Consider the following 111,647-nt stretch of genomic DNA (forward strand, 5'->3'; position numbering starts at 1 on the left):
TTGCCGAACGAGGCGGTCTCCGAGGTGAAGCGGTCACCCGTGAGCTGCATCCCGTCACCCGAATCACCCGCGAAGCGGATGATCACCCGATCGAGGCGTTTGACCTCTTTCTCGCCGACGGGTTTGCGCTGCTCACCGACGACGGCCTCGTCGGCCCCGTCTGCCTGCTCCGCTGGCGTACTGACCTGGCTGGTCACTGAACTGGACCTCCCTGGGACGGGCTGCTCGGGCGCGTCCGGAGAACCGGTCGCTCCAAAGCCCACCCTACGTCGGTAAGGGTCGCCTTCCTTGGATGGATCGCATCCTGGACGCCCTTTTGAGATGGTCCAATGCCCCGGTTTGTCATATTTCAGTCGCCCCCCGGCTCCTTCTGGTAAGACGCCCCTCGCTCGGTCTTTGGTTGTAGGTCTCCAACCCCGCCGACTTACCTGACAGAGTGTCAGGTGGTCAGGAATTGAGATAGGTCAGCACCGCGAGTACCCGCCGGTGGTCGCCGTCACTTGGGGAGAGGCCCAGCTTCAGAAAGATGTTGCTCACGTGCTTCTCGACGGCGCCGTCGCTCACGACCAGCTGTTTCGCGATCGCGTTGTTGGTACGCCCCTCCGCCATCAGGCCGAGGACCTCGCGCTCGCGCGGTGTGAGACCGGCCAGTACGTCCTGCTTGCGGCTGCGGCCGAGGAGCTGAGCCACCACCTCGGGGTCCAGGGCGGTACCGCCCTGGGCGACCCTGACGACGGCGTCCACGAACTCCCTGACCTCGGCGACGCGGTCCTTGAGCAGATAGCCCACGCCGCGGCTGGAACCGGCCAGCAGTTCGGTGGCGTACCGCTCCTCCACGTACTGCGACAGCACGAGCACCCCCACGCCGGGGTAGAGCTTGCGCAGCAGCACCGCGGCACGCACACCCTCGTCGGTGTGGGTCGGCGGCATCCGTACGTCCGCGACCACCACGTCCGGCAGTGCGTCCTGGTCGGCGAGCTCGCCGACGGTCTTGACCAGCGCGTTTCCGTCGCCGACCCCGGCGACGACATCGTGCCCCCGGTCGGTCAGCAGGCGGGTCAGTCCCTCCCGAAGCAGCACTGAATCCTCGGCGATGACTACCCGCACCCTGTCCTCCACGATCTGCAGCCCCCCGGCTCGGCGTTGCTCGGCTCCCGCACGCCCGATGGCTGTGCCCACCCAGCATCCCAGCATCCGGACCGAGCTGCGCGAAATCCAGAAGGCGGGTTCGTTGTCTGCGGCCCGATGGGGGCTGCCGCGCAGCGGCATCTGAGGGGCGCGGGGAACTGCGCGACCAGCCACGCACGGTCCGCAGACAAACGAGCGGGGTGCAGGGGCCGCAGGCCCCGCAACAGGGGTCCGGAGGCGCAGCCCCCGGGAAACGAGCCTCCACCCCCCCACCCACCCCCGGAGGGTCTAGGGAAGGGGCGGGGAGGGGCAGCTCACGCCCGCCACGGCAGCTCCGCCGTCACCGTCGTAGGCCCACCCCGAGGCGAATCCACCACCAGAATCCCGTCCACCGCATCCAGCCGCTCCGCGAGCCCCGCGAGCCCCGACCCGCCGGACACCGACGCCCCACCCCGCCCGTTGTCCGTGACCTGCAGCATCAGCCGGTCCTGAGCCCGCCACACATCCACCCCGGCCCGGCTCGCCCCACTGTGCTTGCTCACGTTCTGCAGCAGCTCGGAGACGGTGAAGTACGCGATCCCCTCGATCGCCGGCACGGGACGGCACGGCAGATCCACCTCCACCTGCACCGGCACCGTGCACCGCGAGGCGACCGACGACAGGGCGGCGTCCAGGCCGCGGTCGGTGAGGACCGCCGGGTGGATGCCCCGCGCCAGATCCCGCAGCTCCTGGAGCGCCACCTTCACCTCGCCGTGCGCCGAGTCCACCATCCGCGCCGCCGCCTGCGGGTCCTCGGTCAGCTTCTCCTTCGCCAGTCCCAGATCCATCGCGAGCGCGACCAGCCGCGCCTGCGCGCCGTCGTGCAGATCCCGCTCGATGCGCCGCAGGTCCGCGGCGGACGTGTCCACGACCACCCCGCGGTCCGACTCCAGCTCCACGACCCGCTCCTCGAGCCGCGACGGCCCGAGCAGCCCGAAGAGGAGGCCCCTGTCCACGTACGCGAAGCCCCGGATGATCCACGGCACCGCGAGCGTGACGACCAGTCCGACCAGCACGGTCAGGGTGATCTCGAACGGCGAGTCCAGATAGAAGTCGTGCGTCCCGTCCCTGTACAGCTGGATCCCGTCCTGCCCGACGTACGTCGGGAACACCCACTGCCACAGCGGGTAGGTGACCAGCCCCCACCCGTACACCCACAGCGACAGCGACACCACGAAGGAGAAGAGCGCCCACGGGAAGTGCACCACCGAGTACAGCAGGTGGCGCCAGGACACCCCGCTCTTCAGCACGGCCCCGATCCAGGCCATCCCCCGCTTGCCCCGCACGGGCTGCGGCGCGGGCACGTCCACGCCGAGGAGCGCGCGCGCCCGCTTGCGCTCCAGCGCGCCGAAGGCCCGGCAGCCGACGAGCCCGGCCGCGAGCACCGGGATGCCGAGGAACGTGATCAGCAGGCCCGCGCTCAGCGACACCATGACGATGGCCCAGGTGAACATGACGATGCTGATCGGCAGGCTGAGCAGCAGATAGCCGAACTCACGGAACGTCCGGGCCTCCAGCGGCGCGCGCAGCGCCGGCGGAAGGAAGTGCTGCCGTGCAGGCCGCCGCCCGTACTCCGTCTCCATGATCATCGGTCCGTCCGTTTCCGTTTCCGCTGATGTACGCGTGGCCGCGTTCTCGTACGTACAAGACTGCTGGCCACGGCCGCCCCGGACCATGGAGCCGGTCACCGTCTCCAACGGGGGGTTTTCCCTACCCCGGCGCACGAGCCCGGCGCCCCGGCCCCGGTCCTACTCCTTCGGCCCCCGCGCCCGCCACGGCAGCTCCGCCGTGACGATCGTCGGGCCGCCCGGCGGGGAGTCGAGCACGAACAGCCCGTCCACCGCGCCGAGGCGCTCGGCGAGACCCGCCATGCCCGTACCGCCGTCGAGCCGCGCGCCTCCGCGCCCGTCGTCCTCGACCTGGATGAGCAGCCGGTCGCCCGCCCGCCACACCTCCACCGAGGCCGTCCGCGCGCCGCTGTGCTTGCTGACGTTCTGGAGCAGCTCGGAGACGGTGAAGTACGCGATGCCCTCGATCGCCGCCGCCGGCCGCTCCCGTACGTCCACCGTCACGCTCACCGGCACCGTGCAGCGCGAGGCGACCGACGACAGGGCGGCGTCCAGGCCGCGGTCGGTGAGGACCGCCGGGTGGATGCCCCGGGCCAGGTCGCGCAGCTCCTGGAGGGCGAGCTTGACCTCTCCGTGCGCCTCGTCGACCATCGCCGCCGCCGCGTCCGGGTCCTCCAGGAGCTTCTCCTTGGCGAGGCCGAGCCCCATGGCGAGCGCCACGAGCCGGGCCTGCGCGCCGTCGTGCAGATCGCGTTCGATCCGGCGCAGATCGGCCGCCGCGGTGTCCACGACCACCCCGCGGTCCGACTCCAGTTCGGCGATGCGCCGCTCCAGGTCGTCCGAGGGCGACAGTAGCCCCCGCACCATCGCCCGGTCGGCGTTGGTGAGCAGCCGGGCGACGAAGCCGAGCACCGGCCACGCCACGAACAGGCTGACCATCGTGACGGCGAAGGTCAGCACGCCCCAGGGCAGCCGGATGAACTCGTAGAGCACGTTCCGCCAGCCCACCGGGTCCTTCAGGCTCGTCCACAGCCAGCGCAGGGCCCCGCCGCGCGCGCCCTTGCGCAGCGCCCGGGCCGGGATCGGCGTGGGCTCGTCGATCCGTACGCCGAGCAGCGCGCGCGCCCGCGCGCGCTCCAGCTTGCCCAGCTGGCGCGCGCCGACCAGACCGACCGCGAGCAGCGGCAGGCCGATCACGGTGACCGAGAGGCCGGCGCCGGTGAAGACCAGCACGGCCACGTAGACGAAGCCGATGAGCGCCATCGGCAGATTGGCCAGGAGATGGAGGATCTCCTTCCAGGTCTGCCGGTCGTAGGCGAACCGCGCGGGCGGCAGCCTCTCGTCGCCGTCCTCGTCGTACGAGGGGTCGTGCGGCCGGTCGTACGGCTGGTCCTGCGGCCGGTCGGACCGTCGGCCGGGCCGGCGGCCCGATCGGCGGCCCGGCCGCTTCTCGTCGCGGAAGGTGCTGGTCATGGGGCCAAGCCTGCCGGGCCGCGGAGCCCGGCGCCATGGGGTAGCTATGCCGGTTTCGCCTGGGGAAAACCCCACCCCCGCCGCCGCGCCCGGCGTCCCGGGGGCACTCACGCCAACGCGATCAGGTCACGCCCCGGGTCCGCTTCCGGACAGATGAACGGCGTACGCCGGGACGCCGCCGCCCGGGCGTCAGGTGTGCAACCTGCGTGAGACACCTGCTTACGCCGTCCTTAGCAGGGCCTAGACTCCCGTGCGTACAGATCGTCGAACAGACTGCAACGAACGCAACGAGGTCAGGGAGCGAGGGGCGGACGTGCCGGAACCGACCGTACGCCAGCTGTCGGCGGACTACTTCCACAGCTATTCGGTCGTCGGACTGCTCGCCGTCGTCGGCGTGCTCTTCGTCGCGGTGGCCTTCGGGGCCGGGCGGCTGCTCCGGCCGGTGGTCCCGACGCCGGAGAAGCTGCTCACGTACGAATGCGGAGTGGACCCCGTCGGCGAGGGCTGGGCGCACACCCAAGTGCGCTACTACGTCTATGCCTTCCTGTACGTGATCTTCGCCGTCGACTCGATCTTCCTCTTCCCGTGGGCGACGGTCTTCGCCGCCCCCGGATTCGGCGCGGCCACGCTGGTCGAGATGTTCATCTTCCTCGGCTTCCTGGCCGTGGGACTGCTCTACGCATGGAAGAAGGGCGTCCTCGAATGGACGTGACGACTCCGGATCCCCAGTTCCTGCCCACGCCGAAAGTGGCCGAAAACGGTGCCCCGGCGCCCGTGGGAGCCACCGCCGTGCAGGGCCAGCGCCTGGGCGTGCTCTCCCGCCTGGCGCCCGAGCCGATGAAGGTGGTCCTCAACTGGGGCCGCCGCTACAGCCTCTGGGTGTTCAACTTCGGACTCGCCTGCTGCGCCATCGAGTTCATCGCGGCCTCGATGGCCCGCCACGACTTCATCCGGCTCGGCGTGATCCCCTTCGCGCCCGGCCCGCGCCAGGCCGACCTCATGATCGTCTCCGGCACGGTGACGGACAAGATGGCCCCGGCGGTGAAGCGGCTGTACGAGCAGATGCCCGAGCCGAAGTACGTTATCTCCTTCGGTGCCTGTTCCAACTGCGGCGGCCCGTACTGGGACTCGTACTCGGTGACCAAGGGCGTCGACCAGATCATCCCGGTCGACGTGTACGTCCCCGGCTGCCCGCCCCGGCCCGAGGCGCTCCTCCAGGGCATCCTCAAGCTCCAGGAGAAGATCGCCCGTGAGTCCCTGGGCGAGCGGTACGCGACGCAGGCGTCGCCCGCGCAGCTGACCAGTGGACTGGTGACGGCTCCGGCGGTGCCGGGGGCTGCTGCCGTGGCGCCGGGGGCTTCCACCGGTGGGGCCGGTGGGGCCTCCGAGGCCTCCGAGGGCGACGACACGCCGACGCCGGGGGCCGCGCAGTGACCGCGTACGACCGTCTGCCCGACGCCGTCACGGAGATCTTCGGCGAGGAGGCCACCGCCGAGGAGGCGTACGGCCTCCTCACTGTCGACGTCCCCGTCGGCTCCTGGATCCCCGCGTTGGAGATCGCCCGCGACAAGCTGGGCTGCACGTACTTCGACTGGCTCAGCGCGGTCGACGAGCCCGGCACCGGCTTCCGCGTCTGCGCGCACGTCGTCTCCCTCGAAGGCCACCGGGTCCGCCGCCTCCTCATCCGTACGACCGTGCCGCACACCGCCCCCGTACTGGCCTCGGCCGTCGACGTGTACGCGGGCGCGGCCTGGCACGAGCGCGAGACGCACGAGATGTTCGGCGTCACGTTCGAGGGCCACCCGAACCTGGTCCCGCTCCTCCTCCCCGAGGGCTTCGAGGGCCACCCCCTGCGCAAGGACTTCGTCCTCGCGGCGCGGGTCGCCAAGGCCTGGCCGGGCGCGAAGGAGCCGGGGGAGTCGGAGCACGGCGGGCCCAAGCGCCGCCAGATGCTCCCGCCCGGCGTCCCCGACCCGAACGAGTGGGGCCCCCTCAAGGGCCAGCTCCCGCCCGCCCCGGCCCGCACCCCGCGCGCCGCCGGAGACCGTCCGGTCCGCCGGACCCGCACGGTCACGGAGGGCTCCGCGTCCCAGACGGCGACGGCCGAGGGCACCGCCCCGGCCCCGGAGGCCCCGACTCCGCGCCCGCGCCGGACCCGCAGCGTGTCCGAGGGCTCGGCCTCCCAGGCACCAGCGGCCCCGGTGGCACCTGAGACCCCGGAGGCCACACCGGCCCCGGAGGCCGCGCCCGGAACCGCCCCCGACGCCGGTACGCCGCCGCGCCACCCGCGCCGCAACCGCAGCGTGGCCGAGGGCTCGGCCTCGCAGGCCCAGCCGCCCACCCAGCCCGAGGCCACGGCCCCACCGCGCACCCGCAGCACGGACGCCCCCTGGAACAACCCGCGCCCGGCGTTCGACGAGGCGCCGCAGACGCCGACGTCCGACGAGCCCGCAGGAGCGGCGGAGGCCACGGAAGCGGCGGAGGCCACGGAGGCCGCGGAGGCTACGGAAGCCACCGAGGCGACGAAGGCCACCGAAGCCCGGCCCGCCAAGTCCGGCGACCGCGCCCGCGACACCAGCGCCACCACCGACCCCGACCCTGACCCCGAACCCGACACCCCCGCCGGAGGCGAACCCGCGTGAACGACGCACTCGACGTCGCCCTCCGGCTCCTCGTCGTCTTCGCCGTGTTCCTCGTCCTGCCCCTCGTCATCGGGCAGACTGAGCACAAGGTCATGGCCCATATGCAGGGCCGCCTCGGCCCGATGTACGCGGGCGGCTTCCACGGCTGGGCCCAGCTCGTCGCCGACGGTGTGAAGTTCGCGCAGAAGGAGGACGTGGTCCCGGCCGACGCCGACCGCCGCGTCTTCCAGCTCGCCCCCGCCGTCGCCCTCCTCCCGTACCTCCTCGTCCTGGTCGCGATCCCCGTCGGCCCGAGCGAGGGCGCCGTCGGCCAGGTGGTCGACGCGGGCATCTTCTTCGTGCTCGCCGTCATGGGCGTCGGCGTGCTCGGCTCGCTCATGGCGGGCTGGGCCTCGGCCAACAAGTTCTCCCTCCTCGGCGGACTGCGCACCGCCGCCCAGCTCCTCGCGTACGAGCTGCCGATGCTGCTCGCCGCCGCCTCCGTGGCGATGGCGGCGGGCACGGTCTCCCTCCCCGGCATCCTCAACGCCTTCGAGTGGTGGTGGCTGCCCTGGCAGATCGTCGGCGCCCTGGTCTTCTTCATCGCCGGGCTCGCCGAACTCCAGCGCCCGCCCTTCGACATGCCGGTCGCCGACTCCGAGATCATCTTCGGCGCGTACACCGAGTACACGGGCCTGCGCTTCGCCCTCTTCCTCCTCGCCGAGTACGCCGGGATCGTCGTCCTGTGCGGCCTCACCACCGTCCTGTTCCTGGGCGGCTGGCACGGCCCCTTCGGCACCGACGGGCTCGGCTGGGTGTGGACGCTCCTCAAGACCGCGCTCCTCGCCTTCGTCGTCATCTGGCTCCGCGTCAGCTACCCCCGGCTCCGCGAGGACCAGCTCCAGAAGCTCGCCTGGACCACGCTCATCCCGCTCGCTCTCGCGCAGATCGCGCTCACCGGCATCGTGAAGGTGGCGATCAGCTGATGCCCCCGATCCCAGGTTCCGGCTTGGCCAAGGGCCTCGCAGTGACGCTGCGCACCATGACCAAGAAGACGGTCACCGCGCAGTACCCGGACGCCCAGCCCGAACTCCCGCCCCGCAGCCGCGGCGTGATCGGCCTGTTCGAGGAGAACTGCACGGTCTGCATGCTCTGCGCCCGCGAGTGCCCCGACTGGTGCATCTACATCGACTCCCACAAGGAGACGATCCCGGCCGCCGCCCCCGGCGGCCGCGAGCGCAGCCGCAACGTCCTCGACCGCTTCGCCATCGACTTCTCCCTCTGCATGTACTGCGGTATCTGCATCGAGGTGTGTCCTTTCGACGCGCTGTTCTGGTCGCCCGAGTTCGAGTACGCGGAGACCGACATCCACGAACTCACCCACGAGCGCGACAAGCTCCGCGACTGGATGTGGACCGTCCCGGCCCCGCCCGCCCTCGACCCGGCGGCCGAGGAGCCCAAGGAGATCGCCGCGGCCCGCAAGGCGGCCGAGAAGCTCGCCGCCGCCGAGGCCGCCCCGGCGGCCCCCGAGGCCGAGGAGGGCCCGGCATGATGCTCCTCGCCAGCGGTCACCACCCGGTGCACCACGGCTTCCTCTCCCCGACCGGGGTCGAGATCGCCTTCCTCCTGGTCGCGGCGGTCACCTTCGGCGCAGCCGTCCTCACGGTCACGACCAAGCAGCTGGTGCACGCCGCCCTCTGGCTGGTCGTGGCGCTCGGCGGCATCGCCGTCGAGTACCTCCTGCTCACCGCCGAGTTCATCGCCTGGGTGCAGGTACTGATCTACGTCGGTTCCGTCGTCGTCCTCCTCCTGTTCGGACTGATGCTGACCAAGGCGCCCATCGGCCGCTCTCCGGACGCCGACTCGGGCAACAAATGGGCAGCCCTACTCGTCGCCCTGGCCGCTGCCGGCTCCCTCCTGTGGGTCGTCGTGGACGCCTTCCGTACGACCTGGATCAACCTCGACGGACCCGGCCAGGGCTCGACCAAGGTCTCCGGCTCGATCCTGTTCCGCCACTGGGTGCTGCCGTTCGAAGCGCTCTCCGTCCTCCTTCTCGCCGCACTCGTCGGCGCGATCGTGATGTCCCGCAAGAGCGGCGACACGAGCGGTGCCCCCGGCGACGCCCCCAGAGACAAGGAGCAGCGCTGATGCACCTGATCTATCCGGCCGGGCTCGCCGTCCTCCTCTTCTCCACCGGTGTGTACGGAGTCCTCGCGCGCCGCAACGCGATCCTGGTCCTGATGTCCGTCGAGCTGATGCTCAACGCCGTCAACCTCAACCTGGTCGCCTTCGACGTCTGGCTGCGCGACACCCTCCACGCCGGACAGGCGCTCACCCTGTTCACCATCGCCATCGCCGCCGCCGAGATCGGCATCGGCCTGGCGATCGTCCTGGCCGTGTACCGCAACCGGGGCACCTCGGACATCGACAAGCTCCGCGACACCGCCGAGGGCTCCGGCCCCGACGACCCCGCCGCCCCGGCACAGAAGGCTGAGGCCGCCGCGTGACCACCACGACCCTCGCCGTCCTCGTCCCCCTCCTTCCGTTCCTGGGCGCGGCCGCCGGACTCCTGCTCGGCCGCACCGCCCCCGGTTACGTACGCCCGCTGGCCGTACTGCCGACCCTGGCCGCGTTCGTCCTCGCGGTCGTCGTCGCCGTGGACCAGGGCGGCGGCAAGTCGATCGACGCGTCCAGGCGGCTCACCCCTACCGGGTCCGTCCCGATCGACCTCGCCCTGCACCTCGACGGCTTCGCCGTCCTCGTCGCGGTCCTGGTCGGCCTGGTGGCGACCTGTGTGCAGCTGTACTCGACCGGGTACCTGCGCGACGACCCGCGCTACCCCTCGTACGCCGCTCTCGTCTCCCTCTTCACCTCCGCGATGCTGCTCGTCGTCTACTCCGGCGACCTGATGGTGCTGCTGGTCGGCTGGGAGATCATGGGCATCTGCTCGTACTTCCTGGTCGGCCACTACTGGGAGACCCCCGAGGCGCGCGCCGCCTCCCTCAAGGCCTTCCTGGTCACCAAGCTCGGTGACGTCCCCTTCCTGATCGGTCTGTTCGCACTGGCCACCGACGCCGGTACGTTCCGGATCACCGGGGTCGTCCAGGCCGCCCTCACCGGCGGCATCGACCACCCCACGCTGATCGCCCTGCTGCTCCTCGCCGGTGTGGCGGGCAAGTCGGCGCAGTTCCCGCTGCACACCTGGCTGCCCGACGCGATGGCGGGCCCGACCCCCGTCTCCGCGCTGATCCACGCCGCGACGATGGTCGCCGCCGGCATCTACTTCGTGGCCCGTCTCCTCCCCGTCTTCGCGGCCTCGGCGGCCGCGATGACCGTGCTCGCCGTGATGGCCGCCGTCACGATGGTCGGCTCGGCGCTGGCCGCCCTCGCGCAGGACGACATCAAGCGCGTCCTCGCCTACTCGACGATCGGTCAGCTCGGCTACATGTCCGGCGCCCTGGCCGTCGGCGACCGCGGCGCCGCCGTCTTCCACCTCCTGTCGCACGGCGCCTTCAAGGCGCTGCTGTTCCTCGCGGCCGGCGTGATCATCCACGCGGCCGGCACCAACTCGCTGTCCGCCATGTCCCGCATGGACGGCCTGGCCAAGCGCATCCCCGACGCGTACTGGACGATGACCGTCGCCCTGCTCGCGCTCGCCGCGATTCCTCCCTTCGCCGGCTTCTTCTCCAAGGAAGCCGTCCTGTCGGCCGCCGAGCACACCGCGCTGGGCGACAGCACGGTCGCTCCGCAGGGCACCGGCTGGATCGTGCTGATCGCCGGTCTGCTCACCGCCCTGCTGACCGCCGCGTACGCGATGCGCCTGTGGCTGCTGGCCTTCCGCGGCAAGGGCGCCCCGGCCCCCGACCACGGCCGCCAGCCCGTGGCGATGAACGCCGTGCTGTGGGTGCTCGCGATCCCCTCCATCGGCTTCGGGCTGACCACCGGCTACCTCGACGACTGGTTCGACGGCCACGCGCTCACCCCGGCCCTGACCACCTCGGTGCTCTCGACCGGCGTCGCCCTGGTCGGCGGACTCGTCACGTACGCCACCTGGCGGCACACCAGCGCCCTGGCCGCGCGCACCCCCATCGGCGCGGTCGCCGCCCACCCGGAGGCGGACGGAGGCCTGGTCGAGGAAGAGGCCATCGCCAGCCACACCCCGGCGTACGGCGACATCGCCTCGGCCTATGACCCCGCCGACCCGGGCCGTCTGCTGCTCGGCCCGCTGCACCGCCACGCGGCCACCGGCTTCCACCTCGACGCGGTCTACCGGACCCTGTTCGTCCGCCCCGTGCTCGCCGCCGCCTCACTGGTCCGCTTCCTGGACCGCGAGGTCGTCGAGACGTACGTACAGGGCGCGGGCGCCCTGCCCCGCTGGCTGGGTGCGGCCGTCCGCAAGGCCCAGACCGGCAATGTGCAGACCTATCTCAGCGCGCTGCTCGCGGGCTCCGCCGTCCTGGCGCTCGTCGCCGTCGTCCTTGCCAACGCCAACGCCGGATCGTGAGCCGTGATTGATATCAGCGCGTCCGTGATGCAGTTCCTTCTCGCGTTCATCGTGGTCGGCCCGCTCGTCGGCGCGGTGGCGGCGCTGCTGCCCGCCCCGCCCGGACTGAAGGGGAAGTCGCCCGACCAGGCCGTGCTCCGCCACGGCGTGACGGTCACCGGCGCGATCCTGCTCGCGGCGATCGTCCTGGCGCTCGGCTTCGACCGCGACCACCCGTCGAAGATGCAGGCCACGACGGACATCAAGTGGATCCCCACGCTGAACGTGCGCATCCACCTCGGCATCGACGGCATCTCGCTCCCCCTTCTCGTCCTGACCGCGCTGCTGACCTTCCTCTGCGCGCTGTACAGCTACTTCAAGATGCCTTCGGGCCCGTCCCCGAAGGCCTTCGTCGCTCTGCTGCTCGTCCTGGAGTCCGGCACCCTCGCCACCTTCGCCGTCCTTGATCTGCTGCTGTTCTTCCTCGCGTTCGAGATGGTCCTCATCCCGATGTACTTCCTGATCGCCCGCTGGGGCGGCGACCAACGGCAGGCCGCCGCCTGGAAGTTCATCCTCTACACCCTGCTCGGTTCCGTCGTGATGCTGCTCGGCCTGCTGCTGATCGGGCTGAAGACCGGCACCTTCGACATGGTGGCACTCGCCACTGACAACGGCCGGGGGATGACCACATCGGTGCAGGTCATCGCCGTTTTGGCGATCGGGATCGGGCTTGCGGTGAAGACCCCGATGTGGCCGCTGCACAGCTGGCTGCCGGACGCCCACACCGCCGCGCCCACCGTCGGTTCGGTGCTGCTCGCCGGTGTGCTGCTGAAGATGGGTACGTACGGATTCGTCCGGATCGTTCTGCCGATCGCCCCGGAGGGAATGCACCGGTTCGCCCCGTATCTCGCCGCTTTCGCTGTCGCCGGGATCATCTACGGATCGCTGGCCTGCCTGGCCCTGGCCAAGCGCGGCAGCAAGGGCGATCTGAAGCGCCTCATCGCGTACTCCTCGGTCGGCCACATGGGCTTCGTGCTCCTCGGCATCGCGAGCATGACCCCCACCGGCGTCAACGGCGCGCTCTTCGCGAACATCGCCCACGGCCTCATCACCGGCCTGCTGTTCTTCCTGGTCGGCGCGTTGAAGGACCGGTACGGCACGGCCGACCTGGACACCCTCTCCGGCGCGACCGGCGCCGCGCTCTACGGCCGGGCCCCGCGCCTGGGCGGCCTCCTGGCCTTCGCGGCGGTCGCCTCGCTCGGGCTGCCCGGACTCGCCGGGTTCTGGGGCGAGATGCTGTCCATGTTCGGCGCGTTCGACCCCGCCGACGGCCTGAGCCGCCCCGCGTTCCTCACCTTCGTGGCCATCGCGGCCGTCGGCACGCTGCTCACCGCCGCGTATCTGCTCGTCGTCGTCCGCCGCGTCTGCATGGGCACGCCGGGCGAACAGCCGCAGGAGCCCCGGCTCGTGGACGTCCAGGGGTACGAAGTCGCCTCCTGGAGCCCGCTCGTCGCCCTCACCGTCCTCGCCGGCCTCTGGCCCGCGATCCTCCTCGGCCTCACCGATCCGGCCGTCCACAAGCTCCTCGCAGGAGGCAAGTCGTGACCGTGGCCGCCGCAAGCGCCGCATCCGTCACCGGCGCCGCAAGCGTCGTCCAGTCCGTCGACTGGCTCGCGATCGCCCCGCCGGTGATCACCGCGTCCGTCGCGCTGATCGTGCTGGTCGCCGACCTGTTCCTGCCGCAGAAGCGCAAGCCGCTGCTGGGCGGGCTCGCGATCGCCGGGCTCGGCGCCGCGCTGCTCCTGCTGATCCCGCTCCACAAGTCGACGCGCTCGACGTTCTGCCTCACCACCAACCCCGAGGCGTGCAGCTACACCGTCGACCGCTTCACGCTGGTGATCCAGTTCCTGGTGCTCGGCGGCGCGCTGATCACCGCGCTGCTGTCGATGACCGAGACTGAGGAGAAGCTGCCCGCGGGCGAGTTCTGGTTCCTGCTCCTCTCCTCGGCCGCCGGCGCCGCCCTGCTGCCCGCATCCCGCGACCTGGCCACCCTGGTCGTCGCCCTGGAGGTCGCCTCGCTGCCGGCCTTCGCGCTCGTCGGCCTCAAGAGGGGCGACCGGCTGTCCTCGGAGGCGGCCCTCAAGTTCTTCCTCTCCTCGGTGACCGCGACCGCGGTGATGCTGCTCGGCGTCAGCTTCGTGTACGCGGCGACCGGCACCCTGCACCTCACCGAGATCGCCAACCGCCTCGCCGACGTGCCCTACCAGCTGGACACCGTCGCCCAGACCGGCGTCGCGCTCACCCTGGTGGGCTTCGCCTTCAAGACGGCCGCCGTCCCCTTCCACTTCTGGGTCCCCGACACCTACGTGGGCGCGCCGCTGCCGGTCGCCGCCTACTTGTCGGTGGTCGGCAAGGCCGTCGGCTTCTCCGGCCTCATCCTGGTGACCGTCATCGCCTTCCCGGCGTACGCGGACGTGTGGGGCCCGGCCCTCGCGGTCGTCGCCGCGCTGACGATGACCATCGGCAACGTGGGCGCACTGCGCCAGTCGGCCACGCGCGCGTACAGCGCGATCCGGCTGCTCGCCTGGTCCTCGGTCGGCCAGGCCGGCTACCTCCTGGTGCCGATCGCGGCCGCGGGCTACTCCAGCGACGCCCAGGTCGGCGCGACCGTCGCGTACGCCCTGATGTACGCAGTGGTGAACCTCGGCGCCTTCGCGGTGGCCGCGCTGGTGGCCGGTACGAAGCCGCTGAACCGTATCGCCGACTACCGCGGCCTGTACGCCGAGCGGCCGTTCGCGGCGCTCACGCTCGGCTTCTTCCTGCTCTGCCTCGCCGGACTGCCGCCGGGCATCATCGGCCTGTTCGCCAAGGTGACGGTCTTCTCGGCGGCGGTCGACGCGGGCCTTGGCTGGCTGGCGGTCGTCATGGCGTTCAACGTCGTGATCGCCCTGTACTACTACCTGCGGTGGACGGCCGTACTGTTCCGCGCTCCGGAGGAGGCGGAAGCCGCGCCGGAGGCCGCTGCTTCAGAAGGCGCGGCCGGGGGACCGGGCACAGGCGCGGTAGGGGTCCTCACCGCGCGCCCGGTGCGCCTCGCCGTCCCGGCTCCGCTGACGCTCGCCATCGCGCTTACCGCCCTGGCGGCCGTCGCCCTGTCGGTCATGCCCCAGATCGCCCTGCACTTCGCCTCCATCAGCCTCTTCTGACCCGGTCCGACCCGGTCGGCCGAAGCCCGGTTGGTCCGTCGGGGCCACCGGTCGGCGCAGCGGGTTTGAACTCGGGTGCCCGGACAAGGCAGTGTCGTACGCGCGTACGTGTGCGCACGCGTGCCCGTACGGCGAACGGCCGGCCGGGCAGCCGGAGACGACTAGGAGCAAGCAGTGCTGAGCGGGTTCAAGGACTTCATCCTTCGCGGGAACATAGTGACGATGGCCGTCGGTCTGGCCGTCGGATCGGCGTTCACCGCCGTGGTCACCGGCTTCAGCACCGCCTTCATCACCCCGCTCATCGGCCTCGCCACCCGGTCGACGGGCGACTTCACCGCGGCGACCTTCAAGGTCGAGGGCGTCGAATTTCCCTACGGGAAATTCATCAGCGCGGCCATCGCCTTCGTGATCACCGCGGCGGTGCTCTACTTCCTCGTCGTCGTCCCGATGATGAAGGTGCAGGCGCGGCTCGACCGCGACAAGCCGGTCGACATCAAGGCCGCCCTGCGCGACTGCCCCCGCTGCTACACCCAGATCCCGGGCATCGCCACCCGCTGCGCGCACTGCACCAGCGAGCTGGAGCCCGACCCGAAGGCCCTGGAGCTCGCGGGACTGCCCGCGCCGCGCTGACCCACCCGTACGGAGTAGGGCGCCCTCCAGCGCGCACAAGGGAACCAGCGGTCCTCGTCTGGCGTTGACCAGTACGGGAGCGTCCACTGGAAAGTGGAAGGACCATCAGGCAAAGGGTTCCCCTGCCGCACCATTTGGAGGGCGTACCGTGCACCGCCGGCACAACGGGTTGAGGACCGCCGTCCTTCTCGGAGGACTGTCCGCGCTCATCATCGTCATCGGCAGCTTCTTCGGGCGTACGGGGCTGATCGTCGCGCTGCTCGTGGCGCTGGGCACCAATGCCTACGCGTACTGGAACAGCGACAAACTGGCCCTGCGGGCCATGCGCGCCCGCCCGGTCAGCGAATTCGAGGCCCCGGCGCTGTACCGGATGGTCCGCGAGCTGTCGACGGCCGCGCGCCAGCCTATGCCGCGCCTGTACATCTCGCCGACCCAGGCGCCCAACGCCTTCGCGACCGGCCGCAACCCGCGCAACGCGGCGGTGTGCTGCACCGAGGGGATCCTGCAGATCCTGGACGAGCGCGAGCTGCGCGGGGTGATCGGCCACGAGCTCAGCCATGTCTACAACCGGGACATCCTGATCTCGTCGGTCGCCGGAGCACTCGCCTCCGTGATCATGTTCCTGGTCAATTTCGCCTGGTTGATCCCGGTGGGCCGGTCCAACGACGACGAGGGCCCGGGCATCGTCGGCATGCTGCTGATCATGATCCTGGGGCCGCTCGCGGCGTCCGTGATCCAGCTGGCGATCAGCCGTTCGCGCGAGTACGAGGCGGACGCGTCCGGCGCCCAGCTGACCGGCGACCCGCTGGCCCTGGCCAGCGCCCTGCGCAAGCTCGACGCGGGCACCAAGCAGCTGCCACTGCCGCCCGAGCCGCGGATCGAGACGGCGAGCCACATGATGATCGCCAACCCCTTCCGCCCGGGCCAGGGGGTCTCCAAGATGTTCTCGACACATCCGCCGATGGCGGAGCGCATCGCCCGACTCGAAAAGATGGCAGGTCGCCGCCCGTGAAGACAATCCTCAACGTCATTTGGCTGGTCCTGTGCGGCTTCTGGATGTTCCTGGGCTATCTGCTCGCGGGCGTCCTGCTCTGCATCACGATCATCGGCATCCCCTTCGGCCTGGCCGCGTTCCGTATCGGCCTGTACGCGCTCTGGCCGTTCGGGTACACGGTCGTGGAGCGGCCGGACGCGGGCGCCGCGTCCTGCATCGGCAATGTGCTCTGGCTGATCCTGGCGGGCTGGTGGCTGGCGCTCGGCCACATCGTCACGGGCTTCCTGCTGTGCATCACGATCATCGGCATCCCGCTCGGCATCGCGAACTTCAAGCTGATCCCGGTCTCGCTGCTCCCGCTGGGCAAGCAGATCGTGCCGACGGACCAGCCGTTCTACCGGTAGCCGAACCGCGGCCGGACCAGGTTATCCACAGGCAGTTGACGGAGAACGCGCAGGTCAGGGCGGTCCAGGGTGAGGTCCGGGCCGACTGTCAGCGGCATGGTCCACCATGGAGCCATGACCGAGAACGAGATGGCGTCCCGGACTTCCCCCGCGGGGTTCAGCGGCCGAATATGAGGCCGCGTCAGCCGTAGCGAGGCTTGTCACCGTGCCCGAGGCGGCCTCAGCGTCGCCGCCGCACGGCGTACGCGACCGCCCCCGCGGCCAGCACCGCGCTGCCCGCCACCACCGACGACGGCGGCAGCGCGAAGGCGAGCAGCAGGCACCCGGCCAGCCCGCAGGCCGCGAGCAGCCGCCCGCCGCGGCCCGGACCGAGCGTCCAGGCCGACGCGTTGGCGATCGCGTAATAGACGAGCACGCCGAACGACGAGAAGCCGATCGCCCCGCGCAGATCGGCCGTCGCCGCAAGCACCGCCACCACGGCGCCCACCGCGACCTCCGCCCGGTGCGGCACCCGGAACCGGGGGTGCACGGCGGCCAGCGCACCCGGCAGATGGCCGTCCCTGGCCATCGCGAGGACCGTGCGCGAGACCCCCAGCACCAGCGCGAGCAGGGAGCCGAGCGCGGCGACCGCCGCCCCGGCCCGCACCACCGGCACCAGCGCCGGCGCGCCCGCCGCCCGCACCGCGTCGGCGAGCGGCGCCGACGCCCGACCGAGACCGTCCGCGCCCAGTACGGAGAGGACAGCCACCGCGACACAGACATAGACGGCCAGCGCGATGCCCAGCGCCAGGGGAACGGCGCGCGGGATCGTCCGGGCCGGATCGCGCACCTCCTCCCCGAGGGTGGCGATCCGGGCGTAGCCGGCGAACGCGAAGAAGAGCAGCCCCGCCGCCTGGAGCAGCCCCGCCCCGCCCCCGGACAGCCCGACGTCCGGGCGCCCGGCGGCGGACGACCCCAGGCAGGTCGCCACCACCGCCGCGAGGACCGCGAGCACCAGCGCCACGATCGCCCGCGTCAGCCACGCCGACTTCTGCACACCCCCGTAGTTCACGGCGGTCAGCGCCACCACCGCCGCGACCGCCACCAAGTGGGCCTGCCCCGGACAGACATAGGCGCCCACGGTCAGCGCCATCGCCGCACACGAGGAGGTCTTGCCGACGACGAACCCCCAGCCCGCCAGGTAGCCCCAGAACGGCCCGAGCCGCTCCCGCCCGTACACATAGGTGCCACCGGACGCGGGATAGCGGGCGGCGAGCCGTGCCGAGGCCATGGCGTTGCAGTACGCGACGGCCGCGGCCAGCGCCAGCGCGGCCAGCAGCCCGGTCCCGGCCGCCTCCGCGGCGGGGGCGAGCGCGGCGAAGACCCCGGCGCCGACCATCGAGCCGAGCCCGATGACCACGGCGTCGAAGACGCCGAGGGTGCGGCGCAGTTCCTGTGTCATGCGCCGCACCCTAGCCACCGGCGCAACCGCGGCCCGAAGGGAGGACGTCTTCCCGGGCAACACGACATGACATAAGACGACACCGAACGAAAGGCAGGTTCAGGACATGGGCATCGTCAGCTGGATCATCCTCGGCCTGCTCGCCGGAGCAATAGCCAAGATCCTGCTCCCCGGGCGGGACCCGGGCGGTCTGATCGGCACGACCGTCATAGGGATCGCGGGTGCGTTCGTCGGCGGCTGGATCTCGGCCCGCTGGCTGGACCGTCCCATCGCCAACCATTTCTATGACGGCGCCACTTGGGCGGCTGCGGTCGGCGGCTCTCTCGTGTTGCTGATCGCCTACCGCATAGTCTTCGGCAACTCGCGCGACCGCCGCTGAGGCCGTCAGCGGGCCGGCGGGTCAGTCCTTCAGCCCGGTCTCGCGCAGTGTCAGGTTGAGGCGGCCGCCGGGCAGGCCGGTGACCGCCGGGTCGCCTGTGCCGGGGAGCACCTTCGGTACGCCGTGGAAGGCGAAGCGCGAGGGGCCGCCGAAGACGAACAAGTCGCCCGAGGCCAGCTCGACATCGGTGTAGGGGCGGCCCCGGTCCTCGGTGTTGCCGAAGCGGAAGAGGCAACTGTCGCCGATGCTGAGCGAGACCACGGGCGCGCCGGAGCGCTCGTCCTTGTCCTGGTGCATCCCCATGCGCGCGTCGCCGTCGTAGAAGTTGATCAGTGCGGTGTCGGGGGAGTAGCCGTCCCCGGCGGCGGGGTCGTCGTACGCGTCGGCCAGGGCGGCGCGGCCCAGCGCGGCGAGCCAGTCGGGGAAGGCGGCGACGGGGCGGCCGTTCACGTCGTCGGCGGTGCGGGTGTACCGGTAGGGCTGCCAGTGCCAGCCGACGCAGACGGTCTGCACGGACATGACACCGCCGCCCGGCAGCACGGTGTGCCGGATGGGGACGGGCCCCCGCGCCCACTCCCGGCAGGCGGCCACCAGCTCCCGCTGCCGTTCGGGCGGAAGCCACCCCGGCACGTGCACGGCGCCGGGTGCGACGACGGCGCGCGGCCGGGGGAACAGGGCGTCGCTCATCTGCCGGGGCTAGCGGGGTGCGTGGGGAACGGCGGGGCTGCCGGAGTCGCCGGGGGCCGCCACCAGGGCTCCTTCGAGCCCCAGCAGCCGCTCCTTGCGCTCCAGGCCGCCCGCGTACCCCTTCAGGGTGCCGTCGGAGCCGATGACGCGGTGGCAGGGGCGTACGACGAGCGCGGGGTTGCGGCCGATGGCGGTGCCGACCGCGCGCACCTTCACCGAGGAGGCGCCGATCCGGCGGGCGATCTCCCCGTACGAGGTGGTGGCCCCGTACGGGATGGAGTCCAGCTCCGCCCAGACCCGGCGCTGGAAGTCGGTGCCGGCGCCGGGGGCGTACTCGATGTCGAAGCGGGTCAGCTCGCCGTCGAAGTACGCCCGCAGCTGGCGGGCGATCTCCTCGAAGGCCTCCGGCGCGCGCCGCCAGCCGTCCTGGACGACTGCGGCGCCCTTCTGGCCGGGCATGGAGAGCGAGACCAGCGCGGTCCCGCCCGTCGCGGTGGCGGACTCCTCACCGACCAGGAGCAGTTCACCGAGCGGGCTGTCGAGGGTCGCATAGACCGTCATCGCACGTTCCTTTCCTTGCGACGAGTCCTCACGGACAAGTCCCGAGTCCCGAGTCCTCGTCCACGAGTCCTCACGTACGAGACCGAGTCTGCGACCCCCGCCCGGCCGGGGCTGGCGGAAATCGGACAGCGCGTCCGAGGGGTCAGCGGTAGTTCACGAACTGCAGCGCGAAGTCGAAGTCCTTGCCCTTGAGCAGGGCCTGAACGGCCTGGAGGTCGTCGCGGCTCTTGGAGGAGACCCGCAGCTCTTCGCCCTGCACCTGCGCCTTGACGCCCTTGGGGCCCTCGTCGCGGATGACCTTGGCGACCTTCTTGGCGTTCTCCTGCGAGATGCCCTCCTCGATGGAGGCGAAGATCTTGTACTCCTTGCCGGAGAGCTGCGGCTCGCCGGCGTCCAGCGCCTTGAGCGAGATCCCGCGCTTGACCAGCTTGGTCTGGAAGACGTCGAGGATCGCGTTGACGCGGTCCTCGGAGTTGGCCTCCATCAGGATCTTCTCGCCGGACCAAGAGATCGACGCGCCCACGTTCTTGAAGTCGTAGCGCTGCGAGATCTCCTTCGCCGCCTGGTTGAGGGCGTTGTCGACCTCCTGCCGCTCGACCTTCGAGACGATGTCGAAACTGGAGTCGGCCATGTCCTGTGGCTCCTTGTATCGGGTGCGTGGGGGTACGGCCTGGCTGCCGAACCGCTTCCCCAAAGCCTAGCCACCCGCGCCCCCGCGAAGCGCTGATCAACCGGGTGGCGAAGCACCCCCGGGCATCAGGTATCGTTTACGTCGTTGCCACGGAGTACCGCGAAAGCGGGACCTCCACCGGCGACATCCCATGGCGGTGTGCCCGAGTGGCCAATGGGAGCGGACTGTAAATCCGTCGGCTTAGCCTACCCAGGTTCGAATCCTGGCGCCGCCACGCGATGTGAGACCCCCGTTGAACTGCGGAAACGCAGCTTGGCGGGGGTCTTCTCGTTGATTGTGGGAGCTGCGGGGAACCTCAGTTCCCGGCCACCCCCTTCACCGCCACCGTCACCGGCATCGACCCGCTGATCGCCTCCAGGGTCAGGCCCGTCGTGGCCGGGGTGTCGATCAGTTCGGCCAGGAGGGCGGCGACGTCGTCGCGGGGGATGGGGCCGCGGCCCGTCGACGCGGCCAGGGTGATCAGGCCCGTGCCGGCGTCGTTCGTGAGCATTCCGGGGCGCAGAATCGTCCAGTCCAGGCCGGGGCGGGCCCGTACCGCCTCGTCGGCCGAGCCCTTGGCGCGCAGATACGCGTCGAAGATCTCGTCGCCCTCGTGGCGCGGGTCCGCGCCCATCGAGGAGACGACCAGATAGCGGCGTACGCCCGCCCGCTCCGCCGCGTCCGCGAACAGGACCGCCGCCGCGCGGTCCACCGTCTCCTTGCGGGCCGCGTCGCTGCCCGGGCCCGCGCCCGCCGCGAAGACCGCCGCGTCGGCGCCCTCCAGGGCGGCCGCGACCTCGTCCACGGACGCCGACTCCAGGTCGAGTACGACCGGCTCGGCGCCCGCCGTGCGCAGGTCGTCCGCCTGCTCCGGCTTGCGGATGATGCCCGCGACCTCGTCCCCGCGCGCCGACAGCAGCCGTTCGAGCCGCAGCGCGATCTGACCATGGCCTCCTGCGATGACAATGCGCATGCTCACGACCGTACGCCGGTGCGCCGCCGGGCGCGTCCCCGCGAACCCCTTCGGGTGCTCAGGAGGCCCCAGGGCCCTTACCCCCTGAATCCGCCCGCCCCTGCCGCGGCAGATCCAGCGCCACCGCCGCCGCCGAGTCGCAGTACTCCCGTACCGCGCTCGTCCGGGCCACCACCCGGCCGCGGTGGATCACGATGCGGCTGTACGCGAGGGACAGGACGCCCGCGATGCGTTCGCCGCGGACCGCCAGGAGCTCCGCCGGGAAGCCCGCCTCCACGCGGACCTCGGGCAGGCCCATCGCCTCCCGGGCCGCCGCGCTCACCGCGCCGTACGCGTCCTCGGGGCGCAGGCCCGCCTGGGAGGCGAGGAGGTACGCGGCCTCCAACGGGTCGCCCCGGCCCACCGGGTTGGCGAGGTCGCGCAGGGCGCCGCTGCCCGCCGCGACTCGTACGCCCGCGGCCTTCAGCAGCCGTACAGGCGGCATGCCCTGACGGGCCGTTCCCTGGCGCTCCGTCATGCCGCAGCCGCCCTGCGGCAGGCAGACCACCGCCACGCCCGCCGCCGCGAGCTGGTCGGCCGCCCGCGCCGCGGCCTCGTGCGGCAGCCGGGACAGGCCCGCGCAGGGGCCGATCGCGACGCCCGGGCGCAGCCCGGCGGTCATCGCCGCGAGCCGGGCCAGACGGGCCGGGTCGTCACCGTCCGTGTGCAGATCGACCGCGCAGCCGTGCTCGGCGGCAACCTCCAGGACCGCCTCCGTGTACCCCGCCGGGTCCGGGTCCAGGTCCGGGCAGCCGCCGACCACCGACGCGCCCATCTTCACCGCGTCCCGCAGCATCGCGAGCCCGTCCGCGCCCGCCACGCCGGTCAGCAGCCGGGGCACCGCCACCACGTTCAGCTCGGCGAGCCCGCGCAGCGAGCGACGGGTCTGCAGAGCCGCCTCCAGCGGCTCCAGGCCCCGTACGTCGTCGATCCGGACGTGCGAGCGCAGCGCGGTCGCGCCGTGGCCGAGCTGGAGCAGGGCGGCCTCCGTGGCGCGGCGCTGGACGTCCTCCGCCCCGTACGAGACCGGGCCCTCGGGGCCGAACGCGGTCAGCGCCGTGTCGCTGTGCGCGTGCGGCTCGGCGGGCGCCGGGAGCAGCAGGAAGCCGTTCAGGTCGACCTTGGAGAAGTGCGCGGCGAGGCTCCCCGCGGTCCCGACGGCCTCGATGCGGCCGCCGCCGAGCCGGACGTCCACGGTCCGGCCGTCGGCGAGCCGGGCGCCGGACAGCAGCAGCGTGGTGGCGGCCTCGGCGGGGCCGTCCCCGGCGCCGGGGGAGTGGGCCGGCTGCGGGTGGCTGTCGGACATCGCGCTCCAGGTGGTCCTCGGGGTCAAGATCACGCAGCGTGACCCGAGCCTAGGGGCGCACCCCCCGCGCATCGAGGAGGAGCGCAATAGTCGTACCGGTGTGGCCACGAGTGGCGTACGGGGCGGCTGGGGCGGGGAGGGCGGGAGCGGTTCGGTGGTGGGTCCCATCCGTCTCCGGAGCACCGGCAGCCCCCTGCGGGAGCCGGGTCGCGACGGCTCTCCGACGGCTCCGCGGCGGCCCGGCGAAACGGATTTGGGCGATCGGCGGCCGACCGTGTAATGTCTTCATCGCTCGCCCCAATAGCTCAGTCGGTAGAGCGTCTCCATGGTAAGGAGAAGGTCTACGGTTCGATTCCGTATTGGGGCTCTGGTGAGAGGGTCCCCGCCCACAAGCGGGGACCGGATCATCAAAGCGGTGTAGCTCAGTCGGTAGAGCAAGCGGCTCATAATCGCTGTGTCACCGGTTCAAGTCCGGTCACCGCTACTCCAAGTAGCAACAGTAGCCGATTGTGGGGTCGGTCTCCCGATCGGCTACTCTTTTATGCGTTCATCCGTCTATCCGTCCGTCAAGGAGCACTCACGTGGCTGCCACCGACGTCCGCCCGAAGATCACGCTGGCCTGCGTGGAGTGCAAGGAGCGGAACTACATCACCAAGAAGAACCGGCGTAACAACCCGGACCGTCTTGAGATGAAGAAGCACTGCCCGCGCTGCAACTCGCACACCGCGCACCGCGAGACCCGCTAATCACGGGTTTAGCACTCAGGCTCGTACGAGAGGCCGTTCCCTGTTACGGGGGGCGGCCTCTCGTCGTATCCCGTTCCGCAGGTCACCAAGCCCGCAGATCGCCCAGTCCGTAGATCACCAAACAGGAGGTTGCGAGCCCATGGCGCTCGACCAGTCCTTCGTGGGGCGGACCTATCCGCCCACCGCGCCGTACGAGGTCGGCCGGGAGAAGATCCGCGAATTCGCCGAGGCCGTAGGGGACGCCAACCCCGCGTACACCGACCCGGAGGCCGCCAAGGCGCTCGGGCACCCCGATGTGATCGCGCCGCCGACCTTTGTGTTCGCCATCACGTTCAAGGCCGCGGGCGTGGTGATCGAGGACCCGCAGCTGGGCCTGGACTACAGCCGGGTCGTGCACGGCGACCAGAAGTTCGCGTACAACCGCCCGGTGCGCGCGGGGGACCGGCTCACCGTGACCTCCACCATCGAGGCGATCAAGTCCCTCGCGGGCAACGACATCCTGGACATCCGCGGCGAGGTACACGACGAGGCGGGCGAGCACGTCGTGACCGCCTTCACCAAGCTCGTGGCCCGCGCGGCCGAGGGGGAGTGACGATGAGCGCCAAGATCCGTTACGAGGACGTGGAGCCCGGCACCGAGCTGCCGGCGCAGTCCTTCCCCGTGAGTCGCGCCACACTCGTGCAGTACGCGGGCGCCTCGGGCGACTTCAACCCGATCCACTGGAACGAGAAGTTCGCCAAGGAGGTCGGGCTCCCCGACGTCATCGCGCACGGCATGTTCACCATGGCCGCGGCGATCCGGGTGGTCACCGACTGGGTGGGCGACCCGGCGGCGGTCGTCGAGTACGGGGTGCGCTTCACCAAGCCGGTCGTCGTGCCGAACGACGAGACCGGCGCGCTCGTCGAGGTCAGCGCCAAGGTCGCGGCCAAGCTGGACGACGAGGCGAGGACGGTCCGGGTCGACCTGACGGCGATGAGCGCGGGCCAGAAGGTGCTGGGCATGTCGCGCGCGGTGGTCGCGCTCGCGTGAGCCCACGGAACGGCCGCCGGGGCGGAAACCGGCGGCCGTTCCGCAGGGGGTGCGCCCGCGAGGAGCGTGCCCGCAGGGGTTGCGAAGTTAGTTATTGGCCACTAACTTTGTGTCCATGGTCAGGATGAGTGCGGAGGAGCGGCGCGAGAGCGTCGTACGGGCGGCGATGAGTGAGTTCGCTCACCGCGGCTACTACGGGACGTCCACCGAGGCGATCGCCAAGCGGGTGGGTGTCTCGCAGCCGTATCTGTTCCGGCTCTTCCCGAACAAGCCGGCGATCTTCCTCGCGGCGACGCACCGCTGCATGAAGGACACCGTCCAGATGTTCGCCGAGGCGTCCGAGGGGCTGCGCGGCGAGGAGGCGGTGTACGCGATGGCGAACGCGTACACCAAGGTCATCGCGGAGGAGCCGGAGCGGCTGCTCATGCAGATGCAGGTGTACGTGGCGGTCGCCGCGGCCGAGGCGGCCGGCGACCACACCTTCGGCGAGGCCGTCCGGCGGGAGTGGATGGAGCTGTGGGACGCGGTGAGCGTCCCGCTGGAGGGCTACAAGGACACGACCACGTTCCTGGCGTACGGGATGCTCATCAACACGCTGGTGGCGATCGGGTTCCCTCCCGGGCATCGCGTGTGGGAGGAGATCTATCCGTCCGCGCGGGCGAAGGGGCGACTGGAGAAGTAGGCCCCTTCGCGGGGCCGGGTGCGGCGCACTCGTCTGCGCTCGAAAGTTAGTAACTGATAACTAACAACAGGGGAAAGCGATGTCCGAGCAGGAACAGGAACACGAGCCGCAGAAGGAGACGGCCCCGCGCGGGGGCGCGGTCTGGGCGCTCGTCATCACCAGCGTCGCCGGGTTCATGGCGGCGCTCGACAACCTCGTCGTCACCACCGCCCTGCCGTCGATCCGCGAGGACCTGGGCGGGGCGCTGGACGACCTGGAGTGGACGGTCAGCGCGTACACCCTCACCTTCGCCGTCCTGCTGATGTTCGGGGCGGCGCTGGGGGACCGGTTCGGGCGCCGCAAGCTCTTCATGGTCGGCCTGACGATCTTCACCGGCGCGTCCGCCGCGGCGGCGCTCGCGCCCGGGATCGACGGTCTGGTCGCCGCGCGGGCGGTCCAGGGCGTCGGGGCGGCGATCATGATGCCGCTCACGCTCACGCTGCTCACGGCGGCGGTGCCGGCCGCGAAGCGGGGACTGGCGTACGGGATATGGGGCGCGGTCAACGGCCTCGCCGTGGCGAGCGGGCCGCTGATCGGCGGCGCGCTGACCGAGCACTTCTCGTGGCAGTGGATCTTCTGGCTGAACGTTCCGCTCGGTGTGCTCGTCCTGCCGCTGGCGCGGCTGCGGCTCGCGGAGTCGTACGGGAGCGGGGCCCGGCTCGACATCCGCGGCACGGTGCTCGCCAGCGGGGGCCTCTTCGGGATCGTGTACAGCCTGATCCGGGGCAACGTGGACGGCTGGAGCAGCCCGACGGTGCTGACCGGGCTGGTGGCGGGGGCGGCGCTGCTCGGCGCGTTCGTGTGGCACGGGATCGTGAGCGAGGCGCCGGTGCTGCCGATGCGGCTGTTCCGGAGCCGGGCGTTCGCGGCGATCAACCTGTCCAGCCTGCTGATGTTCGTGGGGATGTTCGGCTCGATCTTCCTGCTCAGCCAGTTCCTCCAGGGCGTCCTCGGCTACTCGCCGACCGAGGCGGGGCTGCGGATGCTGCCGTGGACCGCGATGCCGCTGCTGGTCGCGCCGGTCGCGGGCATCCTGTCCGACCGGATCGGGGGACGGCCGGTGGTGACGGTGGGGCTCGCGCTCCAGGCGATCGGGCTGGCGTGGTTCGCCGTCATCCTGTCGCCGGACGTGTCGTACGCGGCGCAGCTGCCGGCGCTGGCGGTCAGCGGGGTCGGCATGGCGCTGTACTTCGCGCCGGCGGCGAATCTGGTGATGTCGAGCGTGCGGGCGTCGGAGCAGGGGATCGCGTCCGGGGCGAACAACGCGCTGCGGGAGGTGGGCGGGGCGCTGGGTGTCGCGGTCCTGGCTGCGGTGTTCTCCGCGCAGGGCGGGTACGGGTCGGCGTCCGACTTCGTGTCCGGCCTGCGGCCCGCGCTGTGGGTGGGGGCGGGGGTGGTGGCTCTGGCGGCGGTCAGTGCGGTGTGTTTGCCGCGGGTGTCTGTGGCGGGGGCGGCCGAGGCCGCGCCCGCTCGGGAGGACGTCCTGGTGGGATGACCCCCACCCCGCCCCTTCCCGAAAGTCCTCCGGCGGACGGCCGGGGGGCTTCGCCCCTGGACCCGGTTTTCGTCTGCGGGCCGTCCCCAACTGGTCGCGCAGTTCCCCGCGCCCCTGGAGATGCCGCTGCGCGGCAATCCCCTGGGCGCATCTCAGGGGCGCGGGGAACTGCGCGACCAGCCACCCACCGGGCCGCAGACGAAGCCCCCGTACGCTAGACCCGTGCACGTACTTCACGACGCCCCCCTCGCCCCCCTCACCACCTTCCGGCTCGGTGGGCCGGCCGAGCGGCTGGTGACGGCTGTCAGTGATGACGAGGTCGTCGCGACCGTGCGGGAGGCGGACGAGGCGGGGACGCCGTTGCTGATCATCGGTGGCGGCAGCAATCTCGTCATCGGGGACAAGGGGTTCGCCGGGACCGCCCTGCGGATCGCCACCACGGGGTTCGCGCTGGACGGGACGCGGCTCGAAGTGGCCGCAGGTGAGGTCTGGAGCGACACCGTCGCCCGGACCGTGGAGGCCGGGCTCGCCGGGATCGAGTGCCTGGCCGGGATCCCCGGGTCCGCCGGGGCCACCCCCATCCAGAACGTCGGCGCGTACGGCCAGGAGGTCTCCTCCACCATCCGCGAGGTCGTCGCGTACGACCGGGTCGAGGGTCGTACCGTCGTCCTGTCGGCGAGCAAGTGCGACTTCTCCTATCGGCACAGCCTCTTCAAGGCTCTGCCCGATCGGTACGTCGTCCTGCGCGTCCGGTTCGACCTCGAAGACGCCGGTGGGCTCTCCGCGCCCATCAAGTACGCCGAGACCGCCCGCGCCCTCGGCGTCGAGCCCGGGGACCGCGTCCCGGCCGCCACCGCCCGCGAGACCGTCATCAAGCTCCGGGCCGGGAAGGGCATGGTCCTCGACCCCGATGACCATGACACCTGGTCCGCCGGGTCCTTCTTCACCAATCCGATTCTGGGGGAGAACGATTACCGGGCGTTCGTCGAGAAGGTCGCCCTCCGGCTCGGGCCCGACGTCTCGCCGCCCGCCTGGGAGCTCGGTGGTGGGCTCACCAAGACCTCCGCCGCCTGGCTCATCGACAAGGCCGGGTTCACCAAGGGGTACGGGTCCGGGCCCGCCCGGATCTCCACCAAGCACACCCTCGCCCTGACCAACCGCGGCGGCGCCACCACCGAGGACCTGCTCGCGCTCGCCCGCGAGGTCGTCGCGGGGGTGGAGCAGGCCTTCGGGGTGACGCTCGTCAACGAGCCGGTGACCGTCAACGCCGAGATCTGACCCGTAGGCACGTGGGTCAGTACGACACGCAGACCCCCTGCTTCACCGTCGCCTGGTCGTCGATCATCGCCAGCATCGCGTCCGCGACATCCGCCCGGCCGATCGTGCGCGCGCTGCGCGGGGTCGCCCCGATCGTCGTGCGGTAGCTGCCCGTCCTCGGCTTGTTGACCAGGCGGACCGGGCGTACGGCCGTCCAGTCCAGGGCCGAGTCGGCCAGCGCCGCCTCCGTGCGGCGCAGGTCCTCGTAGACGTCCTTGAGGACACGCGTGACGATCGTCAGCGTGAGGCGGTCGAGGAACGGGTCGTCCGGCGCCTCCGGGCCCACCGGGCCCGCGCTGATCACCAGCAGGCGGCGGGTGCCCTCCGCGTCCATCGCCTTCACGATCGAGCCGGTCAGGCGGGCCGTGATGCCCGCCGCCGCGTCCGCCCGGTTGTTCGCGCCCAGGCACGAGAGCACCGCGTCCCGGCCCGCCACCTCCGGACGCAACGACTCGGGGTCGGCGAGATCGCCCCGGACCACCTCCAGGCCCGGCCCCGTCACCGGGAACCGTCCCGGGTCCCGGACCACCGCCGTGACCTGGTGTCCGGCGGCCAGCGCCTGCCGGACCAGCTCCGCGCCGATCCTGCCCGTCGCACCAAAAACCGTGAGCTTCATCTGCGTCACCCTCCCCTGGTGGATAGGTAGTTACTCAGCCAGCAGTAGCCAAGGGTGCCTGACGCCCTAGGCGGCCAGCCAGGAATCCACCCCCGCCAGCAGCTTCGCCTTCGTCTCCTCCGGTGCCACCGACCCCCGCACCGACTGCCGTGCCAGCTCGGCCAGTTCGGCGTCGGTGAAGGCGTGGTGGCGGCGGGCGATCTCGTACTGGGCGGCCAGCCGGGAGCCGAACAGGAGCGGGTCGTCCGCGCCCAGCGCCAGCGGCACGCCCGCCTCGTACAGCGTGCGCAGCGGGACGTCCTCGGGCTTCTCGTAGACGCCCAGGGCGACGTTGGAGGCGGGGCAGACCTCGCAGGTGATCCCGCGCTCGGCGAGGCGCCTGAGCAGCCGCGGGTCCTCGGCGGCGCGCACCCCGTGGCCGATGCGGGTGGCGTGCAGGTCGTCCAGGCAGTCCCGGACGGACGCGGGGCCGGTCAGCTCGCCGCCGTGCGGCGCGGCCAGCAGACCGCCCTCCCGGGCGATCGCGAAGGCGCGGTCGAAGTCCCGTGCCATGCCCCGGCGTTCGTCGTTGGAGAGGCCGAAGCCGACCACGCCCCGGTCCGCGTACCGCACCGCGAGGCGGGCCAGTGTGCGGGCGTCCAGGGGGTGCTTCATCCGGTTCGCCGCGACCAGGACCCGCATGCCGAGGCCCGTCTCGCGCGCGGCCGACTCGACCGCGTCCAGGATGATCTCCAGGGCCGGGATGAGCCCGCCCAGCATCGGCGCGTACGACGTCGGGTCGACCTGGATCTCCAGCCAGCCCGAGCCGTCCCGCACGTCCTCCTCGGCGGCCTCGCGCACCAGCCGCTGGATGTCCTCGGGGGCGCGCAGACACGAGCGCGCGATGTCGTAGAGGCGCTGGAAGCGGAACCAGCCGCGTTCGTCGGTGGCCCGCAGCTTCGGCGGCTCGCCGCTGGTCAGCGCGTCGGGGAGGTGCACCCCGTACTTGTCGGCCAGCTCCAGCAGCGTGGTGGGGCGCATCGACCCCGTGAAGTGCAGGTGCAGATGGGCCTTCGGCAGGTCGGTTACGTCGCGAACGTGCTCCATTGAAGGATCTTGCCGCACCCCGGGCCCGTCCGACAGCCCCTTTCCCCGATCGGGACCTTGCCCGAACGCAGGAACGGCCACCGACTCATGTGAGTCGGTGGCCGTTCCTCGCGGGGCGCGGGTCAGCGGGCGCGGATCAGTCGCGCGCTTCCGCCAGCAGCTTCTGGATCCGGGAGACGCCCTCCACCAGGTCCTCGTCGCCCAGCGCGTACGACAGGCGCAGATAGCCCGGGGTGCCGAAGGCCTCGCCCGGGACGACCGCGACCTCGGCCTCCTCGAGGATCAGCTCGGCGAGCTCGACGGAGCTCTGCGGGCGCTTGCCGCGGATCTCCTTGCCGAGCAGGCCCTTCACCGAGGGGTACGCGTAGAACGCGCCCTCGGGGGTCGGGCAGACCACGCCGTCGATCTCGCTGAGCATCTTCACGATGGTCTGGCGGCGGCGGTCGAAGGCCTTGCGCATCTCGGCGACCGCTTCGAGGTCGCCGCCGACCGCGGCGAGCGCCGCCACCTGGGAGACGTTCGCCACATTGGACGTGGCGTGCGACTGCAGGTTGGTCGCGGCCTTGATGACGTCCTTCGGGCCGACGATCCACCCGACCCGCCAGCCGGTCATCGCGTACGTCTTGGCGACGCCGTTGACCACGATGCACTTGTCGCGCAGCTCGGGCAGGAGCGCGGGCAGCGACACGGAGACCGCGTCCCCGTAGACCAGGTGCTCGTAGATCTCGTCGGTCAGCACCCACAGGCCGTGCTCGACGGCCCAGCGGCCGATCGCCTCGGTCTCGGCCTCGGTGTAGACCGAGCCGGTCGGGTTGGACGGGGAGACGAAGAGGACGACCTTCGTCTTCTCCGTGCGCGCGGCCTCCAGCTGCTCGACCGAGACCCGGTAGCCGGTGGTCTCGTCGGCGACGACCTCGACCGGGACGCCGCCCGCGAGGCGGATCGACTCCGGGTAGGTGGTCCAGTACGGCGCCGGGACGATGACCTCGTCGCCCGGGTCCAGGATCGCCGCGAACGCCTCGTAGATCGCCTGCTTGCCGCCGTTGGTCACCAGGATCTGGGACGGGTCGACCTCGTAGCCCGAGTCGCGCAGGGTCTTCTCGGCGATGGCCTTCTTGAGCTCGGGCAGGCCGCCGGCCGGGGTGTAGCGGTGGTACTTCGGGTCGTGGCAGGCCGCGGCGGCCGCCTCGACGATGTAGTCCGGGGTCGGGAAGTCGGGCTCACCGGCGCCGAAGCCGATCACCGGGCGCCCGGCGGCCTTGAGGGCCTTGGCCTTGGCGTCGACGGCGAGGGTCGCGGACTCGGAGATCGCGCCGATGCGCGCGGACACCCGGCGCTCGGTCGGAGAGGTTGCAGCGCTCATACGGCCCATCGTCGCAGACCTGCCGCGCCCCGGGCACACCGGTTTCATGGACCGGACGGGGCAGTTGCACAGGGCGTTCGGCACATCCGCGCGGAGGTGTCAGGAGCTATCTGTTCGACGCCGGGCGCCGGACCACGTACACTCACCTGTCGTTGGCCTCCACCAACCGATCCACTCCGGGCACTCGGTGCACTCGGTCGGATGCGGTAGGTTGGGGGAACCACAAAGGGTCGTAGCTCAATTGGTAGAGCACTGGTCTCCAAAACCAGCGGTTGGGGGTTCAAGTCCCTCCGGCCCTGCTACACACACCTTCGCCAGGATGTGTGCGCATGTACGTACTTCTATGCACCGCCGTGCGGCTCCACCGGGCGCGGCACGGCCACGACCCGGAATCAGGTGAGAAGCGTGACGGACGCCGTGGGCTCCATCGACATGCCTGATGCCCAGGACGAGGCCTCCGCGTCTGCGGACCAGGACGCCAAGAAGAAGGCCCGCAAGGGCGGCAAGCGCGGCAAGAAGGGCCCTCTGGGCCGTCTCGCGCTCTTCTACCGCCAGGTCGTGGCCGAGCTCCGCAAGGTGGTCTGGCCGACCCGCAATCAGCTGTCGACGTACACCACCGTGGTGATCGTGTTCGTCGTCATCATGATCGGCATCGTGACCGTGATCGACTCCGGATTCCAGCACGTCGTCAAGTACGTCTTCGGCTGATCCGCTGCGTAAGGGCGCCCACCGGCGCCTTTTTCGCATTGTTCCACCCATCTGTAGCCAGGAAGAAGCAGCCACGTGTCTGACCCGAACCTGAACGACGACGCCATCGAGTCGGCGGAGTCCGTGGAGGACCAGATCGACATCGTCGAGGCGGCGGACGCCGTGGACCCGGACGAGGTTGAGGCTGCGGACGCCGACGCGGGTGAGGCGGCCGAGCAGGCGGCCATCCACGTCGAGGACGAGGACGAGCTGGACGTCGTCGAGTCCGAGGACGAGGGCGCCATCGAGGCCGACGAGTCCGAGGACGCCGACGAGGACGAGGCCGAGGAGGCTCCCGCGGAGCCCGCCGCGCCCGTCGACCCGGTCGAGGCCCTGCGCCAGGAGCTGCGCGGCCTGCCCGGCGAGTGGTACGTCATCCACACCTACGCCGGCTACGAGAAGCGCGTGAAGGCGAACCTCGAACAGCGTGCCGTCTCGCTGAACGTCGAGGAGTTCATCTACCAGGCCGAGGTGCCCGAGGAAGAGATCGTCCAGATCAAGAACGGCGAGCGCAAGAACGTCCGGCAGAACAAGCTGCCCGGTTACGTTCTCGTCCGCATGGATCTGACGAACGAGTCCTGGGGCGTCGTCCGCAACACCCCGGGCGTCACCGGCTTCGTGGGCAACGCCTACGACCCGTACCCGCTGACCCTGGACGAGATCGTCAAGATGCTCGCCCCGGAGGCCGAGGAGAAGGCCGCCCGCGAGGCCGCCGAGGCCGAGGGCAAGCCGGCTCCGGCCCGCAAGGTCGAGGTCCAGGTGCTCGACTTCGAGGTCGGCGACTCGGTCACCGTCACCGACGGCCCGTTCGCCACGCTCCAGGCCACGATCAACGAGATCAACGCCGACTCGAAGAAGGTCAAGGGCCTCGTCGAGATCTTCGGCCGCGAGACCCCGGTCGAGCTCAGCTTCGACCAGATCCAGAAGAACTAGTTCTTCCGGACCACACGTCTTCCGAACAGGTCAGACGGGCGCTTCAAAGCCCGTCTGACCTGCTCGGTTTTTAGCCGCACAGCTATACCCGTTATCGTTGTGCGGTATGCCTGCATCCGGATGATCGGATGCCAGGCGGTTCACTCTCACTAGGACCCGGAGAGAGCAATGCCTCCCAAGAAGAAGAAGGTCACGGGGCTTATCAAGCTCCAGATCAACGCCGGTGCGGCGAACCCGGCCCCGCCGGTCGGCCCCGCGCTCGGCCAGCACGGCGTCAACATCATGGAGTTCTGCAAGGCCTACAACGCGGCGACCGAGTCGCAGCGTGGCTGGGTGATCCCGGTGGAGATCACGGTCTACGAGGACCGCTCCTTCACCTTCATCACCAAGACTCCGCCGGCCGCGAAGATGATCCTCAAGGCCGCGGGCGTGGAGAAGGGCTCCGGCGAGCCGCACAAGACCAAGGTCGCGAAGATCACCGAGGCCCAGGTCCGCGAGATCGCCACGACGAAGCTCGCCGACCTGAACGCCAATGACCTGGACGCCGCGTCCAAGATCATCGCCGGCACCGCCCGTTCCATGGGCATCACGGTCGAGGGCTGAATCCAGCTCTCCCCGCACACGCGGCGGTAGCCGCAGAGTGCGACAGCCCAGTGGTAGGGCCAAGCGCTGGCCCGCACCACGACTCCACGCCTGAACAAACACAGGAGCAGAAGTGAAGCGCAGCAAGACTCTCCGCGCTGCGGACGCCAAGATCGTCGCGGACAAGCTCTACGCCCCGCTCGAGGCCGTCCGTCTCGCCAAGGAGACCTCCACGACCAAGTTCGACGGCACCGTCGAGGTCGCCTTCCGCCTGGGTGTCGACCCGCGCAAGGCCGACCAGATGGTCCGTGGCACCGTGAACCTCCCGCACGGCACCGGTAAGACCGCCCGGGTCCTGGTCTTCGCGACCGGTGACCGTGCCGAGGCCGCGCGTGCCGCCGGCGCCGACATCGTCGGCTCGGACGAGCTCATCGACGAGGTCGCCAAGGGCCGTCTGGACTTCGACGCCGTCGTCTCCACCCCGGACCTCATGGGCAAGGTCGGCCGCCTCGGCCGCGTGCTCGGTCCGCGTGGTCTGATGCCGAACCCGAAGACCGGCACGGTCACCCCCGACGTCGCCAAGGCCGTCGAGGAGATCAAGGGCGGCAAGATCGAGTTCCGCGTCGACAAGCACTCGAACCTGCACTTCATCATCGGCAAGGTGTCCTTCGACGACGCCAAGCTGGTGGAGAACTACGGCGCCGCTCTGGAGGAGATCCTCCGTCTGAAGCCGTCCGCCGCCAAGGGCCGCTACATCAAGAAGGCGACCATCGCCACCACGATGGGCCCCGGCATCCAGCTCGACTCCAACCGCACCCGCAACCTCCTCGTCGAGGAGGACCCGGCCGCGGTCTGAGCCTGACGCTCGCATCGGCTAGTCCAAAGCCGGGCCCCGCACCTCTCCGGAGGTGCGGGGCCCGGCTTTTTTGTCGCCGCCCTTTGTCGCAACCGCGTCCCAACAACCCTGTGCGGGCGCGGTGTTGTCGTACCCCTGCGCTACCGTCGACGAGGCAAGGGAAAAGGTATTCGAGGGGGAACGCATGAACACCAGGTCCGTACGGCGTACGTGTATCTCGCTGGTGGCCGTCGGCGCGGCGCTCTCGGGGCTCGCCGCCTGCGGTGGTTCCGACGGCGGGGACAACAAGAGCGCGCCCGCCAAGGAGCAGCACAAGGCCGGGTCGGACTTCAGCCCGGTCGCGGCCCTCCAGGCGGTCCAGAAGAAGACCGACGGGGTGGGCTCGGCCAAGGTCGAGATGACGATGTCCATGGGCGCCGTGATGGGCCTGGAGGGCGGCGGCACCCTGGCGTGGGGCGACGGCACGACCGGCGCCATGCGGATGAAGTACACCCAGGGCTCGATGGCGCAGTCCATGAAGCAGCTGGGCACCGAGAGCATCGACGCCCGCTATCTGCGCGACGCCTACTACGCGAACATGGGCCCCGAGTTCGCCAAGACCCTCGGCGGCAAGCACTGGATCCGGTACGGGTACGACGACATGGCCAAGCTGATGGGCCCGGCCGGCGCCGTCATGAAGGACCAGATGCAGAACTCGACGCCCCAGCAGGGCGTGAAGGTGCTGCTCGCCTCCGGCGACGTCAAGAAGGTCGGCACCGAGGAGGTCCGCGGCGTCCAGGCCACGCACTACTCGGGCACGGTCGACATGGCGAAGATGGTGGACCGCAGCTCGGGTCTGGACGCGAAGACGCTGGAGGCCTTCAAGGCCCAGATGAACAAGAGCGGCATCACCACCGACACGGTCGACATCTGGGTGGACAAGGACGACCTCCTGGTCAAGAAGACCGAGCGGGCCGCGACGAAGAACGGCGAGATGAACACCACCGCCTTCTACTCGGACTACGGCGTCAAGGTCTCGGCCGAGGCCCCGGCGGCCTCCGACACCGTGGACTTCACCACGCTGATCAAGCCCAAGTCCGCCCAGCAGCAGTCGTAACCCGCACAACAGCAGACATATTCGGTCCCACCTGTCACAGCGTTGGGTTACCGTGCAGGTGATCGAGTACGTGACACGGGGGAACAAGGGGTGGGGCACATGACCAGGTCCGGATGGACGCGGGCGGCGCTGGCGACGGCGACGGCCGCTGTGGTGGTGGCCGGGGCCGCGGGCTGCGGTGGCGACGACAAGAAGGCCGACGGCGCGGGGGGCGCCAAGAAGGCCGCCGCCGCACCGCAGTCCCGTACCGCCGCGTCGCAGGTGCTCGCGGCGGCGTACAAGAAGACCGCCGCCGCCAAGTCGGCGAAGGTCCGGATGAGCATGTCGACGCCCGCCTCCATGGGGGCGGGCACGGAGAAGACCGAGACCAGCGGCGTGATGGCCTGGAACCCGACGGCCATGGACCTCACCGTGACGTCCTCGGCGGCCAAGGGCATGGCCGGTGCTCCCGAGAAGACCCGCATGCTCTGGGTGAACAACGTCATGTACGTGGACATGGGGTCCATGGGCGAGTCCGCCAAGGAGCTCGGCGGCAAGCGCTGGATGAAGTTCGACATGACCTCGCTGGCCAAGCAGTCCGGCCAGGAGCAGCTGGTCAAGCAGATGACGGCCGGCATGGAGAACATGAACCAGGACCCGGCTCAGCAGCTGGCCCTGCTGCTCGACTCGCCGAACCTGAAGCACCTGGGCGCCGAGCAGGTCGACGGCGTCTCCTCCGAGCACTACAAGGGCACGCTCACCGTCGAAGAGATGATGAAGAGCAACAAGATGCTCGACACCCTCAAGCCCGAGGAACGCCAGCAGCTCCTGACCAACATGAAGAAGACCGGGGTCCAGGGGTACGACACCGAGGTCTGGGTCAACGCGGACGGCTACCCGGTCCGCATGGACGTCAACATGAGCAGCCCCCAGGGCAAGATCGTCACGTCCACGCACTACTCGGACTACGGCGCCAAGGCTCAGGTCACGGCCCCGCCCGCGGGCGAGACGGCCGACCTGATGGAGCTGCTGAAGGGCCTGGGCGACCTGGCCAAGAACGGCGGGACCGGCGGCCTCGGCGGCGCCTGACGGCCCCGGCAGACCGCCCCGTACGACCAGATTTGCTCGATCCGCCACCCGTCACGTACGCTTCCACAGAAGCCAAAGACCGCTGGTCGTTGCCGTGCCTTCGCAAGAAGGGGCGGTGGCCGAAGGTTCCGCTGCATGCGGACGACCCGCGCAGGTGACTGTGGAAAGTTCCCGGACTCGCTCCGGTCGAGCTACGCCCCGTGCACTTGCGCCGGGGCGTTTTTTATGTCGCGGTCCCTTTTGAGCGGTCCTCATCACCCGGAAGGAGGCCGACGCACTATGCCGACGCCCAACAAGGCTGCCGACGTAGCCGAGCTTGAGGACAAGTTCCGCAGCTCCAACGCCGTCGTGCTGACCGAGTACCGGGGTCTCACCGTGGCGCAGCTCAAGACGCTGCGTCGTTCGCTCGGTGAGAACGCCCAGTACGCCGTGGTGAAGAACACGCTGACCAAGATTGCGGCCAACAACGCCGGGATCACCTCGCTCGACGACCAGTTCACTGGTCCGACGGGTGCCGCCTTCATCACCGGTGACCCGGTGGAGTCGGCCAAGGGTCTTCGTGACTTCGCCAAGGAGAACCCCAACCTGATCATCAAGGGCGGTGTCCTTGATGGCAAGGCGCTGTCCGCCGATGAGATCAAGAAGCTTGCGGACCTCGAGTCCCGCGAGGTTCTGCTCAGCAAGCTGGCCGGTGCGTTCAAGGGCAAGCAGTCCCAGGCTGCCTCGCTCTTCCAGGCGCTGCCGTCGAAGCTCGTCCGCACCGTGGACGCGCTCCGTGCCAAGCAGGCCGAGCAGGGCGGTGCCGAGTAATTCGGCTCGCGCATTGATCCGCGCCGCCTAGTGCGCGGGTCGTAGCGGGCCGTTACGCCCGCCATTCGATACATCTCGGCATTGCCGAATTAGTGGAAGGATCGCCCATCATGGCGAAGCTCTCTCAGGACGACCTCCTCGCCCAGTTCGAGGAGATGACCCTCATCGAGCTCTCCGAGTTCGTGAAGGCCTTCGAGGAGAAGTTCGACGTCACCGCCGCCGCGGCCGTCGCCGTTGCCGCCCCGGGTGCCCCGGGCGCCGGTGCCGCCGCCGAGGTCGAGGAGAAGGACGAGTTCGACGTCATCCTCACCGGCGCCGGCGACAAGAAGATCCAGGTCATCAAGGTCGTGCGTGAGCTGACCTCGCTGGGTCTGAAGGAGGCCAAGGACCTCGTCGACGGCACCCCGAAGCCGGTCCTCGAGAAGGTCAACAAGGAGGCCGCTGACAAGGCTGCCGAGTCCCTCAAGGCTGCCGGTGCGGCCGTCGAGGTCAAGTGACCTTGTGAGTCTTCTGACTCTTGGCGCGTGACGTCCACGGACGTGTAACGCGCACACACCAAAGGGCGATCATCCATCCGGGTGGTCGCCCTTCGGCGTACCCGGGATCGCCGTGACGGCTGCCTTGCGCGGAGGGCGACAGGGAGTATGGTGATCATCGCCGTACGCCCCGTGTGCGCCTCGTAGCCGTACGAGCCGTAACGGAGCGATCTCCGCGGAGCTGAGGGGTCTTGACGAACCGCACGCAGCGCGCAATTCTCAGGACGCGTCGTCACAACGATCCGGATCCGAGGCATGGATCGACGGCGAAGAGGGCAGTATCGATGTGCGCCGTCACGGCGCGTGGCTTGCCGAGGTACTGAGAAGAACAATGAGGGTCGCGAAAAATCCGCCCTGGACATCAGTGGGCCGAGTGGCTACACTGTCCCTTTGCGCTGCCTGTTAGCTGCCCCCTGCCCGTCACCAGGGGCATGCCCTCGCTTGAGCATCGTTGATTGAACCGCCCTGACCTGGCCTTTCAGCCTCAATCAGGAAACGTCTCTCTCTGTGCCCTCGTGGGACCGGTACGCGCGTAGTGAGTCCGAGCCCTCGGAAGGACCCCCTCTTGGCCGCCTCGCGCAACGCCTCGACCGCCAATACGAACAACGGCGCCAGCACCGCCCCGCTGCGCATCTCCTTTGCAAAGATCAAGGAGCCCCTCGAGGTTCCGAACCTCCTTGCGCTGCAAACCGAGAGCTTTGACTGGCTGCTCGGCAACGCCGCTTGGAAGGCTCGCGTCGAGGCGGCTCTGGAGAACGGACAGGACGTCCCCACCAAGTCCGGTCTGGAGGAGATCTTCGAGGAGATCTCCCCGATCGAGGACTTCAGCGGGTCGATGTCGCTGACCTTCCGCGACCACCGTTTCGAGCCCCCGAAGAACTCGATCGACGAGTGCAAGGAGCGCGACTTCACGTTCGCGGCCCCGCTCTTCGTCACGGCCGAGTTCACCAACAACGAGACCGGCGAGATCAAGTCCCAGACGGTCTTCATGGGCGACTTCCCGCTCATGACCAACAAGGGCACCTTCGTCATCAACGGCACCGAGCGTGTCGTGGTGTCGCAGCTGGTGCGCTCGCCGGGTGTCTACTTCGACTCCAACATCGACAAGACGTCCGACAAGGACATCTACACGGCCAAGATCATCCCGTCCCGGGGTGCCTGGCTCGAGATGGAGATCGACAAGCGCGACATGGTCGGTGTCCGCATCGACCGCAAGCGCAAGCAGTCCGTCACCGTCCTCCTGAAGGCTCTCGGCTGGACCACCGAGCAGATCCTCGAGGAGTTCGGCGAGTACGAGTCGATGCGCGCCACCCTGGAGAAGGACCACACCCAGGGCCAGGACGACGCGCTGCTCGACATCTACCGCAAGCTGCGCCCGGGCGAGCCGCCGACGCGCGAGGCCGCTCAGACGCTGCTCGAGAACCTCTACTTCAACCCGAAGCGCTACGACCTCGCGAAGGTCGGCCGCTACAAGGTGAACAAGAAGCTCGGCGCGGACGAGCCGCTGGACGCCGGCGTCCTCACCACGGACGACGTCATCGCGACCATCAAGTACCTGGTCAAGCTGCACGCGGGCGAGACCGAGACGGTCGGCGAGTCGGGTCGGAACATCGTCGTCGAGACCGACGACATCGACCACTTCGGCAACCGTCGTCTGCGCAACGTCGGCGAGCTCATCCAGAACCAGGTCCGTACGGGTCTGGCGCGTATGGAGCGCGTCGTGCGTGAGCGCATGACGACCCAGGACGTCGAGGCGATCACGCCGCAGACCCTGATCAACATCCGGCCGGTCGTCGCCTCCATCAAGGAGTTCTTCGGCACCAGCCAGCTGTCGCAGTTCATGGACCAGAACAACCCGCTGTCGGGTCTCACCCACAAGCGCCGTCTGTCGGCGCTTGGCCCGGGTGGTCTCTCCCGTGAGCGGGCCGGCTTCGAGGTCCGTGACGTGCACCCGTCTCACTACGGCCGTATGTGCCCGATTGAGACGCCTGAAGGCCCGAACATCGGTCTGATCGGTTCGCTCGCCTCGTACGGCCGCGTCAACGCGTTCGGCTTCATCGAGACGCCGTACCGCAAGGTCGTCGACGGCCAGGTCACCGACGAGGTCGACTACATCACGGCCGACGAGGAGGACCGCTTCGTCATCGCGCAGGCCAACGCCGCGCTCAACGACGAGCTCCAGCTCACCGAGGCCCGCGTCCTGGTCCGCCGCCGCGGCGGCGAGGTCGACTACGTGCCGCCGGCCGAGGTGGACTACATCGACGTCTCGCCGCGCCAGATGGTGTCGGTCGCGACCGCGATGATCCCCTTCCTCGAGCACGACGACGCCAACCGTGCCCTCATGGGCGCGAACATGATGCGTCAGGCGGTGCCGCTGATTAAGTCGGAGGCCCCGCTCGTCGGCACCGGCATGGAGTACCGCTGCGCCACCGACGCCGGCGACGTGCTCAAGGCCGAGAAGGACGGTGTGGTCCAGGAGGTCTCCGCGGACTACATCACCATCGCCAACGACGACGGTACGTACACCACGTACCGCCTGCACAAGTTCTCCCGCTCCAACCAGGGCACCTCGGTCAACCAGAAGGTCGTCGTGGACGAGGGCGCGCGGATCATCGCGGGCCAGGTCCTCGCCGACGGTCCGGCGACCGAGAACGGCGAGATGGCGCTGGGCAAGAACCTGCTCGTGGCGTTCATGCCGTGGGAGGGTCACAACTACGAGGACGCGATCATCCTGTCGCAGCGCCTCGTGCAGGACGACGTCCTCTCCTCGATCCACATCGAGGAGCACGAGGTCGACGCCCGTGACACCAAGCTCGGCCCCGAGGAGATCACCCGGGACATCCCGAACGTCTCCGAGGAGGTCCTCGCCGACCTCGACGAGCGCGGCATCATCCGTATCGGTGCCGAGGTCGTCGCCGGCGACATCCTCGTCGGCAAGGTCACGCCCAAGGGCGAGACCGAGCTGACGCCGGAGGAGCGCCTGCTGCGCGCGATCTTCGGTGAGAAGGCCCGCGAGGTCCGTGACACCTCGCTGAAGGTGCCGCACGGCGAGACCGGCAAGGTCATCGGCGTCCGCGTCTTCGACCGTGAAGAGGGCGACGAGCTGCCGCCGGGCGTGAACCAGCTGGTTCGGGTCTACGTGGCGCAGAAGCGCAAGATCACGGACGGTGACAAGCTCGCCGGCCGTCACGGCAACAAGGGTGTCATCTCCAAGATCCTGCCCATCGAGGACATGCCGTTCCTCGAGGACGGGACCCCGGTCGACATCATCCTCAACCCGCTCGGTGTCCCGTCCCGAATGAACCCGGGACAGGTCCTGGAGATCCACCTCGGCTGGCTCGCCAGCCGCGGCTGGGACGTCTCCGGTCTGGCCGACGAGTGGGCCCAGCGCCTGCAGGCCATCGGCGCCGACCAGGTCGCCCCCGGCACCAACGTCGCGACCCCGGTCTTCGACGGTGCCCGCGAGGACGAGATCGCCGGTCTCTTCGAGGCCACGATCCCGAACCGCGACGGCGACCGCCTGGTCCTGCCGTCCGGCAAGGCGAACCTGTTCGACGGCCGCTCCGGCGAGCCGTTCCCGGACCCGATCTCGGTCGGGTACATGTACATCCTGAAGCTGCACCACCTGGTCGACGACAAGCTGCACGCCCGTTCGACCGGTCCGTACTCGATGATCACCCAGCAGCCGCTGGGTGGTAAGGCGCAGTTCGGTGGCCAGCGCTTCGGTGAGATGGAGGTGTGGGCGCTGGAGGCATACGGCGCCGCGTACGCCCTCCAGGAGCTGCTGACCATCAAGTCCGACGACGTGACCGGCCGTGTGAAGGTCTACGAGGCCATCGTCAAGGGCGAGAACATCCCCGAGCCCGGCATTCCCGAGTCCTTCAAGGTGCTCATCAAGGAAATGCAGTCGCTCTGCCTCAACGTGGAGGTGCTGTCCTCGGACGGCATGTCCATCGAGATGCGCGACACGGACGAGGACGTCTTCCGCGCTGCGGAGGAGCTCGGTATCGACCTGTCCCGGCGCGAGCCGAGCAGCGTCGAAGAGGTCTGACGGGTCTGGTGGGGGCTCTCCCGTAGAGCCCCCACCGTCCCCGGACCCCCCTCAGACCATCTTGAAGAATCGACCCCGAAAGAGGGATTGACGACAAGTGCTCGACGTCAACTTCTTCGACGAGCTGCGGATCGGCCTCGCCACTGCTGACGACATCCGTCAGTGGTCCCACGGTGAGGTCAAGAAGCCGGAGACCATCAACTACCGCACCCTCAAGCCCGAAAAGGACGGACTCTTCTGCGAGAAGATCTTCGGTCCGACCCGGGACTGGGAGTGCTACTGCGGCAAGTACAAGCGCGTCCGCTTCAAGGGCATCATCTGTGAGCGCTGTGGCGTCGAGGTCACGCGCGCCAAGGTGCGCCGTGAGCGGATGGGCCACATCGAGCTTGCCGCTCCCGTGACCCACATCTGGTACTTCAAGGGCGTCCCCTCGCGCCTTGGCTACCTGCTCGACCTCGCGCCGAAGGACCTCGAGAAGGTCATCTACTTCGCCGCGTACATGATCACGTTCGTGGACGAGGAGCGCCGTACGCGCGACCTGCCGTCGCTGGAGGCCCACGTCTCCGTCGAGCGCCAGCAGATCGAGAACCGTCGCGACTCGGACCTCGAAGCCCGCGCCAAGAAGCTCGAGACGGACCTCGCCGAGCTCGAGGCCGAGGGTGCCAAGGCCGACGTGCGCCGCAAGGTGCGCGAGGGTGCCGAGCGCGAGATGAAGCAGCTGCGCGACCGTGCGCAGCGCGAGATCGACCGTCTGGACGAGGTCTGGTCGCGCTTCAAGAACCTCAAGGTCCAGGACCTCGAGGGCGACGAGCTGCTCTACCGCGAGCTGCGTGACCGCTTCGGCACGTACTTCGACGGCTCGATGGGTGCCGCTGCCCTGCAGAAGCGCCTGGAGACCTTCGACCTCGACGAGGAGGCCGAGCGCCTCCGCGAGATCATCCGCACCGGCAAGGGCCAGAAGAAGACCCGTGCGCTCAAGCGCCTCAAGGTCGTCTCCGCGTTCCTGCAGACCAGCAACAGCCCCAAGGGCATGGTGCTGGACTGCGTGCCGGTCATCCCGCCGGACCTGCGTCCGATGGTGCAGCTGGACGGTGGCCGCTTCGCGACCTCCGACCTGAACGACCTGTACCGCCGTGTGATCAACCGCAACAACCGTCTGAAGCGTCTGCTCGACCTCGGTGCCCCCGAGATCATCGTGAACAACGAGAAGCGGATGCTCCAGGAGGCGGTCGACGCTCTCTTCGACAACGGCCGTCGCGGTCGCCCGGTCACGGGCCCCGGCAACCGTCCGCTGAAGTCCCTCAGCGACATGCTGAAGGGCAAGCAGGGTCGATTCCGTCAGAACCTGCTCGGCAAGCGTGTGGACTACTCCGCGCGTTCCGTCATCGTCGTCGGTCCGCAGCTGAAGCTGCACCAGTGTGGTCTGCCGAAGGCCATGGCGCTGGAGCTCTTCAAGCCGTTCGTGATGAAGCGCCTGGTCGACCTGAACCACGCGCAGAACATCAAGAGCGCCAAGCGGATGGTCGAGCGCGGACGCACGGTCGTGTACGACGTCCTCGAAGAGGTCATCGCCGAGCACCCGGTCCTGCTGAACCGTGCGCCCACGCTGCACCGCCTCGGCATCCAGGCCTTCGAGCCGCAGCTGGTCGAGGGCAAGGCCATCCAGATCCACCCGCTCGTCTGCACCGCGTTCAACGCGGACTTCGACGGTGACCAGATGGCCGTGCACCTGCCGCTCTCCGCGGAGGCGCAGGCCGAGGCCCGCATCCTGATGCTGTCCTCGAACAACATCCTCGAGCCCGCCGACGGCCGTCCGGTGACGATGCCGACGCAGGACATGGTCCTGGGTCTGTTCTTCCTCACCACCGACGGCGAGCTCCGTGACACCAAGGGCGAGGGCCGCGCGTTCGGCTCCACGGCCGAGGCGATCATGGCGTTCGACGCCGGCGAGCTGGCGCTGCAGTCCCCGATCGACATCCGCTTCCCGATCGGCACCGTCCCGCCCCGCGGCTGGACCCCGCCGGTCGAGGAGGAGGGCGAGACGACCTGGCAGCAGGGCGACTCGTTCCGGCTGCGCACCTCCCTGGGCCGCGCGCTCTTCAACGAGCTGCTGCCCGAGGACTACCCGTTCGTCGACTACTCGGTGGGCAAGAAGCAGCTCTCCGAGATCGTCAACGACCTGGCCGAGCGCTACCCCAAGGTCATCGTGGCGGCGACGCTCGACAACCTGAAGGCGGCGGGCTTCTTCTGGGCGACCCGTTCCGGTGTCACCGTGGCCATCTCCGACGTCGTGGTCCCCGAGGCCAAGAAGGCGATCGTCGCGGGCTACGAGGCGCAGGACGAGAAGGTCCAGAAGCAGTACGAGCGCGGTCTGATCACCAAGGACGAGCGCACGCAGGAGCTCATCGCGATCTGGACCAAGGCGACCAACGAGGTTGCCGAGGCGATGAACGCGAACTTCCCGAAGACGAACCCCATCTTCATGATGGTTGACTCGGGTGCCCGAGGAAACATGATGCAGATGCGTCAGATCGCGGGTATGCGTGGTCTGGTGTCGAACGCGAAGAACGAGACCATCCCGCGTCCGATCAAGGCGTCCTTCCGTGAGGGCCTCACCGTTCTGGAGTACTTCATCTCCACGCACGGTGCCCGTAAGGGTCTGGCGGACACCGCCCTGCGTACCGCCGACTCGGGTTACCTGACCCGTCGTCTGGTGGACGTCTCGCAGGACGTGATCATCCGCGAGGAGGACTGCGGCACCGACCGCGGCCTGAAGCTGAAGATCGCGGTCAAGGGCGAGGACGGTGTGCTCCGCAAGACGGAGGACGTCGAGACCTCGGTCTACGCCCGCATGCTCGCCGAGGACGTCGTCGTCGACGGCAAGGTCATCGCGCCGGCCAACGTGGACCTCGGTGACGTGCTCATCGACGCGCTGGTCAACGCGGGCGTCGAGGAGGTCAAGACCCGCTCGGTCCTGACCTGTGAGTCGGCCGTCGGCACCTGTGCCTTCTGCTACGGCCGCTCGCTGGCCACCGGCAAGCTGGTCGACATCGGTGAGGCGGTCGGCATCATCGCCGCCCAGTCCATCGGTGAGCCCGGTACCCAGCTGACGATGCGTACCTTCCACACCGGTGGTGTGGCCGGTGACGACATCACCCAGGGTCTGCCCCGTGTCGTCGAGCTCTTCGAGGCTCGTACGCCCAAGGGTGTCGCCCCGATCTCGGAGGCGGCCGGCCGCATCCGGATCGAGGAGACCGAGAAGACCAAGAAGATCGTCGTCACCCCGGACGACGGCAGCGACGAGACGGCGTTCCCGATCTCGAAGCGTGCCCGTCTGCTGGTGGGCGAGGGCGACCACGTCGAGGTGGGCCAGAAGCTCACCGTGGGTGCCACCAACCCGCACGACGTGCTCCGGATCCTCGGTCAGCGCGCGGTCCAGGTCCACCTGGTCGGCGAAGTCCAGAAGGTCTACAACTCGCAGGGCGTGTCGATCCACGACAAGCACATCGAGATCATCATCCGGCAGATGCTGCGCCGCGTGACGATCATCGAGTCCGGCGACGCGGAGCTGCTGCCGGGCGAGCTCGTCGAGCGCTCGAAGTTCGAGACCGAGAACCGTCGGGTCGTGACGGAGGGTGGCCACCCGGCCTCCGGCCGTCCGCAGCTGATGGGTATCACCAAGGCCTCGCTGGCGACGGAGTCCTGGCTGTCGGCCGCCTCCTTCCAGGAGACGACCCGAGTCCTGACGGATGCGGCGATCAACGCCAAGTCCGACAGCCTCATCGGCCTCAAGGAGAACGTCATCATCGGTAAGCTCATCCCGGCCGGTACGGGTCTGTCCCGCTACCGCAACATCCGGGTGGAGCCGACCGAGGAGGCCAAGGCCGCGATGTACTCGGCCGTCGGCTACGACGACATCGACTACTCGCCGTTCGGCACGGGCTCCGGCCAGGCCGTTCCGCTGGAGGACTACGACTACGGTCCGTACAACCAGTAAGGCGTACGTCTGAACCGAAGGGCGCGCATCCCGTTTCGTACGGGGTGGGCGCCCTTCGGCGTACCCGTACGGCCGCACAGAAGGCGCCTCGCCGGGCACTGAGCAGCCCGGCGGCCCGGCTCGCCCCCAGACTGCCTCCCCGGGCGTGAGACTCGTCTCAGTGGGTCCGTGGGGTGTCCCGCGTGTGGGTATTTGTTTTGACCCAAGTCGATGAGGTAGGTACGCTCAGACCTTGTGCCTGGGGTGTGCCTGGGCTCCCCTGCGTGCCTACGTCCGCAGGACGAGCCAGATACGGCCACCGCAATCTGCGCCTCTCCGTACCCACGGCGAGACTCCGCAGTATTCGACACACCCGACCGCGTGGGTCGGCGACGTTCCAGGTTAGTTTCACCAACGGCACACAGAAACCGGAGAAGTAGTGCCTACGATCCAGCAGCTGGTCCGGAAGGGCCGGCAGGACAAGGTCGAGAAGACGAAGACGCCCGCGCTTGAGGCTTCGCCCCAGCGTCGTGGCGTCTGCACGCGTGTGTTCACGACCACCCCGAAGAAGCCGAACTCGGCGCTGCGGAAGGTCGCGCGTGTGCGTCTGACCTCCGGCATCGAGGTCACGGCCTACATTCCGGGTGAGGGACACAACCTGCAGGAGCACTCGATCGTGCTCGTGCGTGGTGGCCGTGTGAAGGACCTGCCGGGTGTTCGTTACAAGATCATCCGCGGTGCGCTTGACACCCAGGCTGTCAAGAACCGCAAGCAGGCCCGCAGCCGCTACGGCGCCAAGAAGGAGAAGTAAGAATGCCTCGTAAGGGCCCCGCCCCGAAGCGCCCGGTCATCATCGACCCGGTCTACCAGTCTCCTCTTGTCACGTCGCTGATCAACAAGATCCTGCTGGACGGCAAGCGCTCCACCGCCGAGCGCATCGTCTACGGCGCCATGGAAGGCCTCCGCGAGAAGACGGGCAACGACCCGGTCATCACGCTGAAGCGCGCGCTGGAGAACGTCAAGCCGTCCCTCGAGGTCAAGTCCCGCCGTGTCGGTGGCGCGACCTACCAGGTTCCCGTCGAGGTCAAGCCGGGTCGCCAGTCGACCCTGGCCCTCCGCTGGCTCGTGGGTTACTCCCGCGCCCGTCGTGAGAAGACCATGACCGAGCGCCTGATGAACGAGCTTCTCGACGCCTCGAACGGCCTTGGTGCGGCCGTCAAGAAGCGCGAGGACACGCACAAGATGGCCGAGTCCAACAAGGCCTTCGCGCACTACCGCTGGTAGTCGCAACCCACATCGAGACCGAGAGAAGACTGAGCCGATATGGCTACCACTTCGCTTGACCTGGCCAAGGTGCGCAACATCGGCATCATGGCCCACATCGACGCGGGCAAGACGACCACCACCGAGCGAATCCTGTTCTACACCGGTGTTTCGTACAAGATCGGTGAAGTCCACGACGGCGCTGCCACGATGGACTGGATGGAGCAGGAGCAGGAGCGCGGCATCACCATCACGTCCGCCGCGACGACCTGCCACTGGCCGCTCGAGGACGTCGACCACACCATCAACATCATCGACACCCCGGGTCACGTGGACTTCACGGTCGAGGTGGAGCGTTCGCTCCGCGTCCTCGACGGTGCCGTCACCGTGTTCGACGGTGTCGCCGGTGTGGAGCCGCAGTCCGAGACGGTTTGGCGTCAGGCCGACCGTTACGGCGTTCCGCGCATCTGCTTCGTCAACAAGCTCGACCGCACCGGCGCCGAGTTCCACCGCTGCGTCGACATGATCGTGGACCGCCTCGGCGCCACCCCGATCGTGATGCAGCTGCCGATCGGTGCCGAGGCCGACTTCAAGGGCGTTGTGGACCTGGTCCGCATGAAGGCCCTGGTCTGGTCCGCGGAAGCGACCAAGGGCGAGATGTACGACGTCGTCGACATCCCGGCCACGCACACCGAGGCCGCTGAAGAGTGGCGCGGCAAGCTGGTCGAGACCGTCGCGGAGAACGACGAAGAGATCATGGAGCTCTTCCTCGAGGGCGTCGAGCCCACCGAGGAGCAGCTGTACGCCGCGGTCCGTCGTATCACCATCGCGTCCGGCAAGGGCGGGGACACCACGGTGACCCCCGTCTTCTGCGGCACCGCGTTCAAGAACAAGGGCGTCCAGCCCCTGCTCGACGCGGTCGTGCGCTACCTGCCTTCGCCCCTGGACGTCGAGGCCATCGAGGGCCACGACGTCAAGGACGCCGAGGTCGTCGTCAAGCGCAAGCCGTCGGACGACGAGCCGCTGTCGGCCCTCGCGTTCAAGATCGCGAGCGACCCGCACCTCGGCAAGCTCACCTTCATCCGGATCTACTCCGGTCGCCTGGAGGCCGGCACCTCGGTGCTGAACTCCGTCAAGGGCAAGAAGGAGCGCATCGGCAAGATCTACCGCATGCACGCGAACAAGCGTGAGGAGATCGAAGCGGTGGGCGCCGGCGACATCGTCGCCGTCATGGGCCTGAAGCAGACCACCACCGGTGAGACGCTGTGCGACGAGAAGAACCCGGTCATCCTGGAGTCCATGGACTTCCCGGCGCCGGTCATCCAGGTCGCCATCGAGCCCAAGTCCAAGGGTGACCAGGAGAAGCTGGGTGTCGCCATCCAGCGTCTCGCGGAGGAGGACCCCTCCTTCCAGGTGCACTCGGACGAGGAGACCGGCCAGACCATCATCGGTGGTATGGGCGAGCTCCACCTCGATGTCCTCGTCGACCGTATGCGTCGCGAGTTCAAGGTCGAGGCCAACGTCGGCAAGCCGCAGGTCGCGTACCGCGAGACGATCCGCAAGGCCGTCGAGCGTCACGACTACACCCACAAGAAGCAGACCGGTGGTACCGGTCAGTTCGCCAAGGTGCAGATCGCGATCGAGCCCATCGAGGGCGGCGAGGCGTCGTACGAGTTCGTGAACAAGGTCACCGGTGGCCGCATCCCCCGGGAGTACATCCCGTCGGTGGACGCGGGTGCGCAGGAGGCCATGCAGTTCGGCATCCTGGCCGGCTACGAGATGACTGGCGTCCGCGTCATCCTTCTCGACGGTGGCTACCACGAGGTCGACTCCTCCGAGCTCGCGTTCAAGATCGCCGGTTCGCAGGCCTTCAAGGAGGCCGCGCGCAAGGCTTCGCCCGTGCTCCTCGAGCCGATGATGTCCGTCGAGGTCACCACGCCCGAGGACTACATGGGTGAAGTCATCGGTGACATCAACTCCCGCCGTGGCCAGATCCAGGCCATGGAGGAGCGCAGCGGCGCTCGCGTCGTGAAGGGCCTCGTGCCCCTCTCGGAGATGTTCGGCTACGTCGGAGACCTCCGCAGCAAGACCTCGGGTCGCGCAAGCTACTCGATGCAGTTCGACTCCTACGCCGAGGTTCCGCGGAACGTCGCCGAGGAGATCATCGCGAAGGCCAAGGGCGAGTAACTCTTCCGAGTTCGATCGCTTTAGGCTTGTCACCGGAGTCCGGGTGGGCATTCGCCGCAATGCGAGAGTATTGCGGCGAATGCCCCCGGCCCCGGCATCCCAGCAAAGATCACCTGGCGCCGATGAAGCAAGGCGTACAGAACCACTCCACAGGAGGACCCAGTGGCGAAGGCGAAGTTCGAGCGGACTAAGCCGCACGTCAACATCGGCACCATCGGTCACATTGACCACGGTAAGACGACCCTCACGGCCGCCATTACCAAGGTGCTGCACGACGCGTACCCGGACCTGAACGAGGCCTCGGCCTTCGACCAGATCGACAAGGCTCCTGAGGAGCGCCAGCGCGGTATCACCATCTCGATCGCGCACGTCGAGTACCAGACGGAGTCGCGTCACTACGCGCACGTCGACTGCCCGGGTCACGCTGACTACATCAAGAACATGATCACGGGTGCCGCGCAGATGGACGGCGCCATCCTCGTGGTCGCCGCCACCGACGGCCCGATGCCGCAGACCAAGGAGCACGTGCTCCTGGCCCGCCAGGTCGGCGTTCCGTACATCGTCGTCGCCCTGAACAAGGCCGACATGGTGGACGACGAGGAGATCCTGGAGCTCGTCGAGCTCGAGGTCCGTGAGCTCCTCTCCGAGTACGAGTTCCCGGGCGACGACCTGCCGGTCGTCAAGGTCTCGGCGCTGAAGGCCCTCGAGGGCGACGCCGAGTGGGGCCAGACCGTCCTCGACCTGATGAAGGCCGTCGACGAGTCCATCCCGCAGCCCGAGCGTGACGTCGACAAGCCGTTCCTGATGCCGATCGAGGACGTCTTCACGATCACCGGTCGTGGCACCGTCGTCACCGGTCGTATCGAGCGTGGTGTCCTCAAGGTCAACGAGACCGTCGACATCATCGGCATCAAGACCGAGAAGACCACCACCACGGTCACCGGCATCGAGATGTTCCGCAAGCTGCTCGACGAGGGCCAGGCCGGTGAGAACGTCGGTCTGCTCCTCCGTGGCATCAAGCGCGAGGACGTCGAGCGCGGCCAGGTCATCATCAAGCCGGGTTCGGTCACGCCGCACACGGAGTTCGAGGCCCAGGCGTACATCCTGTCCAAGGACGAGGGTGGCCGTCACACGCCGTTCTTCAACAACTACCGCCCGCAGTTCTACTTCCGTACCACGGACGTGACGGGCGTCGTGACCCTCCCCGAGGGCACCGAGATGGTCATGCCGGGCGACAACACCGCCATGACGGTCGCGCTGATCCAGCCGGTCGCCATGGAGGAGGGCCTCAAGTTCGCCATCCGTGAGGGTGGCCGGACCGTGGGCGCCGGCCAGGTCGTCAAGATCACGAAGTAATTCGTGTTCTGACCTGGTAGCTCGCAACTGAGCACCAAGAGAGGGCCCCGCACCGTAAGGTGCGGGGCCCTCTTGCTGTTCCTGTCCTAGCCCGCCGCCCGGATCGGGGGAGCGGCCGACCCCAGGGCCCACACCCAAGGCGCCCCGTCCACACCGAGGCCGACGGCGACCGGGCCGCGCGCGGTGAGGTGCAGGGTGGGGGAGTCGACGGGAACGACGCCCTGCGTACGGATACGGCGCTCGTCGCCCACGAGGGCCTGCACCCGCCCCTTCTGGTCCTTGCCGAGCACGACGAGCCCGTCCTTGGGTGCCATGAGCGCGCCGACGGGCCCGTAGCCGTCGAAGGGCTTTGTGGGCGCGGTGCGGCCGGTGCCGTCGGCGCGTACGGAGACGAGCCGGGGGTCGGCCGGGGCTAGCCCCTTGCCCTTGGTCTTACGGGGGTCGGTGAGGGTCCGGTAGAGCAGTTGTACGCCGCCGTCGGGCAGGCCCACGGGGGTGGGCGCGTCGACGGCGAGGGGGAGGCGGGGCCCGCGCTTCACGTACGCGAGGGGCTGGCCGGGCGCGTCCTGCGTCCAGTGGTGGACGAAGTCGTATCCGGGCGCGAAGACGTGCACGCGCCCCTGCGCGTCCACGGTGGCGCCGAGCCCGTCCTGCACGGTCTCGCCGCCGAGGGCGACCCAGGGCCCCCAGGAGCCGTCGGCGTCCCGCACGCGCGTACTGACGCCCTTGTCGGCGTTGCGTACGAAGAGGTGGACGCGGCTGTCGGGGGCGGCGACGGCGACGGGCGAGCCGATCCTCCGCCCCCGGTCATCGCCCAGCTCGGGATTCCCGAGGCCCCGCCAGGCCCGGAAGGCCCCGCCGGGGGAGGCCTGCTCCAGGAGGACGACCTCCCGGGTGTTGGCGCCGGAGCGCCCGGCTATCGCGGCGAACCGCAGCCCGAAGAGCAGCTGCCGCCCGTCCTTGAGCGCGGCCCCGCCGAGCACGGGCGCGAGCGGCCCGCCGCCGAGGTCGTCCGCGGCCCCGAACCGCCCGCTGCCGGGCGCGGTCTCCCGCCACCGCACGGCCCGCAGCCCCAGCACGCCGTAGGCGGCGAGGCGCCCGTCGGGCTCGTTGCCGACGACGGGCCGGGGCCCGGGGAAGCGGTAGTGGGTGGAGCGCACCCACCCCTTCCAGTTGGTGAGGGGCCGCTTCCCGCCGACGTTGTAGTCCCCGCAGCCGCCGGGGTTGCCGCACTGCCAGTCGGGGGCGCCGCCATAGGGCTTGAGGTGGGCGGCCTTCTCGGCGAGGACGGCGGGAGGGAGGTTCTTGGGCCAGTGCCGGTTGTAGTAGGCGCGATAGGAGGTGGCGGCGAACCCGGGCACGCCCTTCCTGTCCCGGGTGGCCTGGGCGACGTGCCGCACCATCCCCGCCCAGGCGAAGGAGGCGGCGGCGGTGTGGTCGGCGTGGTCGGCGTACCCCGGCTGCTCGCTGTCGTGCTGGCGGGCCTTCTCGGTGCTGTGCTGGATGTCGGGGTCGGGGTCGAGGGTCTGGACGAGGGTGGGGGCGTACGTGTCGAGCAGCCCCGCGATGACCTCGACGAGTTCGTCGTACGTGTACGGGGCGGCGGCGCGCAGCGGCGAGCCCTCGGCGATGACGACGGGCAGGGAGAGCGCCCGGTCCTCCCAGAGGCTGGGCAGCCCCATGCGGCCGCCGCGCAGGGTGTGCATGGCGGTGTTGAGGAACACGAGCTCGGCGTGGCGTCCGTTGTGGACGAGGGTGTTGACCTCGGCGCGGTGCCCGCCGCGCAGGTCGAGTATCGACTTCTGCCAGGGGGTGAAGAGGGGCAGCCCGAGGAGCGAGGCGTAGGCCTGCCGCAGTCCCTGGTGCCGGGCGGAGGAATAGGCGGCCTTGTTGTAGACGCGGTCGGAGGGGTCGCTGACCACCCGGTTGTCCCCGTTGGCCTCCCCACCGGTGAGATACACACTGACGATCTTCGCCCCGCCGTCGAGGGCGTGCTGGGTGTCCGGGTTCATGAAGTACAGGTCGTCGTCGGGGTGCGCCACGATCTGCATCAGCACGGCCCGCCGCCCGGCGGAGACGGGCTGGCCCGGGGCGGCGGTGGGGTTGTCACCGCGGTGCCGCTGACTGGAGGGAACGGAGCAGGCCCCGAGGGCGGCGGCCAGGCCGGTGGTGGCGGCGGTACCGAGGACGGCGCGTCTGCTGGGACGCCGCTGCCTGAATGCTCCGAACACGTACGTTCCCCGTCCCGTCCGCTGTTTCCGCTGCTCGCGCTGTTTCGAATCGCTTTTCTTGGTCGCCGGACTAGACGGGGCGGGAGGGGGGTCGGTTGCCCGGGGAATCTCAGTTGTCAGACGGTTTGGATAGCAGCAACGTTACGGTGGGGTGGACTTTCATCAACCGTCGCACCACGTTTACCTAGCGACCGATTCGACGCATGAATGCGCTTTCTTCCGAGATGAGCCATCGGAAGTGGTCGACCAGAGGGCCCACGACGCGGGAATCACGGAGCAAGACGCCCAGTTCGATGTTGTGAGACAGAGCGCGGTCGGTGAGATTGGCACTGCCCAGGAGTGCGGTGTCCCGGTCTGCGGCAACGAACTTGGCGTGGAGTACCCCTCCGAACGGGCTCTCTGTCCGATGCCAGATGCGAGCCTGGCGGGGAAGATTCGCGAAGGCGGTTGCGGCTTGCGTGGATTCCTCCAGCAGAAGATCGACTTCTACTCCCCGGCGGATCGCTGCACGTATTTCAGTGATGACTTCCGAAGCTCCATGTGCCGCATAACTCACAATGATCAGTGATGAGTGCGCTGACCGAATAACGTCGAGCGTAACTCCGCTGGTAAGCCTTGCGAGCATGGCCGAGCTCGTTGGGCCGCTCACTACAGCTTGGACGGGGCGAGGTCGCGGACGGGCCCGCGCCGCGGCCATGGCCAGGGCGAGACCGTCGCCGCCCAGTGAGGGCGATTCGGCCCTCCACGCCTTAGTGATTTCCATCAACTGCCGGGACAGGCCGACGGCCGCCTGACCTGAGACAAAGCGGTGAAAGAGCGGGTCGTCCGGGCCTGCCACGCTCTCGAAGAACGCTTCCCATTCGGAGAGGCGATCTTCAGGAAGTCGATGACAGAGGGCCGCAAGCAGAGAGGGAAGGCGGCGTGGCTGATCGCTACCTGTGTGGGCGCGGTCTCTGCCTGTCTTCTCTGCGCTCATGTTCTGAAGGCGCACATGTCGTCCGCCAGTGTCTCCACCAGCAGGGCGCGGTCCAGGTAGTGGTTGCCGCGTTCACAGGACGTCTCTGCCGCGAAAAGGCAGGCATGGCAAGCCGCCCCGTGCAGCCGGGCGTGAACACGCGGATCGTGCTCGGCGCACATGGGATCGGAGCTGCAGAGCCTTGCTTCCTCGAATGCCTGAGTGATGGTCGGTCCCAGTCGATCACTGCGGCCAAGCGAGACGAGTCCGCCCAGGGTTCCCTCGCTGTCGGGGGCAGCGGTGTAGAGGAGGACCCCGGACATGGGGTCAGAGCCGGAGCGGGCATAGATCCGTTCCGCTATGCCCGAGGCGCCATAGCCGCATTCCAGGGCGAACTGGCGGATGAGTACATGGGCCAGCGTGTGCAGGAGGACGTACCTGATACCGGGCCAGCGGGGCTCCACCCCGCGGGCGATGCACCAGTCCCAGTGTGCGTCCTTCAGGATCTGCTCGCGGGAAAGCACCGCTTGTCGACTTTCCCACTCGGCGAGGTGTTGCTCCTTGAGGGCGAGGAATACGCCCTCGCCGCGTAGTTCCGCGCAGGGAACCCACGTGGGGTCGTTGCGGCTGAGGGGCGCCTCGGAACGGGTTTGCACCTCCTCGTCCGGCAGCCATTCGGGAGCCTCGATCCGAGTGAAGCCGGTGAGCGCCGAGACCTCGCGCAGCCGGTGGACCAGGACGACACTGTCCAGCCAGTCGGCTGTGCCGTCGGGTACGCGCCGCTCACGCACGGTGGTGAAGTCCGGCAGCGTATGGTCGCGGGGATGGGTGAAGGCCCGCCACTCCGGGGTGATGAGGTCGAATTCCTCGTCCTCATCGCTCTGTTCACCAGCGACCGCCTGTGCCTCCCTGGCGACCGCCGCCCACACCGCGTCCGCTCCGTACTGTTCCAACTCGGCCCAGCACGCCTGTGTGGGTAGCAGCATTTTCGCCGCGTCGGTGGGGACGGCGGCCAGCGGGGACAGCAGGCTCCAGTGCTCCTTGACCGCTTGAGTGAGTGGCTCTTCGGCCCGCGGGATGCTGAATACCTTCAGCTGCGAAGCGAACCAGCTGTTGGTGGCACCCAGCACCATGGTGCGCGCATGCTCCGAGCACCCGCCCGGGGTGAAGGTGCCGAGGTGCGGATGATGGCCGCGGCAGGCAGGCAGGTTCCGCTCGCCTGCCTGGCCGATGGCATCCGCCATCGAGCGGACCGCCTTGCATGTGCAGCGCACGAAGACGTTGGCGGCCTCGCCCGTCGTGCCCGACTCGGTCAGGCTCAGGGTGGGGTTCTCACAGGGAGCACCACCGCCATGGACGAAGTAGACCCAGGGGAAGTCGTCCATGTGCCCGTTTTTGCAGGCGACCAGGAACCGGGCGGGCAGCGCGGTCGGCTGCCCCTTGCCGGGGCCGCCGCAGTTGGTGTGAACGTACTTGGTCTTCTCCGGCCGGTACAGGTTCGGCCGGAGCTGGAAGAGGCCGCTCGACGCGGGCGCCAGTTGATTGCACCGCTCGCGTGAGCAGCGCAGCCAGCGCGGGAACAGGCCGACCGGCACGCCCGTCCTGGTCCAGTCGCCGTACGGGTCCGCAGGGTTCTCCGGCAGGTGAGGCGGGGTGCGCAGGGCAGTGACGGTGCCGTTGAGGCGGCGGCGTACGGCCGCAAGGAGACGGTCCTCGGTCAGGACCTGGGCGCGGACCGGGTCCCATTCGTCGAGGCCCAGGACCATGGTGGACAGGTTGGGCAGGTCGGTGACGGCGCCGATGCCGTATGTGTGCAGGAGCTGGCTGGGGCGCAGCTCGCCCACGCGGAGCGCTCCGCCGATGGGGCTACTCATGTCCTCTCCCAGGGATCTTCGTCGCTGACCGGGGGGCCGCTGTCCTCCTGCTGCCGCGGGACGTAGGGCGGTTCCTCATCGGGTTCGTGTCCTGCGGCGCCGGTGAAGATCAGCCTGATCGGCGGCTCCACCTCGCGCAGTGACGTCGGGCAGGTCATGAGCCGCCAAGGACCGCTGTCCGGTTCCAGCAGCAGCGGGGCGACGTCTCCCTGGCGCCGGGCCGCGCGGTAGCCGAGGACGGCTCCGGGCGCCCTGCGCTTCTGCTCCCAGTAGTCGAGGCGTGCGTCGAGCCGGGTGCGGACCTCGTCGATGACATGCCGGTCCACCAGGACATCTTGGGCGCGCAGTTCCAGCGAACGTACGGCGTGACTGACGACCTCACCACGGCGGTCCACCCACTGGGCGCCGCGGTTGGGGTTGTAGTCGGCCTTGAGATTGCGGACCAGGGACGCCAGCACACCGGTCAGGCCCCGGTCGACGGCACGATCCGCGAAGGGCGTGACGGACAGCGCCTCGACGTGCTGGTAGATGGTGGCGTGGAAGGACTCGAAGGTCTCGTAGTGCGAAAGGTCACGCGGCCGTGCCCAGTTGAGCACGGTGAAGACCAGGCCGGGAGCACGGCGGCCGACGCGGCTCGTGGCCTGGATGTACTCCGCGGTCGACTTGGGCTGGTTGTTGACGACCATGACACCGAGCCGGGACACGTCGACACCGACGGCGATCATGTTGGTGGCGAGCAGGACATCGATGGGGCGGGGCGACCCCTTGGCGCGACGGCCGAAGGTGAGGTCGAGCTTCGCCAGGATGTCGGGGATGGCGTCGGAGGCCATTCGGCTGGTCAGCTCGGCCGGTTCACCGATGCGCCGCGCGGCGAGTCCCCGGCGGTCCGCCCGGATCAACCTCGCCGACACGTCGTCCTCGACGAGTCGGCGCATACCGCCCAGGTCGCGCAGGCTGTTGAAGTAGCCGACGAGCGTCATGTACGGGTCGGTCAGCTCGCTTGCCCCGTAGGTCTCGTAGAGGTGCTGGGCGGCGGCGAGCTGGGCGACGAACACCCTGATCGCCACGGACTTGGTGCGCACCCCCTGCGCACAGATACCCACATACCGACGGCCCGGAGTCTCCTCCGGGGGCCGGCGCCGTGCGAAGAACGTGTCGTCGGCGTCCAGGCCCGACGGCGGGAAGACCGCCGTCCTTCGCGCGAAGAGGTCGTGGATCTGCCGGTCGGCGCGGCGGACGGTGGCGGTGGAGGCGATGACCTTCGGCCGCACCGTCCGGTCGGGTTCGGGATTCCAAGTGGAGAGCCGGTCCACCGCGGTCTCGTACAGGCCGGTGAGGGAGCCGAGTGGGCCGGAGATGAGGTGCAGCTCGTCCTGGACGATCAGGTCCGGCGGGCGCACACGCACGGCGTCCACCGTGGAGGCGGCCGGGTGGCCGCCGCTCGCCGGATGGCTGGAGGACTCCCATTCCGCGTCCACGGCCGACGGCGTGACGTATCCGTGTCGGGTGCATCGGCGGGAGACCTGCCCGAACAGCGCCTGGGTCTCGCCCTTCCACGGCAGCTGGGCGAACTTGTCGACGGTGGCAATGACGAGGCTGGGCGGGTAGCGGTAGATTTCCTCGTCCACGACGAGGATCGGCAGCCCGAGCTCGTCAGCGGGCAGACCGAAGACGGATGCGCCGAACGGACACTCGTAAGCGTCAGAGCAGGTGATGAGCGTCCGGCGCAGGGTGGTCTCGACGGCGATGTCGCGGCCTGCCTCCATCTTCGCTCCGCACCACGGACAGCTGGTGAGCTGATGGGGCGAGCCCATACGGCCGAAACCGCTGTATCCCTTGTCCTTCTTGCGCTCCTTGACCCAGTCGGCGGCTTGCTCGGTGGTGTTGGGCGTGACCCTGCCGCCCACCCACAGGCCGATACGGAACGGGTTGCGACCCCAGCGGGCGGGCTCCTCCCGGCGGATCACCTCGCAGGCGCAGATCAGTGCGGCGGCACGCTGGAACTGCTGGATGGTCAGGAGCCGGAGGGTGTACCGCATGATCACGGCGACGCCGTGCTCGGCGTCGAGGCCGCCGAGGTGGGGTTTGCGCCGCCGGATGGCGAGCGTGAACGCGGTCAGACCGAGATACGCCTCGGTCTTGCCGCCACCGGTGGGGAACCACAGCAGGTCGGCCAGGGCACTGCTGTCGTCGGCACGCTCAGGGTGGGCGGGATCGGCGAGCGACGGCAGATTGAGCAGCAGGAAGGCCAGCTGGAAGGGCCGCCAGCTGCGGTTATCCGGCAGGTCGACCGCCTGGACCGCCGCCTCCAGCGGCAGGTCGGGAGTGCGGCGTCGGCTGCCCGCGGCGATGGTCTGCACGCGCTGGTGCCACATGGCGCGATTGGCGAACCGGAAGGCGTCGAGGGCTTCGGGGTCGTCGCGCAGCAGATCGATGCCGGCCTGGATGCGATCGGCGGCCTCGCCGGCGAGGCGCATGTTCTCCTGGGCTTCCGCGCGGTACGCGTCGAGCCCAGTGGCCGGATCGTCGACCGACTGCTTCTGGCGCTCGATCCAGGAGCGGTAACCGTCGACGAGGGGGACGAGCGCGGCCCGGAGCGGAGCGGCCTCCAGCTTGCTCAACTCGCTCATGTCCAGCACGAGGTCGGCGAGTTCCGGCAGGTCCTCGTCACGCCGGTCGCGGCGCGGATCCGGCACGTCCGTGTGCGGGATCTCGTACGAGGGCGTGGCCGTGGTGGAGAGGCACACGGCACGCCGGGGTTCGGCCGGATCGGTCTTGGCGTGCACTCCGGTGCCGTGGCCCACGGCGAACTCGGGGTGGAAGCGGTAGGTCATGGCGAGTGAGCGCCGCTCGTCCTGGTCGCTGCCAGGCCGCTCGGCGGATCGGCGCGGCAGGAAGGGGGCCGTGCCGGGGGCGCCCGACACGGTCATCGAGGCCTGGAACATCCAGTGGGTGGAACCGGGCTTGTCCTCCTGCCCGTTGACGAGGAACAGGGACACCAGCCATGACCCCTCGTGCAGCCGGGCCCGCCCGCGCACCACGATGTGCGGGAAGTCCCGGGCCTGCACCGCCTGGGGGGCCAGCTTGCCCTCCACCAGTTTCACGGTGACCGTGCCCGAGCAGGGCACGCGGTGCCACACCCGCTTCGGGTTGGCCTCGATCTCCGAGTCCCCGCGCTCGTACCGCGCCCAGGCGCAGTCGACCGTCAGCTCCTGGACCTGCCGCTCCACCCTCAGGGTCAGCCCGAGCGTCGACGGATGGAGGCTCGGCATGGCGGGCGCGGAGGGTTCGGGATCCCCGGCCTCCGGCTCCTGCTCGGGCGCCATGCCCGGCTCTTCGAGCGTCTCGGGCTCGACGACCTTGCCGACGGTCCGCAGCGGGGCCCCGTCCTCGCCCGGCAGGCCACCGGGGGCCAGCCGCCCGATGATGTAGTGGTCCAAGGGATTGCCCGCCAGCTCCTCCGGCTCCTCCCCGGAGGGCCCCAGCAGATCGCGTACGACCAGTTCGGCGAGTCTGTCGCGCAGCTGCTGCGGAGTTGGCGCGGACAGCACCGACCCGCCGGGGGCGGGGTCCGGCTCGGAACCTGGGCTGGCGAGAGGCTGCTGGGTCACGGGGCCAGCGTAGATCGGCGCACTGACAACGGGCAGGGACTTCCGTACGGAACCGGCCTGATCCGGATCAAGGTTCTTGGCCGAGGCTGTGACCTTCGTTACGGTGCGTTGCCCGAGGGGTACGACACGCGCATGGGGAGCCGGATGGCGCGATGTCGCGTGGGGGGACGAAGGGGGAGCGGGGGCATATGGCAGACGGCGCGACCGGCGGGATTCCGCATCAGTCGTCAGACGGCCTCTTGCAGCGCCTGTGCGGCCACCAGGGCGTTCCGCCGACCGACCCCGCACCCGAGCCGGGATGGGCACAGGGCTCGAAGGGCTTCGGGGACAACGGGCACAGGGGCGCGTTCGGCGAGGAGTTCATCCGCATGCTGGCCACGGCGGCCAACCTCGACGTGACCCGCAAGGAGCGCGATCGGGTCGGCGTGGACTGGCAGCTGGGGTACGCGGGCCGGCGGGGAACCCGCAGGTTTCCGGCCATTGAGGCGCAGGTCAAGTGCACGTCGTCCCCCGACGTCAACGGCGACCACATCCGCTACAAGCTCAAGGTGAAGAACTACAACCAACTGGCCGGCCCCGACTACGAGATGCCCCGCTTCCTGTTCCTCGTCCTGGCACCCGCCGATCCCTTCGCCTGGGCGCACGCCACCGAGGACCGCCTGAGCCTGAGCCACGCCGCGTACTGGCTGTGCTTGCACGACCAGCAGCCGCTCCCCTCGGTGGCCCAGTCGAAGACGGACACCACTCGCACCGTCCACATCCCGCGTGCCAATCTGCTGACCGCCGACTCCTTGCACGACCTGTTCGCCGAGGACTACCGGGAGCTGGTGGGAGCGTCATGACCGCGATCACGGACGCCGAGTTCGAGCAGGCCGCGACCCTCGCCCCCGGAGTCGTACGGCGTTATCTGAGCGGCAAGGGCTGGAGCGCGGAGCGCGACCTGTCCGGCGCCGAATTGTGGGAGTGGCGGCCGCAGGACGAGCCGGGACCGCCGTACGAACTCCTGGTGCCGGTGCAGCGCCGCCGTGACTACGCGGGGCGGGTCGCCGACATCCTGGAGACCCTGGCCGTGGTCGAGGCGCGGCCCCCGGGCGACATCCTTCGCGAGATGCGGTTGCCGCCGGTGGACTGGCAGTTCCTCCGCTTGGTACCGCCAGGCCCCTCGGGCACGGCCCCCCTCCTGGACCTGGTCTCGGCGCTGACCGGCCTGAAGGAGCTGCACACGGCTGCGGCCTCCTCGGCACTCGGCCCGCAGGCGGTACAGCCCGCACAGAAACCGCAGCGCGTGAAGGATCACGTGGCGGCGGTACGGCTGGACCAGACCCGCGTCGGCAGTTACGTCATCGCCGTGCACACCCCTCTGCCGGAGGGACCGTACGGCGGACACGACCAGACGGGCCAGGGGGCCCTCTTCGACGGGACGGAGGCCAGGCGCAGCATGCTGCATTCGGATTCGTCCGAACCCTTCGCCCGCAGAGTCTCCCGGATGCTCTACGCGGGCGTCGCATGTGCGCGTGCGGCGGCGGACAGCACGCTGGCCGGGGACTCGGTCCCCCACGTAGAGCACATGGCGGGCGCCGGCCTGTCCGCGAACCTCTGCGAGGCACTGGTGAAGATCGCGGGCGAGGAGCGCCGTGACTTCTCGCTGGCCTTCGCGTGGTCGTCCGAGAGGCCGATGGAGCAGCCCTCACCACCGGTCGCGATCGGAGGACTGCACGCGGGCGCGCTGGAGGCGGTGGCGAAGGATCTGCGCGAGCGTCTGGGGCGGGAGGAGGGCGCGATGCTGCACGGTGTGGTCACCAAGTTGCACTGGGACGTCAACCCTAGTGAGGCGACGGTCTACGGTTCTCTCCTCCACGCGGATTCCCTGCGGCACAGGCGCGTCCGGGTGGAACTGCGGGCAGAGGACATCGACAGGGCCACCGAGGCAGGGCGGAACGGTTGGGAGGTGACGGTGAGAGGCGATCTGGAGCCGCGTGGAACGGGTGTGCGGATGCGGGGAGTGACGGAGTTCGTGGTGCGGCCGGAGTAGCGGACCGGCCGGACCGGGGACTCCGTCCGCTGTGCGGCCCGAGGCGCCTTCGCGGTCAGGCGCTGTCCTGACGCCGACGACGCTCGGCGTCACTCGGGGACATCAGCCGCTGTATAGCGCGGCAGGCCATCGGTGGTGATGGTCCAGTCGGCGATGGTCACGTCCTCGCCGTAGACGAAGTCCTTGCGGGTGGCGTACCGAGGGCCTTCGGGGGTGGGGTGGATGTCGGTGAGGACGGCTCCGGTGCCGGTACGGGGGTCGAAGACGGCGTAAACGGGGATGCCGATCAAGGGGTAGTCGCGCAACTTGGTGACCCAGTCGTTGTCCGGGTTGGAGCGGGAGACGATCTCTACGGCGGCGATGAGCGTACGAGGGTCGAAGGACCCCTCTCCCTCCATGTCCGCCTCGGCGATCACCATGATGTCCGGGCGGCGCATGATGCCTTCCGGCTCCATCTCGACATCAGGCTCACCCGTGTGGGCCACGATCTCTTCGGGCATGACCTTCTCCAGGCGTTTCCGGAGACGGAGTGCGGTGAGTTCGTGCGGCCGCACCGGCGACATCATGTCGAGGACGATCCCTTCCTTGGTGATCTCGAACTTGCCGGGAAGGGTGCCGTCCGTGGACTCCACGAAGTCGCGCATGGCCCGGTACAGGTGGGAGGCGCCCTGTTGCGCGTTGTCCGGGGCGATGGTCATGGCGCTCGCTCCTCGTCGTCTGTGCCCAGGGGCAAGGATCGTCACGTTCATGCTATGCGGCCTCCGGGAGATCGGATCGGCAGTCGCGGCACCGGCCGGGGGCCGGAGCGCGGAAGGGGCGGTCGCAGCCGTCGCAGGTCTGGAAGGGGTGTCTGGGGGCCGGGCTCGGCGGGGCCGGGGGCGGGAGCTGGGCCGTCAGGCGGTGGGCCAAGAAGGCGGCCGGGCGGATCAGCGGTTCCAGCGGGAGGTTCTCGGTGAGGGCGTGGCGTACGGCGGTGGGCGTGAGGTCGCGCTCCAGCCAGGCGGCGACGCCGGGGGCGAGGTGTTCGGCGTCCGTGGCGGAGAGGAGGAGGCGCGGGTCGTGGCGGCGGAGGACGGCGAGGACGCCGACGGCTGTCTGGAGGAGGGTGGGGGAGGGGTACGAGGGCTGGGGCACGGGCGGGAGCAGTCGCTTGCGCGGAGGCGGCTTGTCCGGTGCCGTGCGCCGGGCGGGCCTGCTCGGGGTGTCGGTCGAGGCGGGCCTGTGGCCCGGCCTGTTGCTGGAGACCGTACGGGTGATGATCCGGCCGGTCGGGGCCCGTAAGCGGGCGCGGCGCAGGTAGCCGTGGGTTTCGAGTTCGCGCAGGGCGGCCGCGATACGGGTGGGGCCCTCCGGGAAGCGGGCTGCGAGGGTCTTGATGTCGATCGCCGTGCCCGGTCGCACCGATTGGATGTAGCAGCCGAGCCCGATCGCCAGCAGCGACAGCTCCTGGTGCTGGGCGAGGTCGTTGCCGATCACCGTGAAGTTCTCGGTGAGGCGGACGTTGTCGTGGACCACGCCGGAGTTCGGGCGCGCGTGGGGGTGGTTTTTGCCCGGGATACGGGACTGGGCGCGCGAGGGCGCGCTAGGGTTTTCGGAGCCCATCGGGAAGTCCTCTTCTTCCTCGGTGGTCAGGCCCTCGCACTGGGATGCCAGTCCCGGCGAGGGCCGTCGCATGTCTGCGGTTGTGTGGTGTTGCTCGCGCTGAGCGTAGAGCAGGCAACCGGTCCCAAATCCGGCCGAGTTGGGCATATTCACTCGTGGGAGTGAGTCTGCCCGGCGGGAGGGAGGGGTGGGGCTTGGCGGGGTTCTTTCTCCCCAGTGGGTGGTTCATAGGGAGCGCAGGTCAGACCGGGGTGTGGGCCTTCAGGCTTCGGTGATTCCGTTGCCGGGAAGGTGACTTCGGCCCATACCGTCTTGCGGGGTGGCACGCCTGGGATCACTCCCCAGCGGTCGGCGAGTGTGGCTACGAGGAGCAGGCCCCGGCCGGCTTCGTCGGTGGGGGTGGCGTCGTGGGGTCGCGGTAGCCGGTCACGGCGTGTGTCGGTGACCTCGATGCGGAGGGTTTCGCCGATCACGTACAGCAGGAGCTGGAAGTTCCGGCCGGGGATACGGCCATGGGTGGCGGCGTTGTTCGCCAGTTCGGCGACGATGTGCCTCGCCGGATCCAACGGGAGTTCCCAGGCGCGGAGTTGCTCGGTTGCGAGCAGGCGGGCGAGGCGGGCGCCGCGTGGTGTGGGAGACAGCTGGACACTGAAGTTGCGGATGTAGCCGTCGGATTGGGTGGGCTGCTCTGTCGGCCCGGCGAGTTTCTGATTCACATCACTCAGCGTGGCCGGATCTGCCTACCGTGAGGAGTGATGTCCTCGTTGCGTACGGTCACTGTACGGGCGTTGTCCGGTGCTGTCCGGGCTTGTCGGGGCGTTACGTACGAGTAAGGGCGTGGCTGGTACGAGGCGGTACGACGGAGGGGCGGCGCGGACATGTCGGCGGGCACGGAGGCGGGGCGGCTCATTTCCGAGGCGGACGAGCCGGGGTGGGAGGTGGACCCCGACGACGAGTGGGGCGTGGCTGTTGTCGCCACCGTGGGGCGGCAGTTGAAGCTGCGGCGCGAAGCCGTGGGGATGCGGGCCGCCGAGTTCGGCAAGAGGCTCGGGTACGGCGAGGACATGGTCTACAAGATCGAGGGCGGGAAGCGGATTCCTCGGCCGGAGTATCTGGACGACGCCGACAGGGTGTTGGGGGCGGGTGGGCTGATCTCCGCGATGAAGGAGGACGTGGAGAAGGTTCGGTATCCGAAGAAGGTGCGGGATCTGGCCGACATGGAGGCGAAGGCCGTAGAGATCGGGATCTACGTCTGCAACAGCATCAACGGGTTGTTGCAGACGCCGGAGCACGCTCGTGCCGCATTCGAGTCCAGGCAACCGCCATACTCGAACGCCGAGGTGGAGCGGTTGGTGGCCGCTCGTGTGGCCCGGCAGTCCATCTTCGAGCGGGACCCCGCCCCCGCACTCGGTTTCGTGCTGGAAGAGACCCTGTTGCGACGCCCGTTGGGGGGCACAATGGTGTGGCGACAGCAGCTCGAACGCCTGTTGGAGGTGGGCCGGTTGCGTAACGTCACACTCCAGGTGATGCCGACCCACGTGGAGGTCCATCCTGGTCTGGACGGACGGCTGGAGTTGCTGAAGTTCGTGGACGGTACGGCGACGGGACGCTCCGACGGGGCGTTCAACGGCCGTCCCGTCTCGGACCCGAGGCAGGTACACATCCTTGAGCTGCGGTATGGAACGATCCGGGCTCAGGCTCTCCCGCCCCGGGAGTCGCTGGTCTTCATCGAGCAACTGCTGGGAGAAACATGATCGGCAAGCCCCCTGCCGGGGACACCTCCGAACTGGCGTGGTTCAAGAGCAGCTACAGCGACGGCAACGAGGGCGACTCCTGCGTCGAGGTCGCGGTAGCGCCCCGCACCATCCACGTCCGCGACTCCAAGTGCCGCGACACAGGCCCCCGCCTCGCGCTGGCGCCGGAGGCTTGGGCGGACTTCGTGGCGTACGCGTCGGGGAGCTGACTCCTCAACTGCACGCGCCCCGCGCCTGGCTGTCACCGGGCGCGGGGCGTTGTCGTACGGCTCAGAACAGGGCGTCCGGCTCAGGGAAGAGCCCGCCGTCGTCGAAGTTCTCCGGGGCAGTCTTGGGGGTGCGCGCGGCGGCCCGAGCCTTCGCCTTGGCCTTCCGGGCGGCAGCGCGGCGCCGCTTGGCCTCCGGCGTGTGCAGGCCCTTCTCCATTTCTTCCTTGTAGCGGGCGTGGTTCAGCTCAAGGAGACGATCCAGGATCTCGGTCTGGACGTCCGGGGCGATGGTGAAGCGTGGGCCCTGGCGGGTTTCGTAGAAGCCGTGCTTCAGATTGAGGTCGGTCCAGCCGTAGGCCTCGGCCGTCGCCTGGTCCACCTCGACATGGGCGTCCCGAACGGCCTGGGTGTCGGCGTCGGTTTTGGACTCACTGTGCACGCGGTTGTATAGGGTTGTGAGGCCGATGCCATGGCTGGACATGGAAACTCGCTGAGCAGTCTCCAGCGTTTCCCCGGCCGAGTGGAGGCGCGGCGTTTGGTGAGAGCGCGGAAAGGTCTCGTAGACGTCGGAGGGGGTATACCGAAGATCCCCTTTCAGGCTTGATGCCCGCTGGATGGCCCACCAGTAGTGGATGGAGCTGGACAGCAAGGCCAGCTCCGCTGCCGAGTCAGTGGCGAACACTCCGAGCATGTGGGAAAAGACCTGCCCCGTGGGCTGCCGCACTGGCATGGCGGTCTTGCTGACAAGGGCGATGACGACTACCTGCTCCAGATCCGCGATTGCGGCCACCATGTTCGGTCGCTTGTCCGCGTATTGCCACCACCGCTGTGGTAGCGGTTTGCGTAGGACATAGGAGCCGTCGTCCTTCTGCCGCTGACGAACCGGCTTGACTTCGCGTTCTGCTATGGCGAATACGTCCGTGTATTCGGCGGCCTGCCCCTCAGACCAGTCGTGGAAGTTGATCACCCATCTACTGGCCTTGGCTCCGGGGCGCTGATTCAGATCCTCCCCGTTGAGGTAAGGAAACAAGACCTCCGCGTTTCTCGGGTCCTTCGCGATGAGTTCTTGAGCCTCGTCCGGACTGAGAACGAAGCCCATACCGAGCACGATCGACCCCTGAAACGACTGGTTCTCGTTGGCCACCAGACGGAACGGCTGGCCGCTCGCCCGCGTTGCCGGGTCAAGGTTCGGCGTGATCGCCCGCACTTCCTGCCCATCCAGCACAGGCGTCTCGCCGTTCCCGATGCCTCCGCCTAGCCAGAGCAGGGAGACCTCAAGTGCAGCAGTGCCTGGCCAGGGCTGGGACTTGATGGCCCGGTACACAGTCCACCCGTCCGCCGTAGCCCGATCCAGCCCGACCTCGCGTGTGTCGCCCTGCGCGATCGTGTTCGTGGCGATGATTCCAGTGCGCCGCTTTGGTGTGATGGACAGGTTCCGTAGCAGAAAGTACGCACACAGGTCCGCGTGTCCGCGCGTGCCACCCGCCAACCGATTGACGAGGTACTCCCGATAATCCTGACCCAAAGCACCGGTCAGTTTCTTGCCACCGAGAAACGGCGGATTCCCCACCACCACATCAAACCCGCTGGAGCCCCCCACCCCCATAACCTCAGGAAACTCCAACGGCCAATGCAACGGCCGAACCGCCTCAGCCCGAGGCCCCTTCAGCCACCCCTCCACAATCTCCCGAGCCCGAGCCCCCGCCTCCTCGGCCCCGTCGCCCTCCCCGAGGGCCGTAGCCACCAGCCCCGCCACAGCCTCCAGGCGGTACCGATAGGCCCGGCTCTTCGCGTCCTCCTTGGCGTCACGGAACCGCGCAGCCCCCCGCGCCCCGCCCATGTTCTCCTCGCCGGAGATCTCGGATGCCTCCTCGTCGGAGATGCCTTCGGCGGCCAGCGCAGCGCCCACCACCGCGTCCGCGGCCAGCCGCAGCTTTCCGCTCAGCGCCTCCGCCTTCGTCAGCAGGTCTGCCTTGTCCCGCACCACCCGGATATCCGTCACCGCGGTCGACTCGATCTGCCGCCGCAGCTCGGCCGCCCGCGACAGCAGGTCCTCCGTACCCTCCAGCGCCCGCGCGACCTCCGCGCTCAACTGCCGGTCCTGCCAGTCCAGATGGAACTGCCGGACCTGTCGTACGTCGATGACCCCCACCAGCGAGTCCCCGCACCGCAACGCATGGTCCAGGAACGAGAACGGCCGCCCCTTGGCCAGCGTCACCAGCCACAGCGACAGCTTGGCCAGCTCCACGGCCATGGGGTCGCGGTCCACGCCGTACAGGCACTGGTCGGCCACCAACCGCCGGGCGATCTGGTGCAGCTGCTCATGGTCGTCGCGGTCCACGTCCCGCGCGATCTCCGGCGGGAGCTCGTCCTCCCGGAGCCACGCCTCCACCACCCGGTCCGACAGGTACCGGCATGCCGACACCAGGAACGCCCCGGAACCCATCGCTGGGTCCAGAACCCGGAGCTTCAGCAGCTCCTCGGCCTTCTTCGGCTGCCACACACCCCGCTCCGCACCCTCCGCCGGGCCAGGCGAGAAGCACAGCGGAGCCAGCGTGTGCTCCACGACCTCCTCCGCCAGCGCCTTCGGCGTGTAGTGCGTGCCCGTGTCCCGGCGATTGCCGGAGCGGACCACGATGACCGAACCCGCCGGCCACACCTTCGGCTCGCCGCGCAGGTCGATGCCGTACAGGCCGGAGAACGCGGCCGCCCGCTCCACCAGAGCCACGTCACTGCCGCACGCTGTCTCCAGCTCGACCGTCACCGCGCCGGAGGACTTGGCCTGCGCCGCCGTCACCGTGGCCGACTTCGTGCCCGTCGCCTCCGCTACCTGTTCCGCGAGCGTCCCGGCCGCCGCCCACTCCTCCAGGCGCGCCAGCGGCAGTACCGCCTCGTACTTCCTGTCCCGCCCGAAGGAGACCCCGACGTACGGCTCCTCCGTCCAGTGGCAGCCGTACTCCAGCAGACCCTCGTACACATGGCCGATCTGCTCGACGTCCAGGCCCTTGTACGACAGGCGCTCCTTGCCCTTGAAGCCCTTGCGGGCGCGCAGGGTGAGGAGGGCGTCGAGGATCTCGTACACCACCCGGTCGGTCACCTTGGCAGGGACCAGCCAGGGGAAGCGGGACGGGTCGAAGAGCGAGCCGCCGTACGGCGGGATCCACAGCTGGTCGTGCGTGCTGCCGCCGTGGATCGCGGCGAACACGGCGAGAAGGCGCGGCCAGGTCGCCTCGACCCGGTCGCCGAGCTCGTCGCCGTGCAGGCTCTGCGCCGTCGCGAGCTCGTTGTGCAGGGGGCCCACGGCGTACGACTTGCTGTACAGCTCCTCCCCGGAGGGCAGCAGGCGCTGCTCCTCGGCGTAGAGGAGGAAGACCAGGCGCATCATGACCGTGAGCGCGCCCTCGTAGACCTGTTTGGCGGGCACGTCCCGCAGCAGCTCGCCTCGTGACTCCCTGTCCAGTCGGGACAGTTCTGCGACCAGAAGCGACACCGCCTCCCGCACCTGGCGGCCCAGCGTGTCCGTGACGTCGGCCTGGGCCTCGGCGGTGCGGGCGAACAGGCCCGCCGTCGAGTCGGTCGGCTTGCCCTCCGCGTCCAGCGGCGGGCGGACCACCCGGCTCGCGGTGAGCAGGCTGGCGAAGGCGCGGGCGAGGATCGGCTCCTCGGTCCACAGGTCCGCGTCGAAGACGGCGACCGTCGTCGCCTCCTTCGGACGGGCGTGGACCAGGGCCCACTCGCGGCCGTTCGTGAGCAGCGCCAGCGGCACGTCGCGGGCGCGGCAGAGCTCGGCCGCCTGGTCGGCGAGGCCGGGCTGTTCGCCACGCGGGCGGTTGAGGGGGCCCGCCCAGTCGTCCGTACGGAAGAACAGGGCGCGCGGGGACAGGCCGCCGGACAGGCCGGGGCCGAGCAGGACCGCGTCGGGCGTGTTCGCGCCGGCGCGCAAGTAGTCGGGAATCGCCGCGCCCTCGCGCAGACCGGGCGCCCGCCAGCCGAGCAGCTCGGCCAGGACGAACTTCTCCCACGCGGCCCGCAGTGGCGCGGGGTCCTCCTGGACCTCCGCCCACGCCTGCCGCAGCCTCCCCCACGTCTCCGGCGGGATCGTGTCCAGGCCTTGCGGGAAGGCGCCGACCAGCACCGGCAGCGACACGAACGGGCCGTCGGGGCGCAGCAGCCGCAGCCAGTCCTCGTGCTGCTCGGCGGGGGTGGGGACCGAGCCCTTCGGCGGAACCTTCCTCGGCGTACGGGCGGCGGGCGGCATCAGCGGTGCTCCTGGTGGGCGGGTGAGAGGGAACGGGGGACGAGGAAGGTCACGGCGACCGGGAACCAGCGGTCCGAGGGATCGGACCAGCGGCGGCGCAGCGCGGCGGTCTCCGCCTCGGTCACGTCCGGCAGCCGCCGGAGCCGCTCCAGCAGCGCCTCGCGGTCCGCGCGCAGCTGGCGGCGCTCGTCGTCGACGTCGAAGAGCGATTCCTGCTGCCAGTGTCCCGTGTCGTCCAGCCGGTCCCGGATCGAGCGGCCGAGGTCCTCCAGGACCGCACGCATGCCCTCGACCTCCTCCTCACAGCGCTCGGCGAGCACTGTCTGAAGGGAGCGGAAGCGCCGGTTCGCGCGGGTGTTCAGGGCGCGGGCGAGACGCTCCTCCAGCTGGGGCCAGAGGTCGGTCAACTCGGTCCGTACGGCTTCGGCGGGCAGTTCGTCCGTCGCCTCGGCCAGCCATCCGTCGACGTCCTCCATCTTGGCGGCGACGAACTTGCCGCCCTCGATCAGGCCGCCCGCCGTGATCACCTCCTCGTGCAGCCGCGTCCCGCCGCTGCCGGTGATCACCACCCGGCCGTGCGCGACCACCGCCGGCTGCCGCAGCACTCCGTCCGGCACCACCCGGGCCGTCACCCGGGACAGGTGGGCGCCCGCACCGCTCGACCACAGCTCGGCGCGCAGCAGCCGCAGGCACATCTGCACCAGGCGGTGGCCCAGGTGCAGGTGCACTACGTCCGTACGGTCGCGGGCCTCCGCCTCGTCGAAGACGACCGGGCGTTCCTTGCCGGTGAGCGGGTGGCGCAGGCCGTCGTTGCGGGCGCGTGCCCAGGCGCCGGGCAGCTCCGGCAGCCGGAAGCAGCGGGCCGCCCGGTCCGGCTTGGGGTCGGGGACCTCGGTGAGGTCCTTGCGGTGGGCCAGCAGCAGGCCCGTACGGACGACCCGCTCGACGGTCTCCGGGTGCAGGTGGAGCTGGTGGCGGCTGTCCGAGAGGGTGTCCACCAGGCGCTCCAGATCGCGAGCGAGGTCGCGCTCCACCTTCAGGACGGCCTTCCCGGACCGCTTGGTGATCTCGGCGTCGGCGGTGGTCCAGTTCGAACGCCGGCCCAGCATCTTCTGCTCGACCTGCGAGGCGATCACCTCGCCCGCGCTGCCCAGGTCCTCGCGGATGCGCTCGGTCTTGCGGGCGGCCACGGCGAGGAAGTGCAGCTCGTCCTCCAGGGCGCCGTCCTCGTAGCCCGAGTCCGTCTGGTGGTCGTGCGCCGGGTCGAAGCCCTGCCAGCCCTGCGGCACGAAGTGGAACACGTCCACCTGGTCGGCTTTCTGCCCGTGCCTGTCCACACGGCCGTTGCGCTGTTCGAGGCGGTTGGGGTTCCAGGGGATCTCCCAGTGCAGCACCCGATGGCAGTGCGCCTGGAGGTTGATGCCCTCGCTGGCCGCGTCGGTGCCGAGCAGGATGCGGACGGGGGACAGGTCGGGACTCTCCTGGAAGACCTGCTTGACGCGCTCTCGCTCCTCCTGGTCCTGGCCGCCGTAGAGCTGGGCGATGCGGTCGGCCGGATACCCCGCGGCGATCAGCTGCCCGTACAGCCAGCGCTGGGTGTCGCGGTACTCGGTGAAGACGATGACCCGCTCCGGCTTCCACTCGCCGAGCGGGCCGTCCGGGCAGACGATCTTGTCCAGCCACTCCTGGAAGCGGGCGAACTTGGCGTCCGAGCGCTTCCCGGCGTCGATCGCCCAGACGTCCAGTTCCTTGAGAAGCGTGTGCTCGCGGTCGGAGAGCGGACGCATGGCCTGGCGGGCGGCGGTGAAGGCCCGCGTCGCCGCCTCGGCCTGCTCTTGCTCGTCCTCCTCCTCGGCCTCCTCGATCCCGTCGATCAGGGGCCGCAGCACACGGACGCTCGGGGCGGTCTCCTCCTCCGGCCCGGCGTGCCGGGTCGTCATCGTCTTGAGGTGGGTGCTGATCGTCTCCGCGAACGCCTTCGGCGACGACAGGAAGCGCTTCTTCAGCAGGGTCGTCACGAAGTCGGAGGCGGTCCGGCCCGCCTTCCCGCCACCTTGCCCGTCCCGGCGCGAGCGCGCGTACTCCGCCAGCTTGGTGTACGCCTCCCGCATCGCGTCGCTGTACTCGACCTCCAGGGCGTGCGGCACCCGCCGGGGGAAGCGGGGCTTGCCGTTCCACAGCGGAGGCAGGTCCGACTTCATGCGGCGCACCATCACCCGGCGGAGCTGCTCGTCGGAGGGCTTGATGCCCCTGGCGAACCGGTGGTCGTCGAGGAGTTCCAGGAGCGCGGTGAAGGACTCCAGGTAGCCGTTGTGCGGGGTCGCGGAGAGGAAGAGACGGTGCTCGCAGTGCGGCGCGAGCAGTTTCACAGCTCGGGTGCGCTGCGAGTCGACCGCGTACTTCCCGTTGCCCGACGGAGCACAGGTGTGCACCTCGTCCACCACCAGCAGATCGAATGCCCGGGGGTACTCCGGCACCGGCGGCAGCAGCTCGCGCAGCATCCGCAGCGGCCGCTCGCGTTTCAGCCAGTCGATCGAGACGATCAGGCGCGGGTGGTGGGTCCATGGGTTGGCGTACAGCCCGGCCGAGCGGCGCAGGTCGCGCAGCATCCGGGTGTTGACGATCCGGAAGTCCAGGCCGAACTTGTCCCGCATCTCGTCCCGCCACTGGAGCGTCAGCCCGGCGGGGCAGACGATCAGCATGGAACGGGCGCGGTGGCGCAGCATCAGCTCCTGCATCACCAGACCGGCCTCGATGGTCTTGCCCAGACCGACGTCATCCGCGATCAGCAGGTTCGTACGCGGCATGGACAGGGCACGGACCACCGGGTCCAGCTGGTAGTCCTGGATCTCGACACCGGAGCGGAACGGCGCCTGGAGGGCCGTCTTGTCGGCGGAGGCGATGGCTCCCCAGCGCACGGCGTCCAGGAAAGCGTCCAGGCGTCCCGGCTCGTCGAAGCCGTCACGGGGAGAGGGCAGCTCGTACTGGTCGTGGACGTCCGTCGCCTGCTCCAGCTCCCACACCACCCGGAGCTCCTCGTCCCGGCCGTCGCTCTCCAGTGAGGACAACGTGATCAGGTGGCTGGTGGCGGCTTCTGCGGCGCGTGCAGGATCGTCGCTGGCGGCGGTGGAGCGGAGGACGTCGGTGACCACCCATGGCCGGTTACGTACTGTGACGCGCTGGCCGGGGGCGGGAGGCCCAGACGGCACATCCCGCAGCCCCTCCGACTGTGAGGTCATCACACTTCCGCCCCCCTGATCCCCGCTGGGTACGCCTGCTCCGTGCCTCATCGGAGTTTAGGCGGAGGGCGCGTGGTCCCAAGGCTGATAGCGCTGACTCCGAGAAGTCTTGACCGGAGGGCGGGATCGCCCCCGCGCATAGCCCCCTGTGACGTGGGGTACGATCCTCGGCTCGATTGGCCAGGCCAGGTCCCCGTATGGCAGACTGTCGGGGTTGCTCGGTTGAGTGCCGATGCTGCGCGCCTCCCGCCGGGAGGACTGGAAGCGAGTCCCACAGTACTCGTCGCCCTATCTGCCGCCTGCGGCAGCGCTGGGGCGGACGTACGGGAATCTTCCGGGAAGTGTCAGCGGGGCTCCAGCCAGGCGCCCGGTGGGTGTTCTGCCCCCGACTGCTCTTCACTGAGCACGCTCTTCATTGAGCACAGCGCGGTCCCACGGCCCGCATCCCCTTGGTTGGGAAATCCCTATGGGATTTCTGCGTAGAGGGAGTGCGACACGCCCGACCGCGTGGGTCGGAGACAGAGTCGGTAGAACCCCCGGGTTCCAGAGCGTTACGAGACAAAGGACTACTAGGTAGCCATGGCGGGACAGAAGATCCGCATCCGGCTCAAGGCCTACGACCACGAGGTCATCGACTCCTCGGCGAAGAAGATCGTCGAGACGGTGACCCGCACTGGTGCGTCGGTCGCGGGCCCGGTGCCGCTGCCCACTGAGAAGAACGTGTACTGCGTCATCAAGTCGCCGCACAAGTACAAGGACTCTCGCGAGCACTTCGAGATGCGCACGCACAAGCGGCTCATCGACATCCTCGACCCCACGCCGAAGACGGTTGACTCGCTCATGCGCCTCGACCTCCCGGCCGGTGTCGACATCGAGATCAAGCTCTGAAGGGACGGGCCGAGATGAGCAAGAACATCAAGGGCGTCCTGGGCGAGAAGCTCGGCATGACGCAGGTGTGGGACGAGAACAACCGCGTTGTTCCGGTCACCGTCGTCAAGGCCGGGCCGTGCGTCGTGACGCAGGTTCGCACCAACGACGTCGACGGCTACGAGTCGGTCCAGATCGCCTTCGGCGAGATCGACCCGCGCAAGGTGAACAAGCCCCTCAAGGGCCACTTCGCCAAGGCCGACGTGACCCCGCGCCGCCACCTGGTGGAGCTCCGCACCCCTGACGCCAGCGAGTACACGCTGGGCCAGGAGATCACTGCCGAGGTGTTCGAGTCCGGCGTCAAGGTCGACGTCACGGGCAAGAGCAAGGGCAAGGGCTTCGCCGGTGTCATGAAGCGTCACAACTTCAAGGGCCTGGGCGCCGGTCACGGTACCCAGCGCAAGCACCGCTCGCCCGGTTCCATCGGTGGCTGCGCCACCCCTGGCCGTGTGTTCAAGGGCCTCCGCATGGCGGGTCGCATGGGCAACGAGCGTGTGACCACCCAGAACCTGACCGTCCACGCCGTTGACGCCGAGAAGGGTCTGCTGCTCATCAAGGGCGCCGTCCCCGGCCCCAACGGTGGCCTCGTCCTGGTCCGTACTGCGGCCAAGGGGGTTTGAGGAACCGATGAGCACCATTGACATCCTTTCGCCGGCTGGCGACAAGGCCGGGACCGTCGAGCTCCCCGCGGAGATCTTCGACGCGAAGACCAGCGTTCCGCTGATCCACCAGGTCGTCGTCGCTCAGCTCGCGGCTGCCCGCCAGGGCACGCACAAGACCAAGACCCGCGGTGAAGTCCGTGGTGGTGGCAAGAAGCCTTACCGCCAGAAGGGCACCGGCCGCGCCCGTCAGGGTTCGACCCGCGCGCCGCAGTTCGCCGGTGGTGGCGTCGTGCACGGTCCCGTGCCGCGCGACTACTCGCAGCGCACCCCCAAGAAGATGAAGGCCGCCGCCCTGCGCGGTGCCCTCTCCGACCGGGCGCGCCACTCCCGTATCCACGTCGTCACCGGCGTGGTCGACGGTGCGGTGTCCACCAAGGCCGCCAAGACGCTGTTCGGCAAGATCTCGGAGCGCAAGAACCTGCTCCTGGTCGTCGACCGCGCCGACGAGGCCGCGTGGCTGTCCGCCCGCAACCTGCCCCAGGTGCACATCCTGGAGCCGGGCCAGCTGAACACGTACGACGTGATCGTCTCCGACGACGTGGTCTTCACCCAGGCCGCTTTCGAGTCCTTCGTGTCTGGCCCCCAGACCGCTGAGACCGAAGGGAGCGACGCCTGATGTCGGCGACCGTTACCAGCAAGACCTTCACGGACCCGCGCGACCTGCTGATCAAGCCGGTCGTCTCCGAGAAGAGCTACGCGCTGCTGGACGAGAACAAGTACACGTTCATCGTCGCGCCCGGCGCCAACAAGACCCAGATCAAGCAGGCCGTCGAGGCGGTCTTCTCGGTCAAGGTCACCGGGGTCAACACGATCAACCGTCAGGGTAAGCGCAAGCGCACCAAGACCGGTTTCGGCAAGCGTGCCAACACGAAGCGCGCCATCGTGACCCTCGCTGAGGGCGACCGTATCGACATCTTCGGCCAGGCCTCCTAACGGAGCGCCCTGGTCCGAATATCGGACGAGGACTGAGAAATGGGTATCCGCAAGTACAAGCCGACGACTCCGGGCCGTCGTGGCTCCAGCGTCGCCGACTTTGTCGAGATCACGCGGTCCACGCCGGAGAAGTCGCTGGTCCGCCCCCTGCACAGCAAGGGCGGCCGTAACAACACCGGTCGTGTGACCGTCCGCCACCAGGGCGGTGGCCACAAGCGCGCCTACCGAGTGATCGACTTCCGTCGTCACGACAAGGACGGCGTGCCGGCGAAGGTCGCTCACATCGAGTACGACCCCAACCGCACCGCGCGCATCGCGCTCCTGCACTACGCGGACGGCGAGAAGCGCTACATCATCGCCCCCCGTGGCCTGAGCCAGGGCGACCGTGTCGAGAACGGCCCGGCCGCCGACATCAAGCCCGGTAACAACCTGGCGCTTCGCAACATCCCGGTCGGTACCACGATCCACGCGATCGAGCTCCGTCCCGGTGGTGGCGCCAAGTTCGCCCGCTCCGCCGGTGCCTCCGTGCAGCTGCTCGCGAAGGAGGGCACGATGGCCCACCTTCGTATGCCGTCCGGCGAGATCCGGCTGGTCGACGCCCGCTGCCGCGCCACGATCGGCGAGGTCGGCAACGCCGAGCAGTCGAACATCAACTGGGGCAAGGCCGGCCGTATGCGCTGGAAGGGCGTTCGCCCGACCGTCCGCGGTGTCGCGATGAACCCGGTTGACCACCCGCACGGTGGTGGTGAAGGCAAGACTTCCGGTGGTCGCCACCCGGTCTCGCCGTGGGGTCAGAAGGAGGGTCGTACTCGCTCGCCGAAGAAGGCATCGAGCAAGTACATCGTCCGCCGCCGCAAGACGAACAAGAAGCGCTAGGAGCGGGTTTAGATGCCGCGCAGTCTCAAGAAGGGGCCCTTCGTCGACGGACACCTCATCAAGAAGGTGGACGTACAGAACGAGGCAGGCACCAAGAACGTCATCAAGACCTGGTCCCGTCGCTCGATGATCATCCCCAGCATGCTGGGTCACACCATCGCGGTGCACAACGGCAAGACCCACGTCCCGGTGTTCGTCACCGAGTCGATGGTCGGCCACAAGCTCGGCGAGTTCTCGCCGACTCGCACCTTCCGCGGCCACGTCAAGGACGACCGGAAGTCGAAGCGCCGCTAACGCGGGGTGGAACGACTATGACTTACACCGAAGGGACAACCATGGAAGCCAGGGCCCAGGCGCGGTACATCCGCGTCACGCCCATGAAGGCCCGCCGCGTGGTGGACCTCATCCGTGGCATGGATGCCACGGAGGCTCAGGCGGTCCTGCGTTTCGCCCCGCAGGCCGCGAGCGTGCCGGTTGGCAAGGTGCTGGACAGCGCCATCGCCAACGCTGCACACAACTACGACCACACGGACGCCTCTTCGCTGTTCATCAGCGAGGCGTTTGTGGACGAGGGTCCGACCCTGAAGCGGTTCCGTCCGCGTGCTCAGGGCCGTGCCTACCGGATCCGTAAGCGGACCAGCCACATCACCGTGGTCGTCAGCAGCAAGGAAGGAACCCGGTAATGGGCCAGAAGGTTAACCCGCATGGGTTCCGGCTCGGCATCACCACGGACTTCAAGTCCCGCTGGTACGCCGACAAGCTGTACAAGGACTACGTCAAGGAAGACGTCGCCATCCGTCGGATGATGACGTCCGGCATGGAGCGCGCCGGCATCTCGAAGGTTGAGATCGAGCGCACCCGTGACCGCGTGCGGGTGGACATCCACACCGCGCGTCCGGGCATCGTCATCGGCCGCCGTGGCGCCGAGGCCGACCGCATCCGCGGCGACCTCGAGAAGCTCACGGGCAAGCAGGTCCAGCTGAACATCCTCGAGGTCAAGAACCCCGAGATGGACGCTCAGCTGGTCGCGCAGGCCGTTGCCGAGCAGCTCTCCTCCCGCGTCTCCTTCCGTCGCGCCATGCGTAAGAGCATGCAGGGCACGATGAAGGCCGGCGCCAAGGGCATCAAGATCCAGTGCGGTGGCCGTCTCGGCGGCGCCGAGATGTCCCGCTCGGAGTTCTACCGCGAGGGCCGTGTGCCCCTGCACACGCTCCGCGCGAACGTGGACTACGGCTTCTTCGAGGCCAAGACGACCTTCGGCCGCATCGGCGTGAAGGTCTGGATCTACAAGGGCGACGTCAAGAACATCGCCGAGGTCCGCGCCGAGAACGCCGCGGCCCGTGCGGGTAACCGCCCGGCCCGTGGTGGCAACGAGCGTCCGGCCGGCCGTGGTGGCCGTGGCGGCGAGCGTGGCGGTCGCGGCCGCAAGCCGCAGCAGGCTGTTGCTGCCGAGGCCCCCAAGGCCGAGGCCGCTGCCGCCGCTCCGGCTGAGAGCACCGGAACGGAGGCCTGACCGAAATGCTGATCCCCCGTAGGGTCAAGCACCGCAAGCAGCACCACCCCAAGCGCCGCGGTATGGCCAAGGGTGGTACGACGGTTGCGTTCGGCGAGTACGGCATCCAGGCCCTCACGCCGGCGTACGTGACCAACCGCCAGATCGAGGCGGCTCGTATCGCGATGACCCGCCACATCAAGCGTGGCGGCAAGGTCTGGATCAACATCTACCCGGACCGCCCGCTCACGAAGAAGCCTGCCGAGACCCGCATGGGTTCCGGTAAGGGTTCTCCGGAGTGGTGGATCGCGAACGTGCACCCGGGTCGGGTCATGTTCGAGCTGTCCTACCCGAACGAGAAGATTGCTCGTGAGGCGCTCACCCGCGCTGCTCACAAGCTCCCGATGAAGTGCCGCATCGTTCGGCGCGAGGCAGGTGAGGCGTGATGTCGGCCGGAACCAAGGCGTCCGAGCTGCGCGAGCTGGGCAACGAGGAGCTTGTTGCCAAGCTCAGCGAGGCCAAGGAAGAGCTGTTCAACCTCCGCTTCCAGGCGGCGACCGGCCAGCTCGAGAACCACGGTCGGCTCAAGTCCGTCCGTAAGGACATCGCCCGGATCTACACCCTGATGCGCGAGCGCGAGCTGGGCATCGAGACGGTGGAGAGCGCCTGATGAGCGAGAAGAATGTGACTGAGACGAACGAGCGCGGCTTCCGCAAGACCCGTGAGGGCCTCGTCGTCAGCGACAAGATGGACAAGACCGTCGTCGTCGCTGTCGAGGACCGCGTCAAGCACGCGCTGTACGGCAAGGTCATCCGCCGTACGAACAAGCTCAAGGCGCACGACGAGCAGAACGCTGCCGGCGTCGGCGACCGCGTCCTCATCATGGAGACGCGTCCGCTGTCGGCGAGCAAGCGCTGGCGCATCGTCGAGATCCTCGAGAAGGCCAAGTAATTTCCTGAGCTTTTGCTCAGGATCAGTTCCGCCAGGCTCGGTCGGGGCTTGAGAGATCAAGCCCCGGCCGGGAACCGGCAGACGATCAGGAGATAGACGTGATCCAGCAGGAGTCGCGACTGCGTGTCGCCGACAACACTGGTGCCAAGGAGATCCTTTGCATCCGTGTTCTCGGTGGCTCCGGTCGCCGCTACGCGGGCATCGGTGACGTCATTGTCGCCACCGTCAAGGACGCGATCCCCGGTGGCAACGTGAAGAAGGGCGACGTCGTCAAGGCTGTCGTCGTGCGCACCGTCAAGGAGCGTCGTCGTCAGGACGGCTCGTACATCCGCTTCGACGAGAACGCGGCCGTCATCCTCAAGAACGATGGCGACCCCCGCGGCACCCGCATCTTCGGCCCGGTGGGCCGGGAGCTGCGCGAGAAGAAGTTCATGAAGATCATCTCGCTCGCGCCGGAGGTGCTGTAAGCATGAAGATCAAGAAGGGCGACCTGGTTCAGGTCATCACCGGTAAGGACAAGGGCAAGCAGGGCAAGGTCATCGCGGCCTTCCCCCGCGAGGACCGCGTCCTGGTCGAGGGTGTCAACCGGGTCAAGAAGCACACGAAGGCCGGCCAGACCGCTCGCGGTTCGCAGACCGGTGGCATCGTCACGACCGAGGCGCCCATCCACGTCTCCAACGTCCAGCTGGTCGTTGAGAAGGATGGCAACAAGGTCGTCACGCGTGTCGGTTTCCGCTTCGACGAAGAGGGCAACAAGATCCGCGTTGCCAAGCGGACGGGTGAGGACATCTGATGGCTACCACCACGACTCCGCGTCTGAAGACGAAGTACCGCGAGGAGATCGCGGGCAAGCTGCGTGAGGAGTTCTCGTACGAGAACGTCATGCAGATCCCCGGCCTCGTCAAGGTCGTCGTCAACATGGGTGTGGGCGACGCCGCCCGCGACTCCAAGCTGATCGACGGCGCCATCCGCGACCTGACCACGATCACCGGCCAGAAGCCGGCCGTGACGAAGGCCCGGAAGTCCATCGCGCAGTTCAAGCTGCGTGAGGGTCAGCCGATCGGCTGCCACGTCACCCTCCGCGGTGACCGCATGTGGGAGTTCCTGGACCGTACGCTGTCGCTCGCGCTGCCGCGTATCCGTGACTTCCGTGGTCTGTCGCCGAAGCAGTTCGACGGCCGTGGCAACTACACCTTCGGTCTCACGGAGCAGGTCATGTTCCACGAGATCGACCAGGACAAGATCGACCGTACCCGGGGTATGGACATCACCGTGGTCACCACGGCGACCAACGACGAAGAGGGCCGTGCGCTCCTCCGTCACCTCGGCTTCCCGTTCAAGGAGGCGTAAGCGAGATGGCGAAGAAGGCTCTCATCGCGAAGGCTGCCCGTAAGCCCAAGTTCGCTGTGCGCGCGTACACCCGCTGCCAGCGCTGTGGCCGGCCGCACTCCGTGTACCGCAAGTTCGGCCTGTGCCGCGTCTGCCTTCGTGAGATGGCTCACCGTGGCGAGCTGCCGGGCGTGACCAAGAGCTCCTGGTAAACCCCGTAATTTCGGGTTTTTCCGGAGTCTCTCGGTAAGCAAAGGGTGGGCGGAGGCCCTCCCCTCCATGGCTTAGGCTAGGAGGGTTGGGCGTCCGCCGCCCGTACGACTTACTACGCCGTAGGTCCCCGCACCGCACCCGTCCCGCCCATGAGTGGGGAGAGGGATGGCGCATACAGGAAACCCCGGCGAGAGAGGCCGAAGGCCAATTCATGACCATGACTGATCCGATCGCAGACATGCTCACGCGTCTGCGTAACGCGAACTCGGCGTACCACGACTCCGTCGTGATGCCGCACAGCAAGATCAAGTCGCACATCGCGGAGATCCTCCAGCAGGAGGGCTTCATCACCGGCTGGAAGGTCGAGGACGCCGAGGTCGGCAAGAACCTCGTCCTCGACCTGAAGTTCGGGCCGAACCGTGAGCGCTCCATCGCGGGCATCAAGCGGATCTCGAAGCCCGGTCTGCGTGTGTACGCGAAGTCCACCAACCTGCCGAAGGTGCTCGGCGGCCTGGGCGTGGCGATCATCTCCACGTCCCACGGTCTGCTCACCGGCCAGCAGGCGCAGAAGAAGGGCGTGGGTGGGGAAGTCCTCGCCTACGTCTGGTAGTCGGGAACGGAGGAAAAGCTAATGTCGCGAATCGGCAAGCTCCCCATCCAGGTTCCCGCTGGTGTGGACGTCACCATCGACGGCCGCACGGTCACGGTCAAGGGCTCCAAGGGCACCCTGACCCACACCGTTGCCGCGCCGATCGAGATTGTTAAGGGCGAGGACGGCGTTCTGAACGTCACCCGTCCCAACGACGAGCGTCAGAACAAGGCCCTGCACGGCCTGTCCCGCACGCTGGTGGCGAACATGATCACCGGCGTGACCCAGGGATACGTCAAGGCGCTCGAGATCAGCGGTGTCGGTTACCGCGTCCAGGCGAAGGGCTCCAACCTGGAGTTCGCGCTCGGATACAGCCACCCGATCACCATCGAGGCTCCCGAAGGCATCACCTTCAAGGTCGAGTCGCCCACGAAGTTCTCGGTCGAGGGCATCGACAAGCAGAAGGTCGGCGAGGTCGCGGCGAACATCCGCAAGCTGCGGAAGCCCGACCCGTACAAGGCCAAGGGCGTCAAGTACGCCGGCGAGGTCATCCGCCGCAAGGTCGGAAAGGCTGGTAAGTAAGCCATGGCATACGGTGTGAAGATCGCCAAGGGCGACGCTTACAAGCGTGCCGCCAAGGCGCGCCGCCACATCCGCATCCGCAAGCACGTGTCGGGTACGGCGGAGCGTCCGCGCCTCGTCGTGACGCGTTCCAACCGCGGCATCACCGCTCAGGTCATCGACGACATCAAGGGTCACACCCTGGCGTCGGCGTCGAACCTGGACGCTTCGATCCGCGGCGGCGAGGGTGACAAGTCCGCGCAGGCCAAGCAGGTCGGCGCCCTGGTCGCCGAGCGCGCCAAGGCTGCCGGTGTCGAGGCCGTCGTGTTCGACCGTGGTGGCAACAGGTACGCCGGGCGCATTGCCGCTCTGGCTGACGCCGCCCGCGAAGCCGGGCTGAAGTTCTAAGCCCCGGTTCCGGGACTAACGGACGTAACAGAGAGAGGTAATCCAATGGCTGGACCCCAGCGCCGCGGAAGCGGTGCCGGTGGCGGCGAGCGGCGGGACCGGAAGGGCCGTGACGGTGGCGCTGCCGCCGAGAAGACCGCGTACGTTGAGCGCGTTGTCGCGATCAACCGCGTCGCCAAGGTTGTCAAGGGTGGTCGTCGCTTCAGCTTCACCGCGCTCGTCGTGGTGGGTGACGGTGACGGCACCGTAGGTGTCGGTTACGGCAAGGCCAAGGAAGTTCCCGCGGCCATCGCCAAGGGTGTCGAGGAAGCCAAGAAGAACTTCTTCAAGGTTCCCCGCATCCAGGGCACCATCCCGCACCCGATCCAGGGTGAGAAGGCCGCGGGCGTCGTCCTGCTGAAGCCTGCTTCCCCCGGTACCGGTGTTATCGCCGGTGGCCCGGTGCGCGCCGTCCTGGAGTGCGCCGGCGTTCACGACATCCTGTCGAAGTCGCTCGGCTCCGACAACGCGATCAACATCGTGCACGCGACCGTGGCGGCCCTCAAGGGCCTGCAGCGTCCCGAGGAGATCGCGGCCCGCCGCGGTCTGCCCCTCGAGGACGTCGCCCCCGCGGCTCTGCTTCGTGCGCGTGCCGGGGCGGGTGCGTAATGGCCCGCCTCAAGATCACGCAGACGAAGTCGTACATCGGCAGCAAGCAGAACCACCGCGACACCCTGCGTTCGCTCGGGCTCAAGCGCCTGAACGACGTGGTTGTCAAGGAGGACCGTCCCGAGTTCCGCGGCATGGTGCACACCGTCCGCCACCTCGTGACGGTTGAGGAGGTCGACTGACATGGCGGAGAACAAGCCGCTGAAGGCCCACGACCTCCGTCCCGCCCCGGGCGCCAAGACCGCCAAGACCCGTGTGGGTCGTGGTGAGGCGTCGAAGGGTAAGACGGCCGGCCGTGGTACCAAGGGTACGAAGGCCCGTTACCAGGTTCCGGAGCGCTTCGAGGGTGGCCAGATGCCCCTCCACATGCGTCTTCCGAAGCTGAAGGGCTTCAAGAACCCGTTCCGCACCGAGTTCCAGGTCGTGAACCTGGACAAGCTCGGCGCCCTCTACCCCGAGGGTGGCGAAGTCACCGTTGCCGACCTGGTCGCCAAGGGTGCCGTGCGCAAGAACAGCCTCGTCAAGGTCCTGGGCCAGGGCGAGATCTCCGTGGCGCTGCAGGTGACGGTCGACGCCGTCTCCGGCTCCGCCAAGGAGAAGATTGCCGCCGCCGGCGGCACCGTCACCGAGCTCGTCTGAGACAGCCCGTTGGCCTGAACATCCGACCGGGGATGCCCTCTCAAATGGGGCATCCCCGGTTGGTCGTTCCTAGGGGGGCAGGGTCGCCGGTAAGGTGGCGTGCACTGTCTAAGTTTCCGTGCGGTATGCCGTCCGGTTCCTCTGACTCATTCCGTATTCGTCGATCCTCAAGACCGTCACCTCGCACCAAGCGCGGGGGTCGCAGGAGGCACCGTGCTCACCGCGTTCGCCCAGGCGTTCAAGACGCCTGACCTGCGCAAGAAGCTGCTCTTCACGCTCGGCATCATCGTGCTCTACCGGATGGGGACGCACGTCCCGATCCCCGGTGTGAGCTACAAGAACGTTCAGATCTGTGTGGACCAGGCCCAGCAGGGCAACAGCCTCTTCGGCCTGGTGAACATGTTCAGCGGCGGCGCGCTGCTGCAGATCACGATCTTCGCGCTGGGCATCATGCCGTACATCACGGCGAGCATCATCCTGCAGCTGCTGACCGTGGTGATCCCGCGCCTGGAGGCCCTCAAGAAGGAGGGCCAGGCCGGCACGGCCAAGATCACGCAGTACACGCGTTATCTGACCGTGGCGCTGGCGATCCTGCAGGGCACCGGCCTGGTGGCCACCGCCCGCAACGGCGCGCTGTTCAGCGGCTGCCAGGTCGCCACCGAGATCGTGCCGAACCGCTCGATCTTCACCACCATCACGATGGTCATCACCATGACCGCCGGCACCGCCGCCGTCATGTGGCTCGGTGAGCTCATCACCGACCGCGGCATCGGCAACGGCATGTCGATCCTGATGTTCATCTCGATCGCCTCCAGCTTCCCCACCTCGCTGTGGGCCATCAAGAAGCAGGGGCACCTGGCGCAGGGCTGGATCGAGTTCAGCACCGTCATCCTGGTCGGCCTCGTCATGGTCGCCCTGGTGGTCTTCGTCGAACAGGCGCAGCGCCGCATCCCGGTCCAGTACGCGAAGCGCATGATCGGCCGCCGTTCCTACGGCGGTACCTCGACCTACATCCCGCTGAAGGTCAACCAGGCGGGTGTGATTCCCGTCATCTTCGCGTCGTCCCTGCTCTACATCCCGGCGCTGGTCGTGCAGTTCTCCAACTCGACCTCGGGCTGGGCGACCTGGATCAAGGACAACTTCGTCAAGGGCGACCACCCGTACTACATCATCAGCTACTTCCTCCTGATCGTGTTCTTCGCCTTCTTCTATGTGGCGATCTCGTTCAACCCCGAGGAAGTCGCCGACAACATGAAGAAGTATGGTGGCTTCATCCCGGGTATCCGGGCTGGTCGACCTACTGCTGAGTACCTGAGCTACGTGCTCAACCGGATCACCTGGCCGGGGTCGCTGTATCTGGGACTGATCGCGCTCGTGCCGACGATGGCGTTGGTGATCTTCGGGGCCAACCAGAGCTTCCCGCTGGGCGGGACGAGCATCCTCATCATCGTGGGTGTGGGTCTGGAGACCGTGAAGCAGATCGAGAGCCAGCTCCAGCAGCGCAATTACGAAGGGTTCCTCCGCTGATGCGAATCGTCCTCGTCGGGCCGCCCGGTGCCGGCAAGGGAACGCAGGCCGCGTTCCTCGCCAAGAACCTCGGGATCCCGCACATCTCCACGGGCGACCTCTTCCGTGCCAACATCAGCCAGGGCACGGACCTGGGCAAGCAGGCCAAGTCGTACATGGACGCCGGCAACCTGGTGCCGGACGAGGTCACCATCGGGATGGCCAAGGACCGGATGGCGCAGCCGGACGCCGAGGGCGGCTTCCTGCTCGACGGCTTCCCGCGCAACGTGGTGCAGGCCGAGGCGCTCGACGAGGCGCTGAAGGCGGACGGTCTGAAGCTCGACGCCGTCCTGGACCTCGAAGTCCCCGAGGACGAGGTCGTGAAGCGGATCGCCGGCCGGCGCATCTGCCGCACCGACTCCGCCCACGTCTTCCACGTCACCTACAACGCGCCGAAGACCGAGGGTGTCTGCGACATCTGCGGCGGCGAGCTGTACCAGCGCGGTGACGACACCGAGGACACGGTCCGCAAGCGCCTCGAGGTCTACCACAGCGAGACCGAGCCGATCATCGACTTCTACCGGGCCCAGGGCCTGGTCGTCACGATCTCGGCGCTCGGCAAGGTCGACGAGGTCACGGAGCGCGCGATGCACGCCCTGAAGGCCGAGAAGACCGCCTGATCGCGGTACGCAGTTGAACGGCCGCGGTGCCCCTCCCGGGCGCCGCGGCCGCTGCCGTGTCCGGGCCCGGGTGGCCGTATCGTTGACGTAACCCCCGTATCCGTACTGAGAAAGGCGTCAGCCGCCATGGTGGAGATCAAGACCCCCGAGCAGATCGCGAAGATGCGCGAGGCGGGACTGGTCGTCGCCGCCATCCACGCGGCGACCCGCGAGGCGGCGGTGCCCGGCGCCACGACGAAGGACCTGGACGAGGTCGCCCGCAAGGTGATCGCCGAACACGGCGCCAAGTCGAACTTCCTGGGGTACGGCGGCTTCCCCGCCACCATCTGCACCTCGGTCAACGAGGTCGTCGTCCACGGCATCCCGGACGAGAAGACCGTCCTGAAGGACGGCGACGTCATCTCCATCGACGCGGGCGCGATCATCGACGGCTGGCACGGCGACGCGGCCTTCACGGCCTTCGTGGGCTCCGGTCACGCTCCGGAGCTGATCGAGCTCTCCCGGGTCACCGAGGAGTCGATGTGGGCCGGTATCGCGGCGGTGAAGAAGGGCAACCGCCTGGTGGACGTCTCCCGGGCGATCGAGAGCTACATCCGCCGCCAGCCCCGCCCGCCGAAGGGCAAGTACGGGATCATCGAGGAGTACGGCGGCCACGGCATCGGCTCCGAGATGCACATGGACCCGCACCTCCTGAACTACGTGGACAAGCGCCGCCTGCTCGGCCGCCACAACCCGAAGCTGGTCCCCGGCTTCTGCCTGGCCATCGAGCCGATGGTGTCCCTGGGCACGCCCCGCACCGAGGTGCTCGAGGATGACTGGACCGTGATCACCACGGACGGCACCTGGTCCTCGCACTGGGAGCACTCGGTCGCCCTGACCGAGGCGGGCCCGATCGTCCTGACCTCCCCGGACTGCGGCAAGGCGAAGCTGGCGGAGTACGGGGTCACGACGGCGCCCGACCCGCTGGGCTGATCCGGCCCGTGTTGTGCCCCGTGTTGTCCGCTTAACGATCTACTGTTGAGGGCAAACTCCCCTGATTCGTCTTTTCGGGTGCCCTGACGTAGACTGATGCGTCGGCTCTCGTGTACCCGTGTGTCCGCACACGATCGCGGGAGTCGATCAAGGTAGCCGATTCGAAAGGCGAAGCGTGGCCAAGAAGCAAGGTGCCATCGAAATCGAGGGCACCGTGATCGAGTCCCTCCCGAACGCCATGTTCAAGGTGGAGCTCCAGAACGGTCACAAGGTCCTCGCGCACATCAGCGGCAAGATGCGGATGCACTACATCCGTATCCTCCCGGATGACCGGGTCGTGGTGGAGCTCTCTCCGTACGACCTGACGCGTGGCCGGATCGTCTACCGGTACAAGTAGATCTCACGACCCGGAGAACCTGAATCCCATGAAGGTCAAGCCGAGCGTCAAGAAGATCTGCGACAAGTGCAAGGTGATCCGCCGTCACGGCCGGGTCATGGTCATCTGCGACAACCTGCGCCACAAGCAGCGCCAGGGCTGACGCACGCCGACCGACCTGCATTTACGCAGTTCTTCGCGCGACGCACGTAAATACGTACATACGCAGAGCCCGTCGGGCCGTTTTCCACGGTTGACGACACCTCCGGCGGGGGCCGGGGACCCGGACGTACCACCTCTCAGCAGAGACGGTCGGCGGTCGGGAGTGGTTCTGCGGAAGACCCCCGAACACACAGGAGCCATTGAATGGCACGCGTTTCCGGTGTTGACATCCCGCGCGAAAAGCGCGTGGAGATCGCACTCACCTACGTCTTCGGTATCGGCCGCACCCGGTCCAAGGAGATCCTCTCCTCGACCGGTGTGAACCCGAACACCCGCGTTCGTGACCTGGCCGAAGAGGACCTGGTCAAGATCCGCGAGTACGTGGACGCCAACCTCCGCACCGAGGGTGACCTCCGCCGCGAGATCCAGGCCGACATCCGCCGCAAGGTCGAGATCGGCTGCTACCAGGGTCTGCGCCACCGTCGTGGCCTCCCGGTCCACGGTCAGCGCACCAGCACGAACGCTCGTACCCGCAAGGGCCCGCGTCGCGCGATCGCCGGCAAGAAGAAGCCGGGCAAGAAGTAGTCCTCAGCGGACGCTTGACCACACGGTCTTCGCTGTAGGACCGACCACCTCCCGTAGGAGATATAGATGCCCCCCAAGGGTCGTCAGGGCGCTGCCAAGAAGGTGCGCCGCAAGGAAAAGAAGAACGTCGCTCACGGGCACGCCCACATCAAGAGCACGTTCAACAACACGATCGTCTCGATCACGGACCCCTCGGGCAACGTGATCTCCTGGGCGTCCGCCGGCCACGTCGGCTTCAAGGGCTCCCGCAAGTCGACTCCGTTCGCCGCGCAGATGGCCGCCGAGTCGGCCGCCCGCCGCGCGCAGGAGCACGGCATGCGCAAGGTCGACGTCTTCGTCAAGGGTCCGGGCTCCGGCCGCGAGACCGCGATCCGCTCCCTCCAGGCCACCGGCCTCGAGGTCGGCTCGATCCAGGACGTCACCCCGACGCCGCACAACGGCTGCCGTCCGCCCAAGCGCCGCCGCGTCTGACGCACTGCGCTTGACCTGTGGTTTTCGGGCGGTACGGCTCCTCGGGGCCGTGCCGCCCGTACCCTTGCTGTACGTAGTACCCCGAGGGCGTCAAATAGTGGGCGCCCACGACTGAAGGAACACACATGCTTATCGCTCAGCGTCCTTCGCTGACCGAAGAGGTCGTCGACGAGTACCGCTCGCGGTTCGTGATCGAGCCGCTGGAGCCGGGCTTCGGCTACACCCTCGGCAACTCCCTGCGCCGCACCCTCCTGTCCTCGATCCCGGGCGCCGCTGTCACCAGCATCCGGATCGACGGCGTTCTGCACGAGTTCACCACCGTGCCGGGCGTCAAGGAGGACGTGACCGACCTCATCCTCAACATCAAGCAGCTGGTCGTCTCCTCGGAGCACGACGAGCCGGTCGTGATGTACCTGCGCAAGCAGGGCCCCGGTCTGGTCACCGCCGCCGACATCGCGCCCCCGGCCGGTGTCGAGGTGCACAACCCCGACCTGGTCCTCGCCACGCTCAACGGCAAGGGCAAGCTGGAGATGGAGCTGACCGTCGAGCGCGGTCGCGGCTACGTCTCCGCCGTGCAGAACAAGCAGGTGGGCCAGGAGATCGGCCGTATCCCGGTCGACTCCATCTACAGCCCCGTGCTCAAGGTCACGTACAAGGTCGAGGCGACCCGTGTCGAGCAGCGCACCGACTTCGACAAGCTGATCGTCGACGTCGAGACCAAGCAGGCCATGCGCCCGCGCGACGCCATGGCGTCCGCCGGTAAGACCCTGGTCGAGCTGTTCGGTCTGGCGCGCGAGCTCAACATCGACGCCGAGGGCATCGACATGGGCCCGTCCCCCACGGACGCCGCCCTGGCCGCCGACCTGGCGCTGCCGATCGAGGAGCTGGAGCTCACCGTTCGGTCGTACAACTGCCTCAAGCGCGAGGGCATCCACTCCGTGGGTGAGCTCGTCGCCCGCTCCGAGGCCGACCTGCTCGACATCCGCAACTTCGGTGCGAAGTCGATCGACGAGGTCAAGGCGAAGCTGGCCGGTATGGGCCTCGCGCTGAAGGACTCGCCTCCCGGCTTCGACCCGACCGCTGCCGCCGACGCCTTCGGCGCCGACGACGACGCGGACGCCGGTTTCGTCGAGACCGAGCAGTACTGATCGCTCCGCGGGGAGGCTGTACTGCGTCTGCGGACCGGCTGTGGCTGGTCGCGCAGTTCCCCGCGCCCCTTCCAAGCCCCTTCGGGGGCTTGGATCTCCGACTGGCGACCGCCTGCTCGGATACTGACCCCGGTACCTGATACGGCCGGGGCAGACCCCAAGGAGAAACACCATGCCGCGTCCCGCGAAGGGTGCCCGCCTCGGCGGTTCCGCCGCGCACGAGAAGCTGCTCCTCGCCAACCTGGCGAAGTCGCTCTTCGAGCACGGCCGCATCACGACGACCGAGGCCAAGGCCCGCCGCCTGCGTCCGGTCGCCGAGCGCCTGATCACCAAGGCGAAGAAGGGCGACATCCACAACCGTCGCCTGGTGCTGCAGACGATCACCGACAAGGGCATCGTCCACACCCTCTTCACCGAGATCGCGCCGCGCTACTCGGAGCGTCCGGGTGGTTACACCCGTATCACCAAGATCGGCAACCGCCGTGGTGACAACGCGCCGATGGCCGTGATCGAGCTGGTCGAGGGCGAGATCGCCAAGAAGGCGACCGTCGCCGAGGCCGAGGCCGCCGCGAAGCGCGCCGTCAAGGAGGCCGACGAGGCCAAGGCCGTCGAGGCCGAGGTCGAGGACGCCGCTCCGGCGGAGGAGTCGAAGGACGCGTAAGCGTTCCGCAGACCGACGGACGGGTCCGTTCCCTTCGGGGGACGGGCCCGTTCCGTTTTCCCGCCGCTCTGAGAGGATCTGTTACGTGAGTGATGAGGTGGAGCCCGGCCGGGTCCGGGTGCGTCTTGACCTGTCGTACGACGGCAAGGACTTCTCCGGCTGGGCCAAGCAGCCCAGTGGCCGCCGGACGGTCCAGGGCGAGATCGAGGGCGCGCTGCGCACGGTGACGCGGTCGGCCGAGACCTACGACCTGACGGTCGCCGGGCGTACCGACGCGGGCGTGCACGCGCGCGGGCAGGTGGCCCATGTCGACCTGCCCCAGGACGTGTGGGACGAGCACCGCGAGAAGCTGCTGCGGCGGCTCGCCGGGCGGCTGCCGCACGACGTCCGCATCTGGCGGGTCGCGGAGGCCCCCAGTGGCTTCAACGCGCGCTTCGCCGCGATCTGGCGCCGGTACGCGTACCGGGTGACCGACAACCCCGGCGGTGTCGACCCGCTGCTGCGCGGCCATGTGCTGTGGCACGACTGGGAGTTGGACGTCGAGGCGATGAACGCGGCCTCGGCCGCGCTGCTCGGCGAGCACGACTTCGCGGCGTACTGCAAGAAGCGCGAGGGCGCCACCACCATCCGTACGCTCCAGGAGCTGTCCTGGGTGCGCGGCGAGGACGGCATCGTGACCGCGACCGTGCGGGCGGACGCGTTCTGCCACAACATGGTCCGCTCGCTGGTCGGCGCGCTGCTGTACGTCGGTGACGGGCACCGGGGCGTGGAGTGGCCGGGCAAGGTGCTGGCGGCGGCGGTCCGGGACTCGTCGGTGCACGTGGTCAAGCCGCACGGGCTGACCCTGGAGGAAGTCGGCTACCCGGCCGACGAGTTGCTGGCGGCGCGGAGTCGTGAGGCGCGGAACATGAGGACGTTGCCGGGTGCCGCGGGGGCGGATGCCGGGGCTGGTTGCTGCTGAGCCCCGCGCCCCTTACGGGGCGCGCGTCGCCGCCGCCTGCGCCTGGGCCTCGCCCCTGGCGACGATCTGACGGAACGTGAATTCGGCCAGGTCGTCGCCCGCGGCGAACGCGTTCTTGTCGCCCTTGGTGACGCTCTTGCCGTTGGTGTAGCCGCTGATGCTGAAGTACGCGTACCGGCCGTGCGAGTTGGCGAGGTTGCGGCAGACCGCGTGGCCGCCGTCGCAGAAGCCGGGGACGCCTTCGCCCGCGAGCGGGGAGAGGCCGATGCCCGCCTGCTGCTTGGCGCGCTGCGCCTTCGCCTCGGTCTCGAAGGTGGCCACGCCTATGGTCACGGCGACGCCGTCGCGTACATAGGTGGCCCGGATGACCTGGTCGCAGCCGTTGGACGTCAGGGTGGAGCCGAGCGAGCCGCGGGTCGCGGCGGCGCAGTCGGTGGTGCGGGCGGTGGGGCCCTTGGTGTAGGTGCGGTCGCCCATCCTCAGCGTCTTGCCGGGGAAGAGCGTGTCGGCGCTCAGCGGCGCCTTGTCCTTCTTGGCGCTGGATATGAAGTCGTGCGGGTTGGCGGGCGGCGGCGGCGCCACCGACGAGAACGACGGCTGCGGCTCGGCGGTGCCGCTGGGCAGGGTCTGCGCGGACGGCAGCTCGCTCGCGGACTTCCCGGCGGCGCCGTTCTTGGAGTCACCGGTGCTCACGATGGCGGTGGCGACGATGGCCACCACCGCGGCCGTGGCCAGCGCCCCGCCGCCGATCAGCAGCCAGCGCTTCTTGCGGCTGCGCGCCGCCGCCTCGTCGGCGAGCGCCGCCCAGTCGGGTGTGCCGCCGCTGTCCCCCGGGCCCCATGCGGGTCCCCCTTGCCCAAAGCTCATGGCGCGCATCTTAATTCGGTTGTGGTCATGTGCACGGGGTGGGCGACAATCCGCGTATGGGACATGTAGAGGCCGCACACCTGGAGTACTACCTGCCGGACGGGCGGGTCCTGCTCGGCGACGCGTCGTTCCGGGTGGGGGAGGGTGCGGTGGTGGCCCTGGTCGGGGCCAACGGCGCCGGCAAGACGACCCTCCTGCGGATGATCTCCGGCGAGCTCCAGCCGCACGGCGGGACCGTCACCGTGGGCGGCGGGCTCGGTGTGATGCCGCAGTTCGTGGGCTCGGTGCGGGACGAGCGTACGGTCCGTGACCTGCTGGTCTCCGTGTCCCAGCCGAGGATCCGCGACGCCGCGGCCGAGGTGGACCGGGCCGAGCACCTGATCATGACGGTCGACGACGAGGCCGCGCAGATGGCGTACGCGCAGGCGCTGAGCGACTGGGCGGAGGCGCGGGGGTACGAGGCCGAGACGGTCTGGGACATGTGCACGATGGCCGCGCTGGGCGTGCCGTACGAGAAGGCGCAGTTCCGCCAGGTGCGCACGCTCTCCGGCGGCGAGCAGAAGCGGCTGGTCCTGGAGGCGCTGCTGCGCGGCCCGGAGGAGACGCTGCTCCTGGACGAGCCGGACAACTATCTGGACGTGCCGGGCAAGCGCTGGCTGGAGGAGAAGCTGAAGGAGACCCGCAAGACGGTCCTCTTCGTCTCCCACGACCGCGAGCTGCTCTCCCGGGCCGCCGACAAGATCGTGAGCCTGGAGCCGAGCCCGGCGGGCACGGACGTATGGGTGCACGGCGGCGGCTTCGCCACGTACCACGACGCCCGCAAGGAGCGGTTCGCCCGCTTCGAGGAGCTCAAGCGGCGCTGGGACGAGGAGCACGCGCGGCTGAAGGCGCTGGTGCTGCGGCTGCGCAACCAGGCGGCGATCAGCCCCGACATGGCGTCGCGGTACCGGGCGATGCAGACCCGCTTCAAGAAGTTCGAGGAGGCCGGGCCGCCGCCGGAGCCGCCGCGCGAGCAGGAGATCTCGATGCGGCTGCGCGGCGGACGTACCGGCGTGCGTGCCGTGACCTGCGAGAACCTTGAGCTCACGGGGCTCATGAAGCCGTTCTCGCTGGAGATCTTCTACGGGGAGCGGGTGGCGGTCCTCGGGTCGAACGGCTCCGGGAAGTCGCACTTCCTGCGGCTGCTGGCGGGGGATCCGTCGGTGGCGTCCACGGGGACGTGGAAGCTGGGGGCGCGGGTGGTCCCCGGCCACTTCGCGCAGACGCACGCGCACCCTGAGCTGCTCGGCCGCACGCTCGTCGACATCCTGTGGACGGAGCACGCGAAGGACCGGGGCGGGGCGATGTCGGTGCTGCGGCGGTACGAGCTGGAGCGCCAGGGGGACCAGGCCTTCGAGAAGCTCTCCGGCGGGCAGCAGGCCCGCTTCCAGATCCTGCTGCTGGAGCTCGCCGGTACCACGGCGCTGCTCCTGGACGAGCCGACGGACAACCTGGACCTGGAGTCGGCGGAGGCGCTTCAGGAGGGGCTGGAGGCTTACGAGGGCACGGTGCTGGCCGTGACCCACGACCGGTGGTTCGCTCGTTCGTTCGACCGGTATCTGGTGTTCGGGTCGGATGGGGTGGTTCGGGAGACGGCGGAGCCGGTCTGGGACGAGCGGCGGGTCGCTCGGGCGCGGTAGGAGGCCCCACCCCGCCCCTGCTGGGGCACCGTTTTGACCCGCGCGGGGGCCGCAGGTATTCTTCTGGTTTGTTATGCGTACTGGCTTGGTCGTTCTCACGCGAGGGGCCATTACGTAAGTTCTCTGGAGCAGTTACCAGTGGCTCGCATACGGGCAGTGTCCCCGGCGATTGTGAGCCCCAGCTGCATGATCGCTTCAGGGTGCAATGTGTCTGGACCCCATCCACAAGAAGCGAAGGCTACGACCGTGCGTACGTACAGCCCCAAGCCCGGCGACATCACTCGCCAGTGGCACGTCATTGACGCGCAGGACGTCGTCCTGGGCCGTCTGGCGACGACCGCTGCCAACCTCCTCCGGGGCAAGCACAAGCCTGTGTATGCGCCCCACATGGACATGGGTGACTTCGTCATCATCATCAACGCCGACAAGGTCCACCTGTCCGGCAACAAGCGCGAGCAGAAGCTTGCCTACCGCCACTCCGGCTACCCGGGCGGTCTGCGCTCCGTGCGCTACGACGACCTGCTGGCGAACAACCCGGAGAAGGCCGTCGAGAAGGCCATCCGGGGCATGATCCCCAAGAACTCCCTGGGCCGTCAGATGCTCTCGAAGCTGAAGGTCTACTCGGGCGACCAGCACCCCCACGCTGCCCAGCAGCCGGTGCCGTTCGAGATCACCCAGGTCGCGCAGTAGTTCCGGCCACCCCCTAAGACGAAAAAGAATCTGAGGAGCATCGTGGCCGAGACCACTGTCGAGACCCCCGTCGAGGGCGACGAGACCTACGACGCCGTGACCACCTTCGAGTCGGAGGTGCCCGTCGAGGGCGAGTACACCACCGAGTCGCTGGCGTCCCGCTTCGGCGACCCGCAGCCGGCCGCCGGCCTGGGCCGTCGCAAGAACGCCATCGCCCGCGTCCGGATCGTTCCGGGCACCGGCAAGTGGAAGATCAACGGGCGTACGCTCGAGGACTACTTCCCGAACAAGGTCCACCAGCAGGAAGTCAACGAGCCCTTCAAGGTGCTCGAGCTCGACAACCGCTACGACGTCATCGCCCGCATCTCGGGTGGCGGCGTGTCCGGCCAGGCCGGCGCCCTGCGCCTCGGCGTGGCCCGTGCGCTGAACGAGGCGGACGTCGAGAACAACCGCCCGGCGCTGAAGAAGGCCGGCTTCCTCTCCCGCGACGACCGTGCGGTCGAGCGCAAGAAGGCCGGTCTCAAGAAGGCCCGCAAGGCCCCGCAGTACAGCAAGCGCTAAATCGCGCCTGCCGCCTGTACGGCTCTCGTCCGCCCCGGCAGCACTCTTCGTGCTGCCGGGGCGGCGTTGTTTTTGACACCAGTGGCGGGCGCCCGGGTGCGGCGCCTGGTGGATCTCAATGGAGGACAGCAGTGGGACGACTCTTCGGCACGGACGGTGTACGCGGTGTGGCCAACGCGGATCTGACGGCTGAGCTCGCGCTCGGCCTGTCGGTCGCGGCGGCCCATGTACTGGCCGAGGCGGGTACCTTCGCGGGCCATCGGCCCACCGCGGTGGTCGGGCGCGACCCCCGCGCGTCCGGGGAGTTCCTGGAGGCCGCGGTCGTCGCGGGCCTCGCCAGCGCCGGCGTCGACGTGCTGCGCGTCGGTGTGCTGCCGACCCCGGCCGTGGCGTACCTCACGGGCGCGCTCGGCGCGGACCTCGGCGTGATGCTCTCCGCCAGCCACAACGCCATGCCCGACAACGGCATCAAGTTCTTCGCGCGCGGCGGCCACAAGCTCGCCGACGAGCTGGAGGACCGGATCGAGCGGGTGTACGAGCAGCACCGCACGGGCGAGCCGTGGGAGCGGCCGACCGGCGCCGGCGTGGGCCGCGTCCGCACGTACGAGGAGGGCTTCGACAAGTACGTCGCCCACCTCATCGGTGTGCTGCCGAACCGCCTCGACGGTCTGAAGGTCGTCCTCGACGAGGCGCACGGCGCGGCCGCCCGGGTCTCGCCGGAGGCGTTCACGCGCGCCGGGGCCGAGATCGTCACGATCGGCGCCGAGCCGGACGGGCTCAACATCAACGACGGCTGCGGCTCGACCCACCTCGACCTGCTGAAGGCCGCCGTCGTCGAGCACGGCGCCGACCTGGGCATCGCGCACGACGGCGACGCGGACCGCTGCCTGGCCGTGGACGCGCAGGGCAACGAGGTCGACGGCGACCAGATCCTCGCCGTGCTCGCGCTGGCCATGCGCGAGGCGGGCACCCTGCGGGGCAACGCCGTCGTCGGCACCGTCATGTCGAACCTCGGCTTCAAGATCGCCATGGAGCGCGAGGGCCTCCAGCTGGTCCAGACGGGCGTCGGCGACCGGTACGTCCTGGAGTCGATGAAGGAGCACGGCTACGCGCTGGGCGGCGAGCAGTCCGGCCACGTGATCATCCTCGACCACGCGACCACCGGCGACGGCACGCTCACCGGTCTGATGCTGGCGGCCCGCGTCGCCGCGACCGGCCGCACCCTGGCCGACCTCGCGGGCGTCATGGAGCGCCTGCCGCAGGTCCTGGTCAACGTGCCGGACGTCGACAAGTCCCGGGTGTCCACCTCCGCCGAGCTGACCTCCGCGGTCACCGAGGCCGAGCGCGAGCTGGGGACGACCGGCCGGGTGCTGCTGCGCCCGTCGGGCACCGAGCCGCTGGTGCGCGTGATGGTCGAGGCCGCCGACATCGACCAGGCGCGGTCGGTGGCGGGCCGCCTGGCGGACGTCGTGAAGTCCGCGCTGGGCTAGGCCCTAGGCCGGTCGCGTACTGCGTACGCCCAACGAGCGGGCCCGCCGGGGAAGTTCCCCCGGCGGGCCCGCTCGTTCTGCTTACTGCTCGTCAGAGCTTGCGGAGCGAGAGCTTCTGCACCTTGTGGTCGGGGCCCTTGCGGACGACGAGGGTGGCGCGGCCGCGCGTGGGGGCCACGTTCTCCACCAGGTTGGGCCGGTTGATGGTCCGCCAGGCGGTGCGCGCGTAGTCGAGCGCCTCCTCCTCCGAGACCTGGGTGTACTTGCGGAAGTACGAGGACGGGTCCTGGAAGGCCGTCTCGCGCAGCTTGCGGAAACGATTCAGGTACCAGGTCTCGATGTCCTCGGCGCGGGCGTCCACGTACACGCTGAAGTCGAAGTAGTCGGCGAGGCCGACCCTGGTGCGGCCGTCCTGGCCCGGCAGGGCGGGCTGGAGCACGTTGAGGCCCTCGACGATGAGGATGTCCGGGCGGCGCACGGTCAGCACCTCGCCGGGCACCCGGTCGTAGATCAGGTGCGAGTAGACGGGCGCGGTCACCTCGTCCTTGCCCGCCTTGATGTCCGCGACGAACCGGGTCAGCGCGCGCCGGTCGTACGACTCGGGGAACCCCTTGCGCGACATCAGGCCGCGCCGCTGGAGCTCGGCCATCGGATACAGGAAGCCGTCGGTGGTGACGCGCTCCACGCGCGGGTGCTCGGGCCAGCGGGCGAGCATCGCCTGGAGCAGTCGGGCCACCGTGGACTTGCCGACGGCGACCGACCCGGCGACGCCTATGACGAACGGGGTGCCGCGCTGGGCGCCGTGCCCGTTCTTGCCCGCGTCGCCCAGGAACGTGTTGAGGGCGCCCCGCAGCTCGGCGGTGGCCTGCACGTACAGGTTGAGCAGTTGGGACAGCGGCAGATAGACGTCCCGGACCTCGTCCAGGTCGATGACGTCGCCGAGGCCGCGCAGCCGCTCCAGCTCCTCGGCGGTCAGCGGCAGCGGCGACTTGTCGCGCAGCGCGCTCCACTCGCTGCGGGACAGGTCGACGTAGGGGGTCGAGTCCGCTCGGTGCTGGGCGCTTCGTGGCGGCGAAGTGATCACAGGCCCATTGTCGGGGGTGGCGGGCGGATGTGGGGGGTGGGGTGGGTCACGCGGCGCACCGCCCGGGGCGGGGCCGCGGGAGTGGCCCCGATTCGCGGCCGTACGGTCGTAGGCTGCCGCCATGTGCGGAATCGTCGGGTACGTGGGAGCGCAGTCAGCGCTCGATGTTGTCATCGCCGGGCTGAAGCGGCTCGAATACCGGGGCTACGACTCGGCCGGCGTCGCGGTCCTCGCCGACGGCGGGCTGGCCGCGGCCAAGAAGGCCGGCAAGCTCGTCAACCTGGAGAAGGCGCTGGTGGACCGGCCGCTGCCGAGCGGCTCCACGGGCATCGGGCACACCCGCTGGGCCACCCACGGCGGGCCGACCGACGCCAACGCGCATCCGCACCTCGACAACGCGGGCCGGGTCGCGGTCGTCCACAACGGGATCATCGAGAACTTCGCGGCGCTGCGGGCGGAGCTGGAGGAGCGCGGGCACGCGCTGGCCTCCGAGACGGACACCGAGGTCGTCGCACACCTGCTGGCGGAGGCGTACTCCTCGACCGAGGACCTCGCCGAGGCGATGCGGCAGGTGTGCCGCCGCCTGGAGGGCGCGTTCACGCTGGTCGCGGTGCACGCGGACGAGCCGGACGTGGTGGTCGGGGCGCGCCGGAACTCCCCGCTGGTGGTGGGCGTTGGAGAGGGTGAGTCCTTCCTCGCCTCGGACGTGGCCGCGTTCATCGCCCACACGCGGTCCGCGATCGAGCTGGGCCAGGACCAGGTCGTGGAGCTGCGGCGGGACGGTGTGTCGGTCACCGACTTCGACGGGGCTCCCGCACAGGTGCGGTCGTACCACGTGGACTGGGACGCGTCGGCCGCGGAGAAGGGGGGCTATGACTACTTCATGCTCAAGGAGATCGCCGAGCAGCCCAAGGCCGTGGCCGATACGCTGCTCGGCCGGATCGACGCCGCCGGTTCGCTGACGCTCGACGAGGTCCGCATCCCGGTCTCGGTGCTGCGCGAGGTCGACAAGGTCGTGATCGTCGCGTGCGGTACGGCGTACCACGCGGGCATGATCGCCAAGCTGGCGATCGAGCACTGGACGCGGATCCCCTGCGAGACGGAGCTCGCCAGCGAGTTCCGCTACCGGGACCCGATCCTCGACCGGCGCACGCTGGTGATCGCGATCTCGCAGTCCGGCGAGACCATGGACACCCTGATGGCGCTGCGGCACGCCCGCGAGCAGGGCGCGAAGGTGCTGGCGATCTGCAACACCAACGGCTCGACGATTCCCCGCGAGTCGGACGCGGTGCTGTACACGCACGCGGGCCCGGAGGTCGCGGTCGCCTCCACCAAGGCGTTCCTGACCCAGCTGGTGGCCTGCTACCTCGTCGCGCTGTACCTGGGCCAGGTGCGCGGGACGAAGTGGGGCGACGAGATCCGGGCGGTCATCCGGGACCTCGCGTCGATCGCGCGCGACGTCGACCAGGTCCTGGAGACGATGGAGCCGGTGCGGGAGCTGGCGCGGTCGCTGGCGGGGAAGAACACGGTGCTGTTCCTGGGCCGTCATGTCGGCTACCCGGTGGCGCTCGAGGGCGCGCTGAAGCTCAAGGAGCTGGCGTACATGCACGCGGAGGGGTTCGCGGCGGGGGAGCTGAAACACGGGCCGATCGCGCTGATCGAACCCGATCTGCCGGTGGTGGTCGTGGTGCCGTCGCCGCGCGGCCGTTCGGTGCTCCACGACAAGATCGTCTCCAACATCCAGGAGATCAGGGCGCGGGGGGCGCGGACGATCGTGATCGCGGAGGTCGGGGACGAGGCGGTGGTGCCGTATGCGGACCATCTGATCCGCATCCCCGCCACGCCGACCCTGCTCCAGCCCCTGGTCGCCACGGTCCCGCTCCAGGTCTTCGCCTGCGAGTTGGCCACGGCGCGGGGCAACGAGGTCGACCAGCCGCGCAATCTGGCGAAGTCGGTCACCGTCGAATGATCATCGGAGTGGGAATCGACGTGGCCGAGGTCCAGCGCTTCGGGGAGTCCCTGGAGCGGACGCCCGGCCTGCTCCAACGCCTGTTCGTGGAGCAGGAGTTGCTGCTCCCGAGCGGCGAGCGCCGGGGCACGGCGTCCCTGGCGGTCCGCTTCGCGGCGAAGGAGGCCCTGGCGAAGGCCCTGGGCGCGCCGGCGGGACTGCACTGGACGGACGCGGAGGTGTACGTGGAGGAGAGCGGGCAGCCGCGGTTGCGGGTGCGGGGGAGTGTGGCGGCGCGGGCCGAGGCGTTGGGGGTTCGGGGGTGGCATGTTTCTTTGAGCCATGATGCGGGGGTGGCGTCGGCGGTGGTGATCGCGGAGGGGTGAGGGTGCCCCAAGGTCCGCTCCCCCAGGGGCTGCGCCCCCAGGCCCCGCTTTTGGGGCTCCGCCCCGGGTCTCTGTTTGTCTGCAGGCCGTCCCCAACTGGTCGCGCAGTTCCCCGCGCCCCTTGAATGCCGCTCCGCGGCATTCCCCTGGGCGCCCCGAAGGGGCGCTCTTAGGGGCGCGGGGAACTGCGCGACCAGCCCGCCACGGTCCGCAGACGAGCGCGTGACCAGCCCCGGGGCGCAGCCCCAGCACGTACTCGGGGTGGCACGGATGCGCGGGATTCGGAAGGGTGGGGCCCATGCGTATTGCCTATCGCGTTGAGGCCGTCCGGGCCGCCGAGCAGGAGCTGATCGCGCGGCTGCCCGACGGTGCGCTCATGCAGCGCGCCGCCGCCGGGCTGGCCGCCGCCACCGCGGGCATGCTCGGCCGGGTGTACGGCGCCCGCGTCGTCGTCCTCGCGGGCAGTGGCGACAACGGGGGCGACGCGCTGTACGCGGGGGCCCGGCTGGCCCGGCGCGGCGCGGGCGTCAGCGCCGTACTGCTCGCCCCCGACCGCGCCCACCCCGACGGCCTCGCCGCGTTCCTGCGCGCGGGCGGACGGGTGGCCGACGACCCGTACGACGTGCTCGCCGCCGCCGACCTCGTCCTCGACGGCATCACCGGCATCGGCGGCCGCGGCGGTCTGCGCCCCGACGCCGTCCCCGTGGCCCGCGCGGCCCGCGGCTCGAACGCCCTGGTCGTCGCCGTCGACCTCCCCAGCGGGATCGAGGCCGACAGCGGGGAAGTCCTCGGGGAGGCGCTGCACGCCGACGCGACGGTCACGTTCGGCGCGTACAAGCCGGGGCTGCTCGTGGACCCCGCGCACGCGTACACCGGCGCCGTCCGCCTCGTCGACATCGGCCTCGAACCGCACCTCCCGTCCGTGCCGGACTGCGAGGCGCTGCAGCACGCCGACGTGGCGCAGCTGCTGCCGGTGCCGGCGGGGGAGAGCGACAAGTACCGGCGCGGGGTCGTCGGCATCGTCGCCGGGTCCGCCCGCTACCCCGGCGCGGCCGTGCTCGCGGTGGCGGGCGCGTTGCACGGCGGGGCGGGGGCCGTCCGGTACGTCGGGCCCGCCGCCGACGACGTCGTCGCCCGCTTCCCCGAGACGCTGGTCTCGGCGGGCCCCCCGGCCAAGGCGGGCCGCGTCCAGGCCTGGGTCGTCGGCCCGGGCCTGGGGGACGCGCCCGGGGCCGAGGAGGTCCTCGCGGCGGACGTTCCCGTGCTGGTCGACGCGGACGGGCTGCGGGGCCTGGACCCGGCGGTCGTACGGGACCGGGCCGCGCCGACCCTGCTCACGCCGCACGCCGGGGAAGCTGCGGCGCTGCTCGGGGTGAGCCGGGCGGAGGTGGAGGCCGCGCGGCTCCGCTCCGTACGGGAGCTGGCGGACCGGTACGGGGCGACCGTCCTCCTCAAGGGGGCGACCACGCTCGTCGCCGATCCGGGCGGGCGCGCGCCGGTCCGGGTCAACCCGACGGGTACGTCCTGGCTCGCCACGGCGGGTAGCGGTGACGTCCTGTCCGGTCTGGCGGGCTCCCTGCTGGCGGCCGGTCTGACGGCCCGGGACGCGGGGTCGGTCGCGGCGTACCTCCACGGCCTGTCGGCCCGCCACGCGGCGAACGGGGCGCCGTTGACGGCGTCGTCGGTGGCGTCGTCCCTGCGGAACGCTTGGCGAGACGTGTACGCCTGACCCTCCGGGCCCGGTTTTCGTCTGCGGGCCGTCCCCAACTGGTCGCGCAGTTCCCCGCGCCCCTTAAATGCGCCCCTCCGGGCCGCCCGGGGGATTGCCGCGTAGCGGCATCTTCAGGGGCGCGGGGAACTGCGCGACCAGCCACTCACGGTCCGCAGACGAAGCCCCCGGCCGCCCGCCAGAGGGCTTTAGGGAAGGGGCGGGGTGGGGGAATCAACGCCCCGCCACCCGCGCGGCACCCCCCACACCCCACCCCCCACCGCTTCCCTGACCCCATGACCGAACGACACCCCCGCCCCGTCCGGCGCAAACGCCTCGCCACCTACCTCGCCGCCCTCACCACCACCCTCACCCTCTGCGCCGCCACCTACCCCGTACCACCACACCCGGGCCCGGGACCGGGACCCGCCGTCCCGGCCCCCGCCCCCGACAGCCCCGCCCCCGTCGACGCCCTCGTCCCGGGAGAGCCGAGGGTGCCGGGGCAGGTCGTCTATCTCATGGACACGCCCGACCAGGTGCTGCCGCCGCTCGTGTACGAGCCCACCGCCGCCGAGGACGCCGTCGAGCCCGCGGTGCCCGCGGCGGGCGTGGAGGGGCTCGTCGAGTACGTGCCCGGCAACGAGGTCGGCGCCGCCGTGTGCAGCCGGCAGGCGGGGCCGTACCAGCGGCAGGTCGAGCGGTGGCTGAAGCTGCCCGCCGACGGGAAGCAGTCCGCCGCCGACTGCGCCGCCATCCGCCTCTTCCAGACCGACCACGGCATCCGCCCGAACAGCGGCTTCGCCGGGCCCGCCACCTGGGGCACCATGCGGCTGCTCGCCGCCCGGGCCAACCCCAACGCCGCCGGCCACTGCCCCGTCCGCAAGAGCCGCGTCGCCTGCGTCGACCTTGATCGGCAGATCATGTGGGTGCAGAGCAGGGCAAAGGTTACTTTTGGGCCTGTTGCCATTCGGAGCGGGCGGCCCGGGTACGCCACCCGTACCGGCACCTACCCCGTCTACTGGCGCCACAAGAACCACTGGTCCACCATCTACAACGCGCCCATGCCGTACGCCCAGTTCTTCAGCGGCGGACAGGCCTTCCACGCCATCTACGACAACATCTACTCCACCGTCGGATCGCGCGGATGCGTCAATCTGACCTACTCGGACGCCAAGCGGCTGTGGGGCGCGCTCGCCAAGGGTGACCCGGTCCACATCTGGGGGCGCAGGCCCGGCGCCTGAGCCGGGGGCGCAGCTCTGAGAGACTTGGCGCGATGACCGCGATGACTCAGACAGTGCACACGCGAGCCCGCGCCGAGATCGATCTGGCCGCCCTGCGCGCCAACGTCCGTGCGCTGTGCGCCCGTACCCCCGGCGCGCAGCTCATGGCCGTCGTGAAGGCGGACGGGTACGGCCACGGCGCCCTGCCGTGCGCCCGGGCCGCGATCGAGGCGGGCGCCGCCTGGATCGGCACCGCCACCCCGCACGAGGCCCTGGCGCTGCGCGCGGCCGGGATCGGCGGGCGGATGCTCTGCTGGCTGTGGACGCCCGGCGGGCCCTGGCGCGAGGCCGTCGAGGCCGACATCGACGTGTCGGTGAGCGGGATGTGGGCCCTCGAAGAGGTCGTCGAGGGCGCCCGGGCCGCCGGACGCGTCGCCCGCATCCAGCTCAAGGCCGACACCGGGCTCGGGCGCAACGGGTGCCAGCCCGCCGACTGGCCCGCGCTCGTCCAGGCCGCCCTCGCCGCCCCCGAGGTCCGCGTCACGGGCCTGTGGTCGCACTTCGCCTGCGCCGACGAGCCCGGCCACCCCTCCATCGCCGCCCAGCTCGCCCTCTTCCGCGAGCTGGTCGCGTACGCCGAGAAGGAGGGCGTCGAGCCGGAGGTGCGGCACATCGCCAACTCGCCGGCCACTCTCACCCTCCCCGAGACGCACTTCGACCTCGTACGGACCGGGATCGCCATGTACGGGATCTCCCCGGCGCCCGAGGTCGGCGCGCCGGGCGACTTCGGGCTGCGGCCGGTGATGACGCTCGCCGCGTCCGTGGCGCTGTCCAAGCAGGTCCCGGCGGGCCACGGCGTCAGCTACGGGCACCACTACGTCACCCCGAAGGAGACGACCCTCGCGCTCGTCCCGCTCGGCTACGCCGACGGCATCCCCCGGCACGCCTCCGGGCGCGGGCCGGTGCTCGTCGGGGGCCGGGTGCGGACGGTGGCGGGCCGGGTCGCCATGGACCAGTTCGTCGTCGACCTCGACGGGGACACCGTCGAGGAGGGCGCGGACGCGATCCTGTTCGGGCCGGGCGACCGGGGCGAGCCGAGCGCCGAGGACTGGGCCGAGGCCGCGGACACCATCGCGTACGAGATCGTCACCCGGATCGGTTCGCGGGTGCCGCGCGTCTATCTCAACGAGCTCGACGAGAATTCCGACAGCTGAACCCGCGGACCACGAGGAGCGGCACGGTGAGCGAGACCAGCACGGGGGACGTGGCGCGGGCGGCCGTGGGCAGCTGGCGCCGGGCGGGTCTGGCCGGGGCCGCGATAGGCGTGGTCGCGGCGGGGGCCGCCGCCGGGGTCGCGGTCGAGCGGCTCACCGTCGGGCGCGGCATGCGCAAGAAGGCCCGGCTCGCGCTGGACGCGGCGGGGCCGTACGGCGCGCTGCGCGGCACGCCGGGGCGCGCGTACGCCGACGACGGCACCGAGCTCTACTACGAGACCGACGAGGCCGAGCCGGCCGCCAAGGTCAACGGGGCGCGCAAGCGGCGGCTGTTCGGCCGCAAGGCGCCCGCGCCCGTCACCGTGGTCTTCTCGCACGGCTTCTGTCTGAGCCAGGACGCCTGGCACTTCCAGCGGGCCGCGCTGCGCGGGGTCGTGCGGACCGTCCACTGGGACCAGCGCAGCCACGGCCGCTCGGCGCGCGGCGAGGCGCAGACGCAGGGCAAGCCGGTCACCATCGACCAGCTGGGCCGCGACCTCAAGGCGGTCCTGGACGCGGCCGCCCCCGAGGGGCCGCTGGTGCTGGTGGGGCACTCGATGGGCGGCATGACGGTGATGGCGCTGGCCGACCAGTACCCGGAGCTGATCCGCGACCGGGTCGTCGGCGTCGCCTTCGTCGGTACGTCCTCGGGCAGGCTCGGCGAGGTCAGCTACGGGCTGCCGGTGGCGGGGGTCAACGCGGTGCGCCGCATCCTGCCCGGTGTGCTGAAGGCGCTGGGCTCGCAGGCGGAGCTGGTGGAGCGGGGGCGGCGGGCCACGGCCGACCTGTTCGCCGGGATGATCAAGCGCTACTCGTTCTCCTCGAAGGACGTGGACCCGGCGGTGGCCCGGTTCGCGGAGCGGATGATCGAGGGGACGCCGATCGACGTGGTCGCGGAGTTCTACCCGGCCTTCGACGACCACGACAAGGAGGCGGCGCTCCAGATCTTCGCCGAGGTGCCCGCGCTGGTCCTGGCGGGCGACCGCGACCTGGTCACGCCCAGCTCGCACAGCGAGTCCATCGCGGACCTGCTGCCGGACGCCGAGCTGGTCATCGTGCCCGACGGCGGGCACCTGGTGATGCTGGAGCACCCCGAGACGGTCACCGACCGCCTCGCGGACCTGCTGGTGCGGGTCGGCGCGGTGCCGGAGGCGACTAACGTTGGCACGTATGGAAGCACCGCACAGCCAGGCCACTGACGCCACCACCCGGCTCACCCTCGACTCCCCGGCCGAGATGCAGGAGTTGGGCCGCAAGATCGCCAAACTGCTCCGCCCCGGCGACCTCGTCCTGCTCACCGGCGAGCTCGGCGCGGGCAAGACGACACTGGCGCGCGGCCTCGGCGAGGGCCTCGGGGTGCGCGGCGCGGTGACCTCCCCCACCTTCGTGATCGCCCGGGTCCACCCGTCCCTGACCGGCGGCCCGGCCCTGGTGCACGTGGACGCGTACCGGCTCGGCGGCGGTCTGGACGAGATGGAGGACCTCGACCTCGACGTCTCGCTGCCGGATTCGGTGGTGGTCGTGGAGTGGGGCGACGGCAAGGTGGAGGAGCTCTCCGACGACCGGCTGCACGTGGTCATCGACCGGGTGGTCGGCGAGACGGACGACGACCGCCGGGTGGTGACCGTGACCGGTCTGGGTACGAGGTGGTCCGCAGCCGGGATCGACGGTCTGTAGCCGCCTGTGGCGGGGCGGGGCGCGTGGGACACGTACGTTCCGACAAGCCGTCGGCAAAATGTTGCGCGGGTCCCGCCGGGCGTGGTCACATGGTAGGAGAGACCTGGTTAGGTCTACCTAACCACGCCTTCTCCAGGAGCCGGGAGGCCGCCATGACCGTGTCGGAGCGCGCAGCGCAGCCGCGGCGTACGCAGGGTGTGTCCATGAGCGATCTGCTGGCCTCCTGCGCGGCGGCGAACGCCGTCTCGACCCCGCCGAATCCGGCGGAGCCGGACGAGGAACGGTCGCCGGCCAAGGCCGAGGAGAAAGGCGTGCGGCGCGACGCCGCTTAACTCTTTCGGGTGTAACTAACGGTACGGGTGCGGCAGCGCACCCTCAGGGGCGCGGGGCCGTGACGATGTGCGGCTCCGCCGCGTGGGCGCGACCAGCCACAGACGGCCCGCAGTCGAATTACCGCACCCGGGCGGAGCCCTACGGCACCACGACGATCTTCGAGCCGATCGTGGCGAAGGTCCACAGCGCGTTGCCGTCCTCGCGCTTCATCCGGATGCCGCCCGTCCGCTTGCTCGGGTCGGGGGTGGCCACCTTGCCGTTGACCGCCGCGCTGAAGCCGATCGTGACCGAGTCGACGGTGGCGAACCGGACGACGTGCTCGATTTGCACCCCGTCCGAGCCGGCGACGGACGCGGCCCGCGAGGTCACCGCGTAGTTGCCGGGCTTGGGGCTGACCGTCGACGGCATGACCTCGAAGGTCTTGGGCGCCAGGCCCTTGAGTGTCTTGGTGCCGACCAGCCAGACGCGCTTGGCGCTCAGCGAGTACACGACGCGCGGGCCGACGCCGGAGTTCTCCGGCAGCGCCGTCACGTTCTTCGAGGGCGTCTTGCCCTTGGGCGGCACGGCCGCCGAGGAGCTCGGCGCGGGCGAGACGGTGGTGCCCGGCGCGGCCAGATCGGCCTTCGACGGGGAGTTCGCCGACGCCTGGTAGGCGAGGAAGCCGACCACCGCGAGCGCGGCCGCGGTGAGCCCGGCCACGAATCCCGAGCTGCTCCTTGCCACCTGGCTCGCCCCTTTCGTACGTACAGGCTTACGGATGTGTACAAGCCTGCGGTCATATCTGCGGCTGACGGTAGCAGCCGGGGGCGGCCGGGGCGGGACGCCGTGCCCCCGGCGCCGTGGCCGTAGGCTGTTCGCGTGCTCTTGCTCGCCGTTGATACCGCCACCCCCGCCGTGACCGTCGCCCTGCACGACGGCACGGACGTCGTCGCCGAGACCAGCCGGGTGGACGCCCGGCGCCACGGGGAGCTGCTGCTGCCCGCCGTCCACCAGGTGCTCGGGGACGCCGGGCTCACGCTCGACGCCGTCACCGACCTGGTCGTCGGGGTCGGCCCCGGCCCGTACACGGGACTGCGCGTCGGCCTGGTGACGGCCGCGACCTTCGGCTCGGTCCTCGGGGTGCCCGTCCACGGGCTGTGCACGCTCGACGGCCTCGCCTACGCCTCCGGCATCGAGGAGCCGTTCGTCGTCGCCACCGACGCGCGCCGCAAAGAGGTCTACTGGGCCCGCTACGACGACTTCCGCACCCGGGTGAGCGAGCCGTCCGTGGACCGGCCCGCCGACATCGCCGAGCAGGTCGCCGGGGTGCCGGTGGTCGGCGCGGGCGCGGTCCTGTACCCGGAGGTGTTTCCGGACGCGCGCGGCCCCGAGCACCAGTCGGCGGCGGCGCTGGCGTCGCTCGCGGCGGAGCGGCTCGCGGCGGGCGCGGGGTTCCTGGCGCCGGTGCCGCTGTACCTGCGCCGCCCGGACGCGCAGGTGCCCAAGAACTACAAGGTGGTCACTCCCCAGTGAGCGTGGTGCTCCGCGAGATGCGCTGGTGGGACATAGAACCGGTGCTCGCGCTCGAACACGACCTGTTCCCCGAGGACGCCTGGTCGGCGGGGATGTTCTGGTCGGAGCTCGCGCACGCCAGGGGCCCGGGCGCCACCCGGCGCTATGTGGTCGCCGAGGACGGGTCGGGCCGGCTGGTCGGCTACGCGGGCCTCGCGGCCGCGGGCGGCCTCGGCGACGTCCAGACCATCGCCGCCGCCCGCGACCAGTGGGGCACGGGCCTGGGCGCCCGGCTCCTGACCGACCTGCTCAAGCACGCCACCGCCTTCGAGTGCGACGAGGTCCTGCTCGAAGTGCGGGTGGACAACACCCGGGCCCAGAAGCTCTACGAGCGCTTCGGCTTCGAGCCCATCGGATTCCGGCGGGGCTACTACCAGCCGGGCAACGTCGACGCGCTCGTGATGCGCCTGATCGTCCAGGAACACGACCGAGGAACAGAAGAGACTGACTGATGGCTGACGAACCGCTGGTACTCGGCATCGAGACCTCCTGCGACGAGACCGGCGTCGGCATCGTGCGCGGCACGACGCTGCTCGCCGACGCCGTCGCGTCCAGCGTGGACACCCACGCCCGGTTCGGCGGCGTGGTGCCCGAGATCGCCTCGCGCGCGCACCTGGAGGCGATGGTCCCCACCATCGAGCGCGCCCTGAAGACGGCCGGGATCTCCGCCCGGGACCTCGACGGCATCGCGGTGACGGCGGGCCCCGGCCTGGCGGGCGCGCTGCTCGTCGGCGTCTCGGCCGCCAAGGCCTACGCGTACGCCCTGAACAAGCCGCTGTACGGCGTGAACCACCTCGCCTCGCACATCTGCGTCGACCAGCTGGAGCACGGGCCGCTGCCCGAGCCCACGATGGCGCTGCTTGTCAGCGGCGGCCATTCCTCGCTGCTGCTCGCGCCCGACATCACCGCCGACGTCCGCCCGATGGGCGCGACGATCGACGACGCGGCGGGCGAGGCGTTCGACAAGATCGCGCGCGTGCTCGACCTGGGCTTCCCGGGCGGCCCGGTGATCGACCGGCTCGCCAAGGAGGGCGACCCGAAGGCGATCGCGTTCCCGCGCGGACTGAGCGGCTCGCGCGACCCGGCGTACGACTTCTCCTTCTCGGGGCTGAAGACGGCCGTGGCCCGCTGGATCGAGGCGAAGCGGAACGCGGGCGAGGAAGTGCCGGTGCGGGACGTGGCGGCCTCCTTCCAGGAGGCCGTGGTCGACGTCCTGACCCGCAAGGCCGTCCGGGCCTGCAAGGACGAGGGCGTGGACCACCTGATGATCGGCGGCGGCGTCGCGGCCAACTCGCGGCTGCGCGCGCTCGCCCAGGAGCGCTGCGAGAAGGCGGGCATCCGGCTGCGGGTGCCCCGGCCCGGGCTGTGCACGGACAACGGCGCGATGGTGGCGGCGCTCGGCGCGGAGATGGTGGCGCGCAACCGGCCCGCCTCGGACCTCGACCTGTCGGCGGACTCCTCGCTGCCGGTGACGGACCCGCACGTGCCGGGCGCGGGCCACTCCCACGACCACGACCATGTGCACGAGGTCAGCAAGGAGAACCTGTACCCGTGACGGTCGCCCTGATGTGGGAGGCGCGGGCGGTCCAGGGCCGGGGCGGGGACCTCCTCGCCTGGGCCCGGGCCCAGCCGCTGCCGTACCCGCCGGTGCGCCGGGAGGTCTTCGCGGCGCCCCAGGACCGGGTGCTCGTGATCACCTGGTGGGACGCGGCGTACGACGCGGAGCTGCCCGAACTGCCCGAGCCCGACGGGGAGTTGGTGACCCGGCCGGTACACCGCTGGCGCTTCGAGTCACTCGGAGTGGAACCTCCGGCCTGAATTCTGCATCGATCTGTACGCAGAGGGCGTATCGGTCGGCGGTTCGGGGTTGGTTCACACAGTGGGTAAGAAGAGCGCGGCAGCGGCGGCACTGGTCCTGTCCGGGGTGCTGCTCGCCACGGGCTGCTCGTCCGACGGCGACTCGGGGAGCGGCCCCGCGAAGACCGGCGGCGGTACGGCACCCGCGCCCGCCACGTCGGCCTCCGGGCCCGCCGAGGGCGCCGGGGACGGCCCCGCGAGCGCGGCCGCGTACCGCAAGTGGGGCCTCAAGCCGCTGCCCGCCGCCCCGGCGCCGCCCGCCGAGAAGCCGGTGAAGGCGAAGCCGGGCGAGGTCCCGGTGATCAGCGACATCCCCACCAAGGAGAAGGTCGTCTTCGTGACCTTCGACGACGGGGCCGAGAAGGACCCCAGGTTCGTGGAGATGATGCGGGACCTGAAGATCCCCTTCACGATGTTCCTCACCGACGCGGCGATCAGCGGCAACAAGGGCTACTTCAAGCCGCTCCAGCAGCTCGGCAACGCGATCCAGAACCACACCCTGACGCACCCCAACATGCGCACCGAGAGCGGCGCCCAGCAGCAGCACCAGATATGCGGCCAGCAGGAGAAGCTGACCAAGGAGTACGGCAAGGCACCCCGGCTCTTCCGGCCGCCGTACGGCAACTGGAACGAGGCGACGCGCGCGGCGGCCAAGGAGTGCGGGATCCAGTCGATCGTGCTGTGGCGCGAGTCGATGCAGATCCAGAACATGCAGTACCAGCGCGGTGACAAGAAGCTCCACCCCGGCGACATCATCCTGGCCCACTTCCGCGGCAAGAGCGAGCTCAAGGGCCACACGATGACCGAGATGACGGCGAACATGCTGCGCCACATCCAGGAGCAGGGCTTCGCGGTGGCGCGCCTGGAGGACTACGTCTAGAAAAAGTGGGGCGGATTTCCTCCCGCCGTGTCGAATCTGGCCCGGGCCGTTCGACGTAAGGGTGAGAGGCGGGGAAAGGCCCCGCCGCCACCCTCCGGGTTTCCGGACGTTCCGAGGAGAACCACCATGCCGCGCTACCTGTCGATGATCCGCATCAACGAGGCCGACGCCCCCGCCGAGGGCCCCAGCCCCGAGCTGATGGAGCGGATGGGCCATCTGATCGAGGAGATGACCAAGGCCGGGGTGCTGCTCGACACCGCCGGGCTCACCCCCACCGCCCAGGGCACCAGGGTCACCTGGTCGGGCGGGCAGCTCTCGACGACCGACGGGCCCTTCACCGAGTCCAAGGAGGTCATCGGCGGCTACGCGCTCCTGCAGTGCAAGGACAAGGCCGAGGCGGTCGAGTGGACCAAGCGGTTCCTGACGGTCCACGAGGACCACTGGACGGTCACCTGCGAGCTCCGTGAGATCGCCGAGGGCTGAGAAGCCTGTCTTTGACGCCGTGTCCCCGGCCCGGCGCCGATTGCCGCCGGGCCGCGCGGGTGCTCTCATGACTGCCCGTGAGCACAGAAAAGGACGCGGTCGAGGCCGTCTTCCGGATCGAGGCCCCGCGCGTCATCGCCGCCGTCGCCCGGATCGTCCGCGACGTCGGCATCGCCGAGGAGCTGGCGCAGGACGCGCTGGTCGCCGCCCTGGAGCGGTGGCCCGAGACAGGAGTGCCGGACAATCCGGGCGCCTGGCTCACGGCCACCGCCAGGCACCGGGCCGTCGACCTGGTGCGGCGCCGCGAGACGTACGCGCGCAAGCTCGCCGAGATCGGCCGCGACCTCGACGAGGCGGCGGTGGAGCCGGAGTTCGCGGCCGCCGAGGACCCGGACGCGATCGACGACGACCTGCTCCGGCTGATCTTCACCGCCTGCCACCCGGTGCTCTCCACCGAGGCGCGTATCGCCCTGACGCTGCGGCTGCTCGGCGGGCTGACGACGGACGAGATCGCCCGCGCGTTCCTCGCCCAGGAGTCGACGGTCGCCCAGCGGATCTCCCGCGCCAAGCGGTCGCTGGCCGGGGCGGGGGTGCCGTTCGAGGTGCCGTACGGCCCGGAGCGCGCGGCGCGGCTCGCCTCCGTCCTGGAGGTGATCTACCTCGTCTTCAACGAGGGGTACGCGGCGACGGCCGGGGACGACCTGGTGCGCCCGGCGCTGTGCGAGGACGCGCTGCGGCTGGCGCGGGTGCTCGCCGGGCTGATGCCCGAGGAGCCCGAGGTCCACGCGCTGGCCGCGCTCCTGGAGATCCAGGCGTCGCGCATCAACGCGCGCACGGACGCGACCGGCGCGCCCGTGCTGCTCGCCGACCAGAACCGCTCCCGCTGGAACCGGCTGCTGATCCGGCGCGGCTTCGCGGCGCTGACCCGCGCGGGCGAACTCGGCGGCGCCCCGGGCCCGTACGCGCTCCAGGCCGCCATCGCCGCCTGCCACGCGCGGGCCGCCTCGTACGAGGAGACCGACTGGGCGGCGATCGCCGCGCTCTACCGGCGGCTCGCGGACCTCGCGCCCTCCCCGGTGGTGGAGCTGAACCGGGCGGTCGCCGTGTCGATGGCCGAGGGCCCGGGGGCGGGCCTGGCGATCGTGGACGCGCTCGCCGCCGACCCGGCCCTGCGCGGCTACCACCTGCTGCCGAGCGTCCGGGGCGACCTGCTGGAACGCCTCGGGCGTACGGAGGAGGCCCGCGCGGAGTTCACCCGCGCGGCGGAGCTGACGCGCAACGCGCGCGAGCGGGAGCTGCTGCGGGCGCGCGCAGCGGACGCGTAGTCCGACGATGAGTTTCGGGAACGCCCCCGGTCTACCTTCCAGACCCGCCGGCAGCCGCGTCGGAGGGCCGGTCGAGAGGGAGGCAGCACCCATGTCCGCTCAGAAGATCACGACGTTCCTGTGGTTCGAGGACAAGGCCGAGGAGGCCGCGCGGTTCTACGTCTCCGTCTTCGGCGGGGACTCGCGGATCGTCGGGACCACGCGGTACCCGGAAGCCGTCCCGCACCAGGGCGGCTCGGTCATGACGGTCACCTTCGAGCTGGCCGGCCAGCAGTACACGGCGCTCAACGGCGGCAAGCAGGACTGGTCCTTCAGCGAGGCCATCTCGCTCTCCGTCGACTGCGGGGACCAGGAGGAGGTCGACGGCCTCTGGGCCAGGCTGACCGACGGCGGCGAGCCCGGGCCGTGCGGCTGGCTGAAGGACAAGTACGGCCTGTCCTGGCAGATCGTGCCGCGCTATCTGAGCGAGCGGATCAGTGCGGACGAGGACCGGGCGGCGGTGAACCGGATGGTGGACGCGATGATGAAGATGGGGAAGCTGGACGTGGCGGCGCTGAAGGCGGCGTACGAGGGGAAGTGACGGGCTCACGGCCGGTGCAGCAGCTCCACCACACCGGCCAGGTCCTCCTCGCCGTGCCCGTCCGCGACGCGGCGCCGCATCAGGTCGAAGAGCGGGGCGAGCAGCTCGGTGCCAACGCCCTGGG

Annotated in this window: 114 protein-coding genes, 4 tRNA genes and 1 pseudogene (1 of these 119 running past the window's edge); 93 read left to right on the forward strand and 26 right to left on the reverse strand. The window is 69.6% G+C overall.

Annotated features, from left to right (window positions below; translation table 11 throughout):
• From IE252_RS27565 to IE252_RS27580, 4 genes and pseudogenes are all read right to left on the reverse strand, one after another.
• Positions 1-197 (reverse strand): annotated as a pseudogene (locus IE252_RS27565) (2-oxoacid:acceptor oxidoreductase subunit alpha); the annotation flags it as partial.
• A gap of 250 nt (positions 198-447) precedes the next feature.
• Positions 448-1,107 carry a response regulator transcription factor gene (locus IE252_RS27570; RefSeq protein WP_306822865.1) on the reverse strand — a complete coding sequence of 220 codons (660 nt, stop codon included), beginning with the start codon at positions 1,105-1,107 and terminating at the stop codon, positions 448-450.
• 335 nt (positions 1,108-1,442) lie between these two features.
• Positions 1,443-2,750 (reverse strand): sensor histidine kinase, encoded by a 1,308-nt coding sequence (locus IE252_RS27575; protein ID WP_373298630.1) that lies wholly within the window; start codon positions 2,748-2,750, stop codon positions 1,443-1,445.
• Between the two features lie 165 nt (positions 2,751-2,915).
• Entirely contained in the window at positions 2,916-4,208 is a 1,293-nt protein-coding gene (locus IE252_RS27580) for a sensor histidine kinase (RefSeq protein ID WP_190092167.1), read from the reverse strand.
• Positions 4,209-4,521: 313 nt separating this feature from the next.
• On the opposite strand from IE252_RS27580, the gene IE252_RS27585 reads away from it, so the two are divergent.
• The 13 genes from IE252_RS27585 (at position 4,522) to IE252_RS27645 (ending at position 16,546) form a co-directional block, all read left to right on the forward strand.
• Complete coding sequence (locus IE252_RS27585; RefSeq protein WP_190092168.1) at positions 4,522-4,920, forward strand: NADH-quinone oxidoreductase subunit A; 399 nt, start codon at positions 4,522-4,524, stop codon at positions 4,918-4,920.
• On the forward strand, positions 4,911-5,642 hold the full coding sequence (locus IE252_RS27590) for an NADH-quinone oxidoreductase subunit B (RefSeq protein ID WP_190092169.1): 732 nt from the start codon (positions 4,911-4,913) through the stop codon (positions 5,640-5,642). The genes IE252_RS27585 and IE252_RS27590 overlap by 10 nt, the downstream gene beginning before the upstream one ends.
• A complete protein-coding gene (locus tag IE252_RS27595; protein WP_190092170.1) occupies positions 5,639-6,850 on the forward strand; it encodes an NADH-quinone oxidoreductase subunit C in 1,212 nt (403 codons plus the stop codon). Before IE252_RS27590 ends, IE252_RS27595 begins: the two co-directional genes overlap by 4 nt.
• A complete protein-coding gene (locus IE252_RS27600; RefSeq protein WP_190092171.1) occupies positions 6,847-7,815 on the forward strand; it encodes a complex I subunit 1/NuoH family protein in 969 nt (322 codons plus the stop codon). The genes IE252_RS27595 and IE252_RS27600 overlap by 4 nt, the downstream gene beginning before the upstream one ends.
• Positions 7,815-8,381, forward strand: a complete 567-nt coding sequence (locus IE252_RS27605) for a NuoI/complex I 23 kDa subunit family protein (protein WP_190092172.1) — start codon at positions 7,815-7,817, stop codon at positions 8,379-8,381. The genes IE252_RS27600 and IE252_RS27605 overlap by 1 nt, the downstream gene beginning before the upstream one ends.
• The gene (locus IE252_RS27610) at positions 8,378-8,977 is read left to right on the forward strand and encodes an NADH-quinone oxidoreductase subunit J family protein (protein ID WP_190092173.1); all 600 of its coding nucleotides are present in this window, start codon (positions 8,378-8,380) and stop codon (positions 8,975-8,977) included. The genes IE252_RS27605 and IE252_RS27610 overlap by 4 nt, the downstream gene beginning before the upstream one ends.
• A complete protein-coding gene (gene nuoK / locus IE252_RS27615; RefSeq protein WP_190092174.1) occupies positions 8,977-9,336 on the forward strand; it encodes an NADH-quinone oxidoreductase subunit NuoK in 360 nt (119 codons plus the stop codon). Before IE252_RS27610 ends, nuoK begins: the two co-directional genes overlap by 1 nt.
• Positions 9,333-11,333 (forward strand): NADH-quinone oxidoreductase subunit 5 family protein, encoded by a 2,001-nt coding sequence (locus IE252_RS27620; RefSeq protein WP_190092175.1) that lies wholly within the window; start codon positions 9,333-9,335, stop codon positions 11,331-11,333. Before nuoK ends, IE252_RS27620 begins: the two co-directional genes overlap by 4 nt.
• Positions 11,334-11,360: 27 nt before the next feature.
• A complete protein-coding gene (locus IE252_RS27625) occupies positions 11,361-12,917 on the forward strand; it encodes an NADH-quinone oxidoreductase subunit M (RefSeq protein WP_190092370.1) in 1,557 nt (518 codons plus the stop codon).
• On the forward strand, positions 12,914-14,518 hold the full coding sequence (locus IE252_RS27630; protein ID WP_190092176.1) for an NADH-quinone oxidoreductase subunit N: 1,605 nt from the start codon (positions 12,914-12,916) through the stop codon (positions 14,516-14,518). The genes IE252_RS27625 and IE252_RS27630 overlap by 4 nt, the downstream gene beginning before the upstream one ends.
• Before the next feature lie 174 nt (positions 14,519-14,692).
• Complete coding sequence (locus tag IE252_RS27635) at positions 14,693-15,148, forward strand: large conductance mechanosensitive channel protein MscL (protein WP_101389570.1); 456 nt, start codon at positions 14,693-14,695, stop codon at positions 15,146-15,148.
• Between the two features lie 148 nt (positions 15,149-15,296).
• Complete coding sequence (htpX, locus tag IE252_RS27640) at positions 15,297-16,160, forward strand: zinc metalloprotease HtpX (RefSeq protein ID WP_190092177.1); 864 nt, start codon at positions 15,297-15,299, stop codon at positions 16,158-16,160.
• A complete protein-coding gene (locus tag IE252_RS27645; protein ID WP_190092178.1) occupies positions 16,157-16,546 on the forward strand; it encodes a YccF domain-containing protein in 390 nt (129 codons plus the stop codon). Before htpX ends, IE252_RS27645 begins: the two co-directional genes overlap by 4 nt.
• 220 nt (positions 16,547-16,766) lie before the next feature.
• On the opposite strand, the gene IE252_RS27650 is transcribed toward IE252_RS27645, so the two are convergent.
• Positions 16,767-17,987 carry an APC family permease gene (locus IE252_RS27650; RefSeq protein ID WP_190092179.1) on the reverse strand — a complete coding sequence of 407 codons (1,221 nt, stop codon included), beginning with the start codon at positions 17,985-17,987 and terminating at the stop codon, positions 16,767-16,769.
• 106 nt (positions 17,988-18,093) lie between these two features.
• Here IE252_RS27650 and IE252_RS27655 point away from each other — a divergent pair, with 106 nt between their 5' ends.
• Complete coding sequence (locus tag IE252_RS27655; protein ID WP_190092180.1) at positions 18,094-18,366, forward strand: GlsB/YeaQ/YmgE family stress response membrane protein; 273 nt, start codon at positions 18,094-18,096, stop codon at positions 18,364-18,366.
• Between the two features lie 21 nt (positions 18,367-18,387).
• Here the strand turns inward: IE252_RS27655 and IE252_RS27660 are convergent, their stop codons facing one another.
• From IE252_RS27660 to IE252_RS27670, 3 genes are all read right to left on the reverse strand, one after another.
• The gene (locus tag IE252_RS27660) at positions 18,388-19,053 is read right to left on the reverse strand and encodes an alpha-ketoglutarate-dependent dioxygenase AlkB family protein (RefSeq protein ID WP_190092181.1); all 666 of its coding nucleotides are present in this window, start codon (positions 19,051-19,053) and stop codon (positions 18,388-18,390) included.
• A 9-nt stretch (positions 19,054-19,062) separates the two neighbouring features.
• Entirely contained in the window at positions 19,063-19,614 is a 552-nt protein-coding gene (locus IE252_RS27665; RefSeq protein WP_190092182.1) for a methylated-DNA--[protein]-cysteine S-methyltransferase, read from the reverse strand.
• 142 nt (positions 19,615-19,756) lie between these two features.
• Entirely contained in the window at positions 19,757-20,245 is a 489-nt protein-coding gene (locus tag IE252_RS27670) for a YajQ family cyclic di-GMP-binding protein (protein ID WP_101389577.1), read from the reverse strand.
• Between the two features lie 192 nt (positions 20,246-20,437).
• Between IE252_RS27670 and IE252_RS27675 the strand changes: the two genes are divergently transcribed.
• Positions 20,438-20,519 (forward strand) — tRNA-Tyr (locus IE252_RS27675).
• Between the two features lie 81 nt (positions 20,520-20,600).
• On the opposite strand, the gene IE252_RS27680 is transcribed toward IE252_RS27675, so the two are convergent.
• Both IE252_RS27680 and IE252_RS27685 read right to left on the reverse strand, forming a co-directional pair.
• Positions 20,601-21,257 carry an SDR family oxidoreductase gene (locus IE252_RS27680; protein WP_190092183.1) on the reverse strand — a complete coding sequence of 219 codons (657 nt, stop codon included), beginning with the start codon at positions 21,255-21,257 and terminating at the stop codon, positions 20,601-20,603.
• A gap of 58 nt (positions 21,258-21,315) precedes the next feature.
• Positions 21,316-22,602, reverse strand: coding sequence for an amidohydrolase family protein (locus IE252_RS27685; RefSeq protein ID WP_190092371.1), 1,287 nt, complete (start codon positions 22,600-22,602; stop codon positions 21,316-21,318).
• 294 nt (positions 22,603-22,896) lie between these two features.
• On the opposite strand from IE252_RS27685, the gene IE252_RS27690 reads away from it, so the two are divergent.
• The 8 genes from IE252_RS27690 (at position 22,897) to IE252_RS27725 (ending at position 27,871) form a co-directional block, all read left to right on the forward strand.
• Positions 22,897-22,969, forward strand: a tRNA-Thr gene (locus IE252_RS27690).
• A 44-nt stretch (positions 22,970-23,013) separates the two neighbouring features.
• A tRNA-Met gene (locus IE252_RS27695) sits at positions 23,014-23,086 on the forward strand.
• Between the two features lie 97 nt (positions 23,087-23,183).
• A complete protein-coding gene (rpmG, locus tag IE252_RS27700; protein ID WP_003956487.1) occupies positions 23,184-23,348 on the forward strand; it encodes a 50S ribosomal protein L33 in 165 nt (54 codons plus the stop codon).
• A 139-nt stretch (positions 23,349-23,487) separates the two neighbouring features.
• Positions 23,488-23,940 carry a MaoC family dehydratase N-terminal domain-containing protein gene (locus IE252_RS27705; protein ID WP_190092184.1) on the forward strand — a complete coding sequence of 151 codons (453 nt, stop codon included), beginning with the start codon at positions 23,488-23,490 and terminating at the stop codon, positions 23,938-23,940.
• 2 nt (positions 23,941-23,942) lie between these two features.
• A complete protein-coding gene (locus tag IE252_RS27710; RefSeq protein WP_190092185.1) occupies positions 23,943-24,377 on the forward strand; it encodes a MaoC family dehydratase in 435 nt (144 codons plus the stop codon).
• Positions 24,378-24,492: 115 nt separating this feature from the next.
• Entirely contained in the window at positions 24,493-25,059 is a 567-nt protein-coding gene (locus IE252_RS27715; protein ID WP_190092186.1) for a TetR/AcrR family transcriptional regulator, read from the forward strand.
• Between the two features lie 79 nt (positions 25,060-25,138).
• A complete protein-coding gene (locus IE252_RS27720; RefSeq protein WP_190092187.1) occupies positions 25,139-26,593 on the forward strand; it encodes a DHA2 family efflux MFS transporter permease subunit in 1,455 nt (484 codons plus the stop codon).
• A gap of 222 nt (positions 26,594-26,815) precedes the next feature.
• Positions 26,816-27,871: a UDP-N-acetylmuramate dehydrogenase gene (locus tag IE252_RS27725; protein WP_190092188.1), complete on the forward strand. Its 1,056-nt coding sequence runs from the start codon at positions 26,816-26,818 to the stop codon at positions 27,869-27,871.
• Positions 27,872-27,887: 16 nt separating this feature from the next.
• Here IE252_RS27725 and IE252_RS27730 read toward each other — a convergent pair whose 3' ends face one another.
• The 3 genes from IE252_RS27730 to IE252_RS27740 form a co-directional block, all read right to left on the reverse strand.
• Complete coding sequence (locus tag IE252_RS27730; RefSeq protein WP_190092189.1) at positions 27,888-28,526, reverse strand: NAD(P)-dependent oxidoreductase; 639 nt, start codon at positions 28,524-28,526, stop codon at positions 27,888-27,890.
• Between the two features lie 66 nt (positions 28,527-28,592).
• On the reverse strand, positions 28,593-29,612 hold the full coding sequence (locus tag IE252_RS27735) for an adenosine deaminase (protein ID WP_190092190.1): 1,020 nt from the start codon (positions 29,610-29,612) through the stop codon (positions 28,593-28,595).
• A 136-nt stretch (positions 29,613-29,748) separates the two neighbouring features.
• The gene (locus IE252_RS27740) at positions 29,749-30,975 is read right to left on the reverse strand and encodes a pyridoxal phosphate-dependent aminotransferase (protein ID WP_190092191.1); all 1,227 of its coding nucleotides are present in this window, start codon (positions 30,973-30,975) and stop codon (positions 29,749-29,751) included.
• 226 nt (positions 30,976-31,201) lie between these two features.
• Between IE252_RS27740 and IE252_RS27745 the strand changes: the two genes are divergently transcribed.
• The 15 genes from IE252_RS27745 (at position 31,202) to tuf (ending at position 50,436) form a co-directional block, all read left to right on the forward strand.
• A tRNA-Trp gene (locus tag IE252_RS27745) sits at positions 31,202-31,274 on the forward strand.
• 106 nt (positions 31,275-31,380) lie between these two features.
• The gene (secE, locus tag IE252_RS27750; RefSeq protein WP_190092192.1) at positions 31,381-31,683 is read left to right on the forward strand and encodes a preprotein translocase subunit SecE; all 303 of its coding nucleotides are present in this window, start codon (positions 31,381-31,383) and stop codon (positions 31,681-31,683) included.
• A 75-nt stretch (positions 31,684-31,758) separates the two neighbouring features.
• On the forward strand, positions 31,759-32,655 hold the full coding sequence (gene nusG / locus IE252_RS27755; RefSeq protein ID WP_190092193.1) for a transcription termination/antitermination protein NusG: 897 nt from the start codon (positions 31,759-31,761) through the stop codon (positions 32,653-32,655).
• 168 nt (positions 32,656-32,823) lie between these two features.
• Entirely contained in the window at positions 32,824-33,258 is a 435-nt protein-coding gene (rplK, locus tag IE252_RS27760; RefSeq protein ID WP_053731185.1) for a 50S ribosomal protein L11, read from the forward strand.
• A 112-nt stretch (positions 33,259-33,370) separates the two neighbouring features.
• A complete protein-coding gene (rplA, locus tag IE252_RS27765) occupies positions 33,371-34,093 on the forward strand; it encodes a 50S ribosomal protein L1 (RefSeq protein WP_190092194.1) in 723 nt (240 codons plus the stop codon).
• Between the two features lie 184 nt (positions 34,094-34,277).
• Positions 34,278-35,189, forward strand: coding sequence for an SCO4651 family lipoprotein (locus IE252_RS27770; RefSeq protein WP_190092195.1), 912 nt, complete (start codon positions 34,278-34,280; stop codon positions 35,187-35,189).
• A gap of 99 nt (positions 35,190-35,288) precedes the next feature.
• A complete protein-coding gene (locus IE252_RS27775) occupies positions 35,289-36,257 on the forward strand; it encodes an SCO4651 family lipoprotein (protein WP_190092196.1) in 969 nt (322 codons plus the stop codon).
• A gap of 279 nt (positions 36,258-36,536) precedes the next feature.
• Positions 36,537-37,067, forward strand: coding sequence for a 50S ribosomal protein L10 (gene rplJ, locus IE252_RS27780; protein ID WP_067163131.1), 531 nt, complete (start codon positions 36,537-36,539; stop codon positions 37,065-37,067).
• Between the two features lie 110 nt (positions 37,068-37,177).
• On the forward strand, positions 37,178-37,564 hold the full coding sequence (gene rplL / locus IE252_RS27785; protein ID WP_101389592.1) for a 50S ribosomal protein L7/L12: 387 nt from the start codon (positions 37,178-37,180) through the stop codon (positions 37,562-37,564).
• A 604-nt stretch (positions 37,565-38,168) separates the two neighbouring features.
• A complete protein-coding gene (rpoB, locus tag IE252_RS27790; RefSeq protein ID WP_190092197.1) occupies positions 38,169-41,654 on the forward strand; it encodes a DNA-directed RNA polymerase subunit beta in 3,486 nt (1,161 codons plus the stop codon).
• Positions 41,655-41,751: 97 nt separating this feature from the next.
• Positions 41,752-45,651, forward strand: a complete 3,900-nt coding sequence (locus IE252_RS27795; RefSeq protein ID WP_190092198.1) for a DNA-directed RNA polymerase subunit beta' — start codon at positions 41,752-41,754, stop codon at positions 45,649-45,651.
• Between the two features lie 418 nt (positions 45,652-46,069).
• Positions 46,070-46,441, forward strand: coding sequence for a 30S ribosomal protein S12 (gene rpsL, locus IE252_RS27800; RefSeq protein WP_007265893.1), 372 nt, complete (start codon positions 46,070-46,072; stop codon positions 46,439-46,441).
• A gap of 2 nt (positions 46,442-46,443) precedes the next feature.
• The gene (gene rpsG / locus IE252_RS27805) at positions 46,444-46,914 is read left to right on the forward strand and encodes a 30S ribosomal protein S7 (RefSeq protein ID WP_101389595.1); all 471 of its coding nucleotides are present in this window, start codon (positions 46,444-46,446) and stop codon (positions 46,912-46,914) included.
• A gap of 39 nt (positions 46,915-46,953) precedes the next feature.
• Entirely contained in the window at positions 46,954-49,080 is a 2,127-nt protein-coding gene (fusA, locus tag IE252_RS27810) for an elongation factor G (RefSeq protein ID WP_190092199.1), read from the forward strand.
• Positions 49,081-49,242: 162 nt separating this feature from the next.
• Entirely contained in the window at positions 49,243-50,436 is a 1,194-nt protein-coding gene (gene tuf / locus IE252_RS27815) for an elongation factor Tu (protein WP_101389597.1), read from the forward strand.
• Between the two features lie 86 nt (positions 50,437-50,522).
• Here the strand turns inward: tuf and IE252_RS27820 are convergent, their stop codons facing one another.
• From IE252_RS27820 to drmA, 4 genes are all read right to left on the reverse strand, one after another.
• Positions 50,523-52,667, reverse strand: coding sequence for a PIG-L family deacetylase (locus IE252_RS27820; RefSeq protein ID WP_190092200.1), 2,145 nt, complete (start codon positions 52,665-52,667; stop codon positions 50,523-50,525).
• Positions 52,668-52,851: 184 nt separating this feature from the next.
• A complete protein-coding gene (drmC, locus tag IE252_RS27825; protein WP_190092201.1) occupies positions 52,852-53,643 on the reverse strand; it encodes a DISARM system phospholipase D-like protein DrmC in 792 nt (263 codons plus the stop codon).
• On the reverse strand, positions 53,640-55,466 hold the full coding sequence (gene drmB / locus IE252_RS27830) for an MrfA Zn-binding domain-containing protein (RefSeq protein ID WP_229848825.1): 1,827 nt from the start codon (positions 55,464-55,466) through the stop codon (positions 53,640-53,642). Before drmB ends, drmC begins: the two co-directional genes overlap by 4 nt.
• A 26-nt stretch (positions 55,467-55,492) precedes the next feature.
• A complete protein-coding gene (gene drmA / locus IE252_RS27835; protein ID WP_190092203.1) occupies positions 55,493-59,107 on the reverse strand; it encodes a DISARM system helicase DrmA in 3,615 nt (1,204 codons plus the stop codon).
• Between the two features lie 188 nt (positions 59,108-59,295).
• Between drmA and IE252_RS27840 the strand changes: the two genes are divergently transcribed.
• Together IE252_RS27840 and IE252_RS27845 are read left to right on the forward strand one after the other, a co-directional pair.
• Entirely contained in the window at positions 59,296-59,949 is a 654-nt protein-coding gene (locus IE252_RS27840; RefSeq protein ID WP_190092204.1) for a DUF4365 domain-containing protein, read from the forward strand.
• Entirely contained in the window at positions 59,946-61,139 is a 1,194-nt protein-coding gene (locus tag IE252_RS27845) for a hypothetical protein (protein WP_190092205.1), read from the forward strand. Before IE252_RS27840 ends, IE252_RS27845 begins: the two co-directional genes overlap by 4 nt.
• 89 nt (positions 61,140-61,228) lie before the next feature.
• Here the strand turns inward: IE252_RS27845 and IE252_RS27850 are convergent, their stop codons facing one another.
• The 3 genes from IE252_RS27850 to IE252_RS27860 form a co-directional block, all read right to left on the reverse strand.
• Complete coding sequence (locus tag IE252_RS27850; RefSeq protein ID WP_190092206.1) at positions 61,229-61,837, reverse strand: Uma2 family endonuclease; 609 nt, start codon at positions 61,835-61,837, stop codon at positions 61,229-61,231.
• Positions 61,838-61,889: 52 nt separating this feature from the next.
• The gene (locus tag IE252_RS27855; RefSeq protein ID WP_190092372.1) at positions 61,890-62,741 is read right to left on the reverse strand and encodes a helix-turn-helix domain-containing protein; all 852 of its coding nucleotides are present in this window, start codon (positions 62,739-62,741) and stop codon (positions 61,890-61,892) included.
• A gap of 149 nt (positions 62,742-62,890) precedes the next feature.
• On the reverse strand, positions 62,891-63,457 hold the full coding sequence (locus IE252_RS27860; RefSeq protein ID WP_190092207.1) for an ATP-binding protein: 567 nt from the start codon (positions 63,455-63,457) through the stop codon (positions 62,891-62,893).
• Positions 63,458-63,619: 162 nt separating this feature from the next.
• Here IE252_RS27860 and IE252_RS27865 point away from each other — a divergent pair, with 162 nt between their 5' ends.
• Positions 63,620-64,495, forward strand: coding sequence for a helix-turn-helix domain-containing protein (locus IE252_RS27865; RefSeq protein ID WP_190092208.1), 876 nt, complete (start codon positions 63,620-63,622; stop codon positions 64,493-64,495).
• Positions 64,492-64,704, forward strand: coding sequence for a DUF397 domain-containing protein (locus IE252_RS27870; RefSeq protein ID WP_190092209.1), 213 nt, complete (start codon positions 64,492-64,494; stop codon positions 64,702-64,704). Before IE252_RS27865 ends, IE252_RS27870 begins: the two co-directional genes overlap by 4 nt.
• A 61-nt stretch (positions 64,705-64,765) precedes the next feature.
• On the opposite strand, the gene IE252_RS27875 is transcribed toward IE252_RS27870, so the two are convergent.
• Positions 64,766-68,962, reverse strand: a complete 4,197-nt coding sequence (locus tag IE252_RS27875; protein WP_190092210.1) for an Eco57I restriction-modification methylase domain-containing protein — start codon at positions 68,960-68,962, stop codon at positions 64,766-64,768.
• Positions 68,962-72,114 (reverse strand): DISARM system SNF2-like helicase DrmD, encoded by a 3,153-nt coding sequence (gene drmD / locus IE252_RS27880; RefSeq protein ID WP_229848826.1) that lies wholly within the window; start codon positions 72,112-72,114, stop codon positions 68,962-68,964. Before drmD ends, IE252_RS27875 begins: the two co-directional genes overlap by 1 nt.
• Before the next feature lie 666 nt (positions 72,115-72,780).
• Between drmD and rpsJ the strand changes: the two genes are divergently transcribed.
• From rpsJ to truA, 31 genes are all read left to right on the forward strand, one after another.
• The gene (gene rpsJ, locus IE252_RS27885) at positions 72,781-73,089 is read left to right on the forward strand and encodes a 30S ribosomal protein S10 (RefSeq protein ID WP_003948644.1); all 309 of its coding nucleotides are present in this window, start codon (positions 72,781-72,783) and stop codon (positions 73,087-73,089) included.
• A gap of 14 nt (positions 73,090-73,103) precedes the next feature.
• Positions 73,104-73,748: a 50S ribosomal protein L3 gene (gene rplC / locus IE252_RS27890; RefSeq protein ID WP_067163147.1), complete on the forward strand. Its 645-nt coding sequence runs from the start codon at positions 73,104-73,106 to the stop codon at positions 73,746-73,748.
• A gap of 7 nt (positions 73,749-73,755) precedes the next feature.
• Positions 73,756-74,406 carry a 50S ribosomal protein L4 gene (gene rplD / locus IE252_RS27895; RefSeq protein ID WP_190092212.1) on the forward strand — a complete coding sequence of 217 codons (651 nt, stop codon included), beginning with the start codon at positions 73,756-73,758 and terminating at the stop codon, positions 74,404-74,406.
• Positions 74,403-74,723, forward strand: coding sequence for a 50S ribosomal protein L23 (gene rplW / locus IE252_RS27900; protein WP_101389599.1), 321 nt, complete (start codon positions 74,403-74,405; stop codon positions 74,721-74,723). Before rplD ends, rplW begins: the two co-directional genes overlap by 4 nt.
• Positions 74,724-74,762: 39 nt before the next feature.
• Entirely contained in the window at positions 74,763-75,599 is an 837-nt protein-coding gene (rplB, locus tag IE252_RS27905) for a 50S ribosomal protein L2 (RefSeq protein ID WP_101389600.1), read from the forward strand.
• Between the two features lie 12 nt (positions 75,600-75,611).
• A complete protein-coding gene (gene rpsS / locus IE252_RS27910) occupies positions 75,612-75,893 on the forward strand; it encodes a 30S ribosomal protein S19 (protein WP_067163154.1) in 282 nt (93 codons plus the stop codon).
• Positions 75,894-75,934: 41 nt separating this feature from the next.
• Positions 75,935-76,282, forward strand: coding sequence for a 50S ribosomal protein L22 (gene rplV / locus IE252_RS27915; protein ID WP_030359020.1), 348 nt, complete (start codon positions 75,935-75,937; stop codon positions 76,280-76,282).
• A complete protein-coding gene (gene rpsC, locus IE252_RS27920; RefSeq protein WP_101389601.1) occupies positions 76,282-77,112 on the forward strand; it encodes a 30S ribosomal protein S3 in 831 nt (276 codons plus the stop codon). Before rplV ends, rpsC begins: the two co-directional genes overlap by 1 nt.
• 5 nt (positions 77,113-77,117) lie before the next feature.
• On the forward strand, positions 77,118-77,537 hold the full coding sequence (rplP, locus tag IE252_RS27925; protein ID WP_101389602.1) for a 50S ribosomal protein L16: 420 nt from the start codon (positions 77,118-77,120) through the stop codon (positions 77,535-77,537).
• A complete protein-coding gene (gene rpmC / locus IE252_RS27930) occupies positions 77,537-77,761 on the forward strand; it encodes a 50S ribosomal protein L29 (RefSeq protein WP_067163159.1) in 225 nt (74 codons plus the stop codon). Before rplP ends, rpmC begins: the two co-directional genes overlap by 1 nt.
• Positions 77,761-78,042, forward strand: a complete 282-nt coding sequence (rpsQ, locus tag IE252_RS27935; RefSeq protein WP_030026328.1) for a 30S ribosomal protein S17 — start codon at positions 77,761-77,763, stop codon at positions 78,040-78,042. The genes rpmC and rpsQ overlap by 1 nt, the downstream gene beginning before the upstream one ends.
• A 98-nt stretch (positions 78,043-78,140) precedes the next feature.
• A complete protein-coding gene (gene rplN / locus IE252_RS27940) occupies positions 78,141-78,509 on the forward strand; it encodes a 50S ribosomal protein L14 (RefSeq protein WP_053727611.1) in 369 nt (122 codons plus the stop codon).
• 2 nt (positions 78,510-78,511) lie between these two features.
• Positions 78,512-78,835, forward strand: coding sequence for a 50S ribosomal protein L24 (gene rplX, locus IE252_RS27945; RefSeq protein ID WP_101389603.1), 324 nt, complete (start codon positions 78,512-78,514; stop codon positions 78,833-78,835).
• Positions 78,835-79,392: a 50S ribosomal protein L5 gene (gene rplE, locus IE252_RS27950; protein ID WP_101389604.1), complete on the forward strand. Its 558-nt coding sequence runs from the start codon at positions 78,835-78,837 to the stop codon at positions 79,390-79,392. Before rplX ends, rplE begins: the two co-directional genes overlap by 1 nt.
• Before the next feature lie 5 nt (positions 79,393-79,397).
• Complete coding sequence (locus IE252_RS27955; RefSeq protein ID WP_004571834.1) at positions 79,398-79,583, forward strand: type Z 30S ribosomal protein S14; 186 nt, start codon at positions 79,398-79,400, stop codon at positions 79,581-79,583.
• 212 nt (positions 79,584-79,795) lie between these two features.
• A complete protein-coding gene (gene rpsH / locus IE252_RS27960) occupies positions 79,796-80,194 on the forward strand; it encodes a 30S ribosomal protein S8 (RefSeq protein ID WP_101389605.1) in 399 nt (132 codons plus the stop codon).
• A gap of 21 nt (positions 80,195-80,215) precedes the next feature.
• On the forward strand, positions 80,216-80,755 hold the full coding sequence (gene rplF, locus IE252_RS27965) for a 50S ribosomal protein L6 (RefSeq protein ID WP_101389606.1): 540 nt from the start codon (positions 80,216-80,218) through the stop codon (positions 80,753-80,755).
• A gap of 3 nt (positions 80,756-80,758) precedes the next feature.
• Positions 80,759-81,142 (forward strand): 50S ribosomal protein L18, encoded by a 384-nt coding sequence (rplR, locus tag IE252_RS27970; protein ID WP_101389607.1) that lies wholly within the window; start codon positions 80,759-80,761, stop codon positions 81,140-81,142.
• A 45-nt stretch (positions 81,143-81,187) separates the two neighbouring features.
• A complete protein-coding gene (gene rpsE, locus IE252_RS27975; RefSeq protein WP_017239585.1) occupies positions 81,188-81,790 on the forward strand; it encodes a 30S ribosomal protein S5 in 603 nt (200 codons plus the stop codon).
• On the forward strand, positions 81,790-81,972 hold the full coding sequence (gene rpmD, locus IE252_RS27980; protein ID WP_005313525.1) for a 50S ribosomal protein L30: 183 nt from the start codon (positions 81,790-81,792) through the stop codon (positions 81,970-81,972). Before rpsE ends, rpmD begins: the two co-directional genes overlap by 1 nt.
• Position 81,973: 1 nt before the next feature.
• Complete coding sequence (gene rplO, locus IE252_RS27985) at positions 81,974-82,429, forward strand: 50S ribosomal protein L15 (RefSeq protein ID WP_067163177.1); 456 nt, start codon at positions 81,974-81,976, stop codon at positions 82,427-82,429.
• Between the two features lie 213 nt (positions 82,430-82,642).
• Positions 82,643-83,956, forward strand: coding sequence for a preprotein translocase subunit SecY (gene secY, locus IE252_RS27990; protein ID WP_190092213.1), 1,314 nt, complete (start codon positions 82,643-82,645; stop codon positions 83,954-83,956).
• Entirely contained in the window at positions 83,956-84,615 is a 660-nt protein-coding gene (locus tag IE252_RS27995) for an adenylate kinase (RefSeq protein WP_190092214.1), read from the forward strand. Before secY ends, IE252_RS27995 begins: the two co-directional genes overlap by 1 nt.
• A gap of 126 nt (positions 84,616-84,741) precedes the next feature.
• Positions 84,742-85,587, forward strand: a complete 846-nt coding sequence (gene map, locus IE252_RS28000; protein WP_101389610.1) for a type I methionyl aminopeptidase — start codon at positions 84,742-84,744, stop codon at positions 85,585-85,587.
• Between the two features lie 175 nt (positions 85,588-85,762).
• The gene (gene infA / locus IE252_RS28005) at positions 85,763-85,984 is read left to right on the forward strand and encodes a translation initiation factor IF-1 (protein WP_003956442.1); all 222 of its coding nucleotides are present in this window, start codon (positions 85,763-85,765) and stop codon (positions 85,982-85,984) included.
• Between the two features lie 28 nt (positions 85,985-86,012).
• The gene (rpmJ, locus tag IE252_RS28010) at positions 86,013-86,126 is read left to right on the forward strand and encodes a 50S ribosomal protein L36 (RefSeq protein ID WP_003956441.1); all 114 of its coding nucleotides are present in this window, start codon (positions 86,013-86,015) and stop codon (positions 86,124-86,126) included.
• 203 nt (positions 86,127-86,329) lie between these two features.
• Positions 86,330-86,710, forward strand: a complete 381-nt coding sequence (gene rpsM, locus IE252_RS28015) for a 30S ribosomal protein S13 (RefSeq protein ID WP_101389611.1) — start codon at positions 86,330-86,332, stop codon at positions 86,708-86,710.
• Positions 86,711-86,776: 66 nt separating this feature from the next.
• Entirely contained in the window at positions 86,777-87,181 is a 405-nt protein-coding gene (rpsK, locus tag IE252_RS28020; protein ID WP_003956432.1) for a 30S ribosomal protein S11, read from the forward strand.
• Positions 87,182-87,306: 125 nt separating this feature from the next.
• Positions 87,307-88,329: a DNA-directed RNA polymerase subunit alpha gene (locus tag IE252_RS28025; protein WP_003956430.1), complete on the forward strand. Its 1,023-nt coding sequence runs from the start codon at positions 87,307-87,309 to the stop codon at positions 88,327-88,329.
• A gap of 172 nt (positions 88,330-88,501) precedes the next feature.
• A complete protein-coding gene (rplQ, locus tag IE252_RS28030) occupies positions 88,502-88,990 on the forward strand; it encodes a 50S ribosomal protein L17 (protein ID WP_190092215.1) in 489 nt (162 codons plus the stop codon).
• 85 nt (positions 88,991-89,075) lie between these two features.
• On the forward strand, positions 89,076-89,951 hold the full coding sequence (gene truA / locus IE252_RS28035) for a tRNA pseudouridine(38-40) synthase TruA (RefSeq protein ID WP_190092216.1): 876 nt from the start codon (positions 89,076-89,078) through the stop codon (positions 89,949-89,951).
• A gap of 12 nt (positions 89,952-89,963) precedes the next feature.
• Here the strand turns inward: truA and IE252_RS28040 are convergent, their stop codons facing one another.
• A complete protein-coding gene (locus IE252_RS28040; protein ID WP_190092217.1) occupies positions 89,964-90,818 on the reverse strand; it encodes a hypothetical protein in 855 nt (284 codons plus the stop codon).
• Between the two features lie 56 nt (positions 90,819-90,874).
• On the opposite strand from IE252_RS28040, the gene IE252_RS28045 reads away from it, so the two are divergent.
• The 4 genes from IE252_RS28045 to glmM all read left to right on the forward strand — a co-directional run bounded on the left by IE252_RS28045 (position 90,875) and on the right by glmM (position 95,238).
• Complete coding sequence (locus IE252_RS28045; protein ID WP_190092218.1) at positions 90,875-92,497, forward strand: ATP-binding cassette domain-containing protein; 1,623 nt, start codon at positions 90,875-90,877, stop codon at positions 92,495-92,497.
• A 246-nt stretch (positions 92,498-92,743) separates the two neighbouring features.
• The gene (rplM, locus tag IE252_RS28050) at positions 92,744-93,187 is read left to right on the forward strand and encodes a 50S ribosomal protein L13 (RefSeq protein ID WP_101389615.1); all 444 of its coding nucleotides are present in this window, start codon (positions 92,744-92,746) and stop codon (positions 93,185-93,187) included.
• A gap of 42 nt (positions 93,188-93,229) precedes the next feature.
• Positions 93,230-93,748: a 30S ribosomal protein S9 gene (rpsI, locus tag IE252_RS28055; protein ID WP_190092219.1), complete on the forward strand. Its 519-nt coding sequence runs from the start codon at positions 93,230-93,232 to the stop codon at positions 93,746-93,748.
• Positions 93,749-93,879: 131 nt separating this feature from the next.
• Entirely contained in the window at positions 93,880-95,238 is a 1,359-nt protein-coding gene (glmM, locus tag IE252_RS28060) for a phosphoglucosamine mutase (RefSeq protein WP_190092220.1), read from the forward strand.
• A 91-nt stretch (positions 95,239-95,329) separates the two neighbouring features.
• Here the strand turns inward: glmM and coaA are convergent, their stop codons facing one another.
• Positions 95,330-96,322, reverse strand: coding sequence for a type I pantothenate kinase (coaA, locus tag IE252_RS28065; RefSeq protein WP_190092221.1), 993 nt, complete (start codon positions 96,320-96,322; stop codon positions 95,330-95,332).
• Between the two features lie 121 nt (positions 96,323-96,443).
• Between coaA and glmS the strand changes: the two genes are divergently transcribed.
• The 8 genes from glmS (at position 96,444) to IE252_RS28105 (ending at position 104,846) form a co-directional block, all read left to right on the forward strand.
• Positions 96,444-98,291, forward strand: coding sequence for a glutamine--fructose-6-phosphate transaminase (isomerizing) (gene glmS, locus IE252_RS28070; protein ID WP_190092222.1), 1,848 nt, complete (start codon positions 96,444-96,446; stop codon positions 98,289-98,291).
• Positions 98,288-98,656: a holo-ACP synthase gene (locus tag IE252_RS28075; RefSeq protein ID WP_101389619.1), complete on the forward strand. Its 369-nt coding sequence runs from the start codon at positions 98,288-98,290 to the stop codon at positions 98,654-98,656. Before glmS ends, IE252_RS28075 begins: the two co-directional genes overlap by 4 nt.
• Positions 98,657-98,954: 298 nt before the next feature.
• Positions 98,955-100,385, forward strand: a complete 1,431-nt coding sequence (locus tag IE252_RS28080; protein ID WP_190092223.1) for an NAD(P)H-hydrate dehydratase — start codon at positions 98,955-98,957, stop codon at positions 100,383-100,385.
• A gap of 275 nt (positions 100,386-100,660) precedes the next feature.
• On the forward strand, positions 100,661-101,605 hold the full coding sequence (locus IE252_RS28085; RefSeq protein WP_190092224.1) for a L,D-transpeptidase family protein: 945 nt from the start codon (positions 100,661-100,663) through the stop codon (positions 101,603-101,605).
• A 41-nt stretch (positions 101,606-101,646) separates the two neighbouring features.
• Positions 101,647-102,798 carry an alanine racemase gene (alr, locus tag IE252_RS28090; protein ID WP_190092373.1) on the forward strand — a complete coding sequence of 384 codons (1,152 nt, stop codon included), beginning with the start codon at positions 101,647-101,649 and terminating at the stop codon, positions 102,796-102,798.
• 26 nt (positions 102,799-102,824) lie between these two features.
• On the forward strand, positions 102,825-104,036 hold the full coding sequence (locus IE252_RS28095; protein WP_190092225.1) for an alpha/beta fold hydrolase: 1,212 nt from the start codon (positions 102,825-102,827) through the stop codon (positions 104,034-104,036).
• Positions 104,008-104,514 (forward strand): tRNA (adenosine(37)-N6)-threonylcarbamoyltransferase complex ATPase subunit type 1 TsaE, encoded by a 507-nt coding sequence (gene tsaE / locus IE252_RS28100; RefSeq protein ID WP_190092226.1) that lies wholly within the window; start codon positions 104,008-104,010, stop codon positions 104,512-104,514. Before IE252_RS28095 ends, tsaE begins: the two co-directional genes overlap by 29 nt.
• A 203-nt stretch (positions 104,515-104,717) precedes the next feature.
• A complete protein-coding gene (locus tag IE252_RS28105; RefSeq protein ID WP_308434566.1) occupies positions 104,718-104,846 on the forward strand; it encodes a hypothetical protein in 129 nt (42 codons plus the stop codon).
• A gap of 139 nt (positions 104,847-104,985) precedes the next feature.
• Here IE252_RS28105 and IE252_RS28110 read toward each other — a convergent pair whose 3' ends face one another.
• The gene (locus tag IE252_RS28110; RefSeq protein WP_229848827.1) at positions 104,986-105,570 is read right to left on the reverse strand and encodes a hypothetical protein; all 585 of its coding nucleotides are present in this window, start codon (positions 105,568-105,570) and stop codon (positions 104,986-104,988) included.
• A gap of 135 nt (positions 105,571-105,705) precedes the next feature.
• Here IE252_RS28110 and tsaB point away from each other — a divergent pair, with 135 nt between their 5' ends.
• From tsaB to IE252_RS28150, 8 genes are all read left to right on the forward strand, one after another.
• Positions 105,706-106,359 carry a tRNA (adenosine(37)-N6)-threonylcarbamoyltransferase complex dimerization subunit type 1 TsaB gene (gene tsaB, locus IE252_RS28115; protein ID WP_190092228.1) on the forward strand — a complete coding sequence of 218 codons (654 nt, stop codon included), beginning with the start codon at positions 105,706-105,708 and terminating at the stop codon, positions 106,357-106,359.
• Between the two features lie 17 nt (positions 106,360-106,376).
• A complete protein-coding gene (rimI, locus tag IE252_RS28120; RefSeq protein WP_190092375.1) occupies positions 106,377-106,850 on the forward strand; it encodes a ribosomal protein S18-alanine N-acetyltransferase in 474 nt (157 codons plus the stop codon).
• Positions 106,850-107,953, forward strand: a complete 1,104-nt coding sequence (gene tsaD, locus IE252_RS28125) for a tRNA (adenosine(37)-N6)-threonylcarbamoyltransferase complex transferase subunit TsaD (protein ID WP_190092229.1) — start codon at positions 106,850-106,852, stop codon at positions 107,951-107,953. Before rimI ends, tsaD begins: the two co-directional genes overlap by 1 nt.
• Positions 107,950-108,216, forward strand: a complete 267-nt coding sequence (locus IE252_RS28130; protein ID WP_190092230.1) for a hypothetical protein — start codon at positions 107,950-107,952, stop codon at positions 108,214-108,216. Before tsaD ends, IE252_RS28130 begins: the two co-directional genes overlap by 4 nt.
• A gap of 61 nt (positions 108,217-108,277) precedes the next feature.
• Positions 108,278-109,135 carry a polysaccharide deacetylase family protein gene (locus IE252_RS28135; RefSeq protein ID WP_229848828.1) on the forward strand — a complete coding sequence of 286 codons (858 nt, stop codon included), beginning with the start codon at positions 108,278-108,280 and terminating at the stop codon, positions 109,133-109,135.
• 126 nt (positions 109,136-109,261) lie between these two features.
• The gene (locus IE252_RS28140; RefSeq protein ID WP_190092232.1) at positions 109,262-109,618 is read left to right on the forward strand and encodes a YciI family protein; all 357 of its coding nucleotides are present in this window, start codon (positions 109,262-109,264) and stop codon (positions 109,616-109,618) included.
• Positions 109,619-109,695: 77 nt separating this feature from the next.
• Entirely contained in the window at positions 109,696-110,943 is a 1,248-nt protein-coding gene (locus IE252_RS28145) for an RNA polymerase sigma factor (protein ID WP_373298627.1), read from the forward strand.
• Between the two features lie 91 nt (positions 110,944-111,034).
• Positions 111,035-111,523, forward strand: coding sequence for a VOC family protein (locus IE252_RS28150; RefSeq protein ID WP_190092233.1), 489 nt, complete (start codon positions 111,035-111,037; stop codon positions 111,521-111,523).
• Positions 111,524-111,528: 5 nt separating this feature from the next.
• On the opposite strand, the gene IE252_RS44330 is transcribed toward IE252_RS28150, so the two are convergent.
• Positions 111,529-111,647 carry the 3' end of an imine reductase family protein gene (locus tag IE252_RS44330; RefSeq protein ID WP_373298631.1) on the reverse strand. The gene runs 310 nt beyond the window's last position, so 119 of the gene's 429 nt are visible here — the last part of the coding sequence; the start codon falls outside the window, past its right edge; the stop codon is at positions 111,529-111,531.

The sequence above is a fragment of the Streptomyces melanogenes genome, assembly GCF_014649795.1.
GTDB lineage: Bacteria > Actinomycetota > Actinomycetes > Streptomycetales > Streptomycetaceae > Streptomyces > Streptomyces noboritoensis.

What these genes read in the sequence shown, in the direction of transcription:
- IE252_RS27575 (WP_373298630.1), bottom strand. Translation starts at nt 2,750, where the DNA reads ATGGAGACGGAGTACGGGCGGCGGCCTGCACGGCAGCACTTCCTTCCG.
- IE252_RS27580 (WP_190092167.1), bottom strand. Translation starts at nt 4,208, where the DNA reads ATGACCAGCACCTTCCGCGACGAGAAGCGGCCGGGCCGCCGATCGGGC.
- IE252_RS27590 (WP_190092169.1), top strand. Translation starts at nt 4,911, where the DNA reads ATGGACGTGACGACTCCGGATCCCCAGTTCCTGCCCACGCCGAAAGTG.
- IE252_RS27605 (WP_190092172.1), top strand. Translation starts at nt 7,815, where the DNA reads ATGCCCCCGATCCCAGGTTCCGGCTTGGCCAAGGGCCTCGCAGTGACG.
- IE252_RS27610 (WP_190092173.1), top strand. Translation starts at nt 8,378, where the DNA reads ATGATGCTCCTCGCCAGCGGTCACCACCCGGTGCACCACGGCTTCCTC.
- nuoK (WP_190092174.1), top strand. Translation starts at nt 8,977, where the DNA reads ATGCACCTGATCTATCCGGCCGGGCTCGCCGTCCTCCTCTTCTCCACC.
- IE252_RS27625 (WP_190092370.1), top strand. Translation starts at nt 11,361, where the DNA reads ATGCAGTTCCTTCTCGCGTTCATCGTGGTCGGCCCGCTCGTCGGCGCG.
- IE252_RS27650 (WP_190092179.1), bottom strand. Translation starts at nt 17,987, where the DNA reads ATGACACAGGAACTGCGCCGCACCCTCGGCGTCTTCGACGCCGTGGTC.
- IE252_RS27655 (WP_190092180.1), top strand. Translation starts at nt 18,094, where the DNA reads ATGGGCATCGTCAGCTGGATCATCCTCGGCCTGCTCGCCGGAGCAATA.
- IE252_RS27660 (WP_190092181.1), bottom strand. Translation starts at nt 19,053, where the DNA reads ATGAGCGACGCCCTGTTCCCCCGGCCGCGCGCCGTCGTCGCACCCGGC.
- IE252_RS27665 (WP_190092182.1), bottom strand. Translation starts at nt 19,614, where the DNA reads ATGACGGTCTATGCGACCCTCGACAGCCCGCTCGGTGAACTGCTCCTG.
- IE252_RS27670 (WP_101389577.1), bottom strand. Translation starts at nt 20,245, where the DNA reads ATGGCCGACTCCAGTTTCGACATCGTCTCGAAGGTCGAGCGGCAGGAG.
- IE252_RS27680 (WP_190092183.1), bottom strand. Translation starts at nt 21,257, where the DNA reads ATGCGCATTGTCATCGCAGGAGGCCATGGTCAGATCGCGCTGCGGCTC.
- IE252_RS27685 (WP_190092371.1), bottom strand. Translation starts at nt 22,602, where the DNA reads ATGTCCGACAGCCACCCGCAGCCGGCCCACTCCCCCGGCGCCGGGGAC.
- IE252_RS27705 (WP_190092184.1), top strand. Translation starts at nt 23,488, where the DNA reads ATGGCGCTCGACCAGTCCTTCGTGGGGCGGACCTATCCGCCCACCGCG.
- IE252_RS27710 (WP_190092185.1), top strand. Translation starts at nt 23,943, where the DNA reads ATGAGCGCCAAGATCCGTTACGAGGACGTGGAGCCCGGCACCGAGCTG.
- IE252_RS27715 (WP_190092186.1), top strand. Translation starts at nt 24,493, where the DNA reads ATGGTCAGGATGAGTGCGGAGGAGCGGCGCGAGAGCGTCGTACGGGCG.
- IE252_RS27720 (WP_190092187.1), top strand. Translation starts at nt 25,139, where the DNA reads ATGTCCGAGCAGGAACAGGAACACGAGCCGCAGAAGGAGACGGCCCCG.
- IE252_RS27730 (WP_190092189.1), bottom strand. Translation starts at nt 28,526, where the DNA reads ATGAAGCTCACGGTTTTTGGTGCGACGGGCAGGATCGGCGCGGAGCTG.
- IE252_RS27735 (WP_190092190.1), bottom strand. Translation starts at nt 29,612, where the DNA reads ATGGAGCACGTTCGCGACGTAACCGACCTGCCGAAGGCCCATCTGCAC.
- IE252_RS27740 (WP_190092191.1), bottom strand. Translation starts at nt 30,975, where the DNA reads ATGAGCGCTGCAACCTCTCCGACCGAGCGCCGGGTGTCCGCGCGCATC.
- rplK (WP_053731185.1), top strand. Translation starts at nt 32,824, where the DNA reads ATGCCTCCCAAGAAGAAGAAGGTCACGGGGCTTATCAAGCTCCAGATC.
- IE252_RS27770 (WP_190092195.1), top strand. Translation starts at nt 34,278, where the DNA reads ATGAACACCAGGTCCGTACGGCGTACGTGTATCTCGCTGGTGGCCGTC.
- IE252_RS27775 (WP_190092196.1), top strand. Translation starts at nt 35,289, where the DNA reads ATGACCAGGTCCGGATGGACGCGGGCGGCGCTGGCGACGGCGACGGCC.
- rplJ (WP_067163131.1), top strand. Translation starts at nt 36,537, where the DNA reads ATGCCGACGCCCAACAAGGCTGCCGACGTAGCCGAGCTTGAGGACAAG.
- rplL (WP_101389592.1), top strand. Translation starts at nt 37,178, where the DNA reads ATGGCGAAGCTCTCTCAGGACGACCTCCTCGCCCAGTTCGAGGAGATG.
- rpsG (WP_101389595.1), top strand. Translation starts at nt 46,444, where the DNA reads ATGCCTCGTAAGGGCCCCGCCCCGAAGCGCCCGGTCATCATCGACCCG.
- fusA (WP_190092199.1), top strand. Translation starts at nt 46,954, where the DNA reads ATGGCTACCACTTCGCTTGACCTGGCCAAGGTGCGCAACATCGGCATC.
- drmC (WP_190092201.1), bottom strand. Translation starts at nt 53,643, where the DNA reads ATGAGCGCAGAGAAGACAGGCAGAGACCGCGCCCACACAGGTAGCGAT.
- IE252_RS27840 (WP_190092204.1), top strand. Translation starts at nt 59,296, where the DNA reads ATGGCAGACGGCGCGACCGGCGGGATTCCGCATCAGTCGTCAGACGGC.
- IE252_RS27845 (WP_190092205.1), top strand. Translation starts at nt 59,946, where the DNA reads ATGACCGCGATCACGGACGCCGAGTTCGAGCAGGCCGCGACCCTCGCC.
- IE252_RS27850 (WP_190092206.1), bottom strand. Translation starts at nt 61,837, where the DNA reads ATGACCATCGCCCCGGACAACGCGCAACAGGGCGCCTCCCACCTGTAC.
- IE252_RS27855 (WP_190092372.1), bottom strand. Translation starts at nt 62,741, where the DNA reads ATGGGCTCCGAAAACCCTAGCGCGCCCTCGCGCGCCCAGTCCCGTATC.
- IE252_RS27865 (WP_190092208.1), top strand. Translation starts at nt 63,620, where the DNA reads ATGTCGGCGGGCACGGAGGCGGGGCGGCTCATTTCCGAGGCGGACGAG.
- IE252_RS27870 (WP_190092209.1), top strand. Translation starts at nt 64,492, where the DNA reads ATGATCGGCAAGCCCCCTGCCGGGGACACCTCCGAACTGGCGTGGTTC.
- IE252_RS27875 (WP_190092210.1), bottom strand. Translation starts at nt 68,962, where the DNA reads ATGCCGCCCGCCGCCCGTACGCCGAGGAAGGTTCCGCCGAAGGGCTCG.
- rpsJ (WP_003948644.1), top strand. Translation starts at nt 72,781, where the DNA reads ATGGCGGGACAGAAGATCCGCATCCGGCTCAAGGCCTACGACCACGAG.
- rplC (WP_067163147.1), top strand. Translation starts at nt 73,104, where the DNA reads ATGAGCAAGAACATCAAGGGCGTCCTGGGCGAGAAGCTCGGCATGACG.
- rplD (WP_190092212.1), top strand. Translation starts at nt 73,756, where the DNA reads ATGAGCACCATTGACATCCTTTCGCCGGCTGGCGACAAGGCCGGGACC.
- rplB (WP_101389600.1), top strand. Translation starts at nt 74,763, where the DNA reads ATGGGTATCCGCAAGTACAAGCCGACGACTCCGGGCCGTCGTGGCTCC.
- rpsS (WP_067163154.1), top strand. Translation starts at nt 75,612, where the DNA reads ATGCCGCGCAGTCTCAAGAAGGGGCCCTTCGTCGACGGACACCTCATC.
- rplV (WP_030359020.1), top strand. Translation starts at nt 75,935, where the DNA reads ATGGAAGCCAGGGCCCAGGCGCGGTACATCCGCGTCACGCCCATGAAG.
- rpsC (WP_101389601.1), top strand. Translation starts at nt 76,282, where the DNA reads ATGGGCCAGAAGGTTAACCCGCATGGGTTCCGGCTCGGCATCACCACG.
- rplP (WP_101389602.1), top strand. Translation starts at nt 77,118, where the DNA reads ATGCTGATCCCCCGTAGGGTCAAGCACCGCAAGCAGCACCACCCCAAG.
- rpmC (WP_067163159.1), top strand. Translation starts at nt 77,537, where the DNA reads ATGTCGGCCGGAACCAAGGCGTCCGAGCTGCGCGAGCTGGGCAACGAG.
- rpsQ (WP_030026328.1), top strand. Translation starts at nt 77,761, where the DNA reads ATGAGCGAGAAGAATGTGACTGAGACGAACGAGCGCGGCTTCCGCAAG.
- rplX (WP_101389603.1), top strand. Translation starts at nt 78,512, where the DNA reads ATGAAGATCAAGAAGGGCGACCTGGTTCAGGTCATCACCGGTAAGGAC.
- rplE (WP_101389604.1), top strand. Translation starts at nt 78,835, where the DNA reads ATGGCTACCACCACGACTCCGCGTCTGAAGACGAAGTACCGCGAGGAG.
- IE252_RS27955 (WP_004571834.1), top strand. Translation starts at nt 79,398, where the DNA reads ATGGCGAAGAAGGCTCTCATCGCGAAGGCTGCCCGTAAGCCCAAGTTC.
- rpsH (WP_101389605.1), top strand. Translation starts at nt 79,796, where the DNA reads ATGACCATGACTGATCCGATCGCAGACATGCTCACGCGTCTGCGTAAC.
- rplF (WP_101389606.1), top strand. Translation starts at nt 80,216, where the DNA reads ATGTCGCGAATCGGCAAGCTCCCCATCCAGGTTCCCGCTGGTGTGGAC.
- rplR (WP_101389607.1), top strand. Translation starts at nt 80,759, where the DNA reads ATGGCATACGGTGTGAAGATCGCCAAGGGCGACGCTTACAAGCGTGCC.
- rpsE (WP_017239585.1), top strand. Translation starts at nt 81,188, where the DNA reads ATGGCTGGACCCCAGCGCCGCGGAAGCGGTGCCGGTGGCGGCGAGCGG.
- rpmD (WP_005313525.1), top strand. Translation starts at nt 81,790, where the DNA reads ATGGCCCGCCTCAAGATCACGCAGACGAAGTCGTACATCGGCAGCAAG.
- rplO (WP_067163177.1), top strand. Translation starts at nt 81,974, where the DNA reads ATGGCGGAGAACAAGCCGCTGAAGGCCCACGACCTCCGTCCCGCCCCG.
- IE252_RS27995 (WP_190092214.1), top strand. Translation starts at nt 83,956, where the DNA reads ATGCGAATCGTCCTCGTCGGGCCGCCCGGTGCCGGCAAGGGAACGCAG.
- map (WP_101389610.1), top strand. Translation starts at nt 84,742, where the DNA reads ATGGTGGAGATCAAGACCCCCGAGCAGATCGCGAAGATGCGCGAGGCG.
- rpmJ (WP_003956441.1), top strand. Translation starts at nt 86,013, where the DNA reads ATGAAGGTCAAGCCGAGCGTCAAGAAGATCTGCGACAAGTGCAAGGTG.
- rpsM (WP_101389611.1), top strand. Translation starts at nt 86,330, where the DNA reads ATGGCACGCGTTTCCGGTGTTGACATCCCGCGCGAAAAGCGCGTGGAG.
- rpsK (WP_003956432.1), top strand. Translation starts at nt 86,777, where the DNA reads ATGCCCCCCAAGGGTCGTCAGGGCGCTGCCAAGAAGGTGCGCCGCAAG.
- IE252_RS28025 (WP_003956430.1), top strand. Translation starts at nt 87,307, where the DNA reads ATGCTTATCGCTCAGCGTCCTTCGCTGACCGAAGAGGTCGTCGACGAG.
- rplQ (WP_190092215.1), top strand. Translation starts at nt 88,502, where the DNA reads ATGCCGCGTCCCGCGAAGGGTGCCCGCCTCGGCGGTTCCGCCGCGCAC.
- IE252_RS28040 (WP_190092217.1), bottom strand. Translation starts at nt 90,818, where the DNA reads ATGAGCTTTGGGCAAGGGGGACCCGCATGGGGCCCGGGGGACAGCGGC.
- IE252_RS28045 (WP_190092218.1), top strand. Translation starts at nt 90,875, where the DNA reads ATGGGACATGTAGAGGCCGCACACCTGGAGTACTACCTGCCGGACGGG.
- glmS (WP_190092222.1), top strand. Translation starts at nt 96,444, where the DNA reads ATGTGCGGAATCGTCGGGTACGTGGGAGCGCAGTCAGCGCTCGATGTT.
- IE252_RS28075 (WP_101389619.1), top strand. Translation starts at nt 98,288, where the DNA reads ATGATCATCGGAGTGGGAATCGACGTGGCCGAGGTCCAGCGCTTCGGG.
- IE252_RS28080 (WP_190092223.1), top strand. Translation starts at nt 98,955, where the DNA reads ATGCGTATTGCCTATCGCGTTGAGGCCGTCCGGGCCGCCGAGCAGGAG.
- IE252_RS28085 (WP_190092224.1), top strand. Translation starts at nt 100,661, where the DNA reads ATGACCGAACGACACCCCCGCCCCGTCCGGCGCAAACGCCTCGCCACC.
- alr (WP_190092373.1), top strand. Translation starts at nt 101,647, where the DNA reads ATGACTCAGACAGTGCACACGCGAGCCCGCGCCGAGATCGATCTGGCC.
- tsaE (WP_190092226.1), top strand. Translation starts at nt 104,008, where the DNA reads ATGGAAGCACCGCACAGCCAGGCCACTGACGCCACCACCCGGCTCACC.
- IE252_RS28105 (WP_308434566.1), top strand. Translation starts at nt 104,718, where the DNA reads ATGAGCGATCTGCTGGCCTCCTGCGCGGCGGCGAACGCCGTCTCGACC.
- rimI (WP_190092375.1), top strand. Translation starts at nt 106,377, where the DNA reads ATGCGCTGGTGGGACATAGAACCGGTGCTCGCGCTCGAACACGACCTG.
- tsaD (WP_190092229.1), top strand. Translation starts at nt 106,850, where the DNA reads ATGGCTGACGAACCGCTGGTACTCGGCATCGAGACCTCCTGCGACGAG.
- IE252_RS28140 (WP_190092232.1), top strand. Translation starts at nt 109,262, where the DNA reads ATGCCGCGCTACCTGTCGATGATCCGCATCAACGAGGCCGACGCCCCC.
- IE252_RS28150 (WP_190092233.1), top strand. Translation starts at nt 111,035, where the DNA reads ATGTCCGCTCAGAAGATCACGACGTTCCTGTGGTTCGAGGACAAGGCC.